This window comes from Sporomusa rhizae, from assembly GCF_041428845.1.
Lineage (GTDB): Bacteria > Bacillota > Negativicutes > Sporomusales > Sporomusaceae > Sporomusa > Sporomusa rhizae.
This window is the reverse complement of record NZ_CP156925.1, coordinates 2,955,243-3,070,585: the sequence shown is the minus strand read 5'-3', so window position 1 is coordinate 3,070,585 and position 115,343 is coordinate 2,955,243. Positions and strand designations below refer to the sequence as shown.

General features: G+C 43.2%; 103 protein-coding genes, 16 tRNA genes, 1 rRNA gene and 2 other annotated features. Of the genes, 97 read left to right on the top strand and 23 right to left on the bottom strand.

Annotation, left to right across the window (positions count from 1 at the left end; translation table 11 throughout):
* Positions 1-194: 194 nt before the first annotated feature.
* The 9 genes from SRRS_RS14520 to SRRS_RS14480 all read left to right on the top strand — a co-directional run bounded on the left by SRRS_RS14520 (position 195) and on the right by SRRS_RS14480 (position 8,999).
* On the top strand, positions 195-2,105 hold the full coding sequence (locus SRRS_RS14520; protein WP_371361529.1) for an ABC-F family ATP-binding cassette domain-containing protein: 1,911 nt from the start codon (positions 195-197) through the stop codon (positions 2,103-2,105).
* Positions 2,106-2,122: 17 nt separating this feature from the next.
* Positions 2,123-2,458 carry an arsenate reductase family protein gene (locus SRRS_RS14515; RefSeq protein WP_371361528.1) on the top strand — a complete coding sequence of 112 codons (336 nt, stop codon included), beginning with the start codon at positions 2,123-2,125 and terminating at the stop codon, positions 2,456-2,458.
* 21 nt (positions 2,459-2,479) lie between these two features.
* Entirely contained in the window at positions 2,480-4,645 is a 2,166-nt protein-coding gene (gene recQ, locus SRRS_RS14510; RefSeq protein ID WP_371361526.1) for a DNA helicase RecQ, read from the top strand.
* A gap of 131 nt (positions 4,646-4,776) precedes the next feature.
* Positions 4,777-6,075: a DUF2157 domain-containing protein gene (locus tag SRRS_RS14505; protein ID WP_371361524.1), complete on the top strand. Its 1,299-nt coding sequence runs from the start codon at positions 4,777-4,779 to the stop codon at positions 6,073-6,075.
* Entirely contained in the window at positions 6,065-6,616 is a 552-nt protein-coding gene (locus SRRS_RS14500) for a GDYXXLXY domain-containing protein (protein WP_371361523.1), read from the top strand. Before SRRS_RS14505 ends, SRRS_RS14500 begins: the two co-directional genes overlap by 11 nt.
* A 17-nt stretch (positions 6,617-6,633) precedes the next feature.
* A complete protein-coding gene (locus SRRS_RS14495) occupies positions 6,634-6,933 on the top strand; it encodes a GIY-YIG nuclease family protein (RefSeq protein WP_371361522.1) in 300 nt (99 codons plus the stop codon).
* Positions 6,934-6,958: 25 nt separating this feature from the next.
* Positions 6,959-7,153 carry a YwbE family protein gene (locus tag SRRS_RS14490; protein WP_371361520.1) on the top strand — a complete coding sequence of 65 codons (195 nt, stop codon included), beginning with the start codon at positions 6,959-6,961 and terminating at the stop codon, positions 7,151-7,153.
* 463 nt (positions 7,154-7,616) lie between these two features.
* Complete coding sequence (gene ltrA, locus SRRS_RS14485; RefSeq protein WP_371361519.1) at positions 7,617-8,759, top strand: group II intron reverse transcriptase/maturase; 1,143 nt, start codon at positions 7,617-7,619, stop codon at positions 8,757-8,759.
* A gap of 18 nt (positions 8,760-8,777) precedes the next feature.
* Positions 8,778-8,999: a hypothetical protein gene (locus SRRS_RS14480; RefSeq protein ID WP_371361517.1), complete on the top strand. Its 222-nt coding sequence runs from the start codon at positions 8,778-8,780 to the stop codon at positions 8,997-8,999.
* Between the two features lie 118 nt (positions 9,000-9,117).
* Here SRRS_RS14480 and SRRS_RS14475 read toward each other — a convergent pair whose 3' ends face one another.
* Both SRRS_RS14475 and blaOXA read right to left on the bottom strand, forming a co-directional pair.
* On the bottom strand, positions 9,118-9,810 hold the full coding sequence (locus SRRS_RS14475; protein ID WP_371361515.1) for an FHA domain-containing protein: 693 nt from the start codon (positions 9,808-9,810) through the stop codon (positions 9,118-9,120).
* A 62-nt stretch (positions 9,811-9,872) separates the two neighbouring features.
* The gene (gene blaOXA, locus SRRS_RS14470; RefSeq protein ID WP_371369834.1) at positions 9,873-10,586 is read right to left on the bottom strand and encodes a class D beta-lactamase; all 714 of its coding nucleotides are present in this window, start codon (positions 10,584-10,586) and stop codon (positions 9,873-9,875) included.
* A 350-nt stretch (positions 10,587-10,936) separates the two neighbouring features.
* Here blaOXA and SRRS_RS14465 point away from each other — a divergent pair, with 350 nt between their 5' ends.
* Positions 10,937-11,965, top strand: a complete 1,029-nt coding sequence (locus SRRS_RS14465) for a low specificity L-threonine aldolase (protein WP_371361513.1) — start codon at positions 10,937-10,939, stop codon at positions 11,963-11,965.
* Between the two features lie 316 nt (positions 11,966-12,281).
* Here the strand turns inward: SRRS_RS14465 and SRRS_RS14460 are convergent, their stop codons facing one another.
* Positions 12,282-13,577, bottom strand: coding sequence for a dicarboxylate/amino acid:cation symporter (locus SRRS_RS14460; protein WP_371361512.1), 1,296 nt, complete (start codon positions 13,575-13,577; stop codon positions 12,282-12,284).
* Positions 13,578-13,845: 268 nt separating this feature from the next.
* Here SRRS_RS14460 and nth point away from each other — a divergent pair, with 268 nt between their 5' ends.
* Together nth and SRRS_RS14450 are read left to right on the top strand one after the other, a co-directional pair.
* Positions 13,846-14,478, top strand: coding sequence for an endonuclease III (gene nth / locus SRRS_RS14455; protein ID WP_371361510.1), 633 nt, complete (start codon positions 13,846-13,848; stop codon positions 14,476-14,478).
* A gap of 65 nt (positions 14,479-14,543) precedes the next feature.
* Entirely contained in the window at positions 14,544-14,996 is a 453-nt protein-coding gene (locus SRRS_RS14450) for an N-acetyltransferase (protein WP_371361509.1), read from the top strand.
* Positions 14,997-15,059: 63 nt separating this feature from the next.
* On the opposite strand, the gene SRRS_RS14445 is transcribed toward SRRS_RS14450, so the two are convergent.
* Positions 15,060-15,725: a metal-dependent hydrolase gene (locus SRRS_RS14445; RefSeq protein ID WP_371361508.1), complete on the bottom strand. Its 666-nt coding sequence runs from the start codon at positions 15,723-15,725 to the stop codon at positions 15,060-15,062.
* A 168-nt stretch (positions 15,726-15,893) separates the two neighbouring features.
* Here SRRS_RS14445 and mobB point away from each other — a divergent pair, with 168 nt between their 5' ends.
* The 10 genes from mobB (at position 15,894) to SRRS_RS14395 (ending at position 23,984) form a co-directional block, all read left to right on the top strand.
* Positions 15,894-16,397 carry a molybdopterin-guanine dinucleotide biosynthesis protein B gene (mobB, locus tag SRRS_RS14440; RefSeq protein ID WP_371361507.1) on the top strand — a complete coding sequence of 168 codons (504 nt, stop codon included), beginning with the start codon at positions 15,894-15,896 and terminating at the stop codon, positions 16,395-16,397.
* Positions 16,398-16,402: 5 nt separating this feature from the next.
* On the top strand, positions 16,403-17,383 hold the full coding sequence (moaA, locus tag SRRS_RS14435; protein WP_371361506.1) for a GTP 3',8-cyclase MoaA: 981 nt from the start codon (positions 16,403-16,405) through the stop codon (positions 17,381-17,383).
* A 20-nt stretch (positions 17,384-17,403) separates the two neighbouring features.
* Positions 17,404-17,883: a cyclic pyranopterin monophosphate synthase MoaC gene (gene moaC / locus SRRS_RS14430; protein WP_371361505.1), complete on the top strand. Its 480-nt coding sequence runs from the start codon at positions 17,404-17,406 to the stop codon at positions 17,881-17,883.
* On the top strand, positions 17,884-18,324 hold the full coding sequence (locus SRRS_RS14425) for an MOSC domain-containing protein (protein ID WP_371361503.1): 441 nt from the start codon (positions 17,884-17,886) through the stop codon (positions 18,322-18,324). It begins immediately after the preceding gene.
* Entirely contained in the window at positions 18,317-18,802 is a 486-nt protein-coding gene (locus SRRS_RS14420) for a molybdenum cofactor biosynthesis protein B (RefSeq protein ID WP_371361501.1), read from the top strand. The genes SRRS_RS14425 and SRRS_RS14420 overlap by 8 nt, the downstream gene beginning before the upstream one ends.
* 452 nt (positions 18,803-19,254) lie before the next feature.
* A complete protein-coding gene (locus SRRS_RS14415; RefSeq protein ID WP_371361499.1) occupies positions 19,255-20,886 on the top strand; it encodes a putative manganese-dependent inorganic diphosphatase in 1,632 nt (543 codons plus the stop codon).
* 80 nt (positions 20,887-20,966) lie between these two features.
* Positions 20,967-21,209, top strand: a complete 243-nt coding sequence (locus tag SRRS_RS14410) for a TIGR03905 family TSCPD domain-containing protein (RefSeq protein ID WP_371361497.1) — start codon at positions 20,967-20,969, stop codon at positions 21,207-21,209.
* A 76-nt stretch (positions 21,210-21,285) separates the two neighbouring features.
* The gene (locus SRRS_RS14405; protein WP_371361495.1) at positions 21,286-21,714 is read left to right on the top strand and encodes a zinc ribbon domain-containing protein; all 429 of its coding nucleotides are present in this window, start codon (positions 21,286-21,288) and stop codon (positions 21,712-21,714) included.
* Between the two features lie 58 nt (positions 21,715-21,772).
* Positions 21,773-22,020, top strand: a binding site (T-box leader).
* Positions 22,021-22,062: 42 nt separating this feature from the next.
* Complete coding sequence (gene aroF, locus SRRS_RS14400; protein WP_371361493.1) at positions 22,063-23,079, top strand: 3-deoxy-7-phosphoheptulonate synthase; 1,017 nt, start codon at positions 22,063-22,065, stop codon at positions 23,077-23,079.
* Positions 23,076-23,984, top strand: a complete 909-nt coding sequence (locus SRRS_RS14395) for a prephenate dehydrogenase (RefSeq protein WP_371361491.1) — start codon at positions 23,076-23,078, stop codon at positions 23,982-23,984. Before aroF ends, SRRS_RS14395 begins: the two co-directional genes overlap by 4 nt.
* Here SRRS_RS14395 and SRRS_RS14390 read toward each other — a convergent pair.
* Positions 23,953-25,572: a GDSL-type esterase/lipase family protein gene (locus SRRS_RS14390; protein WP_371361490.1), complete on the bottom strand. Its 1,620-nt coding sequence runs from the start codon at positions 25,570-25,572 to the stop codon at positions 23,953-23,955. The two genes, SRRS_RS14395 and SRRS_RS14390, sit on opposite strands and share 32 nt — an antisense overlap.
* Before the next feature lie 315 nt (positions 25,573-25,887).
* Positions 25,888-26,979: a PRK06851 family protein gene (locus SRRS_RS14385; RefSeq protein WP_371361488.1), complete on the bottom strand. Its 1,092-nt coding sequence runs from the start codon at positions 26,977-26,979 to the stop codon at positions 25,888-25,890.
* Positions 26,980-27,147: 168 nt separating this feature from the next.
* On the opposite strand from SRRS_RS14385, the gene SRRS_RS14380 reads away from it, so the two are divergent.
* The 11 genes from SRRS_RS14380 to SRRS_RS14330 all read left to right on the top strand — a co-directional run bounded on the left by SRRS_RS14380 (position 27,148) and on the right by SRRS_RS14330 (position 38,253).
* Positions 27,148-28,059 carry a DMT family transporter gene (locus SRRS_RS14380; protein WP_371361487.1) on the top strand — a complete coding sequence of 304 codons (912 nt, stop codon included), beginning with the start codon at positions 27,148-27,150 and terminating at the stop codon, positions 28,057-28,059.
* A gap of 14 nt (positions 28,060-28,073) precedes the next feature.
* Positions 28,074-28,532: a tRNA (uridine(34)/cytosine(34)/5-carboxymethylaminomethyluridine(34)-2'-O)-methyltransferase TrmL gene (gene trmL / locus SRRS_RS14375; protein ID WP_371361486.1), complete on the top strand. Its 459-nt coding sequence runs from the start codon at positions 28,074-28,076 to the stop codon at positions 28,530-28,532.
* Positions 28,533-28,557: 25 nt separating this feature from the next.
* Positions 28,558-29,439 (top strand): TIM barrel protein, encoded by an 882-nt coding sequence (locus tag SRRS_RS14370; protein ID WP_371361485.1) that lies wholly within the window; start codon positions 28,558-28,560, stop codon positions 29,437-29,439.
* Between the two features lie 36 nt (positions 29,440-29,475).
* Positions 29,476-29,826, top strand: a complete 351-nt coding sequence (locus tag SRRS_RS14365) for a YlbF family regulator (RefSeq protein ID WP_371361484.1) — start codon at positions 29,476-29,478, stop codon at positions 29,824-29,826.
* A 1-nt stretch (position 29,827) separates the two neighbouring features.
* Positions 29,828-30,751, top strand: coding sequence for a UDP-N-acetylmuramate dehydrogenase (gene murB / locus SRRS_RS14360; protein WP_371369832.1), 924 nt, complete (start codon positions 29,828-29,830; stop codon positions 30,749-30,751).
* Positions 30,752-30,916: 165 nt separating this feature from the next.
* Positions 30,917-32,530 carry an MBL fold metallo-hydrolase RNA specificity domain-containing protein gene (locus tag SRRS_RS14355; protein ID WP_371361483.1) on the top strand — a complete coding sequence of 538 codons (1,614 nt, stop codon included), beginning with the start codon at positions 30,917-30,919 and terminating at the stop codon, positions 32,528-32,530.
* A 131-nt stretch (positions 32,531-32,661) separates the two neighbouring features.
* Positions 32,662-34,473, top strand: coding sequence for a translational GTPase TypA (typA, locus tag SRRS_RS14350; protein WP_371361482.1), 1,812 nt, complete (start codon positions 32,662-32,664; stop codon positions 34,471-34,473).
* A 214-nt stretch (positions 34,474-34,687) separates the two neighbouring features.
* Positions 34,688-36,397: an adenosylcobalamin-dependent ribonucleoside-diphosphate reductase gene (locus SRRS_RS14345; RefSeq protein WP_371361480.1), complete on the top strand. Its 1,710-nt coding sequence runs from the start codon at positions 34,688-34,690 to the stop codon at positions 36,395-36,397.
* A gap of 125 nt (positions 36,398-36,522) precedes the next feature.
* Positions 36,523-37,143, top strand: coding sequence for a hypothetical protein (locus SRRS_RS14340; protein ID WP_371361479.1), 621 nt, complete (start codon positions 36,523-36,525; stop codon positions 37,141-37,143).
* Positions 37,144-37,361: 218 nt separating this feature from the next.
* The gene (locus SRRS_RS14335; protein ID WP_371361478.1) at positions 37,362-37,805 is read left to right on the top strand and encodes a cell division protein SepF; all 444 of its coding nucleotides are present in this window, start codon (positions 37,362-37,364) and stop codon (positions 37,803-37,805) included.
* A gap of 157 nt (positions 37,806-37,962) precedes the next feature.
* The gene (locus SRRS_RS14330; RefSeq protein WP_371361476.1) at positions 37,963-38,253 is read left to right on the top strand and encodes a hypothetical protein; all 291 of its coding nucleotides are present in this window, start codon (positions 37,963-37,965) and stop codon (positions 38,251-38,253) included.
* On the opposite strand, the gene SRRS_RS14325 is transcribed toward SRRS_RS14330, so the two are convergent.
* From SRRS_RS14325 to SRRS_RS14315, 3 genes are read right to left on the bottom strand one after another with little or no spacing between them, the layout of a single operon-like run.
* A complete protein-coding gene (locus SRRS_RS14325) occupies positions 38,250-39,554 on the bottom strand; it encodes an aspartate aminotransferase family protein (RefSeq protein WP_371361475.1) in 1,305 nt (434 codons plus the stop codon). The genes SRRS_RS14330 and SRRS_RS14325 overlap by 4 nt on opposite strands.
* A gap of 28 nt (positions 39,555-39,582) precedes the next feature.
* Positions 39,583-41,550 (bottom strand): peptidase U32 family protein, encoded by a 1,968-nt coding sequence (locus tag SRRS_RS14320; protein ID WP_371361474.1) that lies wholly within the window; start codon positions 41,548-41,550, stop codon positions 39,583-39,585.
* A gap of 25 nt (positions 41,551-41,575) precedes the next feature.
* Positions 41,576-42,547, bottom strand: coding sequence for an ABC transporter substrate-binding protein (locus tag SRRS_RS14315; protein WP_371361472.1), 972 nt, complete (start codon positions 42,545-42,547; stop codon positions 41,576-41,578).
* A gap of 68 nt (positions 42,548-42,615) precedes the next feature.
* On the opposite strand from SRRS_RS14315, the gene SRRS_RS14310 reads away from it, so the two are divergent.
* Positions 42,616-46,014 carry a DNA polymerase III subunit alpha gene (locus SRRS_RS14310; RefSeq protein ID WP_371361470.1) on the top strand — a complete coding sequence of 1,133 codons (3,399 nt, stop codon included), beginning with the start codon at positions 42,616-42,618 and terminating at the stop codon, positions 46,012-46,014.
* Here the strand turns inward: SRRS_RS14310 and SRRS_RS14305 are convergent.
* Positions 46,004-46,588: a YdcF family protein gene (locus tag SRRS_RS14305; RefSeq protein ID WP_371361469.1), complete on the bottom strand. Its 585-nt coding sequence runs from the start codon at positions 46,586-46,588 to the stop codon at positions 46,004-46,006. The two genes, SRRS_RS14310 and SRRS_RS14305, sit on opposite strands and share 11 nt — an antisense overlap.
* A 418-nt stretch (positions 46,589-47,006) precedes the next feature.
* Between SRRS_RS14305 and asnB the strand changes: the two genes are divergently transcribed.
* From asnB to SRRS_RS14210, 19 genes are all read left to right on the top strand, one after another.
* The gene (asnB, locus tag SRRS_RS14300; protein WP_371361468.1) at positions 47,007-48,851 is read left to right on the top strand and encodes an asparagine synthase (glutamine-hydrolyzing); all 1,845 of its coding nucleotides are present in this window, start codon (positions 47,007-47,009) and stop codon (positions 48,849-48,851) included.
* Positions 48,852-48,991: 140 nt separating this feature from the next.
* Positions 48,992-49,723: an HAD family hydrolase gene (locus SRRS_RS14295; protein WP_371361466.1), complete on the top strand. Its 732-nt coding sequence runs from the start codon at positions 48,992-48,994 to the stop codon at positions 49,721-49,723.
* Between the two features lie 103 nt (positions 49,724-49,826).
* Positions 49,827-50,165: a binding site (T-box leader), on the top strand.
* Between the two features lie 44 nt (positions 50,166-50,209).
* On the top strand, positions 50,210-51,244 hold the full coding sequence (trpD, locus tag SRRS_RS14290; protein ID WP_371361465.1) for an anthranilate phosphoribosyltransferase: 1,035 nt from the start codon (positions 50,210-50,212) through the stop codon (positions 51,242-51,244).
* Positions 51,214-51,894, top strand: coding sequence for a phosphoribosylanthranilate isomerase (locus tag SRRS_RS14285; protein ID WP_371361464.1), 681 nt, complete (start codon positions 51,214-51,216; stop codon positions 51,892-51,894). The genes trpD and SRRS_RS14285 overlap by 31 nt, the downstream gene beginning before the upstream one ends.
* Complete coding sequence (gene trpC / locus SRRS_RS14280; protein ID WP_371361463.1) at positions 51,845-52,639, top strand: indole-3-glycerol phosphate synthase TrpC; 795 nt, start codon at positions 51,845-51,847, stop codon at positions 52,637-52,639. Before SRRS_RS14285 ends, trpC begins: the two co-directional genes overlap by 50 nt.
* Positions 52,632-53,813 carry a tryptophan synthase subunit beta gene (trpB, locus tag SRRS_RS14275; protein WP_371361461.1) on the top strand — a complete coding sequence of 394 codons (1,182 nt, stop codon included), beginning with the start codon at positions 52,632-52,634 and terminating at the stop codon, positions 53,811-53,813. Before trpC ends, trpB begins: the two co-directional genes overlap by 8 nt.
* Positions 53,810-54,604, top strand: a complete 795-nt coding sequence (gene trpA, locus SRRS_RS14270; RefSeq protein ID WP_371361459.1) for a tryptophan synthase subunit alpha — start codon at positions 53,810-53,812, stop codon at positions 54,602-54,604. Before trpB ends, trpA begins: the two co-directional genes overlap by 4 nt.
* A complete protein-coding gene (locus SRRS_RS14265) occupies positions 54,605-56,089 on the top strand; it encodes an anthranilate synthase component I family protein (RefSeq protein WP_371361458.1) in 1,485 nt (494 codons plus the stop codon). It abuts the gene before it with no gap.
* Position 56,090: 1 nt separating this feature from the next.
* Positions 56,091-56,702: an aminodeoxychorismate/anthranilate synthase component II gene (locus tag SRRS_RS14260; protein WP_371361456.1), complete on the top strand. Its 612-nt coding sequence runs from the start codon at positions 56,091-56,093 to the stop codon at positions 56,700-56,702.
* 343 nt (positions 56,703-57,045) lie between these two features.
* Positions 57,046-57,876: a carboxylating nicotinate-nucleotide diphosphorylase gene (nadC, locus tag SRRS_RS14255; RefSeq protein ID WP_371361454.1), complete on the top strand. Its 831-nt coding sequence runs from the start codon at positions 57,046-57,048 to the stop codon at positions 57,874-57,876.
* A gap of 132 nt (positions 57,877-58,008) precedes the next feature.
* Complete coding sequence (locus SRRS_RS14250; RefSeq protein WP_371361453.1) at positions 58,009-58,983, top strand: 2-hydroxyacid dehydrogenase; 975 nt, start codon at positions 58,009-58,011, stop codon at positions 58,981-58,983.
* 107 nt (positions 58,984-59,090) lie between these two features.
* Entirely contained in the window at positions 59,091-60,446 is a 1,356-nt protein-coding gene (locus SRRS_RS14245; RefSeq protein ID WP_371361452.1) for an MATE family efflux transporter, read from the top strand.
* Between the two features lie 8 nt (positions 60,447-60,454).
* Positions 60,455-60,721, top strand: a complete 267-nt coding sequence (locus tag SRRS_RS14240; RefSeq protein WP_371361451.1) for a hypothetical protein — start codon at positions 60,455-60,457, stop codon at positions 60,719-60,721.
* Between the two features lie 199 nt (positions 60,722-60,920).
* Complete coding sequence (locus SRRS_RS14235; protein WP_371361450.1) at positions 60,921-62,093, top strand: M20 family metallopeptidase; 1,173 nt, start codon at positions 60,921-60,923, stop codon at positions 62,091-62,093.
* A gap of 25 nt (positions 62,094-62,118) precedes the next feature.
* Complete coding sequence (locus tag SRRS_RS14230) at positions 62,119-62,319, top strand: DUF3311 domain-containing protein (RefSeq protein WP_371361448.1); 201 nt, start codon at positions 62,119-62,121, stop codon at positions 62,317-62,319.
* 27 nt (positions 62,320-62,346) lie between these two features.
* Entirely contained in the window at positions 62,347-63,825 is a 1,479-nt protein-coding gene (locus SRRS_RS14225; RefSeq protein ID WP_371361446.1) for a sodium:solute symporter, read from the top strand.
* A gap of 413 nt (positions 63,826-64,238) precedes the next feature.
* Positions 64,239-64,439 carry a hypothetical protein gene (locus tag SRRS_RS14220; RefSeq protein WP_371361445.1) on the top strand — a complete coding sequence of 67 codons (201 nt, stop codon included), beginning with the start codon at positions 64,239-64,241 and terminating at the stop codon, positions 64,437-64,439.
* Between the two features lie 38 nt (positions 64,440-64,477).
* Positions 64,478-66,232: a pyruvate kinase gene (gene pyk / locus SRRS_RS14215; RefSeq protein WP_371361443.1), complete on the top strand. Its 1,755-nt coding sequence runs from the start codon at positions 64,478-64,480 to the stop codon at positions 66,230-66,232.
* A 12-nt stretch (positions 66,233-66,244) separates the two neighbouring features.
* Positions 66,245-67,621 (top strand): hypothetical protein, encoded by a 1,377-nt coding sequence (locus SRRS_RS14210; RefSeq protein WP_371361442.1) that lies wholly within the window; start codon positions 66,245-66,247, stop codon positions 67,619-67,621.
* Positions 67,622-67,647: 26 nt separating this feature from the next.
* On the opposite strand, the gene SRRS_RS14205 is transcribed toward SRRS_RS14210, so the two are convergent.
* Positions 67,648-68,787, bottom strand: a complete 1,140-nt coding sequence (locus tag SRRS_RS14205; protein ID WP_371361440.1) for an acyltransferase — start codon at positions 68,785-68,787, stop codon at positions 67,648-67,650.
* Positions 68,788-68,794: 7 nt separating this feature from the next.
* Positions 68,795-69,727 (bottom strand): DMT family transporter, encoded by a 933-nt coding sequence (locus SRRS_RS14200; protein WP_371361438.1) that lies wholly within the window; start codon positions 69,725-69,727, stop codon positions 68,795-68,797.
* 216 nt (positions 69,728-69,943) lie between these two features.
* On the opposite strand from SRRS_RS14200, the gene dat reads away from it, so the two are divergent.
* From dat to SRRS_RS14185, 3 genes are all read left to right on the top strand, one after another.
* Positions 69,944-70,804, top strand: coding sequence for a D-amino-acid transaminase (gene dat / locus SRRS_RS14195; RefSeq protein ID WP_371361436.1), 861 nt, complete (start codon positions 69,944-69,946; stop codon positions 70,802-70,804).
* A gap of 20 nt (positions 70,805-70,824) precedes the next feature.
* Positions 70,825-71,163 (top strand): CC/Se motif family (seleno)protein, encoded by a 339-nt coding sequence (locus SRRS_RS14190; RefSeq protein ID WP_371361435.1) that lies wholly within the window; start codon positions 70,825-70,827, stop codon positions 71,161-71,163.
* Between the two features lie 196 nt (positions 71,164-71,359).
* Entirely contained in the window at positions 71,360-72,868 is a 1,509-nt protein-coding gene (locus SRRS_RS14185) for an IS1182 family transposase (protein WP_371361433.1), read from the top strand.
* Positions 72,869-72,884: 16 nt separating this feature from the next.
* Here SRRS_RS14185 and SRRS_RS14180 read toward each other — a convergent pair whose 3' ends face one another.
* From SRRS_RS14180 to SRRS_RS14165, 4 genes are all read right to left on the bottom strand, one after another.
* Complete coding sequence (locus tag SRRS_RS14180; RefSeq protein WP_371361431.1) at positions 72,885-73,145, bottom strand: hypothetical protein; 261 nt, start codon at positions 73,143-73,145, stop codon at positions 72,885-72,887.
* 25 nt (positions 73,146-73,170) lie between these two features.
* Complete coding sequence (locus SRRS_RS14175) at positions 73,171-74,520, bottom strand: VWA domain-containing protein (protein ID WP_371361429.1); 1,350 nt, start codon at positions 74,518-74,520, stop codon at positions 73,171-73,173.
* A gap of 5 nt (positions 74,521-74,525) precedes the next feature.
* A complete protein-coding gene (locus SRRS_RS14170; protein ID WP_371361427.1) occupies positions 74,526-75,482 on the bottom strand; it encodes an AAA family ATPase in 957 nt (318 codons plus the stop codon).
* Positions 75,483-75,706: 224 nt separating this feature from the next.
* Positions 75,707-76,063 carry a hypothetical protein gene (locus SRRS_RS14165; RefSeq protein ID WP_371361425.1) on the bottom strand — a complete coding sequence of 119 codons (357 nt, stop codon included), beginning with the start codon at positions 76,061-76,063 and terminating at the stop codon, positions 75,707-75,709.
* Positions 76,064-76,288: 225 nt separating this feature from the next.
* Between SRRS_RS14165 and SRRS_RS14160 the strand changes: the two genes are divergently transcribed.
* From SRRS_RS14160 to SRRS_RS14150, 3 genes are all read left to right on the top strand, one after another.
* Complete coding sequence (locus tag SRRS_RS14160) at positions 76,289-76,594, top strand: hypothetical protein (RefSeq protein WP_371361423.1); 306 nt, start codon at positions 76,289-76,291, stop codon at positions 76,592-76,594.
* A gap of 12 nt (positions 76,595-76,606) precedes the next feature.
* Complete coding sequence (locus SRRS_RS14155) at positions 76,607-77,107, top strand: hypothetical protein (protein ID WP_371361421.1); 501 nt, start codon at positions 76,607-76,609, stop codon at positions 77,105-77,107.
* Positions 77,108-77,210: 103 nt separating this feature from the next.
* On the top strand, positions 77,211-77,657 hold the full coding sequence (locus SRRS_RS14150) for a C-GCAxxG-C-C family (seleno)protein (protein WP_371361419.1): 447 nt from the start codon (positions 77,211-77,213) through the stop codon (positions 77,655-77,657).
* 60 nt (positions 77,658-77,717) lie between these two features.
* Here the strand turns inward: SRRS_RS14150 and SRRS_RS14145 are convergent, their stop codons facing one another.
* Positions 77,718-78,446 carry a M48 family metallopeptidase gene (locus SRRS_RS14145; protein WP_371361417.1) on the bottom strand — a complete coding sequence of 243 codons (729 nt, stop codon included), beginning with the start codon at positions 78,444-78,446 and terminating at the stop codon, positions 77,718-77,720.
* A gap of 261 nt (positions 78,447-78,707) precedes the next feature.
* Here SRRS_RS14145 and SRRS_RS14140 point away from each other — a divergent pair.
* A tRNA-Leu gene (locus SRRS_RS14140) sits at positions 78,708-78,793 on the top strand.
* 350 nt (positions 78,794-79,143) lie between these two features.
* On the opposite strand, the gene SRRS_RS14135 is transcribed toward SRRS_RS14140, so the two are convergent.
* From SRRS_RS14135 to SRRS_RS14125, 3 genes are read right to left on the bottom strand one after another with little or no spacing between them, the layout of a single operon-like run.
* On the bottom strand, positions 79,144-80,391 hold the full coding sequence (locus tag SRRS_RS14135; RefSeq protein WP_371361415.1) for a Ger(x)C family spore germination protein: 1,248 nt from the start codon (positions 80,389-80,391) through the stop codon (positions 79,144-79,146).
* Entirely contained in the window at positions 80,367-81,476 is a 1,110-nt protein-coding gene (locus tag SRRS_RS14130) for a GerAB/ArcD/ProY family transporter (RefSeq protein ID WP_371361413.1), read from the bottom strand. Before SRRS_RS14130 ends, SRRS_RS14135 begins: the two co-directional genes overlap by 25 nt.
* Before the next feature lies 1 nt (position 81,477).
* Positions 81,478-83,349: a spore germination protein gene (locus SRRS_RS14125; RefSeq protein ID WP_371361411.1), complete on the bottom strand. Its 1,872-nt coding sequence runs from the start codon at positions 83,347-83,349 to the stop codon at positions 81,478-81,480.
* Positions 83,350-83,565: 216 nt separating this feature from the next.
* Between SRRS_RS14125 and SRRS_RS14120 the strand changes: the two genes are divergently transcribed.
* From SRRS_RS14120 to SRRS_RS14000, 25 genes are all read left to right on the top strand, one after another.
* On the top strand, positions 83,566-84,150 hold the full coding sequence (locus SRRS_RS14120) for a MerR family transcriptional regulator (protein WP_371361409.1): 585 nt from the start codon (positions 83,566-83,568) through the stop codon (positions 84,148-84,150).
* Positions 84,151-84,577: 427 nt separating this feature from the next.
* Positions 84,578-85,720, top strand: coding sequence for a nitrogen regulation protein NR(II) (locus SRRS_RS14115; protein ID WP_371361407.1), 1,143 nt, complete (start codon positions 84,578-84,580; stop codon positions 85,718-85,720).
* 102 nt (positions 85,721-85,822) lie between these two features.
* Positions 85,823-87,037, top strand: a complete 1,215-nt coding sequence (locus SRRS_RS14110; protein ID WP_371361406.1) for a L,D-transpeptidase family protein — start codon at positions 85,823-85,825, stop codon at positions 87,035-87,037.
* A 224-nt stretch (positions 87,038-87,261) separates the two neighbouring features.
* Entirely contained in the window at positions 87,262-89,904 is a 2,643-nt protein-coding gene (polA, locus tag SRRS_RS14105) for a DNA polymerase I (RefSeq protein ID WP_371361405.1), read from the top strand.
* A 14-nt stretch (positions 89,905-89,918) separates the two neighbouring features.
* Positions 89,919-90,743, top strand: coding sequence for a DNA-formamidopyrimidine glycosylase (mutM, locus tag SRRS_RS14100; protein WP_371361404.1), 825 nt, complete (start codon positions 89,919-89,921; stop codon positions 90,741-90,743).
* Between the two features lie 14 nt (positions 90,744-90,757).
* On the top strand, positions 90,758-91,396 hold the full coding sequence (coaE, locus tag SRRS_RS14095) for a dephospho-CoA kinase (RefSeq protein ID WP_371361403.1): 639 nt from the start codon (positions 90,758-90,760) through the stop codon (positions 91,394-91,396).
* Positions 91,397-91,551: 155 nt separating this feature from the next.
* A complete protein-coding gene (locus tag SRRS_RS14090; RefSeq protein WP_371361401.1) occupies positions 91,552-92,127 on the top strand; it encodes a lytic transglycosylase domain-containing protein in 576 nt (191 codons plus the stop codon).
* Positions 92,128-92,160: 33 nt separating this feature from the next.
* Positions 92,161-93,795: a peptide ABC transporter substrate-binding protein gene (locus SRRS_RS14085; RefSeq protein WP_371361400.1), complete on the top strand. Its 1,635-nt coding sequence runs from the start codon at positions 92,161-92,163 to the stop codon at positions 93,793-93,795.
* Between the two features lie 193 nt (positions 93,796-93,988).
* Positions 93,989-94,074 (top strand) — tRNA-Leu (locus tag SRRS_RS14080).
* A 79-nt stretch (positions 94,075-94,153) separates the two neighbouring features.
* Positions 94,154-94,239, top strand: a tRNA-Leu gene (locus SRRS_RS14075).
* A gap of 69 nt (positions 94,240-94,308) precedes the next feature.
* Positions 94,309-94,394 (top strand) — tRNA-Leu (locus SRRS_RS14070).
* Between the two features lie 79 nt (positions 94,395-94,473).
* A tRNA-Leu gene (locus SRRS_RS14065) sits at positions 94,474-94,559 on the top strand.
* 400 nt (positions 94,560-94,959) lie between these two features.
* The gene (locus SRRS_RS14060; protein WP_371361398.1) at positions 94,960-95,916 is read left to right on the top strand and encodes an aspartate carbamoyltransferase catalytic subunit; all 957 of its coding nucleotides are present in this window, start codon (positions 94,960-94,962) and stop codon (positions 95,914-95,916) included.
* A complete protein-coding gene (locus SRRS_RS14055) occupies positions 95,900-97,189 on the top strand; it encodes a dihydroorotase (protein ID WP_371361396.1) in 1,290 nt (429 codons plus the stop codon). Before SRRS_RS14060 ends, SRRS_RS14055 begins: the two co-directional genes overlap by 17 nt.
* Positions 97,186-98,262, top strand: coding sequence for a glutamine-hydrolyzing carbamoyl-phosphate synthase small subunit (gene carA / locus SRRS_RS14050; RefSeq protein WP_371361395.1), 1,077 nt, complete (start codon positions 97,186-97,188; stop codon positions 98,260-98,262). The genes SRRS_RS14055 and carA overlap by 4 nt, the downstream gene beginning before the upstream one ends.
* A 2-nt stretch (positions 98,263-98,264) precedes the next feature.
* Positions 98,265-101,486 carry a carbamoyl-phosphate synthase large subunit gene (carB, locus tag SRRS_RS14045; protein WP_371361394.1) on the top strand — a complete coding sequence of 1,074 codons (3,222 nt, stop codon included), beginning with the start codon at positions 98,265-98,267 and terminating at the stop codon, positions 101,484-101,486.
* The gene (locus tag SRRS_RS14040) at positions 101,479-102,246 is read left to right on the top strand and encodes a dihydroorotate dehydrogenase electron transfer subunit (protein ID WP_371361393.1); all 768 of its coding nucleotides are present in this window, start codon (positions 101,479-101,481) and stop codon (positions 102,244-102,246) included. Before carB ends, SRRS_RS14040 begins: the two co-directional genes overlap by 8 nt.
* Complete coding sequence (locus SRRS_RS14035; protein ID WP_371361391.1) at positions 102,240-103,166, top strand: dihydroorotate dehydrogenase; 927 nt, start codon at positions 102,240-102,242, stop codon at positions 103,164-103,166. The genes SRRS_RS14040 and SRRS_RS14035 overlap by 7 nt, the downstream gene beginning before the upstream one ends.
* A gap of 27 nt (positions 103,167-103,193) precedes the next feature.
* Positions 103,194-103,913, top strand: coding sequence for an orotidine-5'-phosphate decarboxylase (gene pyrF, locus SRRS_RS14030; RefSeq protein WP_371361390.1), 720 nt, complete (start codon positions 103,194-103,196; stop codon positions 103,911-103,913).
* Entirely contained in the window at positions 103,913-104,485 is a 573-nt protein-coding gene (gene pyrE / locus SRRS_RS14025) for an orotate phosphoribosyltransferase (protein ID WP_371361389.1), read from the top strand. The genes pyrF and pyrE overlap by 1 nt, the downstream gene beginning before the upstream one ends.
* 339 nt (positions 104,486-104,824) lie before the next feature.
* A tRNA-Asp gene (locus SRRS_RS14020) sits at positions 104,825-104,901 on the top strand.
* 4 nt (positions 104,902-104,905) lie between these two features.
* A tRNA-Gly gene (locus tag SRRS_RS14015) sits at positions 104,906-104,980 on the top strand.
* A 6-nt stretch (positions 104,981-104,986) separates the two neighbouring features.
* Positions 104,987-105,062, top strand: a tRNA-Trp gene (locus tag SRRS_RS14010).
* 354 nt (positions 105,063-105,416) lie between these two features.
* Positions 105,417-105,908 (top strand): metallophosphoesterase family protein, encoded by a 492-nt coding sequence (locus tag SRRS_RS14005; RefSeq protein ID WP_371361388.1) that lies wholly within the window; start codon positions 105,417-105,419, stop codon positions 105,906-105,908.
* A 136-nt stretch (positions 105,909-106,044) separates the two neighbouring features.
* A tRNA-Trp gene (locus SRRS_RS14000) sits at positions 106,045-106,120 on the top strand.
* A gap of 52 nt (positions 106,121-106,172) precedes the next feature.
* Here SRRS_RS14000 and SRRS_RS13995 read toward each other — a convergent pair.
* From SRRS_RS13995 to SRRS_RS13985, 3 genes are read right to left on the bottom strand one after another with little or no spacing between them, the layout of a single operon-like run.
* Positions 106,173-106,973 carry an ABC transporter ATP-binding protein gene (locus SRRS_RS13995; protein ID WP_371361387.1) on the bottom strand — a complete coding sequence of 267 codons (801 nt, stop codon included), beginning with the start codon at positions 106,971-106,973 and terminating at the stop codon, positions 106,173-106,175.
* 25 nt (positions 106,974-106,998) lie between these two features.
* Entirely contained in the window at positions 106,999-107,745 is a 747-nt protein-coding gene (locus SRRS_RS13990) for an ABC transporter permease (protein ID WP_371361385.1), read from the bottom strand.
* A 31-nt stretch (positions 107,746-107,776) separates the two neighbouring features.
* Positions 107,777-108,853: an ABC transporter substrate-binding protein gene (locus tag SRRS_RS13985; RefSeq protein ID WP_371361383.1), complete on the bottom strand. Its 1,077-nt coding sequence runs from the start codon at positions 108,851-108,853 to the stop codon at positions 107,777-107,779.
* A 145-nt stretch (positions 108,854-108,998) separates the two neighbouring features.
* Here SRRS_RS13985 and SRRS_RS13980 point away from each other — a divergent pair, with 145 nt between their 5' ends.
* The 12 genes from SRRS_RS13980 (at position 108,999) to SRRS_RS13925 (ending at position 115,079) form a co-directional block, all read left to right on the top strand.
* Positions 108,999-109,664 (top strand): hypothetical protein, encoded by a 666-nt coding sequence (locus SRRS_RS13980; RefSeq protein ID WP_371361382.1) that lies wholly within the window; start codon positions 108,999-109,001, stop codon positions 109,662-109,664.
* Positions 109,665-109,695: 31 nt separating this feature from the next.
* Positions 109,696-110,058: a response regulator gene (locus SRRS_RS13975; protein ID WP_371361380.1), complete on the top strand. Its 363-nt coding sequence runs from the start codon at positions 109,696-109,698 to the stop codon at positions 110,056-110,058.
* Between the two features lie 133 nt (positions 110,059-110,191).
* A tRNA-Asp gene (locus SRRS_RS13970) sits at positions 110,192-110,268 on the top strand.
* Between the two features lie 4 nt (positions 110,269-110,272).
* A tRNA-Phe gene (locus tag SRRS_RS13965) sits at positions 110,273-110,348 on the top strand.
* A gap of 6 nt (positions 110,349-110,354) precedes the next feature.
* A tRNA-Gly gene (locus SRRS_RS13960) sits at positions 110,355-110,429 on the top strand.
* A 7-nt stretch (positions 110,430-110,436) separates the two neighbouring features.
* Positions 110,437-110,511 (top strand) — tRNA-Cys (locus SRRS_RS13955).
* Between the two features lie 44 nt (positions 110,512-110,555).
* Positions 110,556-110,644 (top strand) — tRNA-Leu (locus SRRS_RS13950).
* 78 nt (positions 110,645-110,722) lie between these two features.
* A complete protein-coding gene (locus tag SRRS_RS13945) occupies positions 110,723-111,625 on the top strand; it encodes a DUF1848 domain-containing protein (protein ID WP_371361378.1) in 903 nt (300 codons plus the stop codon).
* 148 nt (positions 111,626-111,773) lie between these two features.
* A complete protein-coding gene (locus SRRS_RS13940) occupies positions 111,774-112,232 on the top strand; it encodes a hypothetical protein (RefSeq protein ID WP_371361377.1) in 459 nt (152 codons plus the stop codon).
* Between the two features lie 624 nt (positions 112,233-112,856).
* Positions 112,857-114,491 (top strand): 16S ribosomal RNA (locus tag SRRS_RS13935).
* A gap of 357 nt (positions 114,492-114,848) precedes the next feature.
* Positions 114,849-114,925: transfer RNA gene (locus SRRS_RS13930), tRNA-Ile, on the top strand.
* A gap of 78 nt (positions 114,926-115,003) precedes the next feature.
* A tRNA-Ala gene (locus SRRS_RS13925) sits at positions 115,004-115,079 on the top strand.
* The last annotated feature ends 264 nt before the right edge of the window (positions 115,080-115,343 follow it).

The window sequence follows — 115,343 nt, the reverse complement described above, 5'->3', positions numbered from 1 at the left end:
AACACCTTTCTTTTCTTTAAAATATGCCGTTATTTCAGTTTGCGCAGGCCTAAGAGAGGATATGCGTGAGTAAAAATATAATATACTACTATTTTCCAGAAAAGTAAAGAGTGTTTCTTCAATAAATAACCTTTTTGTGTTAGAATGGAAAAGAAAAATACGTATGTGAATTACATAAACAAAAGGAATGAACTATGAACTTACTATCAATAGAAAATTTGGCGAAAAGCTATGGGGAACGGATTTTATTCAGTAATGTCACTTTTGGTATTGATGAAGGCGACAAAATTGGTCTTATCGGCGTTAATGGCACCGGTAAATCAACTTTTTTAAAAGAGATAGCCGGTGTGGATACAGCAGACTCCGGTAAGATTACGGTAGGTAACAGCGTGCAGGTAGAATATCTGCCGCAAAATCCTGAATTTGATGATAAAGCCACTGTCTTAGAGCAGGTATTTAAAGGGCATTCGCCTGTTATGCAGGTGTTACGGGACTATGAGCAGGCTTTAGCCAATGTAGAGCAGCATCCTGAGGATGCTGCGTGGCAGCAGCGACTAATCCGCTTATCACAGCAAATGGATGCCCAGAATGCCTGGCAGCTCGAAAATGACGCCAAGACCATTCTTACTAAGTTGGGGATTACGGATTTTTCGGCAGTCGTCAGTACCTTATCCGGCGGTCAGCGCAAGCGGGTGGCCTTAGCCAGTGCACTGATTAATCCTGCCGACTTACTCATTCTGGATGAACCTACAAACCATATTGATAATAATACAGTAGCCTGGCTTGAACAATATCTGGCCAAGCGTAAGGGTGCCCTGATTATGATTACGCATGACAGGTATTTTCTTGATAGGGTAACAAACCGGATTATTGAATTGGACAAAGGTAAGCTGTATACCTACACCGGCAACTACAGTCAGTTCTTAGAACTCAAAGCCGAGCGGGAAGAACAGCAGGAGGCCAGTGAACGGAAACGACAAAACATTTTCCGTAATGAACTGGCGTGGATACGGCGGGGCGCGCAGGCCCGGAGTACCAAACAGAAGGCCAGAATTGAGAGGTTTGAGCAGCTAAGTGCCCAGACGCCGGAAAGCAGTCAAGCTCAACTGGAAATAACGGTTGGCGCCAGTCGGTTGGGACGTAAAATTATTGAGCTGGAGCAGATTAGCCAAAACTTTGAAGATCGCACCTTTATCAAGGATTTTAGTTATATTGTTTTAAAAGATGACAGGATAGGTATTGTCGGGCCGAATGGCAGCGGCAAATCAACATTGCTTAACATCATTGCCGGGCGGCTAACTCCTGATAAGGGTCAAGTGGAAATTGGCCAGACGGTGAAAATTGGCTACTTCTCTCAGGAAAGCACTGAGATGAACCAAGATATGCGGGTTATTGAGTATATTAAAGAGGAAGCGCACTTTTTACCGACAGCAGACGGCGGCACAATCAGTGCCGCTCAGCTATTGGAACGTTTTTTGTTTTCGCCTAATCTGCAGTGGACGCCGATCGCCAAATTATCTGGCGGAGAAAAGCGCCGCCTGTTTTTACTTAGAATATTAATGAGCGCTCCTAATGTGCTGCTGCTCGACGAGCCTACCAACGACCTGGATATTCAGACGCTAAGCATTCTCGAGGACTACTTGGAGGATTTCCCGGGGGCTGTTATTACAGTTTCTCATGACAGGTACTTTCTTGACCGGCTTGTTGATAAGATATTTGCCTTTGAAGGCAAAGGCAGCATCAAACAGTATCCCGGCAATTATACAGATTATCAAAACAGGATTAGTGTACAGGAAGCAGAGACGCCGTCCGGCGATAAAAAAAGTACGGCAGATAAGAAACCGACAGCTCAGGATAAGCCTAAGGAACGCCCGCGCAAACTGTCCTTTAATGAACAGCGGGAGTTTGAGCAGATTGAAGATGTCATTGCCGGCGTAGAACAGGAACTGGTGCAAATTGCTTCAGCCATCAATACGGCAGGCAGCAATTTTGAGTTGCTGCAGGACCTTACCGTCAGACAGCAGGAATTAGAAGGAAGGCTCAGCGAATTGCTTGACCGCTGGACATATTTGAATGAGCTGGTTGAGGAGCTTAGTAACTCATAAAGGAGTACCGGACAGACATGAACATACAGATATTTGGTACGAAAAAGTGCCAGGATACCCGGAAAGCGGAGCGGTATTTCAAGGAACGCAAGATACCGTTTCAGTTTGTTGATTTAACAGTGCGCGGCTTAAGCAAAGGCGAACTGGATAAAGTTCGTGCGGCAGTTGGCGGCCTGGACAACCTGATTGATAAGAACGGCAAAGAATACGCCAAACGCAACCTTAAATATTTGGTGCATGATGTAGAAGAAATGCTGCTTATACATCCACTGTTGTTAAGAACACCCATCATAAGAAACGGCGCTAAAGCCACAGTCGGGTATTGTCCGGAAACATGGATGGACTGGAGTTAATTTACAAACAGGAGAATAATTATGATTGAACAAGCGCGGAAAGTCCTGAAAAAATACTATGGTTATGACGAATTTCGGCCAGGACAGGCCAAAGTCATCGCCAGCCTGCTGGCAGGCAAAGATACTGTCGCTATTATGCCGACAGGAGCGGGGAAGTCATTATGCTTTCAGGTTCCCGCAATGTTGCTGCCTGGACTTACGGTAGTCGTTTCGCCATTAATATCACTCATGAAAGACCAAGTCGATGCCTTAACCGAACAGGGGATACCTGCGACCTTTATTAATAGTTCATTGACCGGATCAGAGGCTGGCAGGCGGCTGCAGCAAATGCGCGCCGGTCGGTATAAGCTGGTATATGTGGCGCCGGAAAGACTGACAGCAGATTGGTTTCAGGCCGTAGTCGGTGAACTCACTATCAGTATGCTGGCTGTCGACGAAGCCCATTGTGTATCCCAGTGGGGACATGATTTTAGGCCAAGTTACCGGGCAGTAAGTTCTTTTATTGCGAGTTTGCCTAAGCGCCCGATCATCGGCGCGTTTACGGCTACAGCGACACCTGAGGTTAAACGGGATATTGAGAACCTGCTGGCGCTAAACTATCCGCAGGTACATATAACCGGTTTTGACAGACCAAACCTGTCTTTTTCGGTATTGCGCGGCGAAAACAAACAGGAGTTTGTTGTAAAATACGTTAAATCTAATGGCAATCAGGCCGGGATTATTTATGCGGCAACCCGTAAAGAAGTTGATAGTTTGTATGCGCTTCTGAAGAAAAAAGGAATTGCTGCCGGGCGGTATCATGCCGGCCTAAGGGATGATGAACGCATGTCCCAGCAGGAAAAATTCCTTTACGACGATATTCGTGTAATGGTAGCTACCAATGCCTTTGGTATGGGAATTGACAAGTCCAATGTCCGTTATGTTGTGCATTACAATATGCCGAAAAACATGGAATCCTACTATCAAGAAGCCGGCCGCAGCGGGCGGGATGGTGAGCCTGGAGAATGTATTTTGCTATATGGACCGCAGGATCCGCTCTTGCAGCGGTTTTTGATTGATAAGTCGGTAGAACATCCCGAACGTAAACAGCACGAACTTAAGAAGCTGCAGGAGATGGTGGATTATTGTCATACTCCGGACTGTCTGCGGCAATATATCCTGAACTATTTTGGCGAATTTACCGCAGGTGCAGGCTGTGGTCATTGCGGGAACTGTATGGCGGACGGCGAACAGGTAGATATTACGGTAGATGCCCAGAAAGTTTTTTCCTGCGTATACCGGCTCAGAGAACGTTTTGGTATTTCGGTTATTGCCGAAGTGTTAAAAGGTTCTAAGAATAAAAAGATCCTGCAATTGGGATTTGACAGTCTGCCTACGTACGGACTGATGGCCGAGCGTACAGTGCAGGATATTAAGACTTTAATTCAACGGCTTGTAGCAACAGGGTATTTGCGCTTAACCGAAAGCGAATATCCGGTAGTCAAACTGGAACCAAGCGCTCTGCCTGTTTTAAAGAGCCAAGCTCAGGTTTGGCAGAAGGTATTCACCGAGCGTCAGCCTGTTGCCGATGATACTTTGTTTGAACTGTTGCGCCAGTGCCGCAAACGTATTTCTGAGCGGGAAGGTGTGCCGCCGTTTGTTGTATTTGCTGACACCGCCTTAAGAGAAATGAGTGAGAAGCGTCCGTCAGACCTTGACGATATGCGGCAAGTCAAAGGTGTTGGTGAACTTAAGCTGCAAAAATATGGCGATGAATTTCTGTCGGTCATTACTAAATATCTTTCCGAGAATGCAGTGGCCCAGGGCGTTACCCAAGCAGCTGCTACTGTATCGGAACCTGCCAAAACGAAGACAAGCAAAAAGAGAAGCAAACCTGAAGCTGAACCAAGTCATCATATTACACTGGAGATGTTCCACAATGGCAGTGATCTTGCCGAAATTGCGAAAGTCAGGGATTTAACAGCCCAAACAGTACAAAATCATTTAGTGCGCTGTGCCCAGGAAGGATATATTGTTGATTGGGACCGGATCATTCCAGCAGAGTATGAAGCAGTAATACTTGCTGCAATCAAAAAGATCGGCGGCAAGCAACTAAAACCGCTAAAAGATGCTTTGCCTAATGCTGTAAGCTATGCTGCTATTCAGGCAGTTCTATGTAAGCATTTTGGGAACAAGGACAAGGGATGAACGCTATGATTACCGTGAAGAAGAGGTGTCACAAGATGCATATGTTTTTACTTCAACCGGGGAACTGGATTGGTAACGGTGTATAGCACTGAAAAACTATCCTCCTGGTGCGTAGAAATAAGGAGAAAATAATGGATAAAAAATCTGTGGAATGGCTGTATCGTGAGTTGCCAAAGCTGGTGGATGAGGGGATTATTCCCGCTGAAAGTGCTGAGCGGATTAAGGAGTATTATGGGTCTGGCAGTACCAAGACAGGATCAAGGACTTTTCTTGTTATATTTGGTGTCATTGGCGCTCTGTTGGTTGGCTTGGGCATTATTCTAATTTTAGCGCATAACTGGCCACAACTAACCAAGCTATACCGGTTAAGCATTTCGATGGGCTTCTTGGTTGCTGCGCAAATTGCCGCGGGCAGTGTATTATGGTTTAAAAAAGACAGCATCCCCTGGCGGGAAGCTACTGCGACCATTTTGATGTTAATGGTTGGTTCGGCAATGGCTTTAGTTGGCCAGACGTACCACTTGATAGAAGATACCGATGCTTTTTTATTGACCTGGATGCTCTTGTCAGTGCCGTTAGTGTACTTGATGAATTCTGCCAGCGTAGCGGTTTTGTATAGTATCGGGATAACTGTTTGGGCTTTTAGCAGTTATTTTGACAGTGGCAAACAAATTATTTGGGTGCTGTTTAGTTTAATTGTTCCTTATTACTGGGGATTACTTAAGAACCATCGCTATACCAATACTACAGTGGTTTTTTCTTGGGTTATACTTATTTGTTTTTATTTTTGTTTTGGAACTGCTTTTGCCAGATACTTGGATCATCTGAGTATTCTTATCTATGGGTCATTATTTACGTTAACATATATTGCTGCCGGCTTATGGTTTTCCGGTCATCATCAGGGTTGGCCTATGCCGTTTAAAGCAATTGGTTTAGCGGGGAGTGTTGGTTTGACATTTCTCCTGACCTTCAATGACGTTTGGCGCCATATAACGATCGATAAGGGAACGGTACCGTTCGCGGCCTACTTGCTGGCACTTGGGTTAGTGGTAGCGGTTGTTGGCGGCAGTCTTATGTTGAAAAAAAGAAAAAGTCAGGGAATCTGGCAATTCTCATTCATACCTTGTGTAATGGGATTTGGTTATATCCTCCGTTTTTTTGATGTCAGCGGTATCGGCGCTACAGTTATTATGAACGGATATATGTTATGGCTAAGTGTAAGTGTTATTGCCGTCGGTGTGCGGGAACAACGGATCGGCGTTGTTAATCTGGGGATGCTCATGATAGCCGTTTTGATCGTTGCCCGCTTCTTTGATATTGATTTAAGTTTTATTGTACGTGGTGTGGCTTTTGTGCTTGTGGGAATTGGATTTCTTGTGGCCAATGTCATTTTAGTACGCCGTAAAGCGGGGTGGCGAAATGATAAATAAAAAAATGCTGCTGGGGCTGTTTATTGGAGTTGCTATATTGCAGGCAACTGTTCCGCTATACATGGCCTGGCGCTGGGAGAATATCTTGCAGACAGGTCAGCTGTTTTATTGGCAGACGGCTCCAGTCGATCCTTACGATGCTTTTAAGGGACGGTATGTTTATCTTGGCTTCAAGGAAAACAAGGTCCCTATTCTGGATAATACTATTACGGGGTTTAGACAGAAGGCATATGCACTTGTTGCGGAAAATGCAGAAGGCCAGGCTTTTATCAGCGGCGTTACTGCCCGGCGTCCGGAGCAGGGAGTCTATATAAAAGTTGATGTATACCGCAGTGGAGATGAAGACAAGGCTTACGTCATTTTGCCGTTTTCGCGGTACTATCTGCCTGAAGATCTAGCTCCTGCCGCTGAAGCTGCCTACCGCAAAAGCGCGCGAAAATCAGGGATTGCTGCTGTTCGTATCAAAGACGGTTACGGTGTTATTGAAGAGTTGTATATTGAAGGAACACCACTATTTGAATTTTTGCGGCAATCACAATAAAACATAAAGGAATTGTTATGCCATATACTTATATTGTTCAATGTGCAGACAGTAGTTTTTACACTGGCTGGACAACAAATCTTGAAACAAGATTAACTGCTCACAACAATGGGACTGGCGCCCGGTATACCCGCAGCCGCCTGCCTGTTGCGCTGGTATATTACGAGCTGCAATCTGACGAAAGTCAAGCAAGAAAACGGGAATATGCAATAAAACAACTTAGCCGCAAAAGTAAGCTGGAGTTAATCACTGCTTTCCATTCCTGCGGAGTAAGTAATATCGATAATCTTATAATCCAACCTCCAGAGGTAAAATAAAACATCAATGAAAAAGGAGTATCTCATGGATGGAACACAACGAAAGAATATAATTCCAGGTGCTAAGGTCAAGATTATTCAAAAACCTCACCAACGAACCGGACAGCTTACAGAAGGGATAGTTAAAGACATATTGACAAGCAGTCCGGTGCATCACCGTGGCATTAAAGTTCGTCTGACAGATGGAACCATTGGCCGTGTTCAGGAAGTGATCGGCTAAAACAAACGAGCAAAGTCCAGCATTATGTGGACTTTGCTCGTTTTTATATGTGCGCCCGGCATGGGCGCAATCTAACGGGTGAAAGTCCCGAGCGCGGGTAGATAGTGCCAAGCGCATAGCTCAAGACAAGGGTGTCCACCGCGAGGTGGAATCTGAAGGAAGTCGGCGGCAAATCTCTGGTCTGACGAACAGAAATCACATATAAGGCAGTGTAAACTGGGTAAGGTTGCATAACAAACCGAAGCCCGAAACTATCCGAAAGTTTGCGCTGTAAATGTGGCAGATAGATGGAGAGAAAGATTGCGTTCTTACCCGGGGAGATCTCACAGACATGTGAAGATAATCAATCGAAGCATGGTTGAAATAAGATTTACTGTGAGAAGTCAGCAGAGGTCATAGTACCGAAGGTTTTTCGAGAAGGACTGAACAATAATCGAGTTCTTGAGCAAAGGAAGGTGAAGTCATGTTAAGAGAGCAGAAAACCAGTAAAATGGGCTGCCCTTGCCAGGGTATGCTGGAAGCAGAGAGTAACAAGGGAGCGCGGAGCATGACGACACTGGAAGATGCAAAAGAGAACCGCGTAAATCTGTTAGAAGAAATACTAGACCGAAACAATCTCAATGCAGCATATGCCCAGGTACTGCGCAAGAAAGGTGCAGGCGGAGTGGATGGCATGCAGGTTGGAGATATGAAGCAGTGGCTGAAAGACAATAAAGAAGAGTTTCTTGAATCCCTGCGAACCGGAAGATACACCCCTCAACCCGTGAGAAGGGTAGAAATACCTAAGCCGGACGGAGGAACCCGAAAGCTAGGAATACCGACCGTACTAGACAGGTTAATACAACAAGCCATAACCCAAGTGTTAACGCCCATCTTTGAAAAGAAATTTTCAGAAAGAAGTTATGGTTTTCGAGTAGGCAGAAATGCGCATCAGGCGATAAAGCAAGCCGAAGCATACTATAGGGCAGGATACACGAAAGTAGTAGACATTGACCTGGCGCAGTACTTCGATACGGTAAATCATGACATGCTTATCAACATGCTCCGTGAAGAAATCAAGGATGAACGAGTCATCGTCTTAATCCGGAAATACCTGAAAAGTGGAGTCATGGAAGGCGGTATAGTCAGCCCCAGTACATCGGGAACCCCGCAGGGAGGAAACCTGTCACCACTGCTATCCAATATCTACCTGACGAAATTTGACCAACTGCTGGAGAAGCGCGGACATAAGTTCGTAAGATATGCAGATGACTGCAATATCTATGTCAGGACGGAACATGCAGCCAAGCGGGTCATGGCGAGTTGTGTGAAATTCCTTGAGGGAACTTTGAAGTTACAAGTAAATCAGCGGAAAAGCCAAATCGGCAGTCCGCTGAGGGTGAAGTTTCTGGGATTTGCATTGCATAAGGTAGCGGGACAAATCGGAATACGTCCGCATGGGAAAGTCTTGAAACGTTTCAAAGAGAAGATCAAGGAAATAACCAACCGAAGTCGTGGGTGGGCAATCCAAGACACACTGCAAGAACTGAGGAAATATACAACAGGCTGGTTGAACTACTTTTCCATTGCAAACATGAGCAATAACATGAAAGAAATGAACAAATGAATACGGCGCAGGCTGCGAATGTATCTATGGAAGCAATGGAAGAAAGTTCAGACTAAGTTTGTGAATCTACAAAAGCTGGGACTGGATAGGAATAGAGCTTGGCAGTATGCCAATACACGGTTAGGGTATTGGCGTGTTGCGGGAAGTGCTATTTTACAAAGGACACTAACAGACAAATACCTCGAATCTCTAGGCTATATGAACATAGCGAAGAAATACGAGGCATTTCATTTACGTTAAAATTATTGAACCGCCGTATACCGAACGGTACGTACGGTGGTGTGAGAGGTCGCTAAATAAATTAATTATTTAGCTCCTACTCGATTATTAACTGGCGTACAGAACGTATTATTTCTACTTACAATTCCAGGATACAGCCCAAACCTCTAATGTTTCTAATCAAATGCCCTTGATTGCTTAGCTTATGCCGTAACCGGTACAGCAATAAACTGATTTCATCCAGGCCGACAAGCGGGATTTCTCCCGCTGTCGTAATACGTTCCTGCCAGACAGCATTTTTGATTGTATCATAATAAACGGTTTGGTTGGCGTTGTTGTATAACAACAACAATAATTGCCACTCTTTAGGCGATAGCTGGATTAGGGAATTATTTACCAGACACTGTCGCTTGGCAATATTCATCTGCAGCTTTTTTGCATTTGCATCTGATAATAACCTAAGTGACGAAAGGTTGGTTTGGGTAAGTTCCAAAGTCTCATCGCTTAGCTCTTCATTGATAATAATGCGCAATATTGCTGCTCCCTGTGCGAGAATAATTTTGTCATTATGCTTAAGAGCGATGGGGATATCGGGAATAGCAGGCTGATTGTTGACAAAGGTACCGTGTTTACTCGCCAAGTCAGTCAACGTAGTAGCCGCCTCTTCGGTCATAAGTAGACAGTGTTTTCGAGAAATGAACTTGTTTTCGAAATCTATGTCAGGCTTTTCGCTTTTACTGGCACGGCCAAGCATAACTTGCTGGTCTAAAATCGGTATTTTGTATCCCGGCTCATAAGGAAGCCCTTTTTCTACAACAAGATAATTTCCCATAGTTATTCCTTTCTACCTGAAGGAGGCATTGCTACCGGTGAGGCCAATCTTTCCTTATTGGTTCAAAGTACGCCTAAATCCGTTAAGATACATTTTGTAATTTCCCGGGCTTTGAGTCCGTTAGCAGCATGGTCACCCTGAATGTTGGTTGCGAAGAAATATTTATTGCCGTCCTTTTCCACACAGCCGACAAACCAACCAAGGACTTCTCCGTAGGCTGTGCCGGTTTTACCTGAGAAGATAGTATCATTATTTGTCGAGAGAACAATAATTTTTCGGGTAATAGCCATATTTTCAACAGAGAAAGGCAATTCATTGTTATAAAGTTGCTTAAGTAAAGCCACTTGCTCTTGGGCGGATATTTTCAGACTAGAGCATAGCCAGAACTGATCAATGCCACCGCTAATATCTTGATTGCCATAATTTAATTTGTTGATATTGCTTTGCATGCGGTCGTTGCCAATTTCCCTGGCCAGTTCTTGATAATACCAGACTACGGAATTGGCTATTGCGGAATGCAAAGTGTGGTCACGGTTCCAAGACGGTATAGAGTATGTTTGCCCATTCCATTTCTTCAAAGTTCGAGAATCCTCTTTATCTAAGACGCCGCTTTCCAGGCCTATCAGGGAATTATAAATTTTAAAAGTGGAACAGGGGGACAATCTTTCATTGCTTTTCGGTTCATTGTAGATAGTATATTGTTGGTTATTTTCGCTGTACAGGACGAATGTTCCTGTATAACCGCTGAAGTATTTGCTTAAATCCTCGCGGTTAATCGTGTCACTAGCACTGCCTGTTGGAACAACGCTTATACAGAAGAACAGTGTGAAAACTATTGTTGTAAGGTATCGTTTCAGAAAAATCGCTCCTTCGCTCAGTATTCTTAGCCAAATGATATAGTAATAATACCATTAGCGAACAAGACGATAAATAGCCATATAATTACAAAATAGTTACAAACAGATAGAATTCAATATCTTTTCGATTGTGCCTCTTTGCCCTATATTCAAAGAAATAAAAAATTGACACTAATTACCGATACTTATATACTTTAGTGAAATAAAATAATTTTACCTTAGTGCAAACTTTGTTATATTTTAAACCAGGTAAAAACGGAGGAAAGGTTATGTATAAAGACTTTCGCAGTGATACAGTTACCCAGGCGACCCCGGATATGCGGAAAGCTATGCTTGAAGCTGTGGTTGGCGATGATATTTTGGGAGAAGATCCTACAGTTAAGCAGTTGGAAGAAGTAAGCGCGGCTATGTTTGGTAAAGAGGCGGCTGTTTTGATGGTCTCAGGAACAATGGCTAATCAAACGGCGATTATGGCATTGACGCAACTTGGTGATGAAATAATAGTAGGCGAAGAGACTCACATATACAATTTGGAAGTGGGGGCCTTGGCTGCGTTAGCTTCGGTTCAGGCTCGTCCGATTCCCAGTTACAGCGGTTGTTTCGACAGTAAGATTGTTAAAAAATTCATTCGAAACAGAGAGGTGCAATCGCCTGTAAGCAGGGTTTTATGTCTGGAAAATACATATGACTTAAATCGGGGATATCCTTTATCGCCTGCCTATCAAGCGGAAATGGCGCACCTCGCTCATGAAAACGGTATGAGTGTTTATCTTGATGGTGCTCGGATATTTAATGCGGCTGAGGCATTGCAAGTAGATGTGAAGCAATTAGCTAAAGACATTGATGCGTTGCAGTTTTGCCTGACTAAGGGATTGGCTGCTCCTTTCGGATCTTTACTTCTGGGCACAAAAGAATTTGTGGAAAAAGCCAGGTGGATTAAGCAGCGGCTTGGCGGTGGCATGCGTCAAGCCGGTCACATGGCTGCTGCCGGCATAGTTGCTTTAAAAACAATGCGGGGAAGACTTCAGGAAGATCATGCCAATGCGCTGAGAATGGCAAAAGGGTTGGCTGGTATTAATGATGGACTGGTCGATATTGAGCAAGTTAAAACGAATATTGTTCAAATTGAGTTTGAATCTGTTGGTAAAGATGCGGCATTTATTACTGAGGCGCTACTTAAGCAACAGATTAAAGTAAAACCTATTAGTCCAACTGCCTGCAGAATGATAACTCACTGGGGAATTACAGAACAAGATGTTGATTTTGCTATAGAGACAATTCGTAAGATTGTGAAATAGTGGCGGGTCGAAATCTTAGTTGGTGGCAGGTAAAAAAATAGACCTTGGAATTCATAAATAGTTATGATTCCAAGGTCTTTAGGTCGCTGTCGCATCGCAATGAACGCAAATTGTCGCATAACCGCAGTTATGAGTGAAGATGGAGCACGGGTTATTTTTCTTCTTCTTTTCCGTGTGCCATACCCCAAAGTTTGCATTCCAGAATAATTCGACTAAACCTTTTATACCATTAAAATTCAATGGGGAAAGATTATGAAATACAAGCGTAGTCATGCTTGTTTGCCCCTTTCGATGGTATATAGGTTTATTTTATTTTTTACTTAGTGGAAATATTTACTGATTCTTGGTTGCTTTGGGTTGCTCCCAGTGACAAAGTTTGTTGAAGTTTAGCTAGATCAAGTTCGTTTTCCCATTTGGAAACCACGATTGTTGCAATACCGTTGCCAATTAGATTAGTGATGGCTCTGCCTAATGACATAAAACGGTCAATTCCGAAGATAATCGCCAGACCCGCTACCGGAATTCCCGGTATCGCCGAAAGTGTTGCCGCAAGTACGATAAAGCCGCTGCCGGTTACTCCTGACGCTCCCTTGGAGGTCAATAGCAGGACGGCAAGAATCGTTAGCTGATGCATTAAAGTAAGTTCAGTGTTGGTTGCCTGAGCAACAAAAATAGCGGACATAGTTAAGTAAATGGAAGTCCCGTCAAGATTAAAAGAATATCCTGTCGGAACAACTAAGCCGACAATCGACTTCGAACAGCCAAGTTTTTCTAGCTTTTCCATCATGCGGGGAAGTACACTTTCAGAGGATGATGTGCCTAATACGATTAACAGTTCTTCTTTAATATAGGCAAGAAACTGGAGAATATTAACATTGGCCCACTTAGCGATACAACCAAGAACTACTAAGACAAAGAAGGCACAGGTGGCGTAAAAACAACCCAAGAGCTTGGCGAGCGGCCCTAGTGAGGCAATGCCGTATTTCCCGATAGTAAACGCCATTGCGCCGAAAACCCCAATTGGCGCAATTTTCATAATAATATCAACGATAATAAATAGGCTGTGAGAAATATCGCTGACCAAGTTGAATACAGTTTCTCCGCGTTTGCCCATTGCGAGCAATGCCCAGCCAAAGAGAATAGAGAACAGCAGTACCTGGAGAATATCGCCTTTGGCAAACGCATCAACAACGCTTGTCGGAATTATGTTCATGAAGAAGTCCACCGTGCTTTGCGCTTTAGCGGCTGTCGTATAAGCAGCAATTGCTTTCGTATCGAGCTTGGTGACATCAATATTCATGCCAGTCCCGGGTTGTAACCAGTTTACCAGGAATAGTCCTATTATTAGAGCGAAAGTTGTAACTGCCTCAAAATAAAGTAAGGCCTTTGCTCCTACCCGACCTACTTTTTTGATATCGTCCATCCCGGCAATGCCAGTAACAATGGTGCAAAAAATAATCGGGGCAATAATCATCTTGATGAGTTTAATAAATCCGTCGCCTAAGGGTTTCATGCTTTCGCCAAGGCTGGGATAGAAATGCCCTAAGGCTATGCCGACGATAATTGCAAGGAATACTTGGGTATGTAGGGATTTAAAAAACGAGGTCTTCATGCGCATCTTCCTTTCATCACTATTAAATTTTCAAGTTTATTACAATATTAGTTACATGTTACAGTCACCCCCGGATTTTAATTCCAGAAATTAATGAAGTGTAAAGAAAGTATCTGGTAAAAAGACAATACCACAAAGTTGGGAAAATGGAAACAGGTATTAAGGTTTTTATAAAAAATTTGATTCAAAACAACAAGATAGCGGCTAGAATTGCTTAGGGAAATAGGGTACAATAGCTTCATTGACACGCAAATAGGGGGGCTCAGACATGCGTATTACCAAGGCTATTAAGCAGGAGATGCTTGATATTTTAGAAAAACATTACAAAAACACGACTACAGCGTTAAACTACTCGACACCGTTTGAACTTTTGATTGCTGTTGTTTTATCGGCTCAATGTACAGATATAAGAGTGAATATTATTACAGCCAGAATGTTTCCTAAGTATAATACACCTGAGCAATTCCTTGCATTAGGACAACCCGGTTTAGAACAAGAAATTCGGGATTGTGGCTTATTCCGAAGTAAGGCAAAAAATATTATTGCTACCTGCGAGATTTTATGCCAAGAATATGGGGGACAGGTTCCTAACCGCTTTGAAGACTTAGTAAAATTACCAGGCGTGGGTCGAAAAACGGCCAATGTTTTGCTAAGCCAATTATTTGGTGTTCCTGCAATCGCTGTAGATACTCATGTCTTCCGGGTAGCCAATCGGCTTAACTTAGCGATAGGCGATACGCCTTTAGCTGTGGAACAAGGTCTTATGAAGGCAATTGCCAAGGAAAAATGGAGTGATGCCCATCACTGGCTAATTTGGCACGGGCGTAAAGTTTGTAAAGCAACTAACCCCGCTTGTAATATATGCCCTCTAAATAATTTATGTCCAAGCAGCAAAAATTAATAAAAACGATTCTTGTATGTTTATAGCAATAGATGTATAATAATTCATAAACTGGAGGATAAATTATGATTTTTCGGAAAGCAAAGTTTAGTGATGTGGAAGATATCCTCAAAATAATTAACGATTATGCTGAAAAAGGACTTATGTTAGCCAGGTCGCGCAATGTGCTGTATGAAGGTTTGCGGGAATTCATATTAGCGGAAGAAGACGGCAAGATAATAGGGGTAGCTGCTTTGCATTTGGTATGGAACGAGCTTGCCGAAATCAGGGCGTTAGCAGTTGAGCCGAATAAAATCAAGAGCGGTATCGGGCGCCGGATAGTAGATATGCTGACTGAAGAAGCCCGGGAACTTGGCGTCAAAACTTTATTTGCCTTAACTTATCAGCCCGGTTTTTTCGCCAAGCTTGATTTTAAAGAAGTACCAAAAGAAAGCGTACCCCATAAGATGTGGAAGGAATGTATCAACTGTCCCAAGTTTCCTAATTGTGATGAGATTGCTATGGTTAAAGAACTATAAGCACAAAAAGCGTCTGTGCCAGAATGCTGGCACAGACGCTTTTACTATTTACGGTGTTGCGTTTTACAATTCAATAGTTTGTCCGGGAATCATAATATGTACAGGAATATTTATTGATTCTACTTTTTCTTTAAAGGCTTCAGGGGATTGGGCAATAACCGGCCAGGTGTTATAATGCATGGGAACTACAGCTTTTGGCTGTAGCATCTTAACTGCTTCTACTGCATCATCAGGTCCCATGGTGAAGTTATCGCCAATTGGCAGTAACGCATAATCAATTTTCTCCAGACGCCCCAAAAGCGCCATATCGCCAAATAGCGCAGTATCGCCGGCAAAGTATACGGTTTTGCCGAAAAAGTTAACAATGAACCCGGCAGCGTGTCCGCCGGGAACGCCTGCACCGTGAAAAGCGGGCGTGACCCTGACATAGCCGAAATCAAATTTCTGCTTACCACCTAAATGCATTTTGGCAGTTTCACAGTTGTGTTCACCCACTAGGGAAGCTATCTCGGCAGTCGCAATTACTGTAGCGCCGGTACGTTTGGCAATAACTATCGTATCGCCGAGATGGTCAAAATGGCCATGACTGACTAAAATATAACTACAGTCAATTTTGTCAGCAGTCGCTGGGTTAACCGGATTGTCGGTAAAAAAGGGGTCGAATAATAAGGTTGTGTTTTCGTTTCGTAAAGTAAAGCAAGCATGTCCGTAAAAGGTCAAAGTTGCCATAGTACACCTCCGATTGAATAGTAATATATAGTGTTTTTAGCAGAAACCAAATAAATTCCTGCAAACAATAAAAAGTTTTATCATAAGAAATTGGCGGAAGGTTAAATACTTATGATGGAGAATTAAAAAAATAATCAATATTCAGCCTGTTGTAAAAGGAGCGACAACATGATTCCAGTAATATCTGTAGTAGGGCGGTCCAATAGCGGAAAAACCACCTATCTGGAAAAATTAATAGCGGAATTTAAGCAACGCGGTTATAAAGTAGCTGTTATTAAACATCACCATGACGATTTCACTATAGATAAGCCTGGAAAAGATACGTGGCGGCATGCACAGGCCGGGGCCGACATAGTTTATTTAGCCTCTCCATATAAAGTGGCTATGATTAGGAAGACTGACCAAGAACTGACGCTTGAGCAAATAATCAATTCGATAGACAATGTCGATATAATTTTTACCGAAGGGTATAAAAAGGAATCGAAACCGAAAATCGAAGTATACCGCCAGGCGGCAGGGAATGAGCCATTGGGTTCAAAGCCGGAGCTTCTTGCGGTTGTAGCAGATGCTAAACTTTATGAATCGGTACCTCATTTTGAACTTGATAATCCAATCGAGATGACTGATTTTCTTGAAAGAGAGCTATTAAATAAAGAAACCGCAAAGGACTGATTATTATGTACGATTGTCACAACAGACAGATTAACTATTTGCGGGTTTCAGTTACAGACCGTTGTAACTTTCGCTGCGCATACTGCATGCCGGAACAGGGAGTAAAGCTGCTGACGCACAACGAGATACTGTCCTATGAAGAACTGCTGCGGGTAATACGAATTGTCAGCAGGCGAGGTGTATCAAAAATTCGTCTTACCGGCGGCGAGCCACTTGTGCGTAAGGGAATTGTCCGGTTTGTCCAGAGTATCTCGGAGCTAGAAGGCATAACCGATTTGTCGATGACGACCAATGCCAGCTTACTTGCCGGTATGGCGGACAAGCTTAAGGCTGCCGGATTAACACGAGTAAATATCAGTATGGACACAATTGTTCCGGAGCGGTTCAGGCAAATTACCCGTGGCGGAAATATTGCTGATACGCTAAACGGAATAGATGCGGCTTTAGCTGCAGGATTAACGCCGGTAAAACTCAATGTTGTTCTTACTGATATAATTACTGATCGCGATTTAGTCTATTTTGTTGACTTGGTACATCGCGAACAAATATCTGTGCGTTTTATCGAATATATGCCGATAGGCGATAATCAAGTTGGAGCAGGTCCGAGTATTGAAGAAATTAAAGCAAAGATAAACTCTTTAGGCAAGGGTACATTAAAACCTGTGCTTGATATCTATGGAAATGGCCCGGCGAAATATTTTAGTTTACCCAAGGCTCAAGGTTCTTTTGGCTTTATTACGCCGATGTCCGAACATTTTTGTGGTATGTGCAACCGCCTTCGTTTAACTGCCGATGGTAAATTTAAACCGTGTCTTTTGTCTAACCAGGAAATTGACGTTCGGTCTGCACTCAGAAACGGCGCTACCGATGAGCAAATTGCAGAGTTGTTCTACAGTGCTATTGCCGAAAAGCCACAAGGGCATACATTAGCCAAGTCTCAGCCGGACAAAAGGTTTTTTAGGAAGATGTCACAAATTGGCGGCTAGATTAGGAAGGAGATACATTAATGGAACTCACACATTTTAATCATTCAGGCAAAGCCCGCATGGTTGACGTTACTGTTAAAGATGAGACCAAGAGGGAGGCTGTGGCCGAAGGCCGGATTACAATGAAGCCTGCCACGCTCGAATTAATCAAACAAGGAGCAATGGGTAAGGGCGATGTATTAGGCGTCGCTCAGGTAGCCGGGATCATGGGTGCCAAACGTACCTGGGATGTAATCCCCATGTGTCATCCCCTGCTTTTAACCGGCGTCAATTTGGAATTTACCATTGATGATGCAGTAAACGCAATTGATATAAAAGCCATTGTTAAGACTACCGGGAAAACCGGCGTCGAGATGGAGGCATTAACTGCTGTTTCAGTGGCTGCCTTAACTATTTATGATATGTGCAAAGCAGTAGATAAAGGTATGACAATCGAGTACGTACGGCTGATGACGAAGTCAGGCGGTAAAAGCGGCAATTATATTAGGGAGGATAAATAAATGCAAGGAAAAATTGTAGCAGTTTGTACCAGTAAAAACAAAGGTGAACGCAAAAAAAATGTTGGACAGGCTAATTTGCTAGTCGGACTTGGGCTTGAAGGCGACGCTCATGCTGGTTTTCAACATCGCCAAGTAAGCCTATTGGCTTTAGAAAGTATTGAAAAAATGCGTAAAATGGGTTTGGATGTTAATCCTGGCGATTTTGCTGAAAACATAACAACCGAGGGGCTGAATCTACCGGCTTTGCCGATTGGTACAAAGCTTAGAATTGGTGAGACTTTGCTTGAGGTCAGTCAAATCGGTAAAGAATGCCATACCCGCTGCAATATTTACTATCAGGCGGGTGACTGTGTTATGCCTAAGGAAGGCATATTCGCTATTGTTGTAACAGGTGGTAAGGTAGCAACCGGCGATACAATCGAGGTGATTGAAAGTGTTTAGCATAGGCATTATTACAGCCAGCGACAAGGGATCGCGTGGTGAGCGTGAAGACTTAAGCGGCAAGGTAATTGCCGAGATGCTGGCTGAGTTTGGCGAAGTAAAACATTATGTCGTTGTTCCTGACGAGCGGGAAGCACTCTGTGAAGCTATGATTAATATGGCTGATAATTTGAAGATAGATCTTATTCTTACAACTGGCGGAACCGGTTTGGGACCACGGGATGTTACACCGGAAGCTACCCTGGATGTTATTGACCGTCAAGTACCAGGTATTCCGGAAGTTATGCGAGCTAAGTCACTGGAAAAAACTTCTCGGGCCATGTTATCTCGTGCGGTGGCCGGCCTTCGCGGACGAACCTTAATAATCAATCTTCCTGGTAGTCCCAAAGGGGTGCGGGAATGTCTAGAATTTATTTTACCGGCACTGGGGCACGGTTTAGAGATTATGAAGGGTGAAGCCGGCGAGTGTGCAAGATAACCTAAAGCTCAATAGAGGCTTGTTTAGTCCGTATTACACCAGGTACTTTTTCCAGCTGATCTAACAGCGAAAAAAGTGCCTGGTCTTTATTTTTTGCTTCAATCATGACATCAAAGTCTTGTCCAAATTCTTTTACGAGGAGATCCCTCGGTGATATTGATGGCAATAGCTAGATAGCCAGACCTTACGCGCATGGCCGTAATCTCTTTTGCGCAATCTTTTTTCTAGCAGCATATAGGTTAGCAGTTGCAATTATTAACTGCTTCGTGATAGGAAGGGGATTACACTGGAGGCGGCGAATTGAAGAGTTATTCCGCACTAAAGTGACATATACTAGAGAAAATCATATAAGAATGCGGATTGTTTTTTGCAAAAGATGCAGCAAATGCGTACATTTGTAGTATTAAAAACTACTAAGTGGTACGAAACTAATGTTCTAGGAGTGAGAGTTTTTGTCCAAACCCATCTATGTAATTGGTCATCGTAATCCGGATACAGATTCAATTTGTTCGGCCATTGCTTATGCCCATCTGAAAAATGCGTTAGGTGAATATGTAGTCCCGGCGCGTGCCGGAAAAATAAACCCTGAAACCAAGTATGTTCTGGATTCTTTCGGTATTCAGCCACCGCAGCTTATCCTTGATATATATCCGCGGGCTAAAGATGTAATGCATGAAGAGATGATCACCATTCATCCCTGGAATACGTTAAGAAGACTTGGCCAACTTATTAAGCAGCATAATGTTAAGTCAATTCCGGTTGTAGAGGAAGATGGCAGCTTAGTTGGTATTGTTACCGTCGGCGATTTGGCCGAGCGCTATGTCAATGAGTTAGGTATGCAGGATTTGCGGGAAACCGGCGTTGACTATGCCGGAATTCTCCGGTGCCTCAATGGTACGCTGATATGCGGCGGTGATCTAGGTGAACGGATTGAAGGCCGGGTAAAAATAGCTGCTTCCCGCACGCAAACTATGGCAAAGGTCATCAGACCCGGCGATATTGTTTTGGTTGGCAACCGGACAAATGTGCAATTAACTTGTATTGAAGTTGGCGTTGCCTGCCTTATTATTACCGGCGATTTTTCCGTAGCGGCTGAGGTAGAAGCGGCTGCCAGACAGGCAGGCACTTATATAATTAGAGTACCTCATGACACATATACCTGTGGACGATTGATCAACCAGAGTATTCCGGTAAGAAGAGTTATGAAGACAAACGTTACTTCATTTGCTCCGGATGATCTGGTGTCAGACATAAAAAGTACTATTATCCGGACAGGTTACCGCAATTATCCTGTCGTTCAAGATGGTAAGTTAGTAGGTCTGATTGACCGTAACCGTTTGATTGTACCTGACCGGGATCAGATTATTTTAGTTGATCATAACGAACGTTCCCAGGCAGTTGATGGTATTGAAGAAGCTAAAATTGTTGAGATTGTTGACCATCACCGGCTAGGCGGCTTAGAAACCAGTGAGCCGATTTTTATAAGACATGAACCGGTTGGATCTACAGCTACAATTGTTGCTAATATGCATTGGCACCGGAATGTAGAAATACCCCAAAATATTGCTGGACTATTGTTATCGGCAATAATTTCAGATACAGTACTGTTTAAATCCCCGACTTCAACCCAAAAGGACAGGGATACTGCTCAAAAATTGGCACAAATCGCTGACCTGGCTATTCAGCAATATGGTATGGACATGCTGAAAGCAGGTTCCGTTATTGACAAATTAACTCCAAGTGATATTGTTTTGACCGATTTGAAAGAGTTTCAGATTGGCGACTATACTGTGGCTATCAGTCAAATTTCAGTCATGGATCCGGAAGCGGTGTTGAAACTGCAAGACCAGCTTAAGGCGGCCCTTCAGGCCGTTTGTCAAAAAGAGCAATACAGTATGGGAATATTGCTTGTCACCGGTATTATGGATGAGTCTACCTACCTTTTATATTATGGTCAACCATCCGGATTAATTTCCGCTGCTTTTGGCGAGGGACGGCCCGATGGAACTTGGTATTTACCAGGAGTTATGTCTCGGAAAAAGCAGGTAGTTCCACCGCTGATTGACGCTGTCCGTCGCTTATAATCTAAATAAATACTGATGCTATTCGGCAATCATGATATAATTATGCCATAATATCCAACTTCGAAAGGAAATGTGATAGAATGGCTACTTATATAACTAGCGGCGTTTGCACGACAAAAATCGAATTTACCGTAGAAAATGGTATCGTAAAAAATGTGGAGTTTAAATCAGGTTGTCCTGGTAATTTGCAGGGTGTTGGACGCTTGGCCGAAGGTATGAAAGTAGAAGATGTTATTAATAAGCTTAAAGGAATAAGATGCGGCGATAAAAGTACATCTTGCCCAGATCAATTCGCCAGAGCGCTGGAAGAATATAAGGGTTAATAGAGTGAAGTTGTTTTAACGTGCTGAGATGGCTGCTCAAAGTTAGAGCAGTTTGTGAGGATAAGGAGCAATTCATATGTACTGTATATACTGCGGGGTAAAGCTGCCAGCTGAAGCTAAATTCTGTCATAGCTGCGGTAAAGCCCAGCCAGAAACAGCCATGACCATGAACGACGAAAAAGCAGCTCAGGAAGAGCTTGTTTGTGAGATTATTTATCAAACAATTGGTGAAAAGTGGGGAATCTTTCCCAAGGACATTGGCGAATTTCAAGCACGGCTTGTCAGTGCAGACGGAATAAAAGACAATGATGCGGCAGATAATATTGTAAATAAGTCACCCAAAATTGAAATTATGTCATGTTCATTTAAGCCTGATCCTAAAAATAAAAAGCACGTTAAGGCGTTAGAAGCTTTAGTTCAAGAACTGACAAATGATGGTTGGGTGCAGCAGAGTCAAATGGGAACCGAATGGTATAATTTCACTTTAAAGAAAGCCATTAAATAGATTAATTTTTGTTGACAGTACTCCAGTTATTTGATATAGTCAACAGCAATAGTATAATTCAAATGCAATGAGCGGGAGAAGTAAATTGGCGGCGCTATTAGCAGAGAGCCGGGGGTTGGTGCGACCCGGTAGGCGTGCTTAATGAAATACACCCGTGAGCAGCAGGTCGAACATGATACAAGTAGACTGCGCCGGAGCGCCACCGTTATTAGAGGCTAGGGTATCGGATTTCCTGTACCTGATGTAAGCGGCTTGCTATTTTTTAAGCAAGCAGGGTGGTACCGCGAGATAAGTCTCGTCCCTGTATAGGGATGGGGCTTTTTTAATTTTTTATGGAGGCGATAGAGCATGATTATTGTAATGAGTCCAACTGCTACCCAGAAGGAAATTGAGCATGTGATTGCCCGTGTAACCGGAGCCGGGTTAAAGGTTCACCTGTCGGAAGGCAAAATACGAACAATTATTGGTTTAATTGGCGAGAAAAAAATGATGGCGCAGTTGCCATTGGAGGCACTTGCCGGCGTAGAAAAGACAATATCGGTCACTGCTGGCTACAAGTTAGTCAGCAGTGAATTTAAAAATGAGGATACCGTAATTGATATCGGCGGAGTTCTTGTTGGTGCACAAAATTTAGTAATTATGGCGGGACCTTGCGCTGTCGAGAGTCGGGCGCAATTGTTGGAGTCAGCCAGAATTGTCAAAGAGGCTGGCGCCCAATTTTTGCGTGGTGGCGCATATAAGCCGCGGACTTCACCTTACTCCTTCCAAGGTCTTGAAGAAAAAGGGTTGGAGATGCTGGCGGAAGCCAGAGCAGTAACTGGCTTGAAAGTAGTTACAGAAGTTGTCGATATTCAATCTGTGTCTGTCGTAAGTGCATATGCTGATGTTCTGCAGATTGGAGCACGCAATATGCAGAACTTCCAACTGCTTAAGGCAGTAGGCAAAAGCGGTATGCCGGTACTGTTAAAACGCGGTATCGCGGCTACCATTAATGAATGGCTGCATGCTGCCGAATACATTATGAGTGAAGGTAATTACAACGTGATGTTTTGCGAGCGCGGCATTAGGACCTTTGAGGACTACACTCGTAATACTCTGGATTTAAGTGCGGTAGCGGCTTTAAAGAATATAAGTCACCTACCGGTGATTGTTGATCCAAGCCATGGAACAGGTTTGTGGAAGCTAGTGCGGCCTATGGCCAAAGCGGCAATTGCCGGAGGTGCGGATGGTTTGATGATTGAGGTTCATCCAAACCCGGCTGAAGCGTTATCTGACGGCAATCAGTCATTAACTCCCGAAAACTTCCATATGTTGATGAATGAAGTGGGAACCGTTGCTTCGGCGGTAGGCAGGCGAATGGCATGATTGTACCTGCTAAACGGATTACCATTATCGGTATGGGACTCATTGGTGGATCACTTGGCTTGGCATTACGGGCAGCGCAAGGCGCCAATATCCGGATTACCGGCGTCGATGTCAGTGAGGATTCGCTTAACACGGCTCGTCTGTTGGGGGCTGCCGATGATATTACGACAGATAGTAAAGCAGCGGTTAAAGACGCGGACATAGTCTTTCTGTGTACTCCTGTGCTGCAAGCAGCAGCTTTGGCAAAGGAAATAGCGCCTTACTTAAAGCAAGGCGCTATTGTTACAGATACTTGCAGTACGAAAAGTTATCTTATGCAACAAATAGCTTTTCTGCTACCAGCAGGCATTCACTATATACCCGGTCATCCAATGGCCGGACGGGAAAAAAGCGGTATAGAGGCTGCTGATGCTGCGCTTTTTGATAACAAGTGGTATATTCTTACCCCGAAGCAAACGGCCGACAAGAGGGCGGTTGCTTTGGTACGGCAAGTTATTAATTTAACGGGAGCAAGAATTACAGTCATGGAAGCTGGACAACATGATGTATGCACGGCCTTGATTAGTCATGTGCCGCATATTGGCGCAGCTGCACTAGTTAATCTTTTAGCTTATTCGGAAGATCAGGACAGTAGTATTAAACTGGCGGGCGGCGGTTTTCGCGATACTACCCGCATTGCTTCATCCAACGCCGATATGTGGGCAGATATTTGCATGACCAACGCCGCCCCAATTGTTGATAGCTTGGACAAATTTAATCAGTTAATAACCCAGATCACCCAAGCAATCCGGGAAGGTGACCGTGCTCGTGTTCATAATTTCTTTACTACCGCAAAAAAACGCCGGGATGGATTGCTGCAGCTGGAACTATCGGCTAGCGAACAACCCTTGTCCAATGGGCATTAATAATTTGAGCCATGAGCTTTTTACCTTCAATATCCGGGTGTAATCCATCGATGGCGAAGTGATTGGGAAGGGCGCGGTCACTATCGAGAAAATATGGTTCAATATCGATGAAATAGCGCTGTTGGCGGATAAACTGGTTGACTGTATCAAATTCTGTTCGCCAATTATCTACTGTTTCCTCTTTGAAAACTTCGTAGATGGCCTCCGGATTAATCGGAGGCAGAGTTAAAAAAATGGGCCTGATACCATTGGTAAGACACTTATCACGAATGGCAGCTAGATCAGAGATAACTTGGGCTGCCGGAACTCCACCGCGCAGACTATTGGTGCCACCGAGGATAATTAGATATTTTGGTTTAAATGGTAGTACATCTTGGTCAAATCGCGCAAGCATAGCTTCGGATGTGTCGCCGCTCTTGCCTAAATTAACAACAGGAAATTGGAGATAGGTTTGATAGCTATAATCAAAATCGGCCGGCGAATACGATATTGCGCCACCGCCGTGAGTAATACTGTCGCCAAAGGTTGCCGCGTATTGCCCTCGCGTTAAGTCAACTTCAAATTCTGCGGCATCGGAATACCCGCCTACGGGGTTACCGCCTGCGTCAATTCCGCGGACGCGCCAATAATATTTGCCGGGAGTAATCCGTGGATTGTCGTCATAACAATCATTAAGTCCTGTCACGATTTTGCTCCAAATACGATAACTGGAGGCTTCAACGCCATTGGGGTTTTCCGGCGGCTGACTGGTGAGCTCGACTTCATAACTTATTGCGCCAAAGACAGGTATCCAGGCATAAGCAGGATAAAGTGGTGTAGGTTGGGTATTCAACTTTTGATGATTATTTGGTAATGGTTTGGTTACAGGAATAAGGTTACGGTCAATCCAAACTTCTGCGGTATCAGAAAACACCCCGAGGGGGGTACCGTTTTGATTTAAGGCGCGTACCCGCCAGAAAATATGGTTGCCTTCAAACCACGAAAAGTCGGCATTATAGCCGTTTGTGAACACTTCGCGGGTCAAGCGCAGTTGGCTTGTTGACGGAAGGATATCATTTGGATTTTCCGGTAAAGAAGGTAAAAACTCGACTTCATAGTATACAGCCCCGGGGACTACGTCCCAAGTAAGCATAGGCCGGATTGAGGCCGGAGCGTCTGCCGGATAAAACGAAGTTGGTTCCGGTTTAATTTTGTCAAAAACATCTGCTGGTTTGCCGTTAGCCTCTGTCATACTTATATGATTTGAATATTTGCCTAATGGCTTATGAAATAAAGTTTGCGCCGATACGCGCCAGTAGGTATGAAAAGGGAAATTCTCGTCAATATGCAACTGATTTTTCCAAGTACGATAACTGGCGATGCGCTGAGTACTATCCACTTTCTTATCGTCATTAGTGGGAGGGTTGCTTAATGCCTCAACTTCGTAGTAAGCCGGGTAGGGAAGGCGAGGCCACTTTAACACGTATTCGTTGTCTGTATGGCTCATTTCCAGCTGTGGTTTAAAAGTATTTAGCCCTACAGCTTCTGATACTTCCAAGACATATAGCATCGTTACAGTTAATAACGTAATAAATAGAAATCGTTTCAATTCTTACACCTGCCGCTTTTTTTAAATATAATATATATTACCATATTCTATTATTGCCATAAACCGGACTTGCAATAATTTATCCTTTTTATCGTGTATTTTTTTAGAAAAGACTAGGCTTGTTTCAAGTTCTTCCTGGCGGACGATTGCATCATCTAGGATGCAACCGCACTGGCGTTGCAACTGAAGTGCCTGGTAGTTTTTACTTATTGCAAAAAGAATTTATTTTTTTATAAATTAAAAATAATTTGTGATGCCATACGAAAAAAAGAAGCCTTGGAATATTCCAAAGCTTCTTGGCAGAATCAATTTAATTTAATGACTAAAAGCTAATATTCTCGAGAGAGTCTTTTCTTTTAAGGCGTCTACACCAGTAAAATTAATATTAGGCACATAGAAAGTCTCAAGTTCGTCATGCAGTTTTTTGGCTTCACTAATATAGTCGCAAGCTTTGCCGAAAAGTCCCCAGAATAGGTTGCGGTCATAATCTGTTATCGCTTCTAAACTCTTAACTTTTGCTTGCTCAAGACATTCGTTCATGTCAATTAGAATGGAAGAAGCGCTAAGTGTCAGGCTATGGGGTGGTGTTGATGTTGTGAAAGCGGTATCTAAAGAAGGTATGATTATATGCTCGATTTTTGAAGGATCAAGCGGACAGTAATAGGTTTCTATATCAAGTCCTTTGGCGATAGCCGTTTCGGCTACCTTAGCCAATAGCGTTGCCTTGCCTGTGCCGGGCAAGCCTGTAAGAATAAAACGCTTAGTTATGCCAGCACTAATAGAATCAATATAATTTACAGGGCCGGCAGGTGTAATTGCAGATGCAAATAGTTTACGATTTTTTCCATAGCCAATGGTAGCTACTTCGGAAAACACTTTGTCGATAGTATCCGCAGTTTTTTGATTAGCCAATTTATAATTCATTGCTCCATTATTTGCCACCTCCCAATCATCATAAACAGCTTTAGCTGCCCGCAGCATCCGATAAGCGCACTGGAAGCGTTTGCTTATTTCTTTAGTGAAAGTTAATATTTCTGTTTTGTTTCTGACCATTTTAGTTTCATCCCAGTATTCGCCAAGATTAAGTATTTCGTCAACACAACCAGGGTGTTTGGGATCAACAATATGGGGGGAAGTGCCGTCTATTAAGGCGGTATTGAGTGCCGGTATTACCACACCGTCCAATGAGTTGTTGTCACTGGAACAATGGTGATGCTCAATGTCATAGCCTCTTTCAATCATAGCCTGCCCGATTTTTTTCATAAAGGTTGATTTACCAACTCCAGGACCACCTTTGAGTAAGAAAATCCTGGTAGCATCGAAAGGAATTACATAATCATAATAAGAGTAAAAGCCTTGCGGGGTATTGCCGCCAGGGAACATGTGTCTAATTTTTCCGTCAGCCATCTTGATCCTCCCTTTTGTGGCAGTTGCCGTTACTCTACAATGTATGATGGAGCTTGCATTTGTATATCAAAAATTAGATAATATATTGGCACATTATGCCTAATGGGTAGGATTTTTGTTTTTTGTGTAGAATATTTTTTACTTTGATGTTTTTGGTAGGTGAGAGTCATGCGAAAAGAAATGTGTGGATATCTTGCGGTTATCGGCGCCGCCAGTATGTGGGGGATTGGGGGTTCGGCAGCAAAAGCCTTGCTAAACCAAAATATTACCCCTTTTTTGTTAGTGAAGGTCCGTCTTACTCTGGCGTTTTTATTAATGGTTGCCGGGCTTTTATGTTACAATAAACAGCTGCTTAGAATACCACGCCGTGAAATAGCCTACTTTGCTGTATTAGGAATAGCAGGAATGGCGTTGTTACAGTTTTTTTATTTTTACACCATCAGTCTTACCAATGTTGCTACTGCGGTCTTTCTGCAGTATTTGTCCCCGGCATTGATGGCCGTGTATGCGGTGCTTTTTGAAAAGGCACGACTAGGCTGGCAGCGCGGCGGCGCTGTAGTTTTGGCGACCTTAGGCGGGCTTATGATTATGCTTAATGCCGGTGGAGCAGCAGTAAGTATTTTTGGTTTTCTGAGCGGTTTTTTAGCAGCTACGGCTATGGCCTTTAATACTATCTACGGACGCCGGGCGGTACGTGATTATCACCCGCTGACGGCAGTGACATATTCCTTTGGTTTTGCCGGTTTGTTCTGGTGGGTAGTTGCACCGGATGGGTGGGCAGTAAACACGATTAATGATAGCAATTGGTGGCTGTTTATGTATGTTGCTGTATTTTCTACGGTTGTTCCCTTCTTGCTTTACTTTTTTGGTATGCGGTTCTTATCGCCGACAAATGTCGGCGTTACTTCCTGTTTGGAACCTGTAATTGCTGCAATCGTTGCGTATTTGACTCTTGGTGAAGTTATGGGGGGACTGCAAGTAGCCGGTGGCTTGCTGGTAGTGCTTGCCGTAATTTTACTGCAAACAAGCACCGATCTGGAATCTCATTCTAAGGACGACAAACAGGTTGATATTGTATAACGGGAGTGATTTTGATGCATATTGTACTGGTAGAACCGGAAATTCCCGGTAATACTGGCAACATTGCCAGATTGTGTGCGGCTACCGGCTGTGAGCTGCATTTGGTTAAGCCCTTGGGGTTTTCGATAGAGGATAAATACCTAAAGCGAGCGGGCCTTGATTATTGGCATTTAGTAAAAGTCCATGTACATGAAAATTTTGCCGAGGTACAGAAGCTGTATCAAGGGCATAATTTTTACTTTAGTACTACTAAAGCCAGCAAGTGCCATAGTGATATTGAGTATCAATCGGAAGATATGGTGGTATTTGGTAAAGAAACTGCCGGACTACCGCAAGAACTGTTGCAGCGTTATCCTGATAATTGTGTTCGTATTCCCATGATTGATGATGCTAGATCGCTTAATTTATCAAATGCAGTTGCTGTTGTAGTATATGAAGCCTTTAGACAGCAGCGTTTTCCTGGACTTAGGTAGTTAGAAACAATAGGACGGTGATACCATGTCTCCACAGTTTGGGCCAGCGGGTAATCCTGATGCGTTTTACGCGGCGGGTTTTAAGGCTTCGGCCGATATGCCTCAATGGCTGGCCGGGTTAAAACTCAATGCCTATGAATATCAATGCAGCAGGGGCGTTAATATCAGGCAGGAAACTGCCGCATTGATAGGGGAACAAGCAGCCAAGTACGGTGTCAAGCTTAGTATCCATGCACCTTATTTTATAAGTCTGGCGACCGAAGATGAAACGATTGCGGGCAACACGGAGCGCCATTTCCTGCGTTCACTGGAAGTTGCCAAATGGATGAAGGCCGACCGGATAGTATTTCATATTGGCGGACCTGGTAAAGGCAGTGACCGCCGCCAGGCAATGGAACGAGCTAAACGTCTGTTCGCCAAGGTGTTGGAACAAGTTGAACAGCAAAGCCTGGCCGGGCCCTTGCTGCTGCCTGAAACCATGGGAAAACAAAATCAACTGGGATCACTTGACGAAGTCATAGAGCTTTGTAAGATGGCGGACTATGTCAGACCTGCTGTTGATTTTGGCCATCTGCATGCAGTTACTGGCGGTAAGTATACTGCAGCGGAAGAATTTGCCGCCGTTTTTGCCAAAATTGGCGAGTGCCTGGGTGAAGACGCCGCTCGCCATCTGCACATTCATTTTAGCAAAATTGAATTTACTAAAGCCGGCGAGAGGCGGCATTGGACATTTGACGATCCGTTTGGGCCTCCTCATGAGCCGCTGCTGTATGTAATTGCCGATAAGGGATACACACCGCGAATTATTTCGGAATCTGCAGGCACTCAAGCTAAGGATGCCAAAATAATGCAGGATTTTTATGAAGAGTTGTTGAAAAAGGATTTCCGGCGTATACATACCAAATAGGACGCATAAAATAGATGATGAACTGGAGGAATCTTAGTGACTGTTCATGACAAAGCCCACGATTTAGGGCACGCACTTAGAAATTCAGCGGAGTATCAAGCATTTTTAAGCGCCAAACAGCATCTTGATAATGATGCACCAAGTAAAGCTATGGTGCAGGATTTTTTTAAGAAAAAACTGATAGCTGAATATGATCTGATGGCCGGTAATCCGGAAGATAAAGAGAAGTCTCAGGAATTGCAAAAAATATACGAAGTTATTGTCCTTAATCCGACAGCACGGGATTTTATCCATGCCCATATGCGCTTTCAACAGGTAGCTGCCGACATTTATAAAATAATTGGCGATGCGGTCGCCGAAGGAATGGATTTATTTGGCAAAGAGTGAGATGATGATTAAAACGTCTGAGGATTTTGCTGCCGAAATAAAGAATGCTATTCCCCCGGAAAGGCTGCTGATTGACGAACCAATGTCAAAGCACACTACTTTCCGGATTGGTGGTCCAGCTGACTTTTTACTATTTCCTGCTTCTCCAGAAGAAGTAGCCACTGTGTTTAAACTGGCAAAACAATTTGCGGTACCTGTCACTGTGCTGGGGAATGGTTCCAATGTACTGGTTCTAGACAGGGGCATTCGGGGATTAGTAATTAAATTTGGTTCTGATATGGGATATATTAGGCATGGTGGCTCTACTGTATTCGCTGGTGCTGGTGCGCTGTTAGCCGATGTATCGAAATATGCTGCGCAGGCAAAGCTGACAGGTTTTGAATTTGCCATTGGTATCCCGGGCAGTATCGGCGGCGCGGTATTTATGAATGCCGGTGCTTATGAAGGTGATATGAGTCAAGTAGTGCAGGCCGTAACCGCTGTTTGCAGCAACGGCGAACTAAAACGGTTTACACAGGATGAACTGAAATTTGCTTACCGCCATAGTGCGTTCCAAGATAACGGTTGTTTTATATGCGAAGTTGAGGTGGCATTAGCTGACGGTGAAGATAACTCAATCCGTGGGCGTATTGACGACTATACTACTAAGCGGCAAAGTAAACAACCCATTGAAATGCCTAGCGCCGGCAGTACTTTTAAGCGGCCGCAGGGACATTTTGCCGGAACTCTCATTGAACAGGCCGGTCTCAAAGGAACTCGTGTTGGCGGAGCGCAGGTCTCTACTAAACACGCGGGTTTTATTATTAATGCCGGTGGAGCTACTGCTAAAGATGTATTGCAACTGATAAGTAAAGTACAGGATAGTGTTTATCGGCAGTTTGGTGTTTCTTTGCATCCAGAAGTAAGGGTTTTGGGCGAAGAATAATTATATACAATTAGAATGAAAGAACCGGAGCTAAAGCCCCGGTTCTTTTTATTCTAGAAGGAAAATACCTAGAAATGTTGAATTTAAATTATAAGATAAGATAATTTCTAAACTTTCAGTTAGAGTAATAGACTAAAATAGCAAATGCTGAAAGGAGCCAAGCTTATGCGACTAACTTTTTTGGGAGCAGCCGGCATGGTCACCGGCTCTTCGTACCTTTTGGAAATTGGTCAAAAAAATTTTTTGGTTGACTGCGGTATGTTTCAGGGGTCGAAGGCTATTACCGCATTAAACTCGAGACCGTTTTTGTATAATCCGGCTGATATAGACGGTGTACTATTGACTCATGCCCATATTGATCATAGTGGTTTATTGCCGCGGCTGTGCAAATCAGGGTTTAAAGGACCGATTCATGCTACTAAAGTAACGGCTGAACTATGTAGTATTATGCTGCCGGACAGCGGCCACATTCAAGAATTTGAAGCTGAAATTGCCAACCGGAAAGGCCAGCGTGCCGGCCGCAAACCGGTCGAACCACTCTATACTGTAGAGGAAGCCTACACTTGTCTTAAACAATTTTCACCGACGTCCTATGATACACCGGTACAACTGGCGGAAGGCATTACAGTTCAGTTTCGCGAAGCAGGTCACATCTTAGGATCTTCTATGGTCGAGCTATTAATAACCGAAAATGGGGAAGCAACTAAACTTCTGTTTTCAGGGGATTTGGGGCAGCCAGATCAGCCGATAATTAAAGATCCGGCTGTTATTGAACAAGCAGATTATGTTATTATTGAGTCAACTTATGGTGCTCGCAAGCATGATCCAAGCGATCCTGTGGAACTTTTAGCAAAATATATCAACGACAGTGTAGAAAAAGGTGGCAATATTGTTATTCCTTCTTTTGCTGTAGGACGCACTCAGACTATTCTTTATCATCTGCACTCGCTGTTTAAGGCTGGGCTTATTCCTGATATTCCGGTAATTATTGATAGTCCGCTCGCTATTTCTGCTACAGATATATTTCTGAAAAATTCGCAGGAATATGATAAAGAAGCATATGATATGTATTACAAAGATCATGACCACCCGTTGCACTTGCCGCAGTTGACATATACCAAGACTTCAGAGGAATCCAAAGCCATCAATAAGCTGGGGCGGCCGGCAGTTATTATATCCGCTAGCGGTATGGCTGATGCCGGGCGTATCCTCCATCACCTAAAGCATAATCTGTGGCGGCCTGAAAGTACTGTGCTATTTGTTGGCTATCAGGCGCAAGGAAGTATGGGGCGAAGACTGCTGGAAGGCATTAAAAAAGTTAAAATCATGGGTGAAGAAATTAGTGTTAAGGCAAAGATATACAATCTTGACGGATTTTCCGCGCATGCAGACCAGGATCAATTGGTAACTTGGCTGGGGAACTTTAAGACAAAACCGGCGAATGTTTTCATTGTGCATGGTGAAGAAGAGATGTCAGAACCCTTTGCTGAATTGATACAAGAAAAATTTGCATTTTCAACATATATACCTAAATATGGTGATTCGGCCATGATTTCCGGACGCAATTGGGAAATTCAGCCGTCTACCATTACCACTGTCGAACCTGCAGTCCAGCAGCTCAGAGCTTACCTGGAAGAATTGGAGAAAGATTACGCCGAATATCGCCGCAAACTGGAAGATTTGGTTGCGGCCAATTCCGGAAAACTCCAGGAAGTACTCAAGCGTGTTGAAAAAATCAGGACATTTGTTAAGAAAACACTTAATGATTTGTGGTCATAGAAAAGCTAGCTGAACAAAAAATTAATTTGACATATGGTGGTTGGTATAATATAGTGAAATGTGCATGACACTACAAAAGGGTGCAAACTAAATGCATCCTTTTGTTCATTATAGGGAGGACAGCATTTTATATGGAACGCAACGACTTACGAAATATTGCTATTATTGCTCACGTTGACCATGGGAAGACTACTTTGGTTGATGCGATGCTTAAACAAAGCGGTGTTTTTCGCGCTAACGAACATGTTGCTGAACGCGTTATGGATTCTAACGATCTCGAGCGGGAACGTGGTATTACTATTCTGTCGAAGAATACGGCAGTAATGTATAACAATACAAAGATTAATATTGTTGATACTCCGGGTCACGCCGATTTTGGCGGGGAAGTAGAGCGGGTACTAAATATGGTTGACGGAGTACTGCTTTTAGTTGACGCATTTGAAGGTCCCATGCCTCAAACTAAATATGTTCTTAGGAAAGCTCTTGAACAAAAGTTGAAGCCGATTGTTGTAATTAACAAAATTGACCGTCCGGATCAGAGGGTGGAAGACGTTGTTGATGAAGTACTGGAACTATTTATTGAATTAGACGCTAATGATGAACAACTGGATTTTCCGGTTGTGTACGCGACGGCCCGGGAAGGTATAGCTAAAATGGCTATGGATGATGAAAGTGACAGTTTAAAGCCGTTGTTTGAATGTGTTGAAAAAACCATACCGGCGCCGCGTGGTGATATTGATGGTCCATTGCAGATCATGATCACTACTTTGGACTATGATGATTATGTAGGCCGGATCGCTATCGGACGGGTAGTTCGTGGCCGGGTTAGCGGCGGACAGAACGTAACAATATTAAATGGTGAGACTGAAAGTAAAGCGAAAATCGGTAAGCTGTATATATATGAAGGGTTAAAACGAACCGAAGTAAAAGATGCGGCATTAGGCGATATTATTGCTATGATTGGTCTGGAAGATGTCAATATCGGTGATACCGTTGCCGATACAGAGAACCCGGAAGCCCTGCCATCTATCCGTATTGATGAACCTACATTGTCAATGCTGTTTGCGGTAAACACAAGCCCCTTTGCCGGACGAGAAGGACAATATGTTACTTCCCGGCATATACGCGAACGTCTATTCCGGGAGGCCGAAACTAACGTTAGCTTACGTGTCATCGAAACCGACAGCCCGGATGCCTTTGAAGTAGCTGGTCGGGGTGAATTGCATTTATCCATACTAATCGAGACAATGCGTCGCGAAGGATACGAAATGCAAATCGGTAAGCCCCAGGTAATTTATAAGGAAATTAACGGCAAACGCTGCGAGCCAATGGAGTTTTTAACCATTGACGTGCCTCAGGAATTCATGGGGGCAGTTATGGAATCCCTGGGAACCCGGCGGGCTGAGCTTGTTAATATGGTAGAGCTGGCCGGTTATTTAAGAATGGAATTCATTATCCCGGCTCGGGGCTTGATTGGATTTAGATCAGAATTCCTGACTAATACCAAAGGTAACGGCATTATGCACCACGTATTCCATGGTTATGTACCTTACAAAGGTGATATTCCCGGACGTACCCGGGGCGCTCTGGTAGCCTTTGAAGATGGCGAAACCAGCGGTTATGGTATTAATAGTATTCAGGACAGAGGTATTATGTTTGTTGTTCCGGGGCAGGCTGTATATCAAGGCATGGTTGTAGGGGAAAATGCCCGCGAGATGGATATGGACGTTAATCCCTGCAAGAAAAAACATGTAACAAATATGCGGGCAAGCGGATCAGACGATGCTATCCGCTTGACACCGCCGCGGATTTTGAGTCTGGAGCAGGCACTAGAATATATCAATGAAGATGAACTTGTAGAAGTTACACCGCAGAGCATCCGGCTGCGCAAAACGATTTTAGACAGACATGTACGCGGACGCGAACGGAAAAAAGAAGCTTAATAAAGAGACAGACTTAGCCGTTCGCCTGTACCCCGAGGGGTACAACTCCCGCTTGGAGAAGAAGGAGTCTTAGAGTGGGCTAGTCATCGGATAATAGTTTGTAAAGGCGAGATTGCTTCACTGCGTTCGCAATACAACCGGCGAGGCTGATAACCGGAGTATGCGTAAGTGGGTTAGCAATCTCGTTATAATTTTTTCATCCAGGAGGGTAACCATGATATTGTTATCGCCTGAAGCTGAAACAGTACTTAAAACCAGATATTTACTACCCAATGAAACACCAAGCGTTTTATTTCAGCGAGTTGCTAGTTATGTTGCCAAAGCGGAAGCTGATTATGGACACGATGCTGCGAGCTACGCTCAAGAATATTACGAATTAATGTCATCGTTAACGTTTCTCCCTAATTCTCCGGCCCTGCTAAATGCCGGAAAGCCCCACGCTCAGCTTGCGGCATGTTTTGTGCTGCCTGTAGAAGACTCTTTAGAGGATATTTTTGAAACGTTAAAACATACTGCATTAATTCATCAAAGCGGAGGAGGTACTGGATTTTCTTTTTCGCGGCTGCGGCCGGAAGGAGATAAAGTAGATGCCAGCGGCGGTACTGCGGGTGGCCCGGTATCTTTTCTGCATATTTACGATAAGGCTACCCAGGTTGTTAAGCAAGGGGCGGCCAGAAGTGGTGCGAATATGGCCGTGATGCAGGTGGACCACCCTGATATTTTTACGTTTATTACGGCCAAACGGCGTCACGATGTGCTTAACAATTTTAATTTGTCTGTAGGCGTGACAGATGACTTTATGAGAGCTGTGCAAAACAAGGATGATTTTGCGCTGGTTAATCCCCGCAATGGTAAGGTTGTTAAAATGGTGCCTGCCAAAGAAATATTTGATTTGCTTGTTCAAATGGCTTGGGAAAACGGAGAGCCGGGGCTGTTCTTTATTGATACTGTAAATAAAGCGAATCCTACGCCTGGATTAGGCAGGTTCGAGTCGCCAAATCCTTGTTCAGAACAGCCGCTGCTCCCATTTGAGTCCTGTGTTTTAGGATCAATTAATCTCACGAAAATGTTAAAAAAAACAGGGGACGAAGAAATCCTTGATGAAGATAAGTTAGCTCGAACTGTTAGAACAGCCATACGTTTTCTCGATAATATTGTAGATATTAATCATTATCCCCTGCAGCAAGTGACTGAGGCTACTAAGCGAACCCGAAAAATCGGACTAGGCATTATGGGACTTGCGGAATTATTTATTTCGCTTGATATACCATATGCCAGTGAGCAAGCAGTACAATTAACCAGAAGTATTATGAAGTTTATTACTGCGGAAGCCAGAGCTATGTCTGCACAGTTGGGGCAGGTGAGAGGGAATTTTCCCGCGTTTCGAGATAGTGTTTATATTCAACAAGGTTATCATTACATGCGTAATGCTACCGTTACTACAATAGCACCTACTGGTACAATTAGTATAATAGCAGGCTGTTCCAGCGGTATTGAACCGTTATTTGGTCTAGCTATGACCCGCAATGTACTGGAAGGTAAAATAATTACCAGCGTAAATCAAGTGGTTGTTGAATATCTCAATCGGTTAGGTTTATTAACAGACTCCGTTTATGAGCAAATAGTAGCAGCAGGTAGTGTTGTTGGCTTGCCCTTACCTGACAGAGTAAAGAGAGTGCTGGCTACTGCCCATGAAATTGAGCCTTATTGGCATGTGGCTCATTTGGCAGCCGCACAGAAATACACAGATAATGGTGTTTCTAAGACAGTAAATCTCCCTAAAAATGCAACTCTCGCTGACGTAGCTGAAGTGTTTTTTACTTCATATGCTAAAGGGTGCAAGGGGGTTACTGTATATCGTGACAAGAGCCGCGATCAACAAGTGCTGACCCACGGTATTGCCTGTGAGGAATGCCAGCCATAATTTGGATAAGCAGCGAAAGCTGCGCTTTTTTTTGCCTGCATTTCTAAAGAAAATCTAAAGTAATAAAAGTATACTTTCCTTAGAAGTTATCCCCCAAAAAACGTAATCTAGAAAGAAGTTTTTTTATGAAAAAAGTCATTATTGCAACTATGCTTGCTTCTGCCGCCCTAACAGGGACCGCCTTTGCTAATGCTCCTGCCATGGATCTCGCTGCTGGACAGGGACAATTTGGTTACTCCTATAACAACCTGAAAACAGATATAAGCGCAATAGGTGATCTGGGAACGCTTCATGCTAATAATTTTCAGGGAGCTTATGCTCTTACTGATAAGCTTGCTGTTACCGGCGATTACCTTAATACTGAATCTCAAACCTTTTACTCCTACAAAGCCGGGGGCTACCTTCGAAATTTAAATATTAACTCAACTCAGCTTGGGCTACAGTATAAACTGAGCCATAATCTAGCGGTTACCGCGGGTAACGCAAAAACCGAGCTTAAAGCCAATAATAACTCGGTATCTACAAGCGAAGCTTTTGCCGGTGTCGCATATAAAACAGCTCTTACTAATCATGTAGATGGTTATGCATCCTACAGCCGTTCAAGTAATATCGAAGACTGGAAAACCGGCCTAACATACAACGTAGGCAGCAATCTGAGCGTCGATGCGGGTTATCGCCATTTTGAAACAAAAGATATTGGCAGCAAGGCTGAGGGTATGGGTTTTGGTGTTAACTACAAGTTTTAATCTAATGATAACAGCAAAAAAAGACTACAAAAGTAGTCTTTTTTTGGCTGTTATCTAGTATTTTTGTCTGTTGATCTAGTAAGAAAGTCCTATCAATCTAGGATGTTTCGCCCTTTTTTGCCATTAATGAGAAATTTCGCCGAAGTCCGGCAGGAATTAGTATAAAGATGTCGAATAATTTCTGGAAAATGGATTAGTTTTTCTAGGAGGCGTTAACTGTGGCGCTTGGATTAATGGATAAATTGGCAAATTTTCTAATACCGCTTGAAGAAGAAACAGAGGCGCCTGTACGTGCCGAAACGCCTATAGCCAAAGAAATGGCGGTACAGGAAATAGAACGCCGGCCAAAGCTTAAGGTACATAGTCAGCAACAAGCTGGGAACTTCAAGTTGCTTTTGGATTTACCAACGAATTTTGACGATGTACAGGCATATGCTGATCACTTGAAGTCGAACACTGCTGTAATCGTCAATTACCAGCAGGTAGATGACGGAACCCAGCAGCGTATGAGCGATTTCTTAAATGGTGTATGTTATGTTTTAGGTGGAAGCGTGCAACGCGTTTCCGATAAGGTATATCTCTATGCCTATGCTAATATTGAAGTGGACAAGAAGATTTTTGCGTATTCAGTGCCTACCTATGTACGGGTAAAGAACGAGTAACCAAATAGATGAAAGGCTATGCGAGTATGATTACTGCGCATGGCTTTTTTTTTCAGAGTTATAGCCATAATTAGGATTAATAAAGCAGTTACAAGAATCATATATTTCATTAAACCTAAAGCATGCTCTAAACAATGAGGTCAAAAGGAGGGGTTTAATGAAACGGTTTAAAGATAAAACTAGTAAATTTGGCTCCCTAATCAGCTTAATTGCGCTTAGCGCGATGATTGCTGTATTTGCTGCTAATTTGCCGTTTTTTTTGCAGTCCACTATCGGTCAGGTTTTCGCCGGCTTTTGGATGATTTTTGCGCTTGTTATGTTTGCGGCACATACTGTCCGACTGTCAGGTGAAAGGCAGCGGCGTGCGGCGATAATACCTTTATTGGCAGGACCAAAAGATGCCCGCACCCGGAAGAGTATTCACCGGATGCGGGCAATGCGTGATTAGTGTATAGCTGCTAATATATCATTAAGGTTGTTCAGTAAATTGTCTAGGTCTTTACGGTTTATCACCAGCGGCGGCTGAAAGGCCATAACATTGCGGTCAGGACCATTTTTGCCGATTAAGAACCCACGGTCTTTCATTTGTTCTAAGATAGCATCAAGCTGCTCTGGTGCGGGTGACTTGTCAGGCTTGACCAGTTCAGCGCCCAGCATTAGTCCGTGACCGCGAATATCGCCAAGGAGCGGGTACTTTTTCTGAAGCTCGGTTAGTCCGGTCTTCAGATACAGGCCAAGTTCGGCTGCTTGTTGTGGAAGATTATTTTTTTTTAGTACTTCAAGGGTTGCTAGCGCGGCGGCAGAGGTAACCGGATTGCCTCCGAGCGTGGACGCGCCAGGGCGGGTATATTTATCAGCAATGTCAGGACGGGTAGTAAAGGCGCCAACAGGAACACCGTTACCTAAAGCTTTAGCCATTGTCATAATATCAGGTTCAACCCCGTAATGCTCAATGGCAAACATTTTTCCGGTTCGGCCAAAACCTGTCTGAACTTCGTCAACAATAAGCAGGATATTATATTTTTCGAGGATTTCTTTGACTCGCTTGAAATAGCCGGGAGGCGGGGTAATGATACCGCCATTGCCTTGAATCGGTTCTGCAATTAGGGCTGCCACTTGGCCGGAAGTGGTAGTCTTTATTATTGTTTCAATTTCATTGGCGCAGGCCAAATCACACTCGGGATGACGTTTGCCATAGGGGCAGCGATAGCAGTAGGCATTTGGCGCAAAGCTAATGCCGCCGACTGGACTGGTATCTGTTCGCCACATTTGAAGGCCTGTCAGGCTCATTCCTAGTTTTGTACGTCCGTGTAAACCTTGACGCAGGCTGATGAATTCTTGGTTGCCGGTGTAAATTGAGGCCAAGAGGGCCGCCCCTTCATTGGCTTCTGAACCGCTGGAGCAAAAGAAAGTTTTCTGCAGACGTCCAGGGGTAACTTGAGCTAGGCGCTCCGCTAAATTAACAATATTCTCAGTAAGAAAAATGGTACAGGTGTGCTGCAGGGTGGTTACTTGGTCACAAACCGCTTTAGTAATTTCCGGGTGGCAGTGGCCGCAGTTAACTACCGAAACTCCGGCAAAACAGTCAAGATATTGTTTACCGGTAGTGTCGTACAAATACTGCATTTCGCCTTTTACTAACTGCATAGGTTTGCTGTAAAAGTGATACACACAGGGAATGATGTAGTCTTTCTTTTTGCGAAGTACCTCATCAGGACCGATATACTGGTCTTTTATTAGTTCACTCATAGTCTCACCTCATTAAGTTGTAATAGGCTTATCTTGATATCCGGTAGCGAAACGCGCCGATACCTAGTTGACGGGGACTGGCGGCAGCGATTTTTTCGGTAAGCGATTGGTCAAAGGTGTATTCCGGTCCGGCAAACAGCTTATCCATTTCTGATCGGTAAATGGCAGTGATTGTACCGACAAGTTCCGGTGTATAGTGCTGTCCTTCAATCCGGTAGTGATTGATGCCTGTATGTAATAGGGCAGGCAAGTGGGGCAGAAGACACAGATCTTTGGCAAATAAAATATGATTGCGGCAGTATTGGTCAATTTTAATATCATGCCGTTCTCCGGCAGTGTCTAATAATGAAAAGTGCTGGTCGGCACACAAATGCTGGCAGGTATGGGCCGCCGTTCCGGCAATAACAGCAGACGGCACACAATGATCAAGTACCATGGCTTCGGTAGCTCCATGGATAATCATTTCCAGCGGCAATTGGCTGTGTTTGGCCAATTCAGCGATTTGTTCATAGGTTGCTTCTAGGGATAGGGTAGCTCTGCTGGCACCATTGGTTTTGAGCCAAACGGTAGTGAGATGATTAAACAGATTAAAGGAAAAATCAGCTTGGACGGGCAGGTTGGAATGCTCGCGGGCTAAACGCAGCATTCCACTGTTAGATACCATAAGGCCATGTGGCTTAATGCTGTTGAGGCTGGTAAATAATTGTTCAAGTTCAGCGGATTCACGTTCCATGGTAATCCGGGGAGTTGTAACAATAACTTTGGCTTGATGACTTTCGGCCAATTTAACGGCCGTTTTAATATCTTGCAGGGTCCAGGGCTTATTCGGTCTGAAGGCTTCGCCGCCAATATAGGCGGTATCGGCGCCGTTTTCCAAGGCTGCATGCAGCGAATCAAGACATGCTACTCGAACGGCAAGAGAAGGACGTTCGGGTAGTGAATTTGGTTTTGCTTTCGTTGGGATGTTTAATGCGGGAATGGCCGTAGTGGCGGTAAGTCCGGCTTCTTTTACCGCTTGGCTGAAAAAACGTGGTTCACGTTCGCCGGTATAACCCATAGAATTAGCACCGGGATTGCCAAGCGCATAGCAGGTGGAGAAGTCGCGGGAACGATAGTCGAGCAGTTCCTGCCAGTCGGCAATATCAAAGGTATAACCGGTAGGGTCGGCAATATAACGGTCAATGGCCTTACGATAGATTCGTACAATTCTGCTGACAAAATCAGCGGTACGCATGCGGCCTTCAATTTTAAACGAGCAAACGCCGGACTGAATTAGCTCCGGTAAGGCGGTGTACATGCACATATCTTTTAGGGCCAACTTGTAGGGGCCTGGGTCGTTAGCAGTAGCTGGTTTTCCCGATTCGGTATCAACAAGCTGATATTGCCAGCGGCAGGGCTTTAAACAGCGGCCGCGATTAGAACTCTGACCGAAGACTATCCCTGAATGGAAGCATTGACCGCTATGGGCGGCACACATGTCACCGTGAACAAAATATTCTAACTCTATGCCGGTACGTTCTTTAAGCAGTGCAAGCTGGGTTAGGGTAAGTTCCCGGTTTGTTACTACTCGCGTTATGCCATAATCCATTAGTGTTTTTATGGAATGTTCGTTATGCGTGTTCATCATGACAGATGCATGTAATGGAACTGAGAGGTTCATCTCCCGTGCCAGTTCCAGAATAGCAAAGTCCTGGACAATCAGAGCATCCGGCTGGAGTTTATCCAGTAATTTCAGATACTCATGGACACCAGGAAGTTCTCTTTCACTAATTAAATTATTGACAGTGACATATAGGCGAACATTACGGTCATGAGCATATTTAATAGCGCGAGCTAGTTTTTCATCATCAAAATTAGTGTCTGTGCGATGCAGACGCATGTTAAAACGTTTACCACCAAGATATATGGCATCAGCACCTGCGGCAATCGCGGCCTCCAATACTTCCCAGGTTCCTGCCGGGGCTAAAAGTTCAACAGATTGTCGGGTTAACAGCATGTAATTTCACTCCAGCTTTCAAAAATTACTCAAACACTTCTTTGGCTTTTGCCAATAATGACTGCGGTAATTCGATAGCGAGATTAGCCGCAACGAAGGCATTAAGCTGAATTTCAGGATTATTGACAATACCAACAGGAATATTGCCGGGACAAGCGCCATTTAGAATTTGTATAGCTTTTACAGCACAGTCACGTCCCAACGTATTGTGATTGGCTACAAGGGCGCCTAATGCACCCGCGGGTACATTGGGCGCATGGGACGTAATAACCGGTAGATTAATTCCTTCTGCATAATAAGCTATGCTGGCAAAATTTTCTTCAATGATTTTGCCAATTGGAAGAAACAAGACATCGAGCTGGGAGGGCAGGCGATCCAAGGTAGACAATTCTTCCGGTTTATCTATCGGAAGTTCGATCAGCGTGAATAATTTTTTAGCCGCTTGGTTAAAATTATTTACTTCAAGCAGGGCATTGCTATCGCCGCTATGGTACAGAATACCCACTGTTTTGGCAGCAGGAAGTAATTCACGGATAAAAACAGCTTTGGCGGCGGCTGGAACCATTCCGGCAACACCGGTTGCTTTGCCGCCCGGCTTGTCCAAACTTATCGCGAGGCCTGTACCGATAGGATCAAAAACAGGGGTGAATACAACTGGAATATTGTCTTCTAAGGCAACGGCCGCTTGCGCAGCTGGGGTTGAACAAGCAAAAATAAGTTCAACGTGTTGCTCGGCCAGCTTGCTCGCAAGCAGCGGTAAGTCACCGGCAGCGCCGTCTGCGTTCAGGTAATGAAAAGTGGTAGTAAGACCTGCGGCTGCCAGACCTTCTTTGAAACCGTGGACAGCGTCGTCCAGATTTTGCGTTAATTGTAAAATACCTATATGATGCAAAGCGCAGAACACCTCTCGCAATTCTATTTTTATTACATTTTCCACGTTTGGCAGATTAATACCTGCTGTATAAACGACAAAATGGCCTATTAAATTCTTTAGCATTCACAGACTGGCTCAATCATGATAAACTAAAAGAATAATAGTATAAAACCGGAGGATGCATTTACCTTATGTTTGTCCATTTGCACAATCATACTGAATACAGTCTGCTAGACGGAGCCGGACGAATTGAAGACCTGGTGCGCCGGGCTAAAGAACTTGGAATGCCGGCTGTAGCTATCACTGATCATGGCACTATGTATGGTACCATTGATTTTTACAAACAAGCCAAAAAGCAAGGAATCAAACCCATTATTGGCTGCGAAGTGTATGTTGCCCCGCGTTCGCGTTTTGATAAGGCGGCAGTAGAGGGGGAGTCTTACTACCACCTCGTGTTGCTAGCTGCCAGTGAACAAGGATACCGGAACCTAATTGAACTGGTATCGCGTGGTTACAGCGAAGGCTTCTATTATAAGCCTCGCATTGACCGGGAGATATTGCGCAGTTATAGTGAAGGATTAATTGGTTTGAGCGCTTGCATTGCCGGTGAAATACCGGCAGCTATATTACGGGGAGATTTGGCGGGGGCGGAGGCCTTGGCCTACGAATATAAAGAAATCTTTGGACAGGACAACTTCTATATTGAGCTGCAGGATCATGGTATGCCAGAAGAAAAGCAGGCTAATAAACACTTAGTGCAGCTTGCGGAAAAAGTAGGACTAGGTCTTGTAGCTACAAACGATGCCCATTATATCGACAAGAAAGATGCCGAATGCCACGATGTCCTGCTTTGTATTCAAACAGGTAAGACTGTAGACGAGCCTGGCCGTATGCGTTTCCCTAGTGACGATTTTTATATAAAAAGCCCGGCTGAAATGGCGGAACTCTTTGGTGAATATCCGGAAGCTTTGGCTAATACTGTTAAGATAGCCGAACGCTGTGATGTTAATTTTGATTTTAATAAACTCTATTTGCCCGATTTTCCTACTCCAGATGGTATTGGTGACGATGAATACTTGCGGAATTTGTGTCTAGATGCTCTTCCTAAGCGGTATCCAGACGCAACACCAGAGGTAGAAGAACGCCTTAATTATGAGCTTGATGTCATTAAGAAAATGGGTTACTCCAGCTATTTTTTAATCGTATGGGATTTTGTCAATTACTCCCGCAGGCAGTCAATCCCTGTAGGACCGGGACGTGGCTCGGCCGCAGGCAGCATTGTTGCCTATTTATTGGGAATTACCAACATTGATCCCATAAAATATGGTCTGCTGTTTGAACGGTTTTTGAATCCGGAACGGGTATCAATGCCGGATATAGATATTGATTTCTGCTATGAACAGCGCAGCAAAATTATCGAGTATGTTGTTTCCCGCTATGGCAGTGACCGGGTGGCGCAAATTATTACCTTCGGTACTATGGCTGCACGGGCCGCTATCAGGGACGTTGGCCGGGCGTTAAACCTTCCTTATGGGGATGTTGACCGCATAGCTAAACTGGTACCGTCTGAACTCGGTATTACTTTGAAAAAGGCGTTAGCCGCCAATCATGAGTTAAAAAATCTTTATGATACCGATGATGCGGTAAAGAAACTTGTTGACTTAGCCATGGCCGTTGAAGGCTTGCCCCGGCATGCTTCGACTCATGCCGCCGGTTTGGTTATTGCTAAAGAACCGTTAACTCATTTTGCCCCCTTGCAGCTTTCGAGCGAGGGATTTGTCACTACCCAATATGACAAAGACCGGATTGAAGAAATCGGCTTGTTAAAGATGGACTTATTGGGTTTAAGAACGCTGACCGTAATTGGTGATGCTATCGCTCTGATTAAACAAAACCGGGGCGAGGAGCTGGATATCGAAACCATACCGCTCGATGACGCCAAGACTTGTACTATGCTGGCGGTAGGCGATACGTCCGGTGTTTTTCAGATGGAATCAAGCGGCATGACAAACTTAGTGAAGGACCTAAAGCCAGAACGGTTTGATGATCTGATTCCTTTAGTTGCACTTTACCGCCCGGGACCGTTGGGCAGCGGGATGGTATCTGATTTTATTGACAGCCGCCATGGCAAAAAAGAGGTAACCTATCTGCATCCGTTATTAGAGCCAATTTTACAGGATACCTTCGGCGTTATCTTATATCAAGAGCAAGTTATGCAAATAGCTTCTACACTTGCCGGCTTCACGCTTGGACAAGCAGATTTGCTGCGGCGTGCTATGGGTAAGAAAAAGCATGAGGTACTGGCAGGTCAACGCGAAAGCTTTTTAAAGGGAGCAGCAGAACGAGGCATTGACAGCCAATTGGCTCATGCTGTTTTTGAGCTGATGACTCACTTTGCCGACTACGGTTTCAATAAATCTCATAGTGCGGCATATGCGTTGGTAGCCTATCAGACGGCCTATTTAAAAGCACATTATCCGCAGGAGTTCTATGCAGCCTTGCTTACAAGTGTAATGGGCACCAATGACAAGGTTGGGTATTATATTGAAGAGTGCCGCCGTCGGGGAATCGCCGTTTTACCACCTGATATTAATGCCAGCGGCAAATCGTTCTCCGTTGACGTGGAGGCCATCCGGTTTGGGCTGGCCGGGGTTAAAAATGCTGGCGGCAATGCGCTCGAAAGTATCATCAAGGCCCGGGAAAAAGGCGGTAAGTTTACTACTCTGGTTGATTTTTGTTCACGGGTTGATATGCGGGTAGTAAATAAACGGGTTATTGAAAGTCTGATTAAGTGTGGGGCGTTCGATTCCTTGCAAGCTCGTCGCTCCCAATTGTTACATGTTTTGGAACAAGCCGTTGAGGTAGCGGCCTGCCGGCAAAAAGATGCCGCCAGCGGGCAACTGGGGCTGTTTGGCGATGACACGTTAGAATGTGTACATGATGTTATTTTACCGAACGTGCCGGAGATGCCACAGGAACAAATACTGGCTCTGGAAAAAGAAATAACCGGTTTTTATGTAACCGGTCATCCGCTTGATAAATATAGAGCTAAATTAGACGCTATGCCAAGCTTAGGCAGTCTGGCTGAAGGACAATATACCGATGGGCAGCTCATTCGTGTAGGTGGATTGATCGCCAGCGCCAAGCGCATTACAACCAAGAATGGCAGTATGATGTGTTTTGTTAATCTAGAGGATTTCACAGGTCAAGTGGAAGTAATTGTATTTCCCAAGGTATTTGAAAAAACAGGGCGGTTGATTGCCCCGGATCTCCCTGTAATGGTTTCCGGACGACTTAACATCCATGAAGAAGGCGCTAAAGTTATGGCCGATGATATTATTTTGCTGGATGGTGCCGGAGCGGAAGTTCGGATAACTTTGCGCAAAGACCAGGAAACGCCGGCAACTCTGGCAAAACTTCAGGAATTGCTAACAAGGCACAACGGTTCGGCTGAAGTATATTTGCACCTTGTTGGCAATAATCGTCCGCGGATAATAAAAACCGAAAAGAAATTTTGGATAGAGCCAACACCTGCCGCCATTGCGGATATTGAGAGTCTCTTAGGAAAAGGCGTAGTGACTACTGCCTAAGTACTAAGAGGGACAGCATGGCCGCACCTTCACGGGCATATTGTTTGGCAGTTAGGTAGGCGTTATCCGCCATAGGGGCCGGCGAACCGCTGGCCTCTATTCCTAATTGCTGAGCAAGGACTAAGGAGCGTCTAATATGGGAAGAATTAGAGACAATGATGGCTTGACGCAGCCCGTGTTCCCGCATTATGCTTTTGGAGTTAAGCAAGTTTTGGTAAGTATTATATGATTTATCCTCTACATAAATTTTATCAGCCGGGATGCCTTTGGCGACCAGATAATCATGCATAACAGAAGCCTCGCTGGCTATTTCGTCCTGGCCTTGAGCACCGCTGACAATAACTGTTGGTGCATAGCCTTCATTATATAAGTGGACTGCTTCATCAAGCCTCAATCTGAGCATGGTACTGGGCTGATTCCCGATAAGTTTGGCTCCCAAAACAATGATAGTATCACTAGGAACCGGCTTTGTCAGATAACCAATTGCAATAATCGGGATTTCTACAACCGCCACAGTAATCACTACAACTAATAGCAGATAACGTCTTAATTTTTGGTTCAATAACAGCTTCATCAGGTCAATGCCTCCTGGATTTATGGGTATCAACCCTATTATAGCACTTCGAGATCCCTAATGTGTATGCATCGTATAATATTAAGGGAAGATTGGCTAACTTTACTACTATGTTGCAGTGTTACCGTAAATAATATTAAAATAAAGAAGACTAACCGTCAGCTGGGATTCTACCCCCATCTGACGGTTAGTCGCTTTTAATTAGAGAATTAGTTACTCGCCTTTAACCGTTAGGAGGATTAATCTACCACAGGCACACTAATTTCATTGGCAACGGCAATACTACATGTAGCATTTATTTGTTTAAGTGCATATCTATAAGCATGTGAATGACACGCGGGGCAACGATGCCTGTGTAGTGTGCCGGCCTTTTGGTTTGGCGCCCACAGGATATTTTTTTTGTGGGGGATGATAGAGAATGTGTGGGATTACCGGGTGGATTGACTGGGAGCAAAATTTAACTGAGAAAAGTCATATTTTATCGGCTATGATCGATACGCTGGCTGCACGCGGACCGGATGCGCAGGGGGCTTACATTTCGTCAAACGCAATGCTGGGGCATCGCCGCCTTAGTGTTATTGACCCGGTAGGGGGTGCGCAACCCATGATCCGATATCGCGGTACACAGAAATTTGTAATCACATATAATGGCGAATTGTATAATACGACGGAACTTAGGCGTGAACTTGAAGAGCGGGGCCACACCTTCAGCACCCGTTGTGATACTGAGGTGCTGCTTGTAGCGTTTATCGAATGGGGATCGGCGTGTGTCGAGAAGTTTAACGGTATATATGCCTTTGGAATTTGGGACGAAGTAAAACAGAGCCTGTTTTTAGCCCGTGACCGTATAGGGGTTAAGCCATTATTTTATGCCGAACGAGGCAGTAGTTTTCTCTTTGGTTCAGAGATTAAAACGCTACTTGCCAATCCTCTTGTACGGCCGGAAATTGACGAAGAAGGTCTGGCGGAAGTGTTTATGATTGGGCCGGCCCGGACACCTGGGCATGGTGTATTCAAGGGTGTTAATGAATTAAAACCCGGACACTGTATGATTATCGGCCGGCAAGGAAAAACCATTACACAATATTGGTCATTAACATCAAAACCTCACACCGAAGATTTCGGCGCGACTGCTGCACAGGTTCGAGAACTTTTGATTGACACCGCCAGACGGCAATTAGTTTCTGACGTTCCAATCTGCGCTCTATTATCAGGAGGGCTTGATTCAAGTGTGCTTACTGCATTGGCGGCTACATCCCGTAAACAGTCAGGCTTAGACAGGCTACTTACGTATTCGGTAGATTATGTTGACAATGACTTGTATTTTAAAGCTAACAGTTTTCAGCCCAATTCGGATGCTCCGTGGGTTATTCGGGTTTCGGAGCATTTTGGCACATGTCACCATAAGGTATTATTAGATAACTCGGAGCTGGCAGAAAGCCTGAAGTCCGCCGCTTTGGTCCGGGATTTGCCCGGTATGGCCGACATTGATACTTCGCTATACTTGTTCTGTCGTGAGATAAAAAAAGGAGCCACTGTAGCTTTATCGGGGGAGTGCGCTGACGAAGTATTTGGCGGATACCCTTGGTTTCAACGTAAAGACATGATTTACGCTACGACGTTTCCATGGTCACCGCATCCCGAAATTCGTATTCCCTGGTTAAAACAGGATATACAGAATAGGATTAAACCAGCCGAGTATGTAGCTCAACGCTATAGTGATGCTCTTGCAGAGGTTCCGCGACTTCCAGGGGAAGATTCGCATTCTGCCAGAATGCGTGAGATATTTTATCTTAGCCTTACACGGTTTATGCCAACCCTTTTGGATCGTAAGGACCGCATGAGTATGGCATTCGGTCTGGAAGTCAGAGTGCCGTTTTGCGATCACCGGATTGTTGAATATGTGTGGAATGTGCCCTGGAGTATGAAGTATTATCAGAGCAGGGAGAAGGGGCTGCTGCGCCATGCTTTGGAAGGAATTTTGCCCGAAGATGTGCTTTGGCGCAAAAAGAGTCCTTATCCCAAAACACATAATCCAGTATATACTAAAACCGTCGTTGGCGAGGCACTGGCCATTTTGAACGATCCATCTTCCCCTTTGCAGCAGATTCTTAATGTTGAAAAGTTTAAGGAAATTGCGCAAACTGATTTATCTGCTTCGAACATTCCTTGGTTTGGCCAATTGATGAGTGGACCACAATTATTTGCTTATCTTATTCAAGCCGATCACTGGATGCGCGAATATAAGGTGCAAGTCGTATAAGGGAGAAAAGAGAGCAGAAAGTCGGGAATAATTTTCTCGGCTTTTTTCTTTGCCTACATAATAGCAAACTTGGCTTTAAGCGGTTTTTTTAGTAAACTTAGCTATATAAGATTTATAACTAAAGGAGTCATCTAAAAAATATGATAAAAACTGTGTTGTTTGACCTAGACGGAACTTTGCTGCCGCTGGAGCAGGAGGAGTTTGCGCACGAGTATTTTAAAAATTTATGTCTTCGAATAGGTAATCTTGTCGATTCAAAAAAATTTATCCAGCAATTGCTTTCATCAACCGAGGCTATGGTTAAAAGCGGGGATAAAGATAAAACTAACCAACAAGTATTTTTTGAGGATTTTATGCCAAATATCGGAATTGCTGCCGAGGTGCTTGAACCCATTTTTGATGATTTTTATGAGAATGATTTTGTAAAAGTAAAACCGGTAACAAGGCCAAATATGACAGCCCGTCAGGCTGTTATGGCGGTGACTGAACTTGGGCTTGAGGTTGTTTTAGCTACCAATCCTATATTCCCGTTGAATGCGGTTAAACAGCGTATTCAATGGGCAGGCCTAGCGGATGTTAATTTTAAGCACATTACCAGCTACGAGGATTGTCATTTTTGTAAGCCAAATCCTGAATACTATTGGGAAATTCTCGAATGTATTGGTCGGAGACCGGAAGAATGCTTGATGGTGGGAAATGATGTTGAAGAAGATTTGGCTGCAGCGAAAACAGGGATGAAAACCTATTTGGTTACCGATTGCCTGATAAATGCAAAGAAATTGGACTTCAGAGCCGACTATCAAGGAACACTGCAAGAACTGGCACAGAATATTACGGGCATAATAAATGCGGAAAATGGTTCTGTTGCTTAGCTATAAATAGTTTGCTATTTTAGGATAACAATGTTTTGCGCAGGGAAAAATAGTCTTGACAATACGAAAAACATGAGCTAAAATTGCTCTAAAGTTGAATACTGTAAAGGCTGTGAACAGGACGAGTACATTTGTGCACTTTAATTCAGCGAGTCGGTGACCGGGTTTCCGGAGGTGAGATGACCGGCCTAGAGAACCTATGGAATGGACCTGAGAGCTGCCCACCAAAAACTTTTGTGAGTAGGCTGGGACGGATGCCGCCGTTAACAGGCTAGGGTATCGGATTGTTATTGTCCCGTACCTGAACGAGGGAAAGTGTGAACTTTTTGGATAGGGTGGTATCGCGACCATTTCGCCCCTAGGCGAAATGGTCTTTTTATTTACCCAGGCAAGTTTGCTATTTCTGAATTAGGGTGGTACCGCGGACCATTTCGCCCCTATTAGGGGTGAAATGGTCTTTATTTTTTTCTAAAGGGGGTAAAAAACATGTTAAAGGATTATCTTTCCCAGGTTGTGGCCGGTCAGGATTTTTCCCGTGAAGAGGCTAAAGAAGCCATGCAGGTCATTATGTCCGGGCAGGCTAGCGAAGTGCAAATTGCTGCTTTCCTTACGGCGATGCGCATGAAAGGGGAAACAAGCGTGGAGGTGGCTGGATTTGCCGAAGTTATGCGTGCCTTAGCCCTGAAGGTTGAATGCAGCACTAAAAAGTTAATTGATACCTGCGGAACCGGCGGGGATCGCCGGGGAACATTTAATGTTTCAACAACGGTAGCTTTTGTGTTGGCAGGCGCCGGTTTGAGCGTGGCTAAACATGGCAACAGAGGTGTGTCCAGTTCCTGTGGCAGCGCCGATGTGCTGCAGGAACTGGGGATAAATCTGGAACTGACGTCGCAAGCTGTGGCCGAATCAATTGATACCATTGGCGTTGGGTTTATTTTTGCCCCGCGTTTTCACCAGGCAATGAAGTACGCCATCAATCCCCGGCATGAACTAGGGTTTCGGACCGTGTTTAATTTGCTAGGTCCCTTAACCAATCCGGCTGGCGCTCAGTGTCAGTTGATCGGGGTCTATGATCCTCGGCTGACAACCAAAGTTGCTCAGGCACTTAAAGAATTGGGAATAGCCAGGGCTATGGTTGTGCATAGTCAGGATGGTCTTGACGAAATATCAACTGCCATGCCTACTTATATTACCGAAGTGCGAGAGGGAGAAATTCACTCTTATGTACTTGAACCGGAAAATTATGGATTTAGCCGTTGCACGTTAGCCGATTACCAAGGTGGCACGATTGGAGAAAATGCGCAGATTATTCTCCGGCTATTAAACGGAGAGCACGGGCCGAAGCGTGATATCGTAATACTAAACGCTGCCGCGGCAATGGTGGCAGCCGATGCTGCTGCCAATATTAAGGAAGGTATAGAGCTTGCTGCGCAAAGTATTGATAGCAGAGCTGCCTTAAAGAAGCTGGAGGCACTGCAGAACTTTACGCAATGCAGGGAGGCGGAGTTGCCATTATCATAAAGATTTGTGGCATCAGTACCATAGAGGCGGCTGTAGCAGCCCGTGACTTTGGGGCAGATTTGCTCGGCTTTGTTTTTGCAGAGGGTAAACGGCAGATCTCTTTGGAACAGGCCAAACAGATTGCCTGCCAGCTTTCGGGTATTGGTAAAGTCGGCGTATTTGTAAACGCGCCGCTAGGCGAAGTACAGCAAGTTGCCCGGGAGTGCAAATTGGACTATGTACAACTGCACGGAGAGGAGTCGCCCGAATATTGCCGTCTGCTTGGGTATCCGGTAATCAAAGCCTTTAACTATACTTCAGGGTTTAGTTCAGCAGTTTTTGAGGGCTATCAAACAGCGTGGACATTAATGGATAGTTGTATTGCCGGCAGGCAGGGGGGAACAGGAATCGTTTTTGACTGGCGGCAGGCAGCTGAGCTATTAGCAAGGCATACAAACCGGCTGCTCTTTGTAGCTGGCGGCTTGACACCGGAGAATGTGGCGGAAGCTATTGATATTTTACAGCCTGACGGGGTCGATGTATCAGGCGGCGTGGAGACTAACGGGCAAAAAGATATCGAAAAAATTCAGCGCTTTATAACGGCAGCAAAGGAGGGGTTACATGCTAAACAAGATTGTAAATCAAACCAGGGAAACTATAAAAGAAGCTAAACGAATGATTCCTCTGAAAGCTATCATGAGTAAGGCGACACGAGGTGATTTTGCATTTAGCGCGACCATTTCCCGGCATGACTGGTCATTGATTGCCGAATGCAAACTGGCTTCACCGGCCAAAGGAACATTGTGCCCAAGGCATACTGTTGTGGAACTTGCCAAGATTTATGCCAATAGTGGAGCTACCGCCCTGTCGGTGCATACCAATGCAGCTTTTAGCGGCAGGATGGCGGATATTGTTGATGTTAAAAAAGCTGTTGATGTGCCGGTATTATGCAAGGAATTTATTATCGACGAATATCAGCTTGTTGCAGCAAGAGCCGCCGGAGCGGACGCTGTGCTCCTGATTGCCGCTTTGTTGTCGAATACAGAGCTTAGCCGATTTTTGCAGATTGCCGGTGAATTGGGGATGGATTCTTTAGTAGAAGTGCATACATTGCCTGAACTGAAACGGGTACAACAGACAGCAGCCAAAATAGTGGGCATCAATAACCGGGATTTGCGAAGTTTTACTACTAATATCGAACAGACTTTTACATTATTACCTTATTGTGACCTAGGGCGGCTCATTATCAGTGAAAGCGGCATCAGGAATGAACAAGATGCCGGAAAACTAAAAAAAGCCGGGGTAAACGGCATCTTGGTCGGAGAAGCGCTGGTAACAGCCGGAGATATTTCAGTAAAAACGAATGAACTGGCCTTAGGCCAGAAACGACAGGAAGGGGAGATCGTTAATGCCTAATAGTAGGGGGAGATTTGGCAATTACGGAGGTCGGTTTGTACCTGAGACTGTTATGCCGGCTCTAATTGAATTGGAAACTTGTTATAGAACACTTAAAGAGGATTCCGGTTTTCAGAAAGAAGTAGCTTCTTATTTGCGGGAATACGCCGGACGTCCCACCCGGTTATATCATGCGGCTAAATTGACAGAGCATTACTGCCGTGGCCAGATTTATCTAAAACGGGAAGATTTGCTGCATACGGGCTCGCATAAGATTAACAATGCTTTAGGTCAAGCACTGCTGGCTCGGCGGATGGGCAAGAAACGTGTTGTTGCTGAAACCGGGGCCGGGCAGCATGGCGTAGCTTGTGCCACGGTGGCCGCACTGTTCGGTATGGAATGCAGCGTGTTTATGGGGGCGGAGGACATGGAGCGACAGGCGCTTAATGTATTTCGCATGCGTCTGCTGGGTACAAAAGTAATCCCTGTAACCAGCGGTTCAGGAACGCTTAAGGATGCCACCAGTGAGGCTATTCGTTATTGGGTGACCAATATTGAAGATACTCACTACATTATTGGCTCAGTGGTAGGCCCGCATCCGTATCCTATGATAGTAAGGGATTTTCAGGCTATTATCGGACGTGAGGTCGAACAGCAGGTTAGAGAAGCCGGTGCCGATCTTACCTATATTTTGGCCTGCGTCGGCGGCGGAAGCAATGCTATGGGTATTTTCTATCCATTCCGCGATAACACCGCAGTGACCAAGATTGGCGTAGAAGCAGCAGGAAAAGGCCTGGCTACCAATGAGCATGCTGCCTCACTGTCTTATGGCCGTCCAGGGGTATTGCACGGAGCGTTAAGTTACCTCAGGCAAGATAACGAGGGGCAGATTATTCCGGCATATTCCATTTCTGCTGGGCTGGATTATCCAGGTGTTGGTCCTGAACATGCTTATTTTAAAGACAGTAAAAAGGTGAAATATACGTCGGTAACGGATGAAGAGGCATTAGCAGCTTTTCAGCAGGTATCACGCCTGGAAGGAATTATTCCGGCGTTAGAGAGTTCGCATGCCCTAGCTTATCTGGAGTATTTAATGCCGCAAACAAAAGTAGCAGAGGCTGTTGTTGTTTGTTTATCAGGGCGGGGCGATAAAGACGTGCAAATGGTGGCACAGGTATCGGAGGGACAGCTATGAGTTTGATTTCGGATAAGTTCAAGCAAATAAAAGTGTCTGGTCGTAAAGGATTAATTGTATATGTGATGGCCGGTTATCCGGATTATACTACTACTCTGCAAGCAATTAAGGCAATCGAAGCTGCCGGAGCCGATTTAATCGAAATCGGCCTGCCATTTTCCGACCCTATGGCCGACGGGCCGATTATTCAGTATGCGGCTACGCAGGCCTTGGCTGGCGAAGCTACTGTGGCCAAGACGTTAGCTATGTTATCTGGACTTAAGCAGGAGATCGCTATACCGCTGGCTGTAATGACATACTACAATATTATAATGCAGTACGGTATAGATAAATTTATTCAAGATTTTTCCCGGGCTGGCGTTTGCGGACTAATCGTTCCGGATTTGCCGCTGGAGGAAGCTGTTAGTGTGGAAGCTGCCTGCCGCAAGACTAGAGTAGATTTAATCAGTCTGATTGCACCCACCACTACCCCGGACCGTTTAAGAACAATCTGCCGGCAGGCCGAAGGCTTTATATATTGTGTTTCCAGTACTGGAGTAACGGGAGTACGCCAAGTCAACTACAGTCACTTAGCGCCTGTTTTAGAAAAAGTACGTCAGGAAACCGACATACCAGTAGCCATCGGCTTTGGAATTGGCAGTCCGGAAGCTGCCTGTCAAGCAGCAAAACAGGCGGATGCTGTTATTGTCGGCAGTGCCGTAATGGAACGCTTAAAGCTACAGGGTGTTAATGCTGCACAGGGTTTTGTAGCAGCACTTCGTCAGGCATTGGATAAGGGGGAGCAAAGGTAAATGCAGGTCTATCCGGATAAAGAAGAATTTTGCCGATTAGCCGATACTTATACTGTACTTCCGGTTTGGGCTGAATTATCTACCGATTTAGAAACGCCTGTTTCTTTGTATTATAAAGTGGTAGGTGATAAGCCTGGGTTTATTCTGGAGAGTGCGCAGACAGGAAAAAATTTTGGCCGTTATTCTTTTATTGGAACTAAGCCGTTAGCTGGTTTTACCGCCTATAGGGACTATGCTGAAACAATCTTACGTGACGGCAGTACGACCACACAAACTGGCAAACCGCATCTATTGTTTAAAGAATTTTTGGCTCAGTTTTTTATGCCTAAGATAACTGGTCTCCCCCCTTTTGCCGGCGGCACTGTAGGTTATGCCGCTTATGAAACAGCAGCTGCGTGGGAAAGGATATGCGGACTAGATATTCCTGATGGTTTACCGCTCATGGAGCAAATCGTCTGCCAATATATCTTGGCCATGGATCATTTGACCCATACCACTCAACTGATAAATTTGGTTCACCTTTGTCCGGGTAGTCAAACCTCCGATGCTTATGATCGGGCGGTACACGAGTTGTCGGAACTGGCGGCTGCACTTAAGAAACCCGTTGATTTGCCCCGGAATGAGTCTGAACAAACTACTATGTATATTTCATTGAATTTTGGATTAATGGATAAAGCGGAAAGTAAACAACGCTATATAAGTATGGTTAAACAGGCCCAAGAATATATTGCTGCCGGAGATATATATCAGGTTGTGTTATCACGTCCCTTTCGCTATAGATTAGCGGGAAATCCGTTTGCACTATACCGGAAGCTGCGGCGGGAAAATCCTTCACCCTACATGTTTTATATTAATTTTGGTAAGCGTCAGCTTGTGGGAGCTTCCCCAGAGCGGCTGGTCAAACTTGAAGACGGCAGAGTACTGACCTGTCCGATTGCCGGTACGCGCCGCCGGGGGGCAAGTCCGGCTGAGGATGAACAACTGGCGGCAGAACTGCTGGCCGATGCAAAAGAACGAGCCGAACACGCAATGCTTGTAGATCTTGGCCGCAATGATATCGGACGAATAAGTCAGCCAGGTACGGTATGTATTGACCGGCTGATGGAAGTTGAAAAATATTCGCATGTTATGCACATCGTATCAGAAGTATCAGGCCGGTTGGACCCAAAATTTTCGGCGATAGATGTCTTGACTGCCTGTTTTCCGGCTGGAACAGTGAGCGGTGCGCCTAAAGTGCGGGCGATGGAGATTATTCACGAATTGGAAGCAGATAGCCGCGGACCCTATGCCGGTGCGGTTGGTTATTTTGACTTCCGTGGCAATATGGATACCTGCATTACTATCCGGACGCTTGTTATTGAGGGGCAGCAGGTGACTGTACGGGCAGGGGCGGGTATTGTTGCTGATTCTGTTCCAGAAATGGAATTTAAGGAGATCCTGCATAAAGCCGGAGTTCTCATGGAGCTTTTTAAGGAGGCGAAATAACATGGTTTTAATTATCGACAATTATGATTCATTTACCTATAACGTATATCAAGCAGTTGCAAGCCTGGGTTATGAGGTAACGGTAATTCGCAATGACAAGATTAGTGTTGAGGAAATTGAGCAGACAGGCTATCAGGGCATCATCATTTCACCAGGGCCGGGAACTCCTGCCAGTGCCGGGATAAGCAAACAAGTGATAAGAAATTTTGCCGGAAAACTCCCTATCCTTGGGATTTGCCTTGGACATCAGGCCATTGGTGAGGTTTTTGGCGGTAAAATAATACGCGCACCGCAGCCGGTACATGGTAAGAGTGAATACATTATTCACCAGGGGTGCGGTATTTATCGTGGTTTGCCAAAACCCTTTGCGGCTGCAAGATATCATTCGTTGATTGTTGCCAAAGAAGAACTACCTGACTGTCTAGAAGTGACATGTACTTCGCAAGACGGTCTGATTATGGGACTGCGCCACAAAGAATATGATATCGAGGGAGTACAATTCCACCCAGAATCGATACTTACTCCGAAAGGCACAAATCTGTTAGAAAAGTTTCTTGCTAAAACGAAAGGAGTTTCACGCTGCTTAAATTTGAGAGACTTAAGGTTGCATTAATGTACCCCTGTGCCATTACAGTAACGGGTAAAGTGTAATTCACTTTTTGACAGATAACAAAGGTTGTATCGCGCAAGCTCTCGTTCTTTTTAAGGACGGGAGCTTTATTTTTTAGAAGGAGTGTATTCCCAGGGCCACGGGGACTATAACAATAAACAATATTGCCGAGCTGTTCGTGCTATTGAAGAAAAATGACTGCGGTACAAAAATTTTAGCTCATATCCAGTTTATTCTATTGGCAATATAGTTTATAATTTAAAGCATCCAACAGGATGTTTTTTGATGGCTATGGACAAAATATTTTAAGGCCTAGTGTTAAGTTAACTAGAGGGGAGCAATTATTATGAATAATTTTATAGTAGAAGAATTGCTGCGGCAGGCGCTGAGAGAAGATATAGGTTTTGGTGATATTACCAGCCAGGCTATTTTTACAGATGATCACTTTTCCGAAGGTTATTTGTTGGCGAAAGAGGACATCGTTTTAGCCGGTAAAGATGTATTTGCTAAAGCGTATTCATTGCTTGATAAAAAAGTCAAGATTGCTTTTAGATATAATGACGGAGATAAAATACCCAGTGGAGAAAAATTTGCTATTCTTGAGGGAACTACGCGGAATTTGATAAGCGGAGAAAGGGTTGCTCTGAATTTTTTGCAGCGCATGTCGGGAATTGCCGGTAAAACACGGCGGTATGTTGAAGCGGTTGGTGACGCCAACACCGTAATTGCTGATACCAGAACAACAACTCCAGGATTAAGAATGCTAGAAAAATATGCTGTTAGGGTGGGTGGCGGCAAAAGTCACCGCTTTGCTCTTGATTATATGGCATTTATTAAGGACCATCATGTTAAGGCTGCAGGTGGGATAACGCAAGCAGTAGAACGAATCCGGCATCATCTATCACCTTTCGTAAAGACGGAGATTGAAGTTGAAACATTAGAACAGGTGCAAGAAGCAGTTGTTGCCGGTGTTGATGTTATTTGTCTTCAAAATATGTCGGTTACTATGACTGAGCAAGCGATAGCGATAGTTGATCATCGCTCTTTAGTTGAGGTATCAGGCAATATTACACTGGAACAGGTGCCGGAATTGGCTGCAGTAGGGGTTGATATAATTTCCAGTACCCTTATTACTCATTCTGTTAAAGTAGCCGATATTAGTATTCGGTTAAAATAATATAGTTGGATAAATCAGTTCTTAGAGCAATCCCGAGAAAAATGAGGATTGCTCTTTTCGAATTCTCCAGGATTCTATAATAATTAAGTTGAATATATAATGATTGAATATAATTAATGGTGGTGGAATTGCATGGATAAATGTAAAGTCATAATTACCGGACGTGTTTTACCGTCGGTGTTGGAACTCATTCAAAAACATTGCCAAGTATATCAATGGGAGCAGACTAGATCGCCGCTTCTCTCTGATATCACGGAATGGCTGAATGATGCCGAGGGTTTATTTGTTACGATGAATATGCCGGTCAATGAGCAGCTGCTGACGCTAGCGCCAAAGCTAAGGGTGATTGTTCAAGAGGCAGTGGGCTACGACAATATTGATGTTCCGGCTTGCACTAGGCGTAGAATACCTTTTTGCAATACACCGGGAGTTTTAGTGGAAACAACGGCTGATCTGGCGTTTGGGTTGCTGCTGACAGCAGCCAGGCGCATTCATGAAGGCTGGGAGTGGGTGCGGGCAGGTAATTGGCAAAATGGTACCCAGTTTCCTTTGGGTGTTGACTTATATAATAAGACATTAGGAATCGTGGGCATGGGATCCATAGGTTCTGCCGTGGCCAAGCGTGGGCAGGCCTGTGGTATGAAAGTAATCTACCATAACCGCAAGCGGCTGCCGGTTCAGGATTCGTTTCAGGCTGAGTACCGCGGTTTTGATGAACTTTTGACTGAAGCTGACTTTATTGTTGTTTTAACACCGCTAACTGCTGAAACTAGAGGAATGTTTGGAGCAAAGGAATTTGCGAGAATGAAGCCGACAGCTTATTTTGTCAATGCGGCCAGGGGGGCGGTTGTGGACACTGAGGCATTATATAATGCGTTGGCTAGCAAACAAATTGCATATGCTGCTCTGGATGTGACTGACCCGGAACCACTGCCTGGGGATCACCCACTGCTGCAACTACCTAATATCCTAGTTGTTCCGCATATTGGCAGTGCGACAACGGAAACGCGCATTCGAATGGGAATGCTGGCAGCAGAAAATCTACTGTTGGGATTAGACGGAAGACCTTTAGTAACCTGTGTTAATCCGGATGTAATAAATAGTTAAAAGATAGCATATGTGAGATCTGTGTTTTGAATTAGAGGTAATATTCTAAGATAAACGGGAACATTATAAATCACGATACACTAATAGCATTTGGTTATGGAGGTCGTATGGATCAATCCCAGGCGTTGGGTCAGGAAAAAATCAGTAAATTATTATGGAAATTTTCGCTGCCGGCCATAGTAGGTATGGTGGTAAATGCATTATATAATGTTGTAGACAGTGTCTTTGTGGGAAACTGGGTTGGTGATATTGGCCTCACAGCTGTAACAATTGCTTTTCCCATTATGCTGGTTTTAATGGCAATAGGTATGTTAATTGGTATAGGTGCATCTACTTTGGTTTCTATTCGTCTTGGAGAGCAAAAGCGTCAAGAAGCGGAAATCATTCTTGGTAACGCGTTAAGTTTGATGGTCGTTGCTGTATTGGCTACTACAACGCTCGCACTTTGGTTTTTAGACCCAATCTTGATATTTTTGGGGGCCAATGAGCATGTGCTGCCATATGCCCGTGACTTTACCAGAATAATTCTCATCGGTAGTATATTCATGCATGTTGGCTTTGGTCTGAATAATATAATTCGCGCCGAAGGTAATCCCAAAGTGGCAATGGCGACTATGTTAATTTCCGCTTTATTGAATATGATATTAAATCCTTTGTTTATTTTTGTTTTAAAACTAGGTATTGCCGGTTCGGCGTTAGCGACAGTATCTTCCCAAGCTGTTTCAGCCACCTGGGTTCTTAAACACTTAACAAGCAATAAAGGGGTTATCAGGTTACGTAGTTCCAATCTTCGGCTTGATAAAACTATTGTTTGGGATATTTTTAAAATTGGTTTATCACCTTTTTTAATGCAGATTGCCGCTAGTGTGGTGACTATACTATATAACTACGGTTTGTTACGTTATGGGGGCGAACTGGCTGTAGCGGCTATCGGTGTAATTAACAGAGTAGGCATGCTGATACTCATGCCGGTATTTGGTATAAGCCAAGGCGTTCAACCAATCTTGGGATATAATTATGGTGCTAAAAATTATCGACGTGTTATCGAGGTTACGAAACTTGGCATATATGCTGCGACAGCAATATCTGTAGCTGGTTTTATTATAGTACAGGTATTTGCTATTCCGATTATCCGGTTATTTAATGATAACCCCGAGCTGGTTACGCTTGGCGCAAGTGGTTTAAAAATACTGCTATTCATGCTGCCGGTTATTGGTTTTCAAATTATCGGAGCCAATTATTTTCAGGCGGCAGGCAAGGCTGGTTATGCGATTTTTCTAAGCATGTCGCGACAGGTTATTATTTTAATTCCGGCCATTGTTATGTTGCCTGTTTACTTCGGCTTGCAAGGCATATGGTTTGCAGGACCGGTAGCTGACTTAGTGTCATCAATACTAACAGGTTTCTATTTATGGTTGGAATATGGCAAGCTGCGGAATAGGGAATTGGAAAATAATTCTTAGCGGGTTTAGTGATTAATCAGCAGGAAGTCTTATTAAAGGAACGAATATTACTAGTAAAAAATGAAAGGCTGGTAATTATGAAAAGCAGGTTGCTTGTTACCCTGCTTTCCGTTAGTGTTCTGACAGCAGTGATTGCTACTGCGCCTACTGAAGCAGCTAATCTTGCCGCTCATGAAGAAAACATAACTCAACTGAAAGCAGATGATCAAAGAATCGAAAAATTACGTCATGGCTACATCAAGCATGATGGTAACAAAGTGTATTATTACTGGTAATTTGTTTTTTGCAGAAGGCAACCAGAAAGGGTAGTCTTCTTTTTTTGTATCCTTTTGTACTTGTAACAAGGATCTATGAATAATAAAATGAAATAATATATGTAAATTTAGGATGGTTAGCAGGAAAATTACTGTTAAATGTGTAAACATGTATAAATGTGAATTAATTACTATTATAGAAGTGAAAGGACGGTAAACTATGGAAAGACAAATTCATGAACTTGTAAAAGGCGGCACTGATTATGTTATTGCACTGCGCCGTCAGTTTCACACATTCCCCGAGCTTGGCCGGGAGGAGTATGAAACGCAGAAGAAAATTATGGCGGAACTTAAGAGCATGGGGCTGGAGCCCCGTCCAGCTGCTGGAACGGGAGTAATTGCAGAAATAAAGGGAGGCAAGTCCGGAAAAACGGTAGCCATTCGTGCTGATATTGATGCGTTACCTATTCAAGATGAAATCAATCAGCCGTATCGTTCACAAAATCCCGGAGTCTGCCATGCCTGTGGACATGATGGACACACTGCCATGTTGTTAGGCATTGCAAAAGTATTTACGGCGATTAAAGACGAGTTGTCTGGTAATATTCGATTGCTGTTTCAGCCCAGCGAGGAAAGATTGCCCGGTGGTGCAATTGATATGATTACCGACGGCGCATTAAGAGGTGTAGATTTTGTTATTGGGGCTCATTTATGGCAGCCGCTGGATATAGGGACAATGGGTTTGACTTACGGGCCAATGATGGCTGCGGCAGATCAGTTTACCATTACAGTTCAAGGGCGTGGCGGGCATGGTTCGATGCCGCATCAGACAATAGATCCGTTATATGTTGGTGCGCAAATTGTTTTAGCTCTAAAAACAATTACAGGTAACAACGTTAACGCTAACGAGTTGGCAGTATTGTCACTAGGTGTATTTAAAGCAGGTGATGCGTTTAATATTATTCCTGATTCGGCGGTCTTGCAGGGAACAGTACGGACATTTACCCAGAGTACACGCGAAACTGTATTTGCTAGTATTGATAGGATTAGCAGTGGTATTTGCGCTGCGGCCGGAGCAACATATAAATTAGAAAGTTCTTTTGGTTATCCTCCTGTAGTTAATAACCCTGAAGTAGCAAAAACTGTTGCTAAAGTTGGTGCGGCTGTATTAGGAAAAACAGGTGTGCTTGAACTTAATCCGGCAATGGTGGCGGAGGATTTCTCTTATTATCAGGAACAGGTACCTGGTTGTTTCATGTTTATTGGCGCCGGCAATAAGGAGAAAGGAATTGTCTATACGCACCATCACCCGAAGTTTGATCTTGATGAAAAGGCTCTTAGCTACGGGGTGGAAATTATGGCGTCTGCGGCTTTACAGTTGATGAACGAATAATTTTTTTTAGCAGGAGGTGATTTCCGTGAATCCAATTAAGATCATTTTAACGCTAATTCCCTTCGTTTGGACAATTGGCATGATTCCGTTTGTTAATCGTGTTAAGCCTTTTGTTATGGGACTGCCATTTTTGGCGTTCTGGCTGGTAGCCGGCATTATTGTCGCTTTCTTATGTATTAAAGGACTGTATGCTATTGATTCAAAAAACAATAAAGGGGCGGACTAGCGCCAGCGAAGGAAGGGAAAGTTTATAATGAGTAATGAGGTAATGGCGCTTATTGTTATTTTTATCTTTGTTGTTGGCGCTACTGTCGTTGGAATGATCCCGGGTATGAAGCAGAAGATGAGTTTGGAAGAATGGGCTGTTGGCGGACGCAGTTTTGGCCGATGGCTAAACTGGTTTATTATGGCCGGTGAAATCTATACAGCATTTGCGTTTTTAGGTGCCAGCGGCTGGGCTTATGCTCGTGGCGGCCCCACTTTCTATATTTTAGGTTATGGAGCTTTGGCCTATCTGATTGGTTACTATCTTTTGCCTGCCATTGCAACTGCAGGACGTAAACATGGACTTATGACACAACCGGATTTAATAGAAAAATTATATGGTAGTAAAACACTTGGCATACTTACCGCCTGTATTGGCATTGCTTTCTTACTTCCGTACTTACAGCTGCAGCTTTCGGGCCTTGGTCTTATTATTGAAACCTGCTCATATGGGCAGATTACCCGTGTTCCCGCCATGCTGATTGCTTTCACAATGGTAGCAGCATTTGTTTATATGAGTGGTTTAAAAGGCGTTGCTACAACCGCAGCAATAAAAGACGTTATTATGATGGTGGCTGTTGTATTTTTTGGATTATATCTTCCTGCGCATTATTTTGGTAGTGTAGGAGGTATGTTTGAGGCTTTGGAAGCGGCTAAACCTGGCTTCTTGGCGCTGCCTGGCGGAACTAAGAATTTAGATGTAAGCTGGGTAATGTCGACCTTGGTAGTAACAAGTCTAGGATTTTATATGTGGCCGCATTTTTCAGCAAATAGCTTTAGTGCTAAAAATAATGATGTTTTGCGCCATAATGCTGTTTATTTACCGCTCTATCAGTTCTGTTTAATCTTTCCTATGTTTATCGGATTTACCGCGCTGCTGGTTTTAGTGCCCGCACTTAAAACCCCGGACATGGCGTTTATGGCGATTGTCCAACAGATTTTCCCGGGCTGGGCGCTTGGATTAGTTGGCGGTGCCGGGGCTTTGGCTTGTATGATCCCCGCAGCAGACTTATTGCTTTCTACTTCGATGTTGTTTTCACGAAATGTTTACGGTCGTACTATTGGTAAAAACAGTACTCCTGAGACCATAGGTCGCTTAGCGAGAATAGCCGTTCTTGTTCTTACTGCCATCGCTTTGTCATTAGCTATCTTTGTTCCCAATATGCTCGTTAATTTACTTCTAACTGGCTATTCCGGCGTGACTCAGTTTTTCCCGATGCTGGTACTAGGGTTGTGTTGGAAGAAAGCAACAAAATTTGGTGCTTATACCGGATTATTAGTTGGCGAAGTACTTGTTTTTGGCCTCATTCTGGGCAAAATGGATCCATTGGCTTTTGCCGGTTTAAATCTGAATGCCGGATTTGTTGCTTTAGTAGCTAACACTGCCACCTTTGTTATTGTGAGCTTGTTGACATGCAGCGCAAGTACAAAACAAGCTGATTCGGCCAAGGTAAATGAGAATATGTAATCAAACAAATTAACTTAGCCCGGATTATAAATCCGGGCTTTATTTTTTCCAAACAGATAAAATTCATAATAAATTCGTAAGGGAAAAGTGTTTCTTTGTTAGCTGGAACTTTAGTAAACATTGCTTTTATTTATAAAATTATCAATTTAGTGGAGGAAAATCCATAATTATGGTGAAATATAATTTAACCTTGGCAAGATTTTCAAAACAAGGAGGCAATACCACTAAAATAAATTTTTAGCTATTTATCGGTAATATTGTAGGATAAGCAGGTTTTTTATTATCGCTAATTAATAGAAAGCGTTTTATAAAGCAGGAATACAGCCATATATGGAGAAGCTACCTATAGTATATAGTAGCCAGCTTTTTTGGATTATTTACTAATTTCGCAAGAAGCTAATAGGAGGATACTTATGTGGACTGTAGTATACATAGCTTCGAACCGGGCACAGGCCGAAATGTATAAAAATGTGCTTTGTACGGAAGGTGTACTTGCTAATATTCGACCAGCAGGACTTGTTTCTGCCATGGGAGACGGCTTATATGAGATACTAGTTTTAGAGTCTGAGGCTAATGAGGCTCATTCCATTTTATGCCAGCATGCAATACGCTAGCCATCAGTATGCAGTATTTGGATTAAGGAGTGAAATTAATGTTGAAGAAGACAAGGATTGTTTGTACTGTAGGTCCTAGCACTGATAAACCCGGTGTGTTAGAGACAATGATGGAAGCCGGTATGAATGTAGCTCGGTTTAATTTTTCTCATGGCTCACACGAAGAGCATGCTAAAAGAATTGCCAGAGTTAGAGAAGCCGCTGAAACGGTAAATAAACCTATTGCCCTTATGCTTGATACTAAAGGACCTGAAATGCGGTTGGGATTATTTACTGAAGGTAAAATTTCTTTGGAAAAAGGGCAGAAGTTTATACTAACAAGCCGGGATGTGCCTGGCACTAAGGAAATAGCTTCTGTCAATCATAAATTACTGCCTAAAGAGGTTGCTCCTGGACAAACTATATTAATTTCCGATGGTTTGGTAAGTCTTCATATAGACGCAGTTGAGGGTGACGATATCATCACCACAGTAAATAATAGTGGGCAAATTGGTGATCGGAAGCGGGTTGCAGCACCCGGTATTGCCGTAAACCTTCCGCCGTTGTCTGAGCAGGATATAGCAGATATCCGCTTTGGTATTGCCAATCAAATGGACTTTATTGCAGCCTCATTTGTTCAACGGGCGGCTGATGTATTGGCCATCCGCAAGATACTTGAAGATGGCAATTACTCCATGGATATTATTCCTAAAATTGAGAACGCTGAAGGCGTTAAGAATATTGATGAGATCATCAAAGTTTCTGACGGTCTTATGGTGGCCAGAGGTGACCTTGGTGTAGAGATTCCTGCAGAAGAAGTGCCGCTAGTACAAAAGATACTTATCCAGAAGTGTAACAAGGCTGGTAAGCCTGTTATAACAGCTACTCAGATGCTGGAATCAATGATGACGAATCCACGGCCTACCAGGGCGGAAGCAAGTGACATTGCTAACGCTATCCTTGACGGTTCTGATGCTATAATGCTTAGTGGTGAAACAGCCTCGGGCCAATACCCGCTGGAAGCGGTTCAGACCATGGCACGCATTGCTATGCGTACGGAAGCTTCGCTGCGGCATAGTGATATTCTGATGGGTAAAGGAATTCAGTCACAGCGTACAACGACTGATGCCATCAGTCACGCTACAGCGCAAATATCGCATGAACTTGGTGCTGCTGCAATTGTTACTTCCACACAAACAGGTTATACAGCTCGAATGGTGTCTAAGTATCGTCCGCATGCTACTGTTGTTGCCGTCACTCCGTGTGCGAAAACAGTCCGTCGGATGTTGTTGCTATGGGGTGTTTATCCCATTCTAGGACCTAGCTTCAATAATACTGACGAAATGGTACATAGTGCTGTTTCCAGTTCGCTTAAAGCCGGTGTTGTTAAAGATGGTGACCTAGTTGTTGTTACTGCAGGTGTGCCGGCGGGAACGTCAGGTACTACGAATATGATTCGCGTACATGTTGTTGGCAACGTCTTAATGCGCGGTACCGGCATAGGTCAACGAGCTGTTACCGGCAAAATCGTTGTAGCAACTTCACTTAAAGATATTAGAAATAAGTTTCAGGCTGGGGACATTTTAGTTGTTAATAGCATCGACGAAGAGACGGCGCCTTATGCTGCAAAAGCCGCTGCGATCGTTGCGGAGGAAGGTGGATTAACTTCGCATGCCGCTATTGTCGGAGTAAGTTTTGGCATGCCGGTTCTAGTTGGTGTTGAAGGTGCTACCGAGCGGTTACAGGACGGAACGATTGTTACTGTAGACGCCGCCCGGGGTAGTGTATATCAAGGAGAAATTAACGCTAGATAGGGAGAAACCCTTATGGCATTATGGCTAATCATAGTTTTAGCAGGGATGATAATCATAGCCGCTTGGTGGTATTATACCAAGCGGCTTGATTGGCAACTGGCGCGCGTCAAATCTCAATTAAATGAGATAGCTAAGCGGCCGCAGCCAACAACTAAAGGCAAGCGAAAGATTTTGCGAAAAATTTATAAGCTTTTAAATGCTAGTTTGAATACCGGGAATGCCGACAATGCTTACCAGGCATTTGACTTATTAAAACTGGGATTAGGCAATGGCTTAGGTTGTATTGGTGAACCGGTAAAGCTAACATCTACCATCTATTTGGCAATAAAATTGAATCAAGAAGACGCTGCCGGGCATGGCATAGATGCATTTCGACCGCTCTTAAAAAATATGGCCGCAGCAGAAGTTCCAGGAGCCATAGAACAACTTGGTCTTATAGCGGTTATTAGTTTGAAACAGCGACAGAACTTTTTAGCGGCGCGGGCAGTAGAAGTTATTTCTATGGTTATGGTGCTTACGCCGGATGAAGCTGTTCAGGAAGCTGTTATGCGTGCTTATCGATTAATTGGGCTTACTGCATTCCGACGAAACGATGATGGCCTTATCCGTGAAATACAGGCAAAAATAGCAAGCTGGCTGGCTGCTCAGCCGCTAAACATAGTGTTGCATGAATATGCTTCCCGGGTAATGACGGTATGGCTGCACCGGGTCGTTAAAACCGGAGATGGTAAGAACTTCGAAGCGTTAGCACAATATATTGCACAGTTAACAGAAAAGAAAGTACTATCGGAGCAGGCTATTGCAAATATTGTTAAAGATTGCAGCCATCTCAGTGGAATGGACAGCCTTAATCCATATAGCCAAATAGCTGGTGCAGTTTCTTTGCTTAGTCTTGAATTAGCTGTGCAAGTTAGATTACTCGATACTTGGCGGCAGTCGCTGGATGGTGCTGGTCAAGCTGCTAGGCTAGCCATAGCCCAGCGCACTTTAGCTGACAGTTTGGCTGTAGTATATCCGATCTTTGAAATTGGCCGCCGTTTGTTGGTAATGGAACTGAATACCGGCTTTATGCCTGATACTTTCCGACAGCAGGCATTATTTTTGTTGATACGGGAATGTCTTCAATTGCTTGAGTTTATCACCAGACAAAACTTTACTACAACCGTGGCTGATTGTATTGAACAAATTTATCAAGACTGGATTGTACGTCAAATTAACGCCGGCCAGCAAAAGTCTATTCAGAGATTCTGCCAATTGGTATTTCTTTATAGTATCCGTATGAAAAGACGTCAGAAACATATTCCTGCAGATACCAGCAGTTTTAATGCGGAAGACGTTATTACACCAGCGCAAAAAGAACATTTAAAACAACTTGGATATTTGGCGTAAAGAAAAAAGGCGGAAATCTCCGCCTTTTATGCTTTTTGCCGAAAGGTATTTGGTTTGTGAAGTGAACCGGTCAATGTTAGTCCTAATGGCGGAATTAGTTGTCCGAGTTTACCGACGAGTGACGCTATACCAATACTTATAGCAATAGTCGCAAGATAGAAGGCAATCACGACCGGGTCTGTTAGAAGTATAGCAGCTTGATGTATTTCAAAGTTTACATAGTACATAACTAGGGGATGAACAAGGTAAACCAAATAGGAATGCTTCCCTAAGTTGCTTAAGATGGCCGCTGCCCAGTTTGGGAGCGGTTTACTAAAGATTTTGAATAAAAACAGTGTTGCTCCTACCGTATAAAGTACGCCGATCGGGCTGAGTTGGTGGACAGTGTTAACGGCCGATTCCAACTTATACTGTTTGAAGTAAACAAGATAATAGTAAAAAGTAAGCATTCCGGCCAATGTTACAGAAAAGAAAGCGTTTATCCATTGCTTGTTTTGTTCCAGTCTAGCGCAAAACTTAGGATAGAGTTCAGCGCAAACAGCGCCAAGTATAAAAATGAAAACGTAGTGTAGAACCCAATAACTCATACGGAATTGTATCGCTAAATTAATATATTTGTTAGCAGAATCGGCATGAATGGAGTAACTGGAATAATAATTAAAAATTATTTGTCCGGTAAGCAGTAGCAATAATCCGGTAACCGGTGATTTAAGCAGCTGTCTAACCAGCCAGCGCCACAGAGGCATAAGTGCATAAAACCAAATTAGGATAACCAGAAAATATAGTTGATAAGAAGCTAAACCAAATATAAAGTAGTGGTAAACTAGTGGTTCCTCCCAAATCGTTGTATCGCCAGTTGCCCAAGTATAATGCCACATGTATATAAGAGACCAGGCTATATAGGGCAAAAGTACGGCATTAAAGCGACGCCGCATAAATGACAGATAGTGAAATTCCTCTTTTAAGGGCTGGCTGATGAATAGTCCAAAAGCCGAAACAAAGAAAAATATTGGTACACTAAATCGCGAAACGATCTCAAACAGTGCAAATAAATGGGGATTGATATCCGGGGAAGCCAAAGAAAAAGCGCCTGTATGGATGCCTACAACTCCCAGCATCGAAATGCCTCGGATATAGTCAAGCGCAATTATATGTTTTTTAGTCATAATGTAGTTATTGCTCCTTAACTTGGACAGACTGCGTGGATTGTTTGAACTTATTTGTTAGATATAATCCGGCAATTACCATACCACCACCGCCGATTGTATAAATAGTAAGATGTTCTCCTAATAACCAAATACCTGTCAAAATTGCAAATAAGGGATTAAGATAACTGAACGCTGAGGTACGTACAGGACCAATTCGTTCTACTCCAGTATACCACATATAATAGCCAAATACTGAGCATAGTATAGCAAGATATAATGCCGTGCCAACGGTTGACCAGCTCGCAAGCATTATTTGTTTAATAAAAGGTACGGGTGTCAGTTGTGTTGAGAAAAAGGCCAGCGGCAGCAGCATGATTGTACCAAATAGATGAATATAGGCCATAGCCGTGAAGGGACGGTACTTTTGCAAAATAGCCTTACCATACAAGGTGAAGCCAGCCCAAACAATTGCATTTATCATGAGCAGGAGATCACCTTTAAGAGTAACTGACTGAAAAATACCTGCCAGCTGACCGTTAGTAATAATTAAACTTACACCGGTAAAGGCCAAGATAATTCCCAGGCAGCTAGCAAAACTGATTTTATCCCAGCCCAAGGCTGCACCCAGCAGTGCTGTTGTTATTGGACTTGTGGCAATTATAAGTGCAGCATTTATTGTGGAAGTATAAGTTAAGCCGGTATATTGAATATAAAAATACGAAGTAATGGAAAGAAATCCCAAAACAACAAATTGAGGAATGTCTTTTCGTTCAATAGTATTTTCCCGACCCATAGCTATTAGACAAGCTGCAAATACCGCAGATGCCAGGATAAAACGAAGAATAACCAGATTTAATGGAGATAATTCGTACATGCCGATTTTTGCGGCGGCAAAGGATGTTCCCCAGAGAAAGGACACACAAGTTAGCGCTATATAGATAAAGGACCCATTATTCATTAAAAAAACCTTTCATAATTAGATTCCAAAAGACATCACTATAATTATAGGCCGTAACTCTGATAGCTGCAATAAACTTTTAGATTATTGGATAGTGGAAAGCAGGTACTGTTCACTTGAAAGTCCTATCTCTGTGCAGTTTTTTGTCGAATAGGCAGGATTTTTCTTAGTTTCGTATAAATGGTTATAATAAACATCATTTTGGGGGGCTTTTTAATGAAACCGATAGGTTTACTAGACGGTAAAATAATAGATTTAGATGATTATGTTGTGCCAATGGAAGATAGAGGCCATCAATTTGGTGATGGTGTGTATGAGGTAACAAAGGTTTACAACGGACGCTGTTTTGCTCTGAAATTGCATATTGATAGATTATACCGCTCTTTGCGCGAGCTTAGAATTCCAGCTGTATATACCTTCGAGGAATTTGTGGAGTTTCATGAGTTACTTATTAAGGAGAGCGGGATTCTTGATGGTGCCATTTATCTGCAGATTACACGTGGTGTATCACCACGGGCACACGGATTTCCCGAAAATGTTGTACCAAGATTAACTATGTCGATACGTCCGGTCAATCCCTTACCGGATAAGAACAAATTAGAAGGAGCTAAAGGTCTGCTTATCCCTGATGAAAGATGGCTGAGATGCGACATTAAATCTCTTAACTTACTCGGCAACGTTATGGGAAAACAAAAAGCAAATGAGGCCGGCTGTTTGGAAGGCATTCAAATTCGCGATGGCTTTATTACAGAGGGTACCAGCAGTACCTTTTATGTGGTAAAAGATGGTGTCGTTTGGACATATCCTAAGTGCAATCTTATTCTAAATGGTGTTACCAGGACGATTCTAATTGAGAAAATTGCACCAGAACTTGGTGTTTTATTTATTGAGAAAAAGTTTGACGATATCTTTGCAAAATCTGCTGACGAAGCTTTTATTTCAGGCACTGGTACTGAAATCACACCGATTGTTACTCTTGATGGGAAGCCATTAGGCAATGGCAAAGTGGGGGAAGTAACCCGCAAATTACAAGATGCTTATTGGGCATTAATTGATAAAGAGTGTCAACGTAAATAATTATTAGGGACTGAGATGAAATGAATCTGACAGTAACTGAAAGGGCACAGGAGTATATTGCTAAGGACGGCGGCATTATTACTATAAGAATAGAAAAGCGCCTGATACCTAGCTGCTGCAAACTACAAACTGCTGACGTTCCGGTAGTGCAATTGGGGACGCCCGAAGAGCATGAACAAAATGATTTTCAAGTCTTCGATATTGATGGTGTAAGAATATACGCGCATAATTCATTGTTAGTTCATAGCGACCAAGTTTTTCTAAGCATAGATACTCAATTGAATTTGTTTGACAGAACGTTAGTCGTGTATGGATTGCCGACTAGTAATTCAAACTGTGGAATTTGTACATCGTGCTAAAGAAACGAACGCCGCAGGCTAATTAGTTAGCCTGCGGCGTTTCAGGCTGTCGACAAAGTCGGCAGCCTTTTTATATTTGAGAACCTCTTCTAATCCGGTGTGAAATATAGTAAAATAGAGATAATAAGAGATAATAAGAGATAATAAGAGATAATAAGAGATAATAAGAGATAATAAGAGATTGGGAGAGATAATCGTGCTTAAGAAGAAAAACAGAGTGATAACCGACCAAGTCGAATTTGTTTGTCTAAGCGAGCTAGTTCCACAAGATCATTTACTGCGCTTAGTTGATGCAAGCATAAATTTCGATTTTATATATGATGAAGTTAAAGATTTATACAGTGATACTACTGGCAGACCCAGTATCGATCCGGTCGTTCTGATAAAATTGCTAGTACTGCAGATTTTGTACGGTATTACATCTATGCGTCAAACAATTAGCGATGCTCAAGTCAATCTTGCTTACCGCTGGTTCTTAGGCTACGGCTTTCAGGAGAAGATACCGCATTTTTCTACCTTCGGGAAGAATTATGAAAGACGGTTTAAAGAAAGTGACCTCTTTGAAAAAATCTTTGAAAGAGTGTTATTTGAGGCCATAGAATGTGGTTTTATCAAAGCAGATGCTGTATTTTTTGATGCTAGTCATATTAAGGCCAACGCCAATAAAAACAAGTATGTTAAAAAGATGGCCCAGCATCGAGTACATAAATATAAGCGTGAATTGATGATTGAAATTAACGCTGACCGTGAATCACATGGCAAGAAACCTTTTACCGATGACAACGACAATGATTCTGACGGAACAATGATTGAAGAAAAGGAAGTCAAAGAAAGTACAACTGACCCAGAAAGTGGTATGTTCCATAAAGGTGAAAAAGAGCGTTGCTTTGCTTACACCGCCACAGTGGCCTGTGAGCGCAACAATTTTATTCTTGGTGTTAAAACAGCCCCAGGTAATGTTCATGATAGTCAGGTGTTTACCGATGTATTTCAAGATGTCATTGAAAAATTTAATGACATAAAAGCAGTAGTTGCCGATTCTGGTTACAAAACGCCGGGAGTATGTCGTGAAATTATGCAAGCAAATAAAATACCGGTTATGCCCTACAAACGCCCCATGACTAAAGAAGGATACTTTAAGAAATACGAGTATGTTTATGACGAATACTATGACTGCTATATCTGCCCCAATAACCAAGTGCTAAAATATTCCACTACAAATAGAGAAGGCTATCGGGAATACAAAAGCAATCCCAAGATATGTGTCCAATGCTCACTGCGTATACAATGTACCCAAAGCCAAAACTTTACAAAAGTCGTAAACCGGCATATCTGGGAATCTTACGTTGAATATGCAGAGGATGTCCGTCATACTCACCAAGGCCAAGACCTATATCGCCGCCGAAGCCAAACCATTGAACGTGTCTTCGCAGATGCGAAAGAAAGACATGGAATGCGCTATACTCGCTATCGTGGCTTGAGGAAAGTACAACACTACCTCACGCTTCTTTTTGCGTGTATGAATTTAAAGAAGTTAGCAATGTGGAAAAAAAAGCGCGGTATGTTACCGCCTTTTTCAAGAACTTTTCCGTCTATGTTATCAAAATTTATGAAACTCGTAACTATTAACAAATCCCGCTTGTTGGCCTTCCGGCCTGAAGCGGGATTTGTCTACACTCTGGAACGCCGCAGGCTAATTAGTTAGCCTGCGGCGTTTTGTCTTATTTTAGATTTGAAGCGCAGCTTGAGCAACCGCCGCCCTGTTCTTGGATTTTTTCTTCAAGGCGACCGTTGTTAAACAGGATCATTTCAGCCAATGCCATTGGCAAAACTTCAGTCAGTAAAACATCCATGGCATTATGCATTGCTTGCGCTTGATCTCTGTGACTAAGAGCAGTGGTAAGTTTTTGTTCGATTGGTTCACGATAAGTATTGAGCCAGCGCTGATAATGAGCGACTAACTCTGGTCCATCAAAATACATGATATCACGTCCTTAAATTTATTCATTACGATTGGCGGGTTAAATTAAGCGACAATATTTTTGTCAAATGTGCCAGCGAATAACATTCAAACATTGTACAGTAATTACGAAACAGTGGTATAGAGCTATTTTGATTCCAGCGTTCTTTAGGTTGCGTATTGAGCCACAAAATGCGTTTGACTTTCTTAGCGAGAATTGACAGTTCCCCGGCTGTTTCGAGCGGAGCAAGGGTGTTGGCATCGCTGATAATAAAAAGTAGAGTAGAAGGAGATAGTAACTTTTTATATTGCTCCTCTAAACTTGTTAAAGCAATAAACAAATTTGTACCCTGGCCCATTTGCGTTGAGCTTGTAATTAATTCTTCAGTAAATTGACTGAAGTCATCGCTGCGGTGAAAAGAATGAGTTACTTTTTCTAAATCGTTGGCAAAAATAAAGGAATCAATATTTTTCACTACACTTGATAACCCAAAAAGCAGTGGCAATGTAAACCGGACATATTTGGTCATAGATGCCGATACATCACATACTACAACGATATTGGGTTTGTGAATTTTTTTTGTCTTATATTTTAGAGAGATCATTATTCCGCCATAACGCATATTGCGGCGAATGCTATTGCGGATATCAATAAGTTTTCGGCGGCCAGTCATGCGAAACCGCCGGGAAATGCGTGTAGTCAGGCGGAATGCCAAGCGCTTGATGAGAGCCGTAACCAGTGGTATTTCGTGTTCTTCGATATCTTGCATGTTTTTATAGAGCAGTGGGTTGCGGCCTGTGCCACCAAGCCCTGCTGCCGACTCTACAACATGATCAAGTTCATTATGTCCTAGTAATTGGCGGCGTGCAGCAGCTAGTTGGGCTAAATCTTCGGGTGGTAATTGGCGTTGCCAATACGAAAGAGAGCTTTTAAGCAAATTTTCAACGATTGGTTGAAACGATTCCTTAACATTCTTACCTGTAGAGGTTTTGTTTAAAAAACTTTGTAGGCGTTGTTTTTCCCTTTCGGGTAGCATTTTATAAACATCTCTAAGTTCGTCAGGAATTTCGAGAGGGTGTCCTTGAAAAACTAATTCCTCTTGTGCTTGTTGTGATTGTTCAAGATCCATTTGCTGTTTGGAATCCCAAGCACTTCGTTGTTCCTGCTTAGCCTCAGGGGGAACAAAAAACAAATTGAAAGCTTTATCAAAGGCTACTTGATCTTCAGAGTTTTTGATTAATGTACTTTTTAAAGCTGATCGAAATACGTCTCTATCGAAAGTATCGATCATTGTTAAACTCTCTACTGCATCAATAGTTTCTGCAATACTGATTCTTACTCCGAGTTGGCGTAAAATCTGCACAAAACCTACAATATTATCGGAGAGCGAGTTCAAAAATATCAGCTCCCAACGTCTGCGCTGCAGTGGCAATGGCAAGATTCATTGGTCATACCTTTTGTTTGCTTTATAGCTGCGCAAAGCCCTTCGACACCTAAATCTTTTTGAAATGTTAATAAATCGTCGCGGTTTTTAAATAGTAGTCCAAGAGTTTGTCTAATTAATGCAGTATCAAGATGGTCGGCATGCATAGCAATAAGTGATCTTGTCCAATCAAGTGTTTCGGCGATAGAAGGTTGCTTGCTAAGCGTTAAGCTGCTGCGAATATGCTGAATAGCGGCAGCAATCTGCATGGCTAATTTTTCAGTAACTTCAGGTATCTTTGTGCGAATGATATTAATCTCTTTGTCAATGGCTGGATAATCAATATATAAGTAAACACAACGGCGTCGCAGGCCTTCTGACAACTCTCTGTCATGATTGCTTGTTAATATTACCATAGGAATATGCTTAGCGCCAACAGTGCCGAGTTCAGGAATCGAGATTTGAAAGTCGGACAGGATTTCAAATAGAAAAGCCTCAAACTCTTCATCTGTTTTATCTATTTCATCGATTAATAGTACTGGGCGTTTTTCAGAACGAATTGCCTTTAATAACGGGCGTTCCAATAAATATTCCGTAGAAAATACATCGCTTTCGGAAAGATTTTGGCAGGTTGTATCCTTGCTCATTTGGATTTTAATCAATTGCCGCTGATAATTCCATTCGTATAGGGCTTTATTTTCGTCAAGGCCTTCGTAACATTGCAACCGGATAAGTTCGGTATCAAATATTTTACTCAGCACTTTGGCAATTTCCGTTTTACCTACGCCAGGGGCTCCTTCGATTAGTAAAGGTTTTTCTAATTTTAAAGCCAAATAAACAGTAGTTAAAAGCTCTGTATCACAAATATAACCTTGGTTTTCAAAAGCTGTACGCAGTTCAGGCATAGTTAAAGAAAGTTTAGACGGATTATCCATAGTTTGTTCTCCTATCTCTAAATCAAGCTATTGTTTTAATTTTACAGCAAATTGATAATGATTGACAAGGGAAAACGTTTCTTTAAAGAAAACACGGCTTGAGCAGAGTCGTTGCGAAGCGAAATCCAATGTGTCTTTTTTCAGACAAAGTTATGCTTTCTCTCAGTAAAAAAACAAAAGCTACTCCGAAGAGTAACTTTTTAATTAACAGACAATAAAATAAATTATAAGGTTATGCCGATAAACTGGCCGCTTTTGAAGGGGGTATTTTCGACTAATTGGCCTGGGAGAATATCAAAATGCTTGAAAAATTTCTTTGCCCCGATATATGCTCCCTTGGCAGCGTAACGTACATGAAATGTATTTGGCTTTAATTCGCTTAAAGGTAGAATACCCAATGCCCGGTTTTCCGGGTCATAGCCCAGCATACAAAAAGTATTGTTTTCCAAAAGTTGAGTGGCTTGTTTGTTAAAGACAATGCGGCCGTTCGGTCGAACTTCAACAGCAGGTTGATCATTTTTCGGCTGACGAGTACGATGGGGTTCGAATAGGGTAAAAGCAAAATTTATTTCCTCACTCACAATATTCACTCCTTACATAGTAGTTGTTGCAATAAAGAGTATGCTCAAAGTTACAAAACTATAAACACTAAATTAAAAAAAATTTATAATAATTTATGATATTCTTAGAAATAGACTTGCAAAGGCAGGAATTTTATAAACTTGGGCATAATTTACTTATAACCATATTAATATAACTTGGGATAAACTTTAATTTTAAAATAACGTTACTGAAGGAGGCTTATAATGAATCAAACATGGTTTAAAGTGTTGGCAGTTATGATTGTCGGCAGTATGCTCAACTCTTTTGTATTTAACGTATTAGCCAGAGTTGCTATTGACTTAGTCGTACTTGGGGTAGTTTATTTGGTCCTACGTCGCGACCCATTTATTGATCTGAAACGTTCTATGATTTTTCTTGGAGGATTAACTGCTGTCAATGTACTTGTTGATTTAGGGATCATTAGTATCACACTTAGTTATCTAATTTTGTTAGGGCTTTTGGCTTACATGATATTTGGACGCGGTTATAATAACCGGCGGCGTAGATAAACGGAGAGCGCTATGTCAAATAACCGGATTTTGACAAGGACAGCGTTATTGTTATCGCTGACCTTGATTTTTCAATCGCTGCGTTTTTTTATTCCCGTGCCGCCATTCCTATCTACTTTTATCATTGGTAGTTTAGTTAATGCTTCATTGCTTATTGCTGCCGAGAAGGCTGGTTTGTGGCCTGCAATTATTATTGCCGCAATAGCTCCGGTAGTTGCTTATTTCCAACAGCTTTTGCCTTTGCCTGTATTTATCGTACCTGTTGCTCTGGGGAATATAGCATACATCATTCTCTTTCTCATTGCATTGCGTTGGAGTCGTCTGTTGAGTATTGTTTCGGCAACAATAGGTAAAACCGGACTTCTTTATGGAATATTTGCCTGGCTGCTCACATTTGTTGCGATTCCTCCTAAGCTTGCTGCCGGTATTATGCTGGCAATGAGTTGGCCTCAGCTTGTTACTGGTATTTTTGGAGGAATTTTGGCTTCGTTAGCAGTTCGACGTATAAAGTAATAAAATCTCTGCCTTTGGTAAAGGGCAGAGATTTTTACATTTCGCAGGAAAAAACTGTGTATTGTCGAAATAAATTATGTAATACATAACAGGAGGAATCGCTATGACAGAACAGGGGACCAATAATCTGAGTGCCAAAGATTTAGTTGGTCAGAACTTTAAATCCGGCTATAATTGTGCCGAATCCGTTGTACGGGGTTTTCGAGATATATTAAAGCTTGATATTTCTGATGAAGCTTTAAAAATGGCAACAGGCTTTGGCGGTGGTCTTGGTCACGCCGGATGTATGTGTGGAGCGCTTTCAGGGGCGATTATGGTGTTAGGCATGCTGCAAGGCCGGGCAAATTCTGAGCAAAGCCGTGGTCCTATATATTCTAGTTCGAAAGAATTTCATAGTATTTTTACCAAAAACTTCGGTGCGGCGTGCTGCCGGGTTCTTAACAAGCATGAATTTGGTACAAGGGACCAGGGGCGAAACTGTATTAAAATTACTTGTACGACTGCGGAACTGCTGGAAAAATACATTAAGGATAATCAGCTAATAAAGTGAGACCAAGTCGCTGTTACTCTTGCTGGTAGAAGCGGATCTTGGTCATCGGACAAAAATAAGTTAAAAGATGCGGGATAAAATTTTGCCGTTATCGCCTAGCCATTTACGGTGGTTCTGATAACTAGGAGAGAACCTTTGGACTTGTTCCCAGAACCGGGGCGAATGATTGGGTACAAGCATATGGCATAACTCATGAATGACAAGATAATCTAGTACTTGGGGCGGTGCCATGACTACCCGCCAGTTAAAGTTGATATTACCGAGACTTGAACAACTGCCCCAGCGGGTTTTTTGATCCTTAATAGTTATGCGGGCAGGATGGACTCCAATAATTGGTGCCCAATGCCTGGTTCTTTCTTGAAACAACCTACCAGCTTGTCTGACAAACCAAGCTTTTAATATTTGCTCAATAACATTAGAGGCACGATTATCTAAGCAATCGCCAGGTGCTTTGACCATAATTCCTCCGGGAATAAGAATCACTTCAGGACGACTGGCGCCCGGAACAATGGTAAGTATATGTGGTTGACCATTGTATAGAAGCTGGCAGCCGGAAACTAACGTTTGATTAACGGGATTAGCGGCTAGGGAGGTTAGTTTGTTAAGTCTGTCTCTAAGCCATTTGCTCTTGGTTGTAAGGATATGTTTAATTTCCATGCTGTTTAGTTTTACTGGCGCGACAATCTCAATTATGGAAGTTGGTAGTACCTTTAGTTGAATGTTTTTCCGCCGTTTATCCAGACGTAAAGTATATGCAATCTCCTGATTTTCAAGTGTAACTATGGGCATCTTTAATTTCCTTCTTAATATATTTGTTACAGTACGCCGATTAATAGTGGTTACCTACTGTGACATATATATTTGATAAAAATCGCTTTTGTCCTTCTACGAGTAGGTAAACTTCTTCAGATTAGCAAATACTTTTTTTCGCTATCAGCAAAGGCCCACGCGTGTAAAGTATTAAGATAAAAAAACTATTTAATTTACTTGACAATAATAAATGCAAATGGTATTATAACAAATGTCCGATGCAGGACATAACTAAATAATGCCCGGGTGGCGGAATGGCAGACGCGGAAGACTCAAAATCTTTTGTTGGCAACAACGTGGGGGTTCAAGTCCCTTCCCGGGCACCAATTGTATACCAAAGTCTATGTGAATTTAGTTCATATAGACTTTTTCGTTTTGATTAGACGTAAAAGAATTAATTTTTGCATGATTGAATTGATTTATTGAATTTATTAAAACACAAGGTATTTAAGTATTCATACCTTAGATACAGCAACTTATGTGGAAGGAGGCGGGGGAGTATTATTACTTATTTGGCAGTAATCAGGCGATATATGGGCAAGGATAAGCAAAGGAGAGAAGCAGCAAATATAAATATAGCTCCTGTCCTATTGCTATTTTTGATTAGCCAGATCCCAAAGTATGAAGCGTGAATAGCGGCAAGTATCGTTAACAGGAAGAAAAAATAGGTCATGTTTTAATCATCCCTCCGTATAGGCTCTGTTTGTTGCATCAAGCCTGAGCGTCTAAGTTCTGTCCTGACGTTGATAATAAATTCAGCTTGAGGATAATGGCTGTTCCACTTATATTCTTGCAATTCTTGCAAGGTAGAGAAGTTACCTCTGCTATAATATCCGAAGTCTGCTATATCTGCGCCCCATTCCTGAGTTTGCGCAAGCATGTTCTGAAGCTCATTTTTCATAACGTTGGAAACTTGTTGTTCCAATAAAGAGCGATATTCCGTTTCTTCATACATAATGCCAGATGGGATGGCAGTAATCTCACCCTCTAAAAAAACGTCAATATTTATAGTAGGTCTTTCTCCTAAATTATCTATCTTAATCTTGGGTTTGCTTCCATTCCGGACGGCAATGTTAATCTTATGTTTGGGGGCGAGAGGGTCGTCAATAACAAAAAAGCTTCGATACAACTGATTTTGTAAGGTGCCGAATGCTCTAGTTCCTTCTGTGTCTAGTGCGCCTACCATTTTGGCGCCTTTAAAGACAGCAGTCCCCAATACTTCTACAGGGTCGCCTCCTATCCTTGGAGTATCTCCCGGTAAATAAGGTTCAGTTGCTTCGCCCTCAGCTTTGCTTCCTGAAGGCTGACCGTGACCTGTTAGCGGGTTGAGTCCGACGTACAATGCATAAGGTGAGCCTGTTGCATTTTTTAGACGTAGATAAAATTCGTGTAAACTTGCTTTTGGGTAGTACGACACTTCATTTGAGCTTTGAACATAGTTTTCAATCCAACGTGAAGATAGGGTTTCGAGAGAAGGGGCATTTTTTTCGAATGTCTCTCTAACATTCCCCCGCGCTACCATGATAAAAATACTGCCGCGAAACTCCCGGAAACGAATCAAAGGCCCAATTAAGTCATCAATTCCGGATCGTGCAAGGTCTTCAGAAACAACCAATAACCTTACCTGATTTAAGCTTACTGAACGCGCTAAGGCAGTATTCAGTAGATTGCGGCCCTCTGCGAGTGATGCCGCTCTGACCGTTATTAAAGTAGTAGGTTTTTTATCGCCGCCTCCGGCCATTTCTCCGGCCAAAGCTCTGGGGATGGCAATCCGGTAGGTGATTTCTAATTCATCGCCTGCTTTGTCCACACCAATACTTATAACCCAAGCTATTTCATCTGTTTCTTTACCACCATTGCAACCTGCAAGTAGCAAGCACAACAAAAAGAAACAGACAATTAATCTAATCCGCGACTTCTGCATACTTTTTTCCTACCTTTGAATAGAAATGCGAGTAGCAGGACGGTTGGAAAAAATACCGCCCCCGGGGCACAAAATGAGCCGAAAAATGCAGACTCAATCTGTAGTACCTCGTTGGTATCCTGCGGCAATATAGCCAATTGCATCATGGTGAGAGCTGCTGCGGGGATCAATGGTTTGATAGTTGGCAGCTTAAACAATTTTGCGATAACGTATAAACTCCCGTACAAACAGAGTGCTATTGCGATAATACCTACTATAACCCACAACAGAATAAAAATTGCCTCCAGACGCTGAATATACCGGTTAAGATAAATTAACCGCGCCATTTCGTAGAAGGGCAGCGTTTTTTCACCACCAACAGCGGAACCAAAAACCATGATAAAAACAACCACTGCAGACACCCGCATAATGGCGCTGCCACCAAAGCCAAATAGTAAAGCACTCCTTAAAGTATTGATTGTCTGAAAAGCTGGTGCCAGAATAAAGAGCAAAGCTAGCTGGGCACTTGCACCTACCAGATTAATGGTTGGAGTGAGAATATTAGCTAGCCCTTTACCTTGCCAGGGCAATAAGTACATAGGCTTATACATGGGCAGCAGTAATGCAAACACAAGTAATAGGGCAATAATGCAAAAGGGCATGATAACGTAGGCTGCGCGGCACAAAGCTTCGATACCGGCGTAAATAAGGAGCGCAGAGCCTATCCCGTACCATAAAATTACAATATCAAAGGATGTATAGGGCAAAGCTGTTAGCAGGGTGTTTTCCGCGAATTGCCGTGTCCAAAGAGTTGCTAGGCCAAAAAACACGGTGAAATAAAAAATACTAATGATCCATGCCATCAGCTGTCCTAGCAAGTTTTGTGTAGTCGAGATAAGATCGCCGGGATAACGTTCTAGCACACAAGAATAAAGATACATCAGCATCATTCCGATAAGTGCTGCTAGCGTACCAGTTAACCAACTTATATTTCCGGCGATTTGCGCCGATTTGCTCGCAGTACTTAAAAATATAGGGGGGAAGGTTATGAAAAAGACTAAAGCTAAGCCCTCGGCTATGCCCAAACGGCCACTTTGATATTTCATGCTATTCATTATCCTCCGAAGCAGCAGGTTTTTTCTTCCACAAACGACTAATATGAGGTTGGCGTTGTTGGGCTTTTGTATTTAGCGCATCCGGTCTTCTTTCTTGTCCGAAAACAGGCCCACGCAGTACAACATCAAAATTGGCTATCGTTTTTGGTCCTACCGGAACCATATACGGCATGCCAAAGGATTTAAGGCGGCATACGATAACAGTCAGACCTAAAAGAGCATAAGCCAGTCCGACTAACCCCATAATCCAGGCGAACATCAGCAAAACAAATCGTATAATCCGAACAGCCGAAGCCATGCGGTGTTCCGGTATGGTAAACGAGGCTAAACCGGTAATAGCTATGATTACCACAATAATAGGACTTACAATGCGAGCGGTAACCGCCGCTTGTCCAAGAATAATTGCACCCACAATGCCTATGGTCGATCCAAGTACACCTGGAATACGAACACCGGCTTCGCGGATGAGTTCAAAAGAAATCTCCATCATCATTACCTCGACGATAGCGGGAAAAGGAACGTTTTCCCGCGAGCCGGCAATTGCTAACAGAAGTTCAGTTGGTATTGCCTCCTGATGAAAATAAGCGATAGCGATATACAGTGAAGGAAGTACACTGGAAATCAGCGCGCCGAATAATCTGAGAACACGCATGAAGTTTGTTATGCTTGTTTTGTTACTAAAATCTTCGGCTGAATGAAAGAAAGAGAAAAAACTTGCCGGGACAATCTGGGCAAATGGGTTTCCCTCCAAAATTAAGGCTACATGCCCCTCGACTATATAGTTAGCAACACGATCAGGGCGTTCAGTGGAAACCGTTTGAGGGAAGAGACTTTTAGGATGATCCTCGATAAATTGCATAAGTTGGCCGGAATCTACGATATAGTCAGTGCTAACCCCCTCTAGTCGTCTGCGAACTTCCGCAACTAACGACTCATTCGCAATAGAGTTCAGATACATAATTGCGCAGTTTAACTGTCCACGCTTGCCAACGGTGACCATTTCAGTTATTAGATCACTGCTATGAAGGATAGAGCGGATGAGGCCGGTGTTCACCCTCAGGTTTTCGGCAAAAGCAACTTGTGATCCACGCACAGTTTGTTCTGTCTGAGGTGTACTTACACTTCTATGTTCCCACCCTTTAGTTTCGATGATGATTGCCTCAGCTAGTCCGTCTATGATTACCACGGTGTCGCCCCTGTTGATTCCCTCTTCCAGCTTTTGATAGATGTTTGCTCTCGTTATAGATGCGTTAGGTAGTACGGTTTCAATAAATTGTCCAATTGCATCGTCATTATCAAATGTTGTAGGCTGTTGCGGGTTCATTAGTGGTTGCAGTATAAAGCGTTCTAACTTAACGCTATTTATCATACCGTCGATGTATATTAGGGCAGCGTTAGTATAAGGAGCACCTGCAATGATAAACTCCCGCAAAATGATGTCCTTGTTGCGAGGCAACTGATAAATTTCTTTTAGGATGCGTTTATTTTCCTCAAGACTTGTACTTAGAGGAAGCTCATGGATTCTCTGTCCTTGCTGGTAAGCCAGCCGGATGGGAGAAATAGCAGACCACTGTTTCTCAAGCGCTTCCAGTTCAAGTTTAAGGTGGATCATATCTTCGTTAGAATAACCTTTAATGACAAGGTCGAGCGTTTTTTCCATAGATAGCTTTAAACGTTGTGAGAAGCGGAACAGAGTATTAAATTGATCACAGGCTGCATGGGCCGCAGATATTTTATCCGGTTGAGTATCATTGTCAAATGGTCTCGTCTCATCCAAGACAAATGGATCAGGGTTAACCGGTGGCGTATAGCCCAAAATGGATGATAATTTTGTAACGGCCATCGAAACTAAATTCTTCTTCAAGACTACACCTCGTAATTTGCATTCTCAATTAGTGTTCCCACTCGTAGGGGATCAATACTTTATTCAAAAAACTAACCCCTTTGCTGAGCATAATTCTTAATGGAATAGAATAAAATATATTTGGTATTTTTTTACATTATTTCATAAAAATAGCAGGAGAACCACCAGGTAGTCGCGAATATAACCGCAACAACAAAAACACAAAGGGTGATTTTTATGGTAGAGTTATTAAGCATTAAAGACATATCGCAAGAGCTTGGTATTCCACAGAGTACTTTACGTTACTATCGCGACTTGTTTATGGATTATTTACCGGCTACAGGGGAGGGGAAAAAGAAACGATTTTATCCCGAAGCCATTGAGGTATTTCAGGTTATTGCCAAAGGAATGCACCAAAATAAAAACGCTGATGATATTAATCATGATCTGAGTAGCCGTTTTACCAGGTTTATTGAGGTAAACTCGGAATCGCAGGAAAGCGACGCAACATATTCGCAACAGGAGGAAGCAAACCAAACACAAGCATTATTAACAGTAAGTCAGGTTGACGGCTCTGCGATTATGGCCGTTATTGCAGCGCAAAATCAGGCGTTGCAACAAATTGCGGCCACAATTACTATTGTGAATGAACAACAAGAAGAGTTACATAATTTAAAACAGGAAGTAACTAAACTGGAAGAGCGGTTAGAAACAGAACTTACAAGCCATTTCCAACTGGTAGACAACCGTTTACGGCAGGTCATGGAAGTAAAGGAAAATAATAAATCGAAATCTTTTTGGCAGCGGTTATTGGGTGTTTAGCTAAATTGATAAAAAGAGATTATAAAAGGCAGTGAATCAACGGATAAGTTTCCTGATTCACTGCCTTTTATAATCTCAGCACTGGAATAATAATTTGGTAAAATTTGTAAGTTTAAGTTAAAAATTACAAATAATGGTAAAATATTAAGATATGCTACCTGTTTATGTTGAATATTACGGTTATAATCAAACTTTAATACCGTTTAATCAAGCTTTAATACTTTGTTATGTCGAATTAGGCCGATTCTCAAAAAGTAAGTATATCAAGGGTTTATTAAAGTCTTATATTTATTTCGACATGCAATATTTGAAAAGTGTCGGTTTTTTACGAAAAGTAATTGTTCTAATTTAGCAGGAATTACAAAAATTTACAAGAATGTTTAACAGCACAAAATTTAAAAGCTGCTTATTGGGGAGGAGATCGACGATGTCAGCTGCAGAAGCGCTAGATAACAAGATAGTTTACTTGCATCGTGAAGATGAGTATCAGGATTCTTTTGAAACGACTACCGGAATAATTTTTATAGACAACGATTTTAGATTAAAAAATTTAAATCGTGAAGCCGAAAAAATCTGCGGTATTGAGAGAGGCAAATCAATTGGACGAAAAGTTGATGATGTATTTAGACATCACGGGGAAAAGTTCTTAAGAATATTTTACCTGGATGATGATGAAGACTTAAATACCGTCAATTTAAAAGTGAAAGTTAAAGATCAGTACATTTACGCCCATATAGATACATTAAAACTTAGAGGTGCTAAAGGTGAAGCTAACGGTTGTATTGTCGTTATTCAGGATTTATCGGCGGTGCGGGCAGCTATAAAGCAGATACAAATAACTCAAATGCTCATGTCGTTGGGCGAATTGGCCGCTGGCGTAGCTCACCATGTACGAACACCGTTAACTACGATAAGCGGATATTTACAAGTAATGCTTAGTCGTTTGGAAGATGACAGATACACTGTAGGGCGCGACGTGCTCGAAATGATGTTAGACGAGGTGTCGTGTATCAATAAAGTAGTAAAAGAACTTGTATTATTTGCTAAGCCACCTGTCAACAAAGAGAATAATGTAGATATAAACCGTACAATAGAAGAAGCCCTTCTGTTAACTTTTAAACAACTTGGTGGAGAAAATATAGATATTAACAAGCAGTTAGCTCCCAATTTACCGCCCCTTAATGTAGATAGTAATCTTATTAAGCAGGCCATTGTCAACATTATGCAAAATGCGATAGAAGCCATGCCTGATCGGGGGGTACTTTCCGTCAAATCCTGGATCAATTCTGAACTGAGTATGCTTGTTATTGCTATTTCCGATACTGGTCCGGGAGTACCTCCGGAAATTCTGCCACGGATATTTGAACCTTTTTATACCACTAAGCTTGAACATATGGGATTGGGTTTACCTGTTGCCCACCGGGTCATTGGCGAGCATGGCGGTTTTATTAATGTGAATCCGGTGAAGACGGGCAGCACTGGTGCCCATATTCATATTTATCTCCCGATTATTGACGAACGTCAAAGACATCTTCGGGTGGTGCATCAGCAAATACTCAATCTACAGTGATGGCATGAAAACTATAATAAATTTCACAAGTGGGGTAATATCCTAGACGGGCACCTTCATATCATGTATTGTTTCGTAAAATAATGTGAAGAAGGGATGCTCGTGTTACTCCGGTTTGTCTTAGTGTTTTTAGTTTTATTAGTTGCAATGGTTCCCGTTAGTCATGCCCAGGGAAATCCAGGTTTGCTTTCTCCAAGTATTACTGTAAATTTACCCAGCCGAACAATTGAATTGTTTTCAGGCGACAGTTTGGTTAAGGAATTTCCCATAGCTATCGGTAAAACGTCAACGCCAACTCCACTTGGCACTTATTCTATTATTTGTAAAGAAGTAAATCCTGCTTGGTATCCGCCAGATCGACCGGGAACGGTTGTGCCATCTGGTCCAGATAACCCATTAGGGTATAGGTGGATGGGAATTTGGAAAGATTATGGTATTCATGGGACTAATGCTCCATGGTCGATTGGAGCTGCAGTTTCAAATGGTTGTATTCGGATGCATGAAGAAGATGTAGAAGAGCTTTTTGATAAGGTTAATTACGGTACACCGGTTCGAATTACTTATGATAGAATAAAAATTCGAACAAACGCCCAAGGCCAAGTGACGCTGGCAGTATATCCGGACATCTATGGGTATGGCAGCGTAACGATTCAGGATATAAGGAATAAGTTGAATGCGTATCGATTAAACGCATTGGTATCAGATAACGTTTTGCGGAAACTACTTGATGATCCCAGTGATCAGCAAACGGTAATTGCCAATCAGTTCAAAATTAAATTAAATGGTAAATTAATAGGTGTCAGGGGATTGATTGTCCAGGGTGTACCATATGTTCCACTGTATGATGTAGGCAAAGTATTAAACTGTGACGTACGATGGGACGACAAAACCAGGACTGCACGCTATGGTGCAAGCAGTATTCCCGGTATTGTTAGTGGCGATATCGCGTATATTCCCGCAGACCAACTGTCAGGTTTATTTGGTGGTCAAGTAAGTTGGAAAACAGAAGAGAATACCTTGAATTTTGATAAAATGATGGTTCTTTTAAACGAAAAACCAGTTAATATTGAAATTAGTAAGATACAGGGAATGTATGCTCTACCAGCACTGAAGCTAGCGGAAACTATGGGATATAAAGCAGTTTGGAACCAGGAAACTAAAATGTTGACGGTCGGTGAAAAAGGCAAGGCAGTTACAATGACTGTTGATACAATTGGTACTGAACCTTATATAAAAATAACCAGTATTAATGAAGCCTTTGGTGTGCATGTATATTTAAATGAAGCCGCTAAGAGTATAGAACTCACAAATCTTTAACAGTGTATGTAGGCGTGGGATAGATGTCGCGTAAAAGCGATCTGATATCCCACTTTTTTTGTGTATAGAAAATGTAATTTTAGCGTAAATAAAGGCAATATCGGCTTTTTCTTTAAAAACTATTACATAAGGTTGCTTGCTATTTAAAAAAATAGAGAAGGGATTTTAGTGTAAATAGCCAATACAAATAGATTGGAAAAAATGTATTTAAAGGTGGTGGGCTTATGCCCCAAAGATTTATAATAATTGACGGCAGCAGTCTGGTACATAGGGCATTTCATGCTTTGCCGATGCTGCGCACAGCCGGTGGATTGTACACTAACGCGGTTTATGGATTCACTACCATGCTGGTAAAAATATTATCAGATTATAATCCGGATGTAATTGCAGTGGCTCTTGATAAAGGCCGGGTGACTTTCCGGACTGAGACATACCAACAGTATAAGGCGCATCGTCAAGCTACCCCAACAGAATTATCTGAGCAATTCCCGTTAATTCGTGAGTTGCTGCAGGCGTTTGGTATTACTACAATTGAAGAACAGGGGTATGAGGCCGACGACATTATTGGAACGCTCTCCGAAAAGGCTGCCAAGCAAGGTTATGAGGTTCTTATCGTGACAGGCGACCGTGATGCATTGCAGCTTATAGGTCCAGAAACTAAAGTTTTGCTCACTAGAAAAGGTATTTCAGAGGTAGAAACAATTGATGTAGCGGGTCTTAAGGGAAAATACGGACTTACACCTGCACAATTTATCGATATGAAAGGTTTGATGGGAGATAGCTCTGATAACATTCCCGGTGTACCGGGAATTGGCGAAAAGACGGCAGGCAAGCTTTTAGCCGAATTCGGGTCGTTGGAGAATGTCTTAGCTAATGTAGACAAAGTATCCGGTAAAAAGCTGCAGGAAAATCTTCGCCAGTTCGCCGACCTAGCTGTCTTATCCAAACAACTGGCAACAATTGTTCGTGATATGAACCTTGAATTTGTCCCTGAGAATTTTGGGATTCATCCTGATAGGTCAACCGTTAAAGAATTATTTACTAAATTTGAATTTAAAACGTTAGTAAACAAAATTGATACTATATTTCAAGGAAGCAGTGAAACATTCGAGGCAGAGCCTTCTCAATCCGTCGTTGAATTTGCTGTTCCGGTTGTTGCCTCTACCAAAGCTGAGGTTGCTGCCATTTGCGACGCCGTAAAAAAGCTGGGTTACGCGAGTTGCTATCCCTTACTATCAGAACATTCGCCTGTCGCAGAACTCACCGGGGTAGCTATTAACAGTTCAGGAAAAACGGTCTATATCCCTACTAATTCAGAAGGCTGGGATATTGCTTTTGATTTATTGGCCGACAAAGATTTGATATTGGCTACCTATGATTCGAAAAAAATGTATAATGCCTGCAGAGTCCAGGGGCGCGAGCTAAAAGCTCAAATCCAAGATGTCCTTATTGCCGCTTATCTGCTTGATCCGACTGCAGCGTCTTATCCATTGGATGTGCTAGCTAAGACGTATCTAAATGAAGCCATAATATTGCCTGCAGGAGATAAGAATTTACAGAATCGACCAGAATTTGCTTGTTGGGCCTGTGAGATTATTGATAAGCTCAAACCTGCTATTACCTCAGCGCTTGTTTCGTCCGGTTTGGACAAACTTTATGAGCAGATAGAAATGCCGCTTGTTGAGGTTTTATCAACTATGGAGGTTACGGGGATAAAAGTTGATAAGTCCTATTTACGCGAAATGGCAGTGAGTATTGCTGCAAAGATAGAACAACTAATGCATGAGATTTACCTGCTGGCCGGCGAAGAGTTTAATGTCAATTCTACTAAGCAATTAGGTGTTATTTTATTTGAAAAATTGCAACTACCTATTATTAAAAAGACAAAAACTGGTTATTCTACTGACGCAGAGGTATTGGAAAAACTGGCAGGAAAGCATCCTTTGATTGATAAATTGCTGGAATATCGTCTTTTGACCAAGTTGAAGTCAACCTATTTGGACGGCCTGGAACCACTAATTCATCCTAAAACGGACAGGATACACACTACCTTTAATCAGATGGTAACAGCTACCGGCAGGTTGAGTAGTTCGGAGCCTAATCTGCAAAATATTCCTATCCGGTCAGATATAGGCCGGAGAATTAGAGAACTGTTTGTACCTGGAGATGGCTACAAATATATTATGGCAGCCGACTATTCGCAAATCGAGCTTCGAGTGTTGGCACACATTGCAGGAGATGGCAGTCTACAGGAAGCATTTCGCCACAATCAGGATATACACACCAGAACCGCTTCTGAAGTTTTTGGGGTGCCGATGTCAGAGGTTACTTCAGAAATGCGTGCCAGAGCAAAAGCAGTTAATTTTGGGATTGTTTATGGTATCAGTGATTATGGTTTATCGAGGGATATTGGCGTCAGCCGCAAAGAAGCCGGGCATTATATTGATAGCTATTTCGCAAAATATCAGGGGGTTAAAAAATACACTGCCGACATTGTCGCCAGTGCTCATCGTGATGGTTATGTAACTACTTTATTTGGCCGGCGACGTCATTTGCCGGATATTAACAGTAGTAATTTTAATCAGCGCTCATTTGCTGAAAGAACTGCTATGAATACTCCTATCCAAGGAGCAGCAGCCGATATTATCAAAATTGCCATGAACAGCGTCTATGCTGAGTTAAAAAAGCAGGGGTTAAAAAGCAGACTGCTGTTGCAGGTGCATGACGAATTAGTATTAGAGGTAACCACAGAGGAGCTTGATCAGGTAACAGTCTTGGTAAAGCAAGCTATGGAGCAAGCAGTAGAATTGGATGTACCGTTGTTGGCAGAAGTAAAGATTGGCAGCAATTGGGCTGAAGCTAAATAAAAGGAGTGTGCGTTATGCCCGAAATGCCTGAAGTTGAAACTATTCGCCGGACGCTTACTGATAAAGTGGCCGGGCGTAAAATTACCCGTGTCGAAATAGGTTTGTCTCGCCTGATTAAATGGCCGACAGCACCCGAATTTCAGGCAATAATCACAGATCGGACAATTATTAAGCTTGACCGGCGCGGGAAATATCTGCTTTTTTATCTGGACAATAATTTGGTAATGGTTGTTCATTTACGCATGACGGGACGCCTGTACTATGTAACTCCAGAAGCAGAATTTGATAAGTTCACTCATATTATCTTTCGACTTGATAATGGAGATGTTTTATTGTACGCTGATACGCGTACTTTAGGAACCTTATATTTGATGCCTGAGGGTGAATTGTGGCGGATTTCCGGTTTGGCTTCGATGGGGCCGGAACCGCTATCTCAGGATTTTACTTTTGAGTACTTTGTTGATATGTTAAGTAAGAGGCACGCAACAATAAAAGGGGTGCTATTAAATCAACAGCTGGTCGGTGGTTTAGGGAATATTTATGTAGATGAAGCGTTAGCAGTTGCTGGAATTGATCCTGAACGCGCAGCTAGCAGTATAACAGAAACCGAAGCAAAATATCTCTACCAGGCAGTTAATCAAGTGATTGCGGATGGAATTGCTCACGGTGGTACATCTTTTCGGGATTACCGTGACGGTACCGGAAAAAGTGGCAGTCATCAATTCCACCTTAAGGTTTATGGTCGGGCGAATCAACCTTGCCATCGTTGTGGTGGCATAATTGCCCGCAAGGAAGTTGCTGGACGCGGTACGCACTATTGTCCTAACTGTCAAAAGTAGGCGGAGGATACATTATGCATTTGATTGGTTTAACCGGTGGGATTGCCAGTGGCAAGAGTACTGTAAGCAAAATGCTTACTCAACTGGGAGCATTTATAGTTGACGCAGATAAAATATCGCGGGAAGTTGTTATGCCTGGAAAGCCGGTTTGGCAGAAGATAGTAGATAGATTTGGTACAACTATTGCCAATCAGCAAGGTGAAATTGACCGTAAACAGCTGGGAAAAATTATTTTTTCAGACAGTAAGGCTAAAGCTGATTTGGAAAAAATTACACATCCATATATTGAAGAATCTGCTAACCTAGCTATTGCTGATGCTGAAAAACGTGGTTATGATACCATTGTTCTTGATGCGCCGCTTTTAATAGAAGTAGGGTGGCACACAAAAGTGGATGTTGTTTGGGTAGTTTTTGTGGATGAACAAACACAGCGTAACCGTTTAATGGCGCGTGACAATATAAGTTGTGAGGATGCTGCAGTTAGGATAAATGCGCAGCTAGCTTTGCGGCAAAAGTTGAGATACGCGGATGTTGTAATCGATAACACTGAAAATATTGAAAAAACTCATCAACAGGTAATTCAGGCTTGGCAAAAACTACACGATAAAGTAGACTTAGCTTCAGATGGGGTCTTAACCCCACCTGAAGGTTAGTCGCCCTTATCGACTTAACCGCTCTTACTCCCGCTTACAGAAGAGGGAGTCTTAGAGCGGGTTAGTCATCGGATAAATATGTTGGCAAATAACGTTATTTTTTACACTGATAAAACATATTTTTATACAGTGATTTCTATTGCGGAGTGATTCTATTGCGTTTCTGGACTTGGCTGAAAGTCCTGGTAATCGGTATTTTGTTATCTGCCACAGGAATTTATGTTATACTAACCAGTGACTTGTTTCAAAAAAAATACATATATCCGTTTCTATATCAGGAAGCCGTTTATACCTATGCATTAGAACGGGATATTGACCCATTTCTAGTGGCTGGTGTCATTAGAGCCGAAAGCAAATTTATTAGTGAAGCCCGTTCGCCCAAAGGTGCATTAGGTCTAATGCAGATCATGCCGGAAACCGGACGGTGGATAGCTGAACAAACTAATCATAAGGATTTTATGACTGCCGACCTGACTGATCCGGATATAAACATTCGATTTGGCACTTGGTATTTGGCTTCTTTAAAAAAAGAATTCGCGGGTAACGAAGTATTGATTCTTGCTGCATATAATGGCGGACGTGGCAATGTCAAGCAATGGATGCAGCGCTACGGGTGGACTAAGGAGTTTGATGATATACAGCAAATTCCTTTCCAAGAAACCCGGGATTATGTTGAAAAGGTATTACACAACAAGAAGCGGTATAAGGAATTGTACGGCAGAAATTTGTGATGTTAATGATATATGAGGAGAATATTTTACTTTATGCGTAAGTTGATAATTCTAATATCAATACTATTAACCATTATTAGTGCTGGATGCAGTTCGCGCGATGAATCTTTGACGCCGGAAAAGAAACAGGTCACCATTCAACAAGGCGGGCAATTGAAATATGGGAGCATACAAGAACCCAATACGTTGAATCCGCTGCTTTCCGACCTTTTGGCCACTGCCGAAGTTGGCAGATTGATGTTTAGTGGATTGATTACTACAAATGATAAAGGCGAATGGATTCCTGATTTGGCTATTGATGTGCCGACGACAGTCAATGGTGGAGTAAGTTCGAATGGTCTTAAAATAACGTATCGTTTGCGGCAAGGAATAACTTGGCACGATGGTATGCCTTTTACTGCTGATGATGTCAAATTTACCTGGCAGCTAATAATGAACCGGAAAGTAAACATTGTATCAAGGGAGGGCTATGATCGCATAAGTTCTATCGATACACCGGACAAATACACAGTTGTTGTCAATTTTAAAGAATTTTATGCGCCATATTTAACCTTATTTAACACGATATTACCAAAACATAAGCTTGAAAATGCCGGCGATATCAATAAGGCTGCTTTCAACCGGGCACCTATAGGTACCGGACCGTTTAAGTTTAAAGAATGGCAGGTCGCTGAGGCTGTTATTTTTGAGGCTAACCAGAACTATTATCGAGGCAAACCAAATCTCAACAGTATTGTTTATAAAATTGTACCTGATGCCAATATCCTGCTAACTCAATTAAAAGCAGGGGAGTTAGATATTGTCGGTAATATTGGTTTTCCTTATTTTGAACAAGTTAAAGCAATAGACGGAATACGAACGGTTATCGCCCCTACTATGATTTGGGAGCATATGGATTTTAATCTGGACAATGCTCTATTCCAGGACGTCAGGGTACGCAAAGCTATTACCAGTGCAATTGACCGTCAGGGTATAGTTGCTAATGTACTTAAAGGTGTTGCCAGTCCGGCTTATGGCGATCAGTCTCCTATATCTTGGGCATATAGCCCGCTGCAGCAACCGCCTGCGCGTGATGTTAACACCGCTAGGGAGTTACTTGCCCAAGCCGGCTGGCAACCAGGTCCTGATGGAATTATGACAAAAGATAATAAGAAACTGATTTTCTCCCTGACTACGCCAATCGGCAATAAACAACGGGAACAAACTGCTCAGAAAATTGCGGAACAACTAAAGGAAGTCGGTATCATTGTCGAGATAGTGCCAGTTGATGCCCAGGTGTTTTTTAGTGATGTTTTGAAGAACCGGCGTTTTGTAACAGCTATTTATGCTTGGGTAGCAGGCGTTGATCCGGATAACATTAATTTGTGGAATTCACGCAAAATCCCCAGCAGTACTAATGCCTACGATGGACAAAATTACCCTGGCTGGCGTAATCCCGAAGTGGACAAATTAACTGATCTTGGCGTTAGAACTGTTGATCTTGGCGCCAGAAAAAATATATACTTCCGTATCCAGGATTTAATTCGTGAGGACTGTCCGGTTGTGCCACTGTACTTCCGGGGAAGTATTGATGCAGTAAAGTCAACAGTGGCTAACTATCTGCCAACCCCAACACCGGCGGGAAGTTTTTGGAATGCCTGGCAATGGGGATTTGCGGCTGGTAAATAAAGAAGCTACCCTTCTACGGTGATTTCAACCTCACTGAAGGGTAGTTTCCTTATCTAAGGACTTAGTCGTTCGACAGTGGAGAGGGGGTCTAGAGTGGGTTAGCCATCGGGTAATTTTGCAGATTAATACTTGACGGTGTTTTCATGTTATGATAATATACATTGTGTTGCGTTAGAGTAACATAATGTATTATGCGGTCGTGGCGGAACGGCAGACGCGCTAGCCTCAGGAGCTAGTGGGGGCAACCTCGTGGTGGTTCAAATCCACTCGACCGCACCATCTTCGACGTTCGATATACGACATTAGACTTTCGACATAAGAATCGAGAGTCGAAGATCGAAAATCTAAATTCGACTATGCGGTTGTGGCGGAACTGGCAGACGCACCATCTTGAGGGGGTGGCGCTCACAAGGCGTGTGAGTTCAAATCTCACCAACCGCACCATGTTTAGCAATATTATTATTGACGTAATTAAGAATATATCGTATAATCTTTATGTTGAATGTACAATATGCGGTCGTGGCGGAACGGCAGACGCGCTAGCCTCAGGAGCTAGTGGGGGCAACCTCGTGGTGGTTCAAATCCACTCGACCGCACCATCTTCGACGTTCGATATACGACATTAGACTTTCGACATAAGAATCGAGAGTCGAAGATCTAAAATCTAAATACGACTATGCGGTTGTGGCGGAATCGGCAGACGCACCATCTTGAGGGGGTGGCGCTCACAAGGCGTGTGAGTTCAAGTCTCACCAACCGCACCAAATTTATTAATAAAAACCTTTGAACTTTATCAAAGGTTTTTTATTTTTGCGTTTAGCATTATGTCGCTATTCCAAGACTTTTGCCACTTTAAAATTATCATGCATTATCCTATTGACAACCTTTGACGTATTCTGTTATTATCTTACTAATAAGAATATGGCCTTTAAGCTGGTTCTGTGAAGCTAGCAAGGGGACGGATAAAGGATTATTACGCCTTCTTGTGCGCTTTTGCAGCAAGAAGGCTTTTATTATGCCTAATAATAACAAATACTATCCTTTAAGTTGGCCCAGAGAGGTCTGCAAGGATGTAGACAAGCTAAGTATGTTTATTTGGCGTGGTCATTTACACTCCTTGCCCTTTCGGGTAAGGAGTTTTTAATTTTAAAGGGGGAGTGTGTAATGAGCAAAATGCAAGTATCGTTACGAAAAAAAGATATCCTCGGGCTCGAAACTATGACTGCAGCCGAAATCAATTTAATTCTTGATACCGCGAAGGAAATGAAGAACATTATCGACAGAGACATTAAAAAAGCCCCGACATTACGCGGTAAATCAATAGTAAATCTGTTTTTTGAAAATAGCACCCGTACACGAACTTCCTTCGAATTGGCAGGAAAATATCTAGGCGCCGATGTTGTAAACATATCGACAAGTTCAAGTAGTGTTGCTAAAGGCGAAAGCCTGCGCGATACCCTTCTTACTGTCGAAGCAATGGGTGTAGACATCATTGTTATGCGCCACGAGGCCGAAGGTTCGGCGCATTTTGCTGCAAATGTCGTCAAACCGATAATTATTAATGCCGGTGATGGTGCGCACGAACATCCGACGCAAGGACTCTTGGACATGTTTACAATAAAACAATACAAAGGAAATCTAAGTGGGCTAAAAGTTGCTATTGTAGGCGATATTCTACATAGCAGGGTGGCCCGTTCCAATATCTGGGGTCTACAGAAAATGGGGGCTGAAGTTCATTTAGCAGGACCCCAAACGCTGTTGCCGCGCGATATTGAACAAATGGGTGTAAAAGTACACTATCGGGTTGAAGAGGCGCTGGATCAGGCTGATGTGGTAAATGTACTTCGCATACAACGCGAGCGGCAACAAAAAGGTCTGTTCCCCTCAGCACGCGAATATGCCCGGATCTTTGGTATTAATGCCAAAAGGTTAGCACTGGCTAAAAACGACGCACTTTTAATGCACCCGGGTCCGATGAATCGCGGCCTTGAAATTGCTCCTGATATAGCTTACGGCGAACAATCAGCCATACAAGAGCAGGTTAAAAACGGATTGGCAGTCAGGATGGCGCTGTTATTCTTGGTACTGATGGGAGGGACTCACATTGAAGCTGCTAATTAAAGGTGGTCGAATTATAAACCCGGCGGATCACACAGATGTGATAGGTGATATTTTAGTAGAAAACGGCAAAATCATTGAAATAGGGCAAAAAATTGCGACAGATGGAACGGAAGTGATAGATGCCTCAGGACTGGTAGTAGCTCCGGGACTTATTGATATGCATGTGCATTTACGCGAGCCGGGTCTGGAAGCCAAGGAAGACATAGCCTCAGGCACACGTGCGGCGGCGGCTGGTGGTTTTACTACTGTGGCGTGTATGCCGAATACCAAGCCGGCTGTTGATAATTCAATCTTAGTTTCCGGTATAATTCAACGCGGTCAAACAGAAGGTGTTGTCAATCTCAAGGTAATTGGTGCCCTTAGCAAAAGGTTGGAAGGCAAGGAACTTGCAGAAATCGGGGATATGATCCAAACAGGTGCGGTAGCGATCTCTGATGACGGCGGCCATTTAGACAATACCCGCCTACTCAAAACAGGTCTTGAATATACAGGAATGTTCGAATGTCCGGTTATAACTCATTCCGAAGATGAAGGTCTTGCTGGTGAAGGCTTCATGCACGAAGGTGCAGTATCCGCCATGTTGGGTGTTAAAGGCCGGCCGTCTGTTGCCGAAGATATTGCGGTAGCAAGAGATATAATGCTGGCAGAATATGCGAACGCTCCAATTCACATTGCGCATGTCAGCAGCAAAGGGGCCGTTGAAATTATTCGCCAAGCGAAAAAACGCGGTGTAAAAGTAACAGCAGAAGCAACTCCGCATCATCTGACGCTTACTGACGAGGAACTCAAAACGTTTAATACGGCATTTAAGGTAAATCCGCCGCTTAGGTCAAGTGATCATGTGGAAGCTCTTATTGCCGGATTAAAAGACGGAACTATCGATGCAATTGCCACCGATCATGCGCCTCACGCCTTCGAGGAAAAGGATGTTGAGTTTCGCTATGCTCCGAGCGGGTTTGCGGGTTTAGAAACAGCTTTGGGAGCAGTTCTTACAGGGCTCTATCATACTGGAAAGCTTACATTGATGGAAATCATCGAAAAGATGTCTTACATGCCGGCCAAAATCCTGGGATTAGAAAGCGGCACACTTAAAATAGGAGCTCAAGCAGATATAACTGTCTTTGATCCTGAATATATATGGGAAGTAAACTGCATAAAATTTTACACGCGCGGCAAACATTCTCCGTTTGAAAGCAGGAATTTCAAGGGTAAAGCGCTAATTACTATAGTGAACGGAAGTATAATTATGCAAAATGGCGAGGTGCTTAAATGATTGGCAAACTGATATTGGAAGACGGCAGCGTTTTCCAAGGGATGCTTGCTTCCGGTAATAATGCAGTTGGGGAAGTAGTATTCAACACCGGTATGACCGGCTATCAAGAAGTATTAACAGATCCGTCCTACTGCGGACAAATCGTAACAATGACTTACCCATTAATCGGTAATTACGGTGTGGCTGATATTTTTGAACAAGCCAGACAATCGTTCGTACGCGGTTTTGTAATTAGTGAACTGTGCGGCCAGCCTAGCAGCTGGCAAGCACAGGATTCCCTGGTTTCTTATCTCAAGGCGAGAAATATTCCTTGTGTATATGGGGTAGATACCCGGGCAATTACTAGAAGAATCAGATCCCACGGTACCATGAAGGGAGTTATTGTTAGAGGTGATGCACAAGACAGTGAGATTGCCGATCTTTTCGATAGACCTCCTTTCGTTAAAGTTGTAGAGGAAGTTACTACAAAGAAAGTCTACAGAATAGCAGGGGATGGCCCGCATATCGCTGTCATGGATTTTGGCATAAAACGTAATATCCTAAATTCTATGGCGAAAGCCGGCTGCCAGCTAACAGTTTTTCCTGCTCATACTTCGGCAGAAGATGTGCTGGCTATTAATCCTGATGGTATATTTTTGTCAAATGGACCGGGTGATCCTAAAGATGCACCGGTAGAAACAGTGCGTCAATTGGTTGGGAAAAAGCCGGTATTTGGTATATGCCTTGGCCACCAGTTGTTGGCGCTTGCCTTGGGTGGCAATACCTATAAACTGAAATTTGGCCATCGGGGGTCTAATCACCCGGTTAAGGATGTCGCTACCGGCCGGGTATATATTACTTCGCAAAATCACGGTTACGCAATCGAGGAGAAGTCGCTTGCGGCGCTTGACGTGACTGTAACCCATCGGGCTGTAAATGACGAAACTATCGAAGGAATGCGGCACAACAGGCTGCCGGTGTTCTCGGTGCAATATCACCCAGAAGCTGCTCCCGGGCCGGATGACAGCACCTATCTATTTGAAGACTTTATGAAACTCTTAGGAAAAGAAACCAACAAGGCGGGAGGGAACTAACGGTGCCTAAAAAGCAAAATCTGCGTAAAGTTATGGTAATAGGTTCAGGACCGATAGTAATTGGCCAAGCCGCTGAGTTTGATTATGCTGGTACTCAAGCATGTCAAGCGCTTAAAGAGGAAGGGTTTGAGGTAGTATTAGTTAATAGCAATCCGGCTACCATCATGACAGATACCCATATAGCTGACTGGGTATATATCGAACCCCTTACGCCCGAATATTTGGAGGAGATTATTGCAAAAGAGCGGCCAGACGGATTGCTTGCCACTCTGGGCGGTCAGGCTGGTCTAAACCTGGCAGTAAAGCTGGCTGAAAAGGGTGTATTGGAAAAATATCAGGTGGAATTGCTGGGTACACCGCTTGAGGCTATAAAAAAGGCTGAAGATAGGGAATTATTTAAGGCCACAATGGAAGAAATCGGTCAGCCCATTCCGGAAAGTGCAATTGTCGAGGATATTGACAGCGCTCTCAAATTTGCTCAAGAAATCGGTTATCCGCTTATCGTACGGCCTGCCTATACATTAGGCGGAACTGGCGGCGGTATAGCTCATAACGACGAGGAACTAGTCGACACTGTAAACAGAGGGTTAAAGCATAGCTTAATTGGGCAAGCACTTATCGAGCGCAGTGTGGCCGGTTGGAAGGAAATAGAGTATGAAGTGATTCGCGATGCCGCTAACAATTGTATAACGGTGTGCAATATGGAGAACTTCGACCCGGTAGGAATTCACACCGGTGACAGCATTGTTGTTGCGCCATCACAAACGCTCACTGATTATGAATATCAAATGCTAAGAAGTTCGTCCCTGAAAATTATCCGTTCTCTGGGGATCGAAGGCGGCTGTAATGTACAGTACGCACTCGACCCGAAAAGCAGTAAATACATTGTAATCGAAGTCAATCCCCGGGTAAGCCGCTCCAGTGCATTGGCTTCAAAAGCTACCGGCTATCCCATTGCTAAAGTAGCTACGAAGATTGCGATTGGCTATACCTTGGATGAAATAACTAATGCGGTAACAGGAAAAACCAAAGCTTGTTTTGAACCAGCGCTTGACTATGTAGTTGTTAAGTTTCCGCGCTGGCCTTTTGATAAATTCAACTTTGCCGATAGAATTCTCGGAACTCAAATGAAAGCAACAGGCGAAGTTATGTCGATTGACCGTAACTTTGAAGGCGCGCTGTTGAAAGCGGTACGCTCCCTGGAAATCGGACTTAACCGCCTTCATATTCCTGAATTTGAAAAGCTGAGCGATCAGGAAATTAAGGATAAGCTTACACTGGCTAATGATGAACGGGCATTTGTTATCGCCGAAGCGTTGCGGCGAGGAATAGCGGTGTCAGAGATTCATGCCATAACAGCCATTGATAAGTTTTTCTTAGATAAAATCGAAACCATTGTCGCAATGGAAAAGAGCATCAGCGGCCAGCTGTCGCCGGAAACTTTGCTGAGCGCAAAGAAGATGGGTTTTGCAGATAAAACCATTGCCGAACTTACCGGTAAAACAGTGTTTCAAATTAGAGACCTGCGTAAACAGTCCAATATTGTACCTTGCTATAAGATGGTTGATACCTGCGCCGCCGAATTTGAAGCTGTAACTCCTTATTACTACTCAACTTATGCCCAAGAAGACGAAGTAGTAACAACGCATAATCGCAAAGTTATGGTACTGGGTTCAGGCCCGATCCGTATCGGACAGGGGATAGAATTCGATTACTGCTCGGTGCATTCAGTTTGGGCGCTTAGAGAAATGGGTATCGAATCGGTTATAGTTAATAACAACCCGGAAACGGTTTCTACAGACTTTGATACCTCAGACCGACTGTATTTCGAACCGCTTACTCCCGAAGATGTCTTGAATATTATCGACAAGGAGCAGCCGGAGGGAGTGATTGTGCAGTTTGGCGGGCAGACTGCTATTAATCTTGCCGGACCGCTTGCGCGGGCTGGAGTTAAAATCTTTGGTACCAGTGTAGAAGATATCGACAAGGCAGAAGACCGGGAAAAGTTTGACGAACTGTTAGAACAGCTTACTATCCCACGGCCGCAAGGTGCTACTATAACTGATGCAGCACTGGCTCCGGCGGCAGCACAAAAAATAGGGTATCCTGTGGTTGTCCGCCCCTCCTACGTGCTTGGCGGGCGTGCCATGGAGATTGTATATAACGAAGCAGAGTTGAAAGATTACATGGTGCGGGCCGTAAAAGCTTCGCCGGAGCACCCGGTTTTGGTCGACCGGTATATGCAAGGTACTGAGGTTGAAGTTGACGCTATATCAGACGGCGAGGATTTCCTTATACCAGGTATTATGGAACATATCGAACGGGCAGGAGTACATTCTGGTGACAGCATCGCTGTATATCCTCCTCAGACATTGTCGCAAAAAGTTATCGATACCATTGTTGATTACACAGGGCGTCTGGCCAGAGGCCTAAAAGTTAAAGGTCTGATTAACATTCAGTATGTAATTGTCGATGAAGAGGTATATGTACTGGAGGTAAATCCCAGATCGAGCCGGACAATTCCCTTCTTAAGTAAGATTACAGATGTTCCGATGGTGGACGTAGCAACTAAGATAGCCATTGGAGATACCTTGCGCGGGTTAGGCTATACTTCGGGTCTTATGCCTGCCAAAGAATATATCGCGGTGAAAGTGCCCGTATTCTCCTTCGCTAAAATGCAACAGGTGGATATTTCGTTAGGACCTGAGATGAAGTCTACAGGCGAAGTTTTGGGGATTGATTATCATTACTCCAGAGCGTTATATAAAGGTATTATTGGTGCGGGTATGAATGTACCCCGCGAAGGCACGGTGCTCTTTACTGTGGCTGATAAAGATAAGCCGGAAGCCGGCAAGCTAGCTGCCGAATTTGCTAAAATGGGCTATGACTTAATAGCCACAAGCGGCACAGCGGCCTATCTGCGCTCACTGGGATTAAAAGTAAGTATGGTCCCTAAGCTGCATGAGCAGCAGCCGGAAATTATTGAGATGATTAAAGCCGGAAAAATTAATATGGTTGTAAATACCTTGACAAAAGGACGGGATTATGAAAGTGATGGCTTTAAGATAAGAAGAGCATCTGTAGAACACTCACTGCTATGCTTGACGTCAATGGATACTGCCAGTGCGGTACTTGATGTGCTCAGCATTATGCGGCAAAGCAAGTTTCTCTATGTACTGTCGTTGCAGGATTATGTGGGTGGAGGCGAAAGAAGCAGTGGCTAAAACCTGTGTAAAATCGCGTATAATTAACCAAAGTGCAATTACTTACGACGTATTTGTGATGGTGGTAGCGGCTCCGGAAATAGCCGCTATTGCCCGCCCTGGTCAATTTGTTCACATTCGTCTGACTGATGCGCTCGAACCGCTGCTCCGGCGTCCGTTTAGTATTGCTGATTGTGATAGTTCAGAAGGGACACTTACCTTAATTTATCGTGTTGTTGGCCGTGGGACTGCATTGATGTCCGGACTGAAGTCCGGACATACACTTGATTGTATGGGGCCGCTTGGTAATGGTTTTACGCTTAGCGGGCAGCGTCCTCTTTTGGTAGGGGGCGGAATGGGTTTAGCGCCGCTGTTAATGCTTGCTAAAACCTTTTGCTCCTGTTCTTCAACATTATTAATGGGAGGACGTAATGCACAGGAGTTATTTTGGCCAAACATTTATAGGGATGTTTGTAACAACATATATATTACTTCTGATGACGGCAGTCTTGGTCACCGGGGGTTTACTGTAGACTTGCTGCCGGGACTTTTGCAAGAGAAAAAGTTTGACGTTGTTTATGCTTGTGGGCCTCATGTAATGCTAAAGAGTGTTGCTGAGGTTGCGCAAAAATACCATATTCCTTGTCAGGTTTCTTTGGAAGAATATATGGCTTGCGGCGTGGGGGCATGCTTGTCGTGCACTTGTGCCGGCACCAGCGGCAAAAGAAACAAGGTATGTACTGATGGTCCGGTATTCTGGACTGAGGAGGTGGTATGGTGAGTCACGCAGATGACATGTTAGCTGTTACTATTGCCGGTATAAAAATGAAGACGCCGGTTATGACGGCGTCAGGAACTTTCGGATTTGGTCTTGAATACAGTGATTTTGTTGATTTGAATAAAGTGGGGGCCATAGTAGTTAAAGGTACAACACTCGCTCCAAAGGTTGGTAACAGCGGCCGCCGCATGGCGGAAACACCTGCCGGTATGCTGAATTCTATTGGTTTAGAGAATCCAGGGGTAGAAGAACTGATTTCTAAAACACTACCCCTATTAGCGCAATATCAAGTGCCTGTAATTGTCAATATCTCCGGTAACACTGTTGAGGAATACGGTGAATTGGCTGCAAGACTTGACAAGACTGGGGCTCAAGGTTTAGAAGTGAATATCTCTTGTCCGAACGTAAAGCAGGGTGGAATTGCTTTTGGTACTTGTCCGGATAGTGCTGCGCAAGTGGTAAGAGAAGTAAAAAACATGACAAAATTACCGGTCATCGTGAAATTATCACCAAATGTTACGGATGTTGTTCTGATGGCTAAGGCAGTGGAAAGTGCGGGAGCTGATGCCATTTCGTTGATTAACACTTTGCTCGGCATGGCAATCGATATAAAAAGCTGGAAACCGGTACTCGGAAACATTGTTGGCGGCTTTTCTGGTCCTGCTGTCAAACCCGTCGCTGTGCGAATGGTTTGGCAGGTTGCCAAGGCTGTTAAGGTACCGGTTATTGGTATGGGTGGGATCATGACAGCAAATGATGCTGTTGAGTTTATGTTGGCAGGCGCTAGTGCTGTAGCAGTTGGTACAGCAAATTTTGTTAATCCTTACGTATCTGTTGAAATAGCAGAAGGAATAAAGGACTATCTTGCGGAACATGGTTTAAAGCAGGTAAGAGAGCTTGTCGGTAAAGTAAACTGCAGTTAGTAAAGGGTTCTAAAAGGAGATGGCTTAATGGAACAAAACAATAAACGTTTAATAGTTGCTCTTGATGTTGACACTATGGATGAGGTTCGACAGCTTGTGGAAACTTTGGGCGATGCCGTTAGTCATTATAAAGTAGGTATGCAGCTGTTTTATAGTGTAGGCATGGAATGTCTAACTTATCTGCGCGAGCGAAGAAAAGATGTTTTTCTTGATCTGAAAATGCATGATATTCCGAATACGGTGGCGCAGGGAGCTGCGTCACTTACCCGGCTGGGTGTAGCCATGATTAATGTCCAAGCCTCCGGTGGATTAGCCATGATGCGGGCGGCGGCTGAAAAAGTAACTGAAACGGCATCGGCTTTAAATATTCCACGTCCAAAACTTATCGCAGTAACAGTGCTTACCAGCATGGATAATACTGAATGGACTTTGCTAAGAAATGTAGCTAGTATTCCCGACCAAGTTGTTCATTTGGCCAAATTAGCTAAAGAAGCCGGGCTTGATGGAGTGGTGGCGTCGCCCCAGGAAGCAGAACTTATCAGGAAAGCCTGTGGTGACGATTTTGCCATCGTTACTCCTGGAGTACGTCCGCTTGGCGCGGCGCTAAATGATCAAAGCCGGGTAGCGACTCCGGCAGACGCTTTAAAAGCAGGTGCGCATTATCTTGTAGTAGGCCGACCGATTACAAAGGCGCAGGATCCTCGTGCCGCAGCGCTGGCAATTTTAGATGAAATGAGGAAAGCATAATGAACGAAATGGAAGTAAAGCAATTATTTATTGAGACCGGGGCAATTTTAGAAGGTCATTTTCTTTTAACCTCAGGTCTTCATAGTCCAATGTATGTGGAAAAGTTTCAGGTACTTCAGTATCCTAAGCACACTGAGAAGTTATGTGTTGCTCTCGCTGAGCGATTTAAGAACGACAACATTGAGCTTGTCGTTGGGCCGGTAACAGGTGGTATCATTTTAGCGCATGAGGTAGGTAAACATTTAGGCACTCGTGCCATCTTTACTGAACGGGAAAACGGTAAAATGACTTTAAGACGCGGATTTATAATAGAACCGGGTCAAAGAGTATTGATTGTAGAAGATATTGTTACAACTGGCGGATCTGTCAAAGAAGTTGTTGATGTAGTTCGCGAACACGGCGGCATTCCGGTAGCGGTTGGTATGTTAGTTGATCGCAGCGGTGGTAAAGCTGATTTTGGAATACCGGCACAAGCTCTATTACATCTCACTGTTCCGACTCATAATCCTGAGGAGTGCCCCTTGTGTCAAAAGGGAGAACCTATAACCAAACGTGGCAGCCGCAAGCTGTAAGGTTATTTATTTTCGAAGCTTCTCCGCAAATACCAACTGGCAACTTTGCAGTAAAGTTGCCAGTTTTCGTGATGTTACTTGGTAATTTTTTATCAGGCATGGTTTCAGAGGCTGTACAATTTTTGTACAGCCTTTTTAGTCTTACATCGTTCAATTCGTTATAGGGTATTACTTACTGCCGGTCGAAGTTTTATTTACCTAAAAGTTATAGTAAACAGGTAAAACAAAGATTATGATTAAGCTATCAATAAATATTTTTGAAAAAACATCTTTAAAAGCTATTGATATTATGTTAAAAGCATGGTATTATTAGATTCCGTCAGGGACGTAAAGAGAAACGGCCCCGTGGTGTAGCGGTCTAACATGCCGCCCTGTCACGGCGGAGATCGACGGTTCAAATCCGTTCGGGGTCGCCAGTTTGCGGAAGTAGCTCAGCGGTAGAGCATCGCCTTGCCAAGGCGAGGGTCGCGAGTTCGAATCTCGTTTTCCGCTCCAGTTTATAGGGGTATAGCTCAATTGGTAGAGTAGCGGTCTCCAAAACCGTTGGTTGTGGGTTCAAGTCCTACTGCCCCTGCCAGAAAACTCGGAATTGCTCATTAGGAGTAATTCCGAGTTTTGTTGTTTTGGGTAGTTTTGAATTCTCATTTCCAGTCCATAAGACAGGTATTATTAGTAAGATTTTGCACTGAAGAGTTTGTATGGTAAGTCAGAATGATGCTAAACATCTATTATAGTTTCATAATAGAATCCCAAGTTGCGTATATTAATCATAAAATCGCAATAGAGGTAATTTTGAAATTCACTAAGGTGGAAAATGCTGTACTTTACTAGGGTACGGCTTTACTTTTTTCACATACTTCGTTTGTGGGTTTAGTCTACATATAGACCACGGGAGTTCTTAGGGTTATTAAATCGCGGGAGGTTAAGTTGCTTGGAGATAGTTATAATTTCCGACACGCACCTAAAGAAGAACACTGGTCAATTGGATAAATTGCTTGCGAAGTTTAAGGGTGTAGACTTAATGATACACGCAGGAGACTATACTGAAGACTGGGTTCTGAAATATTTACAAGACAATTTTAATTTTATCGGTGTATGGGGAAACAACGACGACGATACAATTAAAAGCACTTTAGAGGAAAAGTTAATTGTCGAGATTGGACCATATACGTTTGGAATCTGTCATGCCCATGGAAAAGGAAAGACCACTATTGAGAGAGCTTACAGCTATTTTGAGGCAGATTCTGTTGATGTAATTATATTTGGGCATAGTCATCAACCGATAATATCCACAAAGAAGAAAGTTCTAATGTTAAATCCCGGTTCTCTCATAAATAAACGAAATGAGCGCTGGTACTCTTATATTCATCTCAAGGCTGATCCAAAGAGTCTTGAGGCCAATCTCATCATAAGTGAGATGTAACCTATCTAATAAAATTACTTATGAAGTGTTTAGACTATGGATATTTTTTCTTGTAGACGCCATTGGCTGAATGTGTTATACTTAATAAGCTTTAAAATCCTTGCTTAAGGTGAGGAGATAAAATTGCTTCAATTATAGGGGTATAGCTCAATTGGTAGAGTAGCGGTCTCCAAAACCGTTGGTTGTGGGTTCAAGTCCTACTGCCCCTGCCAGAAACAAAAAAACTGTGTCATCGTTTGATGATACAGTTTTTTTGTTTATAAATTAGTCGTTAGCCAATTCCAATTCTTTTACTTTCAGTACTTCTTCGCGTAATGTCAGCCAAATAGTTTGGAACAGTTCGTTGTAGCGAAGTGTAGTTCTAATGGAAGCAATATCGCGTGGACGGGGGAGATCGACATCGACAATTGATTTAACAGTCCCGGGATGGGCAGTCATGATAAGTATTCGGTCGCTGAGACAGAGTGATTCGTCAATGCTATGGGTGATGAAGACAGTTGTTTTTTTACTTAACTCCCAGATTCTAAGCAACTCCTGTTGCAGAATAATCCGGTTTTGCTCATCCAGTGCTCCAAAAGGTTCATCCATCAATAGTATTTCCGGATCGTTAGCAAATGCCCGGGCTACACTAACCCGCTGTTTCATACCGCCCGAAAGCTGGTGTGGATATGATTTGGCGAACTTACTTAGCCCAATCATGCGGATATATCGTTCTGCGATTTCATAACGTTCTTTTTTAGGAATACCCCGTAACTTAAGGCCGTACGCCACATTATCTATGACTTGCATCCATGGAAAAACAGATTGCTCCTGAAACACCATGGAATTTACCGGACGGTCACTTGTCTTGATTTTTATATCAACAGTTCCAGTGGAGGCTGTGTCTAAACCGGCGAGGATGCGGAGCAGTGTTGTTTTACCGCACCCGCTCGGGCCGACAATGGAAAAAAACTCGCCGTCGCCTATCGAAATATTAATATTTGTAAGAGCGGTAATTTGGACATGCCCGGTAGTAAACGTTTTTCCAATATTGTTCAAGACAAGACTGTCATTATCGTAAGGCATAACCGCACCTCCTAGGGGAATCCTTTTAGCTGGTTTGTTTCCAGGGAAGAACCAGGCGTTCCAGCCAGTCGAGTACAAGAGAAAAGATGTAACCAAGTACTGATAATGTGATAAGTGCTGCAAACATCTGCTCAATATCGAACATATCATACGCGCGCCAAATCATCCAGCCCACGCCCGCTTTGGCTGCTGACAATTCGGCGGCTACAATTAGAATTAGCGCCATACCCATGCCAAGTTTAAGGCCGGCAAATATCATCGGGAGCGCTCCAGGCAATGCTACTGTGAGATAAAAATCTTTGCGGCTGGCACCAAAGTTTTTGGCAACTTCCAAATAGATTTTGTCAATGTTTAATACTCCGGCCATGGTATTAATGACGACTAGGTAGAATACGCCAATAGCGATTGTAAATATCTTTGACGATTCACCAAGTCCGAAGATTAAGAGAATAAGTGGCATTATTGCAAGTTTTGGAATTGGATATGTAGCTGCTATCATAGGCTCAATTGCCGATCGGATAAAAGGGGAAAGTCCCATGCTCATACCTAAAAGGATACCCGGAACGGCGCCCGCAATAAAACCCAAAACCACCCGTATAACACTTACCCAGGTATTGTAAAGCAATTCGCCGGAAAGCAGTAGAGGAAAGAAAGACTTTAGAATGAGAGAAGGGCTGGATAGTAAGCGAGTGTCAACAAAACCTAAATAGGCTGCTGCTTCCCAAATTAACAGGAGTGTTAATGGTGAAAGTATGGAAATGGCAGTTCTCATTTACCATCAACTCCAATGTCTGACATCTGCATTACTGATATTTACCTAAGGTTTTAACTGCAAAATCAGCGTATTTATTATCAACTACATCTTCCAACTTGATTTCAGCTTTAAGCAGGTTGTTTTCTTTGTACCATTCTAAGTCTGCAGCAATTCCTTTCATCCGGAGATAGCCGTCAGGGTTTAGGCCGGTTGGGAACATTTTTTCATATAAAGAGGGCTCTTTGATAACTGAGTAGTTGCAAAGAATATTAATAATCTCTTTTTTATTTTTGTTTTTGAAAAAAGCATCATTATAGTCGCGAGTAGATTTGACATATGCCGTCATAAAGCGGTTAGCGACCTCTGGGTTTTTAGTCATGCTAGTTCCATATACTAATAGCGCTATTTGTGCATCGGGATCATATTCTGAGGGGTCTTTCCATGGGTCAGCAATATCTTTGGCTATGCCTTGTGTTACGAAGGGTTCTATAACCATGGCGGCATCGATGCTCTTATTGCCTAACGAAACAAGCATATCTGGAAATGCCCGGATTACTTGCATATCAATATCCTTGGTCGTTAACCCGCCTTTTGCTAAAACCCGAGCTAAGCATATTTCATCAAGAGAAGCTGTACCTACTATTGCGATTCGTTTGCCACGCAGATCAGCATAATCCTTGATACTGTTAACGAGATCTTTTCTAATTATTAAGCGGTAGTACCCCTGACCAGGAACATTAATACCTTTATCGGCTACGATTTTAACTGGAATATCACGAGATATAGCGTTTAACAGCCCGGAAGCTGTTACTGTTGCGCCTACATCGAGCTGCCCTGCCGCTAACTGGTTTATCATTTCTTGACCGGTGTTAAATTGAACCGGTTCAATTTTAATGCCAAGATCTTTGTAATAGCCTTGTGCCATGCCGATAAGAATTCCGGCATCTGAAACGACTTGCTTCATGCCAACTTTAACGACAGTTTCTTGTGGTAATGCCGTTAATCCAGGAGCCCAGGCGGGTCCTTTCGCTGGAGTAACTTGGGTAGCAGGCGCCTGACTGCAGGCGGTAATTAAGAAGGTGAGTGCAAGTAGAACTGAAAGCAGTCCTCCCCAACGTTTAAACATGTTTTTCCCTCCTTGATAATTTTAAACCTCTAAGCCGTTAGGAACTACTTCATAGTATTCAAAGTTTGTATTTTGGTTACATGATATGCAGGTTTTTTGCTAAGAGGCAAGAATATAATATAAAATCAGCAGGAGAGGAACAATCATGGAAAAAATAATTGAACAGGTTACGCAGTGGGATTTTTTGCAAAAAGTTCCACAAGAGCTTTTTGGATTCACATTAATTAGTGAAATGATGACTTGTGGGTCTCAATATCGCATTTTTACATATAATAATTCAGTAAGGCACAGGAGTTTTTCCATTCTATATGATAAAGCTACAAAAGAATTTTTAGCTCGTATAGTGATTGGGTTAACTGAGTTCTGTGATATAAGTTTTATTACCGGTGACATAGTATTGCTCGAAAAAATATTAAAAGAACGGCTTGAAAGAACATTACGAGGTTTGGCGAATTTTGACCCAGCTTCTTTATGCCTTCGCTTCCGCCAAAAAAAAATTATGGAGTGGGCATATATATCACAATTACCTAAACAATTATCAGGATTTGAACTTTTTATAAATCCGCAAGAATCTGTTAAGGCATTAAATGGATCTTATGTTATAATAGATTACAGTGATTTTGCTACGGAGAGCAATTTTACTGTAAACTATAATATATATAGAGATGAGTTTTTTAGTGAAATTCGGTTGAAACGAACCCCGATTATGACCGCTGATTTTGATGCCAAAACACTTACTGAACTTGAGGGAAGATTAACTGAGAAATTACATCAAACGCTTGAAAGCTTGCGACTAAAGTTGCAAAAATAATTTGGATTATTGTATTTTGGGAGGTATATTTGTGTCAAGAATTTTAGTTTGTGATGATTCTGCATTCATGCGTATGATGTTAAAAAAGCTGCTAACAGATAACGGTCATGAAATTGTTGCTGAGGCTGGAGACGGAAAACAGGCAGTTCAGTTATATCGACACCACAAACCTGATTTGGTTACAATGGATATTACTATGCCGATTATGGACGGAATTGAGGCCGTAAAATTTATTCATGAGGAAGATCCGCTGGCGCGTATTATTATGGTGACGGCCATTGGTCAGCGTAGTATTATTACAGATGCACTCAAAGCGGGGGCTTCAAGTTTTATCATTAAGCCTTTTGACCCTGAACAGGTAGAAGAAACTATAAATAAAGTACTAGCTGTATAGATATATTCACTTGACGACTTGATTTTCTTGATATATAATAAAATTTGTTCTGGTATCACTAACTTAACTTTAACGATAAAGGCTATTGACTTTAAGTAAAGGCTAAGATATACTGGATTACGCGGTTTCTAGCGGCCCTGTGGTGTAGCGGTCTAACATGCCGCCCTGTCACGGCGGAGATCGACGGTTCAAATCCGTTCAGGGTCGCCAATATGCCTCGGTAGCTCAGTCGGTAGAGCAGAGGACTGAAAATCCTCGTGTCGACAGTTCGATTCTGTCCTGAGGCACCATTTAAAGCGGAAGTAGCTCAGCGGTAGAGCATCGCCTTGCCAAGGCGAGGGTCGCGAGTTCGAATCTCGTTTTCCGCTCCATAATTATGGCGGCATAGCCAAGTGGTAAGGCAGAGGTCTGCAAAACCTTTATCCCCCAGTTCAAATCTGGGTGCCGCCTCCATAAAAAGTAGAAGCCACATTTAGTGGTTTTTATTTATACCCCATGCCGGGGTGGCGGAACTGGCAGACGCAACGGACTTAAAATCCGTCGGGTGGTAACACCCGTACCGGTTCGATTCCGGTCCTCGGCACCAGTAGGTAGAAAGAGACTTCGCATATTGCGAAGTCTCTTTCGTTATATAGTATATTAAAATAAAAGTACAGCGGGGTTTATGATGATTATATGTGCTAGTAGAAGAACAGATATACCTGCTTTCTTTCCGACATGGTTTATGAACAGAATTGAGGCCGGATATTGTACTGTTGTTAATCCTTTTAATAGCAAGCAAATATCATATGTATCACTTCTTCCTGGTGATGTAGATGTTATTGTTTTTTGGACAAAAAATGCCGCCCCTATATTTAAAAGCTTGCAAAAGCTAGACAGTCGGGGGTATCGCTATTATTTTCAATATACAGTAAATGATTATCCGGTATCTTTTGAACCTAATTTACCCGTTCTTCCTCAACGAATAGAAGATTTTAAACAATTATCAGCAAAGTTAGAATATGAGAAAGTAATCTGGAGATATGATCCGATTATCATTAGTAATCTAACTCCTTATGAATATCATTTATCAAAATTTGCTAAGATTGCGGAAGAATTACGAGGTTTTACTAAGCGAGTGGTTATTAGTATTGTTGATGAATACCGTAAAGCAACTTATAATTTTCGAAAACTACAAAAGCAAGGAATTTGTCTGGGCACAAACTATACTTTACCCGAATTTGGTGAGATGATTAAAAAGATGGTAGCTATTGCGTGTAACAACGATATGGAAATTTTTAGCTGTGCTGAACGAATTGATTTAAAAGGATTCAATGTATTGCCAAATAAGTGTGTAGACGATAAGTATATAAAAAAAGTATTTAATTTGGATATCGAAAAGCAAAAAGATAAGTATCAACGACCGGAATGTGGCTGTATAAAGAGTAAAGATATTGGCTTTTACGATACATGCCTGCATGGATGCTGTTATTGTTATGCGGGTAGCTATTTTGCCGGCAGCAATAACCACAAGAAACATAAACCGGAATCTCCATCGCTGCTGGGATATTATGATGTTAATTTGTAATAGGATGTTAGATTTTTATTAATATTTTTGACTTAGTGATGTCAATAATTAACATAAAATTGGTATATAATTTGTGCTAATTGTATGATACAATAATCATGTCTCTTGTTACCATAATGTTAGATGAAGTGAAAGGAGTACCTAACCTATGAGAAACAAGTTATTTTTAGTCGCAATGCTTTGTCTGGCCTTGTTAGTTACCGCTGGTTGCGGTGGTGGGTCTACATTCAAGCGAGTGTCGGGTTTATCCTCGGAACAAGTGGTACATAATTTCTTTGATGCGGCAAAAGGAAATAGAATGAATGAAGCTGCATCATATGTGTCGCCGGCATCTACTGGCAATACCCGGACAGTGCTTAAATTTGTAACAGGACAAAGTAGTTCATCCATCCAAAATTATAATCTGCTTTCTGTGAAAAAAGTTGCTGTGCAAGGAAATTATGCAGCAGTTGTTGCTACGATGCAGCAACAAAACTCTATTAGTCTAACTATTAAGCCAGTGGGCTTAGAAAAAATTGATAATGAATGGTACATTGTTGACTATGATCAAGTTTTTCGTGACGCGAAATATCAAGTATTAGCACAATTGTTTAGAACTATCCAATAAAAACTAAGAGGAGCTTTCATTGAACAAATGAGAAGCTCCTCTTTTTATGAAAAGATTAATGCTTCTAAAACCATGCGAAATGGCTTATATGTAATACAGAATTATATAGATTTTAAAATTTATATTTCAATGTATAAAACAGAAAAACGCTTGTTGACATAATTAATATCCATATGATATTATATAAAAGTCGTCAGTTTTGATTACAATTTGTTTCAAAAATGGCAAAATTAAACTCTAAAGTAGTTGTTGACACGTTAAAATTAACGTGATAGCATATATAACTGTCGCCGCTGAAAACGCGGCAACAACAAAACGTTCCCTGAAAACTGAACAATGTAAGTAATGCATCAGCGTACTATCGTATGAGCTTCATAATATGCATGGCTGTATAGGCCGTCGTGTTATGGCGCCTCAATACAATGTACGGAAAGCCAGATGTGCGGTGCTCATTGAGCACACAAAACAATTCTTTTTTTGAATTTATGAGCCAACAAATGGCTCCATAATAATGAAGTCAAATATGACTTTGAACTTCTGCCTGTCTCTTCTGATATAGTAGTTTATCTGCTTATCTAGATAGCAGCCGGCAAATAGCAATAAGGCATATAGACGGCATACAATTTTATGGAGAGTTTGATCCTGGCTCAGGACGAACGCTGGCGGCGTGCCTAACACATGCAAGTCGAACGGGGAGTTACTTGTAACTCCTAGTGGCGAACGGGTGAGTAACGCGTAGATAACCTGCCTCTAAAATGGGGACAACACCGCGAAAGTGGTGCTAATACCGAATGTGGTATCTTTATCGCATGATAAAGATAAGAAAGATGGCCTCTACATGTAAGCTATCGTTTAGAGATGGGTCTGCGTCTGATTAGCTAGTTGGTGAGGTAAAGGCTCACCAAGGCGACGATCAGTAGCCGGTCTGAGAGGATGAACGGCCACACTGGGACTGAGACACGGCCCAGACTCCTACGGGAGGCAGCAGTGGGGAATCTTCCGCAATGGACGAAAGTCTGACGGAGCAACGCCGCGTGAGTGAAGAAGGTTTTCGGATCGTAAAACTCTGTCGTTTGGGACGAACGTGCTTTGGGTAAATAATCTAAAGTAATGACGGTACCAAAGGAGGAAGCCACGGCTAACTACGTGCCAGCAGCCGCGGTAATACGTAGGTGGCAAGCGTTGTCCGGAATTATTGGGCGTAAAGGGCGTGTAGGTGGATTCTTAAGTCGTGTGTCTAAGTGCGGGGCTCAACCCCGTATAGGCGCAGGAAACTGGGGATCTTGAGTGCAGGAGAGGAAAGTGGAATTCCCAGTGTAGCGGTGAAATGCGTAGATATTGGGAGGAACACCAGTGGCGAAGGCGACTTTCTGGACTGTGTCTGACACTGAGGCGCGAAAGCTAGGGGAGCGAACGGGATTAGATACCCCGGTAGTCCTAGCCGTAAACGATGGGTACTAGGTGTAGGAGGTATCGACCCCTCCTGTGCCGGAGTTAACGCAATAAGTACCCCGCCTGGGGAGTACGGCCGCAAGGTTGAAACTCAAAGGAATTGACGGGGGCCCGCACAAGCGGTGGAGTATGTGGTTTAATTCGACGCAACGCGAAGAACCTTACCAGGGCTTGACATTGAGTGAAAAACTTAGAGATAAGTTCCTCCCTTCGGGGACACAAAAACAGGTGGTGCATGGCTGTCGTCAGCTCGTGTCGTGAGATGTTGGGTTAAGTCCCGCAACGAGCGCAACCCTTATCCTTTGTTGCCAGCGCGTAAAGGTGGGAACTCAAAGGAGACTGCCGCAGACAATGCGGAGGAAGGCGGGGATGACGTCAAGTCATCATGCCCCTTATGTCCTGGGCTACACACGTACTACAATGGGCTTAAACAAAGCGAAGCAAGCCTGCGAAGGTAAGCCAAACGCATAAACAAGCTCTCAGTTCGGATCGGAGGCTGCAACTCGCCTCCGTGAAGTCGGAATCGCTAGTAATCGCAGGTCAGCATACTGCGGTGAATACGTTCCCGGGCCTTGTACACACCGCCCGTCACACCACGAAAGTTGGAAACACCCGAAGCCGGTGGGATAACCGATTCGACATTGGATTTTCGACATACGATATTCGAAAGGGAAGAAAAACCTACGAAAGTCAAAAGTCGAAGGTCGAATGTCGAACCGGGGTCAGCCGTCTAAGGTGGGGCCGATGATTGGGGTGAAGTCGTAACAAGGTAGCCGTATCGGAAGGTGCGGCTGGATCACCTCCTTTCTAGGGAGAACTGTTCGGTGTAACAACTGAACTACTTCCAGGTCGGTACATTTGGCAAGCATTACGATACTAGACGCACCATCCGCACATTGAATCGAGAATAATACTGCGACGGTATGTAAGTACTGAATTAGTATAAATTGATTCGATAGAACGGCGGTGGCTGTAGTATCTCTTACATTGTTTGGTTTTGAGGGAATGCTCATTAAATATACTTCGACAAAACTGCGTTAACGGGTTGCAACGTTCGTAGTGGGGGTTGAGGGTAGAGAGTGTGTAAAATTCTCTTGAGGCTGTCATAAGCGAGTATCGCTAAGCAACACAGCGAGGGCGAGTTTCCATACAGCCGGAATTTCCGGGCCTATAGCTCAGCTGGTTAGAGCGCACGCCTGATAAGCGTGAGGTCAGTGGTTCAAGTCCACTTAGGCCCACCATTTTCGATATTCGATGTACGATATGCGACATTCGTTAATTATCGAAAATCGATAGTCGAAAATCTAATAACGAAATCTGGGGGCGTAGCTCAGCTGGGAGAGCACCTGCCTTGCAAGCAGGGGGTCAGCGGTTCGATCCCGCTCGTCTCCACCAATTATCCAGTGACGATAGCTGTGGGAAGGAAGGTACTGACGTACCTTTGAATTTTACACTGCGTGTTCTATGTAATAACTAGAGACTTCGTCGAAGTCATGAGATAGTAAATATCAAATGGCGATAAGACGTTTGACCTGTTCCGCATACCGAACACAGTAGTTAAGCCCATAAACGCCGAAGGTACTTGGTTGGAAACGGCCTGGGAGATTAGGAAGTTGCTGGTTTTGATGAACACATACGTGTTCATCAATTTATAATGTT

Bases quoted from the DNA above. Each gene is read 5' to 3' on its own strand.
- SRRS_RS14520 (WP_371361529.1), top strand. From the start codon at position 195: ATGAACTTACTATCAATAGAAAATTTGGCGAAAAGCTATGGGGAACGG.
- SRRS_RS14515 (WP_371361528.1), top strand. From the start codon at position 2,123: ATGAACATACAGATATTTGGTACGAAAAAGTGCCAGGATACCCGGAAA.
- recQ (WP_371361526.1), top strand. From the start codon at position 2,480: ATGATTGAACAAGCGCGGAAAGTCCTGAAAAAATACTATGGTTATGAC.
- SRRS_RS14505 (WP_371361524.1), top strand. From the start codon at position 4,777: ATGGATAAAAAATCTGTGGAATGGCTGTATCGTGAGTTGCCAAAGCTG.
- SRRS_RS14500 (WP_371361523.1), top strand. From the start codon at position 6,065: ATGATAAATAAAAAAATGCTGCTGGGGCTGTTTATTGGAGTTGCTATA.
- SRRS_RS14495 (WP_371361522.1), top strand. From the start codon at position 6,634: ATGCCATATACTTATATTGTTCAATGTGCAGACAGTAGTTTTTACACT.
- SRRS_RS14490 (WP_371361520.1), top strand. From the start codon at position 6,959: ATGGATGGAACACAACGAAAGAATATAATTCCAGGTGCTAAGGTCAAG.
- ltrA (WP_371361519.1), top strand. From the start codon at position 7,617: ATGTTAAGAGAGCAGAAAACCAGTAAAATGGGCTGCCCTTGCCAGGGT.
- SRRS_RS14480 (WP_371361517.1), top strand. From the start codon at position 8,778: ATGTATCTATGGAAGCAATGGAAGAAAGTTCAGACTAAGTTTGTGAAT.
- SRRS_RS14475 (WP_371361515.1), bottom strand. From the start codon at position 9,810: ATGGGAAATTATCTTGTTGTAGAAAAAGGGCTTCCTTATGAGCCGGGA.
- SRRS_RS14465 (WP_371361513.1), top strand. From the start codon at position 10,937: ATGTATAAAGACTTTCGCAGTGATACAGTTACCCAGGCGACCCCGGAT.
- SRRS_RS14460 (WP_371361512.1), bottom strand. From the start codon at position 13,577: ATGAAGACCTCGTTTTTTAAATCCCTACATACCCAAGTATTCCTTGCA.
- nth (WP_371361510.1), top strand. From the start codon at position 13,846: ATGCGTATTACCAAGGCTATTAAGCAGGAGATGCTTGATATTTTAGAA.
- SRRS_RS14450 (WP_371361509.1), top strand. From the start codon at position 14,544: ATGATTTTTCGGAAAGCAAAGTTTAGTGATGTGGAAGATATCCTCAAA.
- SRRS_RS14445 (WP_371361508.1), bottom strand. From the start codon at position 15,725: ATGGCAACTTTGACCTTTTACGGACATGCTTGCTTTACTTTACGAAAC.
- mobB (WP_371361507.1), top strand. From the start codon at position 15,894: ATGATTCCAGTAATATCTGTAGTAGGGCGGTCCAATAGCGGAAAAACC.
- moaA (WP_371361506.1), top strand. From the start codon at position 16,403: ATGTACGATTGTCACAACAGACAGATTAACTATTTGCGGGTTTCAGTT.
- moaC (WP_371361505.1), top strand. From the start codon at position 17,404: ATGGAACTCACACATTTTAATCATTCAGGCAAAGCCCGCATGGTTGAC.
- SRRS_RS14425 (WP_371361503.1), top strand. From the start codon at position 17,884: ATGCAAGGAAAAATTGTAGCAGTTTGTACCAGTAAAAACAAAGGTGAA.
- SRRS_RS14410 (WP_371361497.1), top strand. From the start codon at position 20,967: ATGGCTACTTATATAACTAGCGGCGTTTGCACGACAAAAATCGAATTT.
- SRRS_RS14405 (WP_371361495.1), top strand. From the start codon at position 21,286: ATGTACTGTATATACTGCGGGGTAAAGCTGCCAGCTGAAGCTAAATTC.
- aroF (WP_371361493.1), top strand. From the start codon at position 22,063: ATGATTATTGTAATGAGTCCAACTGCTACCCAGAAGGAAATTGAGCAT.
- SRRS_RS14395 (WP_371361491.1), top strand. From the start codon at position 23,076: ATGATTGTACCTGCTAAACGGATTACCATTATCGGTATGGGACTCATT.
- SRRS_RS14385 (WP_371361488.1), bottom strand. From the start codon at position 26,979: ATGGCTGACGGAAAAATTAGACACATGTTCCCTGGCGGCAATACCCCG.
- SRRS_RS14380 (WP_371361487.1), top strand. From the start codon at position 27,148: ATGCGAAAAGAAATGTGTGGATATCTTGCGGTTATCGGCGCCGCCAGT.
- trmL (WP_371361486.1), top strand. From the start codon at position 28,074: ATGCATATTGTACTGGTAGAACCGGAAATTCCCGGTAATACTGGCAAC.
- SRRS_RS14370 (WP_371361485.1), top strand. From the start codon at position 28,558: ATGTCTCCACAGTTTGGGCCAGCGGGTAATCCTGATGCGTTTTACGCG.
- murB (WP_371369832.1), top strand. From the start codon at position 29,828: ATGATGATTAAAACGTCTGAGGATTTTGCTGCCGAAATAAAGAATGCT.
- SRRS_RS14355 (WP_371361483.1), top strand. From the start codon at position 30,917: ATGCGACTAACTTTTTTGGGAGCAGCCGGCATGGTCACCGGCTCTTCG.
- typA (WP_371361482.1), top strand. From the start codon at position 32,662: ATGGAACGCAACGACTTACGAAATATTGCTATTATTGCTCACGTTGAC.
- SRRS_RS14345 (WP_371361480.1), top strand. From the start codon at position 34,688: ATGATATTGTTATCGCCTGAAGCTGAAACAGTACTTAAAACCAGATAT.
- SRRS_RS14340 (WP_371361479.1), top strand. From the start codon at position 36,523: ATGAAAAAAGTCATTATTGCAACTATGCTTGCTTCTGCCGCCCTAACA.
- SRRS_RS14330 (WP_371361476.1), top strand. From the start codon at position 37,963: ATGAAACGGTTTAAAGATAAAACTAGTAAATTTGGCTCCCTAATCAGC.
- SRRS_RS14325 (WP_371361475.1), bottom strand. From the start codon at position 39,554: ATGAGTGAACTAATAAAAGACCAGTATATCGGTCCTGATGAGGTACTT.
- SRRS_RS14320 (WP_371361474.1), bottom strand. From the start codon at position 41,550: ATGCTGTTAACCCGACAATCTGTTGAACTTTTAGCCCCGGCAGGAACC.
- SRRS_RS14315 (WP_371361472.1), bottom strand. From the start codon at position 42,547: ATGCTAAAGAATTTAATAGGCCATTTTGTCGTTTATACAGCAGGTATT.
- SRRS_RS14310 (WP_371361470.1), top strand. From the start codon at position 42,616: ATGTTTGTCCATTTGCACAATCATACTGAATACAGTCTGCTAGACGGA.
- SRRS_RS14305 (WP_371361469.1), bottom strand. From the start codon at position 46,588: ATGAAGCTGTTATTGAACCAAAAATTAAGACGTTATCTGCTATTAGTT.
- asnB (WP_371361468.1), top strand. From the start codon at position 47,007: ATGTGTGGGATTACCGGGTGGATTGACTGGGAGCAAAATTTAACTGAG.
- SRRS_RS14295 (WP_371361466.1), top strand. From the start codon at position 48,992: ATGATAAAAACTGTGTTGTTTGACCTAGACGGAACTTTGCTGCCGCTG.
- trpD (WP_371361465.1), top strand. From the start codon at position 50,210: ATGTTAAAGGATTATCTTTCCCAGGTTGTGGCCGGTCAGGATTTTTCC.
- SRRS_RS14285 (WP_371361464.1), top strand. From the start codon at position 51,214: ATGCAGGGAGGCGGAGTTGCCATTATCATAAAGATTTGTGGCATCAGT.
- trpC (WP_371361463.1), top strand. From the start codon at position 51,845: ATGCTAAACAAGATTGTAAATCAAACCAGGGAAACTATAAAAGAAGCT.
- trpB (WP_371361461.1), top strand. From the start codon at position 52,632: ATGCCTAATAGTAGGGGGAGATTTGGCAATTACGGAGGTCGGTTTGTA.
- trpA (WP_371361459.1), top strand. From the start codon at position 53,810: ATGAGTTTGATTTCGGATAAGTTCAAGCAAATAAAAGTGTCTGGTCGT.
- SRRS_RS14265 (WP_371361458.1), top strand. From the start codon at position 54,605: ATGCAGGTCTATCCGGATAAAGAAGAATTTTGCCGATTAGCCGATACT.
- SRRS_RS14260 (WP_371361456.1), top strand. From the start codon at position 56,091: ATGGTTTTAATTATCGACAATTATGATTCATTTACCTATAACGTATAT.
- nadC (WP_371361454.1), top strand. From the start codon at position 57,046: ATGAATAATTTTATAGTAGAAGAATTGCTGCGGCAGGCGCTGAGAGAA.
- SRRS_RS14250 (WP_371361453.1), top strand. From the start codon at position 58,009: ATGGATAAATGTAAAGTCATAATTACCGGACGTGTTTTACCGTCGGTG.
- SRRS_RS14245 (WP_371361452.1), top strand. From the start codon at position 59,091: ATGGATCAATCCCAGGCGTTGGGTCAGGAAAAAATCAGTAAATTATTA.
- SRRS_RS14235 (WP_371361450.1), top strand. From the start codon at position 60,921: ATGGAAAGACAAATTCATGAACTTGTAAAAGGCGGCACTGATTATGTT.
- SRRS_RS14225 (WP_371361446.1), top strand. From the start codon at position 62,347: ATGAGTAATGAGGTAATGGCGCTTATTGTTATTTTTATCTTTGTTGTT.
- SRRS_RS14220 (WP_371361445.1), top strand. From the start codon at position 64,239: ATGTGGACTGTAGTATACATAGCTTCGAACCGGGCACAGGCCGAAATG.
- pyk (WP_371361443.1), top strand. From the start codon at position 64,478: ATGTTGAAGAAGACAAGGATTGTTTGTACTGTAGGTCCTAGCACTGAT.
- SRRS_RS14210 (WP_371361442.1), top strand. From the start codon at position 66,245: ATGGCATTATGGCTAATCATAGTTTTAGCAGGGATGATAATCATAGCC.
- SRRS_RS14205 (WP_371361440.1), bottom strand. From the start codon at position 68,787: ATGACTAAAAAACATATAATTGCGCTTGACTATATCCGAGGCATTTCG.
- SRRS_RS14200 (WP_371361438.1), bottom strand. From the start codon at position 69,727: ATGAATAATGGGTCCTTTATCTATATAGCGCTAACTTGTGTGTCCTTT.
- dat (WP_371361436.1), top strand. From the start codon at position 69,944: ATGAAACCGATAGGTTTACTAGACGGTAAAATAATAGATTTAGATGAT.
- SRRS_RS14190 (WP_371361435.1), top strand. From the start codon at position 70,825: ATGAATCTGACAGTAACTGAAAGGGCACAGGAGTATATTGCTAAGGAC.
- SRRS_RS14180 (WP_371361431.1), bottom strand. From the start codon at position 73,145: ATGTATTTTGATGGACCAGAGTTAGTCGCTCATTATCAGCGCTGGCTC.
- SRRS_RS14170 (WP_371361427.1), bottom strand. From the start codon at position 75,482: ATGGATAATCCGTCTAAACTTTCTTTAACTATGCCTGAACTGCGTACA.
- SRRS_RS14160 (WP_371361423.1), top strand. From the start codon at position 76,289: ATGAATCAAACATGGTTTAAAGTGTTGGCAGTTATGATTGTCGGCAGT.
- SRRS_RS14155 (WP_371361421.1), top strand. From the start codon at position 76,607: ATGTCAAATAACCGGATTTTGACAAGGACAGCGTTATTGTTATCGCTG.
- SRRS_RS14150 (WP_371361419.1), top strand. From the start codon at position 77,211: ATGACAGAACAGGGGACCAATAATCTGAGTGCCAAAGATTTAGTTGGT.
- SRRS_RS14145 (WP_371361417.1), bottom strand. From the start codon at position 78,446: ATGCCCATAGTTACACTTGAAAATCAGGAGATTGCATATACTTTACGT.
- SRRS_RS14135 (WP_371361415.1), bottom strand. From the start codon at position 80,391: ATGCAGAAGTCGCGGATTAGATTAATTGTCTGTTTCTTTTTGTTGTGC.
- SRRS_RS14130 (WP_371361413.1), bottom strand. From the start codon at position 81,476: ATGAAATATCAAAGTGGCCGTTTGGGCATAGCCGAGGGCTTAGCTTTA.
- SRRS_RS14120 (WP_371361409.1), top strand. From the start codon at position 83,566: ATGGTAGAGTTATTAAGCATTAAAGACATATCGCAAGAGCTTGGTATT.
- SRRS_RS14115 (WP_371361407.1), top strand. From the start codon at position 84,578: ATGTCAGCTGCAGAAGCGCTAGATAACAAGATAGTTTACTTGCATCGT.
- polA (WP_371361405.1), top strand. From the start codon at position 87,262: ATGCCCCAAAGATTTATAATAATTGACGGCAGCAGTCTGGTACATAGG.
- mutM (WP_371361404.1), top strand. From the start codon at position 89,919: ATGCCCGAAATGCCTGAAGTTGAAACTATTCGCCGGACGCTTACTGAT.
- coaE (WP_371361403.1), top strand. From the start codon at position 90,758: ATGCATTTGATTGGTTTAACCGGTGGGATTGCCAGTGGCAAGAGTACT.
- SRRS_RS14085 (WP_371361400.1), top strand. From the start codon at position 92,161: ATGCGTAAGTTGATAATTCTAATATCAATACTATTAACCATTATTAGT.
- SRRS_RS14060 (WP_371361398.1), top strand. From the start codon at position 94,960: ATGAGCAAAATGCAAGTATCGTTACGAAAAAAAGATATCCTCGGGCTC.
- carA (WP_371361395.1), top strand. From the start codon at position 97,186: ATGATTGGCAAACTGATATTGGAAGACGGCAGCGTTTTCCAAGGGATG.
- SRRS_RS14035 (WP_371361391.1), top strand. From the start codon at position 102,240: ATGGTGAGTCACGCAGATGACATGTTAGCTGTTACTATTGCCGGTATA.
- pyrF (WP_371361390.1), top strand. From the start codon at position 103,194: ATGGAACAAAACAATAAACGTTTAATAGTTGCTCTTGATGTTGACACT.
- pyrE (WP_371361389.1), top strand. From the start codon at position 103,913: ATGAACGAAATGGAAGTAAAGCAATTATTTATTGAGACCGGGGCAATT.
- SRRS_RS13995 (WP_371361387.1), bottom strand. From the start codon at position 106,973: ATGCCTTACGATAATGACAGTCTTGTCTTGAACAATATTGGAAAAACG.
- SRRS_RS13990 (WP_371361385.1), bottom strand. From the start codon at position 107,745: ATGAGAACTGCCATTTCCATACTTTCACCATTAACACTCCTGTTAATT.
- SRRS_RS13985 (WP_371361383.1), bottom strand. From the start codon at position 108,853: ATGTTTAAACGTTGGGGAGGACTGCTTTCAGTTCTACTTGCACTCACC.
- SRRS_RS13980 (WP_371361382.1), top strand. From the start codon at position 108,999: ATGGAAAAAATAATTGAACAGGTTACGCAGTGGGATTTTTTGCAAAAA.
- SRRS_RS13945 (WP_371361378.1), top strand. From the start codon at position 110,723: ATGATGATTATATGTGCTAGTAGAAGAACAGATATACCTGCTTTCTTT.
- SRRS_RS13940 (WP_371361377.1), top strand. From the start codon at position 111,774: ATGAGAAACAAGTTATTTTTAGTCGCAATGCTTTGTCTGGCCTTGTTA.